The 113,657-nt window shown below is 67.1% G+C and carries 114 protein-coding genes and 1 pseudogene; 89 read left to right on the top strand and 26 right to left on the bottom strand.

Annotated features, from left to right (window positions below; genetic code table 11):
* The first annotated feature begins 64 nt into the window (after nt 1–64).
* From rfbC to rfbA, 4 genes are read left to right on the top strand one after another with little or no spacing between them, the layout of a single operon-like run.
* The gene (rfbC, locus tag BKY59_RS14055; RefSeq protein ID WP_076072691.1) at nt 65–628 is read left to right on the top strand and encodes a dTDP-4-dehydrorhamnose 3,5-epimerase; all 564 of its coding nucleotides are present in this window, start codon (nt 65–67) and stop codon (nt 626–628) included.
* A gap of 4 nt (nt 629–632) precedes the next feature.
* Nucleotides 633–1,694 (top strand): dTDP-glucose 4,6-dehydratase, encoded by a 1,062-nt coding sequence (rfbB, locus tag BKY59_RS14050; protein WP_076072689.1) that lies wholly within the window; start codon nt 633–635, stop codon nt 1,692–1,694.
* Nucleotides 1,691–2,617, top strand: coding sequence for a dTDP-4-dehydrorhamnose reductase (rfbD, locus tag BKY59_RS14045; protein ID WP_076072688.1), 927 nt, complete (start codon nt 1,691–1,693; stop codon nt 2,615–2,617). The genes rfbB and rfbD overlap by 4 nt, the downstream gene beginning before the upstream one ends.
* Nucleotides 2,618–2,622: 5 nt before the next feature.
* The gene (gene rfbA, locus BKY59_RS14040; RefSeq protein WP_076072686.1) at nt 2,623–3,492 is read left to right on the top strand and encodes a glucose-1-phosphate thymidylyltransferase RfbA; all 870 of its coding nucleotides are present in this window, start codon (nt 2,623–2,625) and stop codon (nt 3,490–3,492) included.
* A gap of 133 nt (nt 3,493–3,625) precedes the next feature.
* Here rfbA and BKY59_RS14035 read toward each other — a convergent pair whose 3' ends face one another.
* The 4 genes from BKY59_RS14035 to BKY59_RS14020 form a co-directional block, all read right to left on the bottom strand.
* Entirely contained in the window at nt 3,626–4,840 is a 1,215-nt protein-coding gene (locus BKY59_RS14035; RefSeq protein ID WP_076072685.1) for a glycosyltransferase family 4 protein, read from the bottom strand.
* Between the two features lie 22 nt (nt 4,841–4,862).
* On the bottom strand, nt 4,863–6,107 hold the full coding sequence (locus BKY59_RS14030; protein ID WP_240500137.1) for a capsule biosynthesis protein: 1,245 nt from the start codon (nt 6,105–6,107) through the stop codon (nt 4,863–4,865).
* A gap of 5 nt (nt 6,108–6,112) precedes the next feature.
* A complete protein-coding gene (locus BKY59_RS14025; RefSeq protein ID WP_240500116.1) occupies nt 6,113–7,300 on the bottom strand; it encodes a capsular polysaccharide export protein, LipB/KpsS family in 1,188 nt (395 codons plus the stop codon).
* A 679-nt stretch (nt 7,301–7,979) separates the two neighbouring features.
* Nucleotides 7,980–9,005 carry a phytanoyl-CoA dioxygenase family protein gene (locus tag BKY59_RS14020; protein ID WP_076072679.1) on the bottom strand — a complete coding sequence of 342 codons (1,026 nt, stop codon included), beginning with the start codon at nt 9,003–9,005 and terminating at the stop codon, nt 7,980–7,982.
* Between the two features lie 102 nt (nt 9,006–9,107).
* On the opposite strand from BKY59_RS14020, the gene lpdA reads away from it, so the two are divergent.
* The 3 genes from lpdA to BKY59_RS14005 all read left to right on the top strand — a co-directional run bounded on the left by lpdA (nt 9,108) and on the right by BKY59_RS14005 (nt 11,654).
* On the top strand, nt 9,108–10,505 hold the full coding sequence (gene lpdA, locus BKY59_RS14015; RefSeq protein ID WP_076072971.1) for a dihydrolipoyl dehydrogenase: 1,398 nt from the start codon (nt 9,108–9,110) through the stop codon (nt 10,503–10,505).
* A 158-nt stretch (nt 10,506–10,663) separates the two neighbouring features.
* Nucleotides 10,664–11,302: a phosphatase PAP2 family protein gene (locus BKY59_RS14010; protein ID WP_165374862.1), complete on the top strand. Its 639-nt coding sequence runs from the start codon at nt 10,664–10,666 to the stop codon at nt 11,300–11,302.
* Nucleotides 11,303–11,312: 10 nt separating this feature from the next.
* Nucleotides 11,313–11,654, top strand: coding sequence for a DUF3140 domain-containing protein (locus BKY59_RS14005; protein ID WP_076072678.1), 342 nt, complete (start codon nt 11,313–11,315; stop codon nt 11,652–11,654).
* A gap of 14 nt (nt 11,655–11,668) precedes the next feature.
* On the opposite strand, the gene BKY59_RS14000 is transcribed toward BKY59_RS14005, so the two are convergent.
* Entirely contained in the window at nt 11,669–12,511 is an 843-nt protein-coding gene (locus tag BKY59_RS14000; protein ID WP_076072969.1) for an alpha/beta hydrolase, read from the bottom strand.
* A gap of 103 nt (nt 12,512–12,614) precedes the next feature.
* Between BKY59_RS14000 and BKY59_RS13995 the strand changes: the two genes are divergently transcribed.
* From BKY59_RS13995 to BKY59_RS13855, 29 genes are all read left to right on the top strand, one after another.
* Nucleotides 12,615–13,535: a cation diffusion facilitator family transporter gene (locus BKY59_RS13995; protein WP_076072676.1), complete on the top strand. Its 921-nt coding sequence runs from the start codon at nt 12,615–12,617 to the stop codon at nt 13,533–13,535.
* Nucleotides 13,536–13,770: 235 nt separating this feature from the next.
* Nucleotides 13,771–14,142 (top strand): 30S ribosomal protein S12, encoded by a 372-nt coding sequence (rpsL, locus tag BKY59_RS13990; protein ID WP_076072968.1) that lies wholly within the window; start codon nt 13,771–13,773, stop codon nt 14,140–14,142.
* Between the two features lie 78 nt (nt 14,143–14,220).
* The gene (gene rpsG, locus BKY59_RS13985; RefSeq protein WP_076072675.1) at nt 14,221–14,691 is read left to right on the top strand and encodes a 30S ribosomal protein S7; all 471 of its coding nucleotides are present in this window, start codon (nt 14,221–14,223) and stop codon (nt 14,689–14,691) included.
* Nucleotides 14,692–14,856: 165 nt separating this feature from the next.
* Complete coding sequence (gene fusA / locus BKY59_RS13980) at nt 14,857–16,932, top strand: elongation factor G (protein ID WP_076072673.1); 2,076 nt, start codon at nt 14,857–14,859, stop codon at nt 16,930–16,932.
* A 101-nt stretch (nt 16,933–17,033) separates the two neighbouring features.
* A complete protein-coding gene (tuf, locus tag BKY59_RS13975) occupies nt 17,034–18,224 on the top strand; it encodes an elongation factor Tu (RefSeq protein WP_076072672.1) in 1,191 nt (396 codons plus the stop codon).
* A gap of 129 nt (nt 18,225–18,353) precedes the next feature.
* On the top strand, nt 18,354–18,662 hold the full coding sequence (rpsJ, locus tag BKY59_RS13970; RefSeq protein ID WP_076072670.1) for a 30S ribosomal protein S10: 309 nt from the start codon (nt 18,354–18,356) through the stop codon (nt 18,660–18,662).
* 266 nt (nt 18,663–18,928) lie between these two features.
* Complete coding sequence (gene rplC / locus BKY59_RS13965) at nt 18,929–19,681, top strand: 50S ribosomal protein L3 (protein ID WP_076072668.1); 753 nt, start codon at nt 18,929–18,931, stop codon at nt 19,679–19,681.
* A gap of 2 nt (nt 19,682–19,683) precedes the next feature.
* Entirely contained in the window at nt 19,684–20,307 is a 624-nt protein-coding gene (rplD, locus tag BKY59_RS13960) for a 50S ribosomal protein L4 (protein WP_076072667.1), read from the top strand.
* On the top strand, nt 20,300–20,614 hold the full coding sequence (locus BKY59_RS13955) for a 50S ribosomal protein L23 (RefSeq protein WP_076072665.1): 315 nt from the start codon (nt 20,300–20,302) through the stop codon (nt 20,612–20,614). The genes rplD and BKY59_RS13955 overlap by 8 nt, the downstream gene beginning before the upstream one ends.
* A gap of 7 nt (nt 20,615–20,621) precedes the next feature.
* Nucleotides 20,622–21,458 carry a 50S ribosomal protein L2 gene (gene rplB / locus BKY59_RS13950; RefSeq protein WP_076072664.1) on the top strand — a complete coding sequence of 279 codons (837 nt, stop codon included), beginning with the start codon at nt 20,622–20,624 and terminating at the stop codon, nt 21,456–21,458.
* Between the two features lie 2 nt (nt 21,459–21,460).
* Nucleotides 21,461–21,736 (top strand): 30S ribosomal protein S19, encoded by a 276-nt coding sequence (gene rpsS / locus BKY59_RS13945; RefSeq protein WP_076072662.1) that lies wholly within the window; start codon nt 21,461–21,463, stop codon nt 21,734–21,736.
* On the top strand, nt 21,736–22,113 hold the full coding sequence (gene rplV, locus BKY59_RS13940; protein ID WP_076072661.1) for a 50S ribosomal protein L22: 378 nt from the start codon (nt 21,736–21,738) through the stop codon (nt 22,111–22,113). Before rpsS ends, rplV begins: the two co-directional genes overlap by 1 nt.
* Entirely contained in the window at nt 22,113–22,808 is a 696-nt protein-coding gene (gene rpsC / locus BKY59_RS13935; RefSeq protein ID WP_076072659.1) for a 30S ribosomal protein S3, read from the top strand. The genes rplV and rpsC overlap by 1 nt, the downstream gene beginning before the upstream one ends.
* A gap of 102 nt (nt 22,809–22,910) precedes the next feature.
* Nucleotides 22,911–23,342 carry a 50S ribosomal protein L16 gene (gene rplP, locus BKY59_RS13930; protein WP_076072657.1) on the top strand — a complete coding sequence of 144 codons (432 nt, stop codon included), beginning with the start codon at nt 22,911–22,913 and terminating at the stop codon, nt 23,340–23,342.
* 1 nt (nt 23,343) lies between these two features.
* On the top strand, nt 23,344–23,547 hold the full coding sequence (gene rpmC, locus BKY59_RS13925) for a 50S ribosomal protein L29 (protein ID WP_076072656.1): 204 nt from the start codon (nt 23,344–23,346) through the stop codon (nt 23,545–23,547).
* Between the two features lie 12 nt (nt 23,548–23,559).
* The gene (gene rpsQ / locus BKY59_RS13920) at nt 23,560–23,823 is read left to right on the top strand and encodes a 30S ribosomal protein S17 (protein ID WP_076072654.1); all 264 of its coding nucleotides are present in this window, start codon (nt 23,560–23,562) and stop codon (nt 23,821–23,823) included.
* A gap of 14 nt (nt 23,824–23,837) precedes the next feature.
* On the top strand, nt 23,838–24,206 hold the full coding sequence (gene rplN, locus BKY59_RS13915) for a 50S ribosomal protein L14 (RefSeq protein ID WP_076072653.1): 369 nt from the start codon (nt 23,838–23,840) through the stop codon (nt 24,204–24,206).
* Entirely contained in the window at nt 24,206–24,526 is a 321-nt protein-coding gene (rplX, locus tag BKY59_RS13910; protein WP_076072652.1) for a 50S ribosomal protein L24, read from the top strand. Before rplN ends, rplX begins: the two co-directional genes overlap by 1 nt.
* Nucleotides 24,519–25,118 carry a 50S ribosomal protein L5 gene (rplE, locus tag BKY59_RS13905; RefSeq protein WP_076072651.1) on the top strand — a complete coding sequence of 200 codons (600 nt, stop codon included), beginning with the start codon at nt 24,519–24,521 and terminating at the stop codon, nt 25,116–25,118. Before rplX ends, rplE begins: the two co-directional genes overlap by 8 nt.
* Before the next feature lie 35 nt (nt 25,119–25,153).
* Complete coding sequence (gene rpsN / locus BKY59_RS13900) at nt 25,154–25,459, top strand: 30S ribosomal protein S14 (RefSeq protein ID WP_076072650.1); 306 nt, start codon at nt 25,154–25,156, stop codon at nt 25,457–25,459.
* A gap of 9 nt (nt 25,460–25,468) precedes the next feature.
* Nucleotides 25,469–25,864, top strand: a complete 396-nt coding sequence (rpsH, locus tag BKY59_RS13895) for a 30S ribosomal protein S8 (RefSeq protein WP_076072649.1) — start codon at nt 25,469–25,471, stop codon at nt 25,862–25,864.
* Nucleotides 25,864–26,397 carry a 50S ribosomal protein L6 gene (gene rplF, locus BKY59_RS13890; RefSeq protein WP_076072648.1) on the top strand — a complete coding sequence of 178 codons (534 nt, stop codon included), beginning with the start codon at nt 25,864–25,866 and terminating at the stop codon, nt 26,395–26,397. Before rpsH ends, rplF begins: the two co-directional genes overlap by 1 nt.
* Nucleotides 26,397–26,750 (top strand): 50S ribosomal protein L18, encoded by a 354-nt coding sequence (gene rplR / locus BKY59_RS13885; RefSeq protein ID WP_076072647.1) that lies wholly within the window; start codon nt 26,397–26,399, stop codon nt 26,748–26,750. The genes rplF and rplR overlap by 1 nt, the downstream gene beginning before the upstream one ends.
* Nucleotides 26,751–27,536, top strand: a complete 786-nt coding sequence (gene rpsE, locus BKY59_RS13880) for a 30S ribosomal protein S5 (RefSeq protein WP_076072646.1) — start codon at nt 26,751–26,753, stop codon at nt 27,534–27,536.
* Nucleotides 27,537–27,541: 5 nt separating this feature from the next.
* Nucleotides 27,542–27,718: a 50S ribosomal protein L30 gene (rpmD, locus tag BKY59_RS13875; RefSeq protein WP_076072645.1), complete on the top strand. Its 177-nt coding sequence runs from the start codon at nt 27,542–27,544 to the stop codon at nt 27,716–27,718.
* Between the two features lie 546 nt (nt 27,719–28,264).
* Entirely contained in the window at nt 28,265–29,305 is a 1,041-nt protein-coding gene (locus tag BKY59_RS13870; protein WP_083672156.1) for a Na/Pi cotransporter family protein, read from the top strand.
* A 111-nt stretch (nt 29,306–29,416) separates the two neighbouring features.
* Nucleotides 29,417–29,971 carry a 50S ribosomal protein L15 gene (gene rplO / locus BKY59_RS13865; RefSeq protein ID WP_076072642.1) on the top strand — a complete coding sequence of 185 codons (555 nt, stop codon included), beginning with the start codon at nt 29,417–29,419 and terminating at the stop codon, nt 29,969–29,971.
* A gap of 117 nt (nt 29,972–30,088) precedes the next feature.
* On the top strand, nt 30,089–31,456 hold the full coding sequence (gene secY, locus BKY59_RS13860; protein ID WP_076072641.1) for a preprotein translocase subunit SecY: 1,368 nt from the start codon (nt 30,089–30,091) through the stop codon (nt 31,454–31,456).
* A gap of 40 nt (nt 31,457–31,496) precedes the next feature.
* Nucleotides 31,497–32,144, top strand: coding sequence for an adenylate kinase (locus BKY59_RS13855; RefSeq protein ID WP_076072639.1), 648 nt, complete (start codon nt 31,497–31,499; stop codon nt 32,142–32,144).
* A 253-nt stretch (nt 32,145–32,397) separates the two neighbouring features.
* On the opposite strand, the gene BKY59_RS13850 is transcribed toward BKY59_RS13855, so the two are convergent.
* The gene (locus BKY59_RS13850; RefSeq protein ID WP_076072638.1) at nt 32,398–33,492 is read right to left on the bottom strand and encodes a catalase family protein; all 1,095 of its coding nucleotides are present in this window, start codon (nt 33,490–33,492) and stop codon (nt 32,398–32,400) included.
* Between the two features lie 106 nt (nt 33,493–33,598).
* On the opposite strand from BKY59_RS13850, the gene BKY59_RS13845 reads away from it, so the two are divergent.
* The 4 genes from BKY59_RS13845 to BKY59_RS13830 all read left to right on the top strand — a co-directional run bounded on the left by BKY59_RS13845 (nt 33,599) and on the right by BKY59_RS13830 (nt 38,276).
* Nucleotides 33,599–35,917 carry an FdhF/YdeP family oxidoreductase gene (locus BKY59_RS13845; protein ID WP_240500115.1) on the top strand — a complete coding sequence of 773 codons (2,319 nt, stop codon included), beginning with the start codon at nt 33,599–33,601 and terminating at the stop codon, nt 35,915–35,917.
* 350 nt (nt 35,918–36,267) lie between these two features.
* Nucleotides 36,268–36,636, top strand: coding sequence for a 30S ribosomal protein S13 (rpsM, locus tag BKY59_RS13840; RefSeq protein ID WP_076072636.1), 369 nt, complete (start codon nt 36,268–36,270; stop codon nt 36,634–36,636).
* 100 nt (nt 36,637–36,736) lie between these two features.
* Nucleotides 36,737–37,126, top strand: coding sequence for a 30S ribosomal protein S11 (gene rpsK / locus BKY59_RS13835; protein WP_076072635.1), 390 nt, complete (start codon nt 36,737–36,739; stop codon nt 37,124–37,126).
* 85 nt (nt 37,127–37,211) lie between these two features.
* The gene (locus BKY59_RS13830) at nt 37,212–38,276 is read left to right on the top strand and encodes a DNA-directed RNA polymerase subunit alpha (protein ID WP_076072633.1); all 1,065 of its coding nucleotides are present in this window, start codon (nt 37,212–37,214) and stop codon (nt 38,274–38,276) included.
* Between the two features lie 25 nt (nt 38,277–38,301).
* Here BKY59_RS13830 and BKY59_RS17810 read toward each other — a convergent pair whose 3' ends face one another.
* Entirely contained in the window at nt 38,302–38,481 is a 180-nt protein-coding gene (locus BKY59_RS17810; protein ID WP_165374860.1) for a hypothetical protein, read from the bottom strand.
* On the opposite strand from BKY59_RS17810, the gene rplQ reads away from it, so the two are divergent.
* The gene (rplQ, locus tag BKY59_RS13825) at nt 38,434–38,856 is read left to right on the top strand and encodes a 50S ribosomal protein L17 (RefSeq protein WP_076072632.1); all 423 of its coding nucleotides are present in this window, start codon (nt 38,434–38,436) and stop codon (nt 38,854–38,856) included. The genes BKY59_RS17810 and rplQ overlap by 48 nt on opposite strands.
* A 125-nt stretch (nt 38,857–38,981) precedes the next feature.
* Nucleotides 38,982–41,081 (top strand): prolyl oligopeptidase family serine peptidase, encoded by a 2,100-nt coding sequence (locus BKY59_RS13820; protein ID WP_240500114.1) that lies wholly within the window; start codon nt 38,982–38,984, stop codon nt 41,079–41,081.
* A 10-nt stretch (nt 41,082–41,091) separates the two neighbouring features.
* Here the strand turns inward: BKY59_RS13820 and BKY59_RS13815 are convergent, their stop codons facing one another.
* Nucleotides 41,092–41,841: a cache domain-containing protein gene (locus BKY59_RS13815; RefSeq protein WP_420822101.1), complete on the bottom strand. Its 750-nt coding sequence runs from the start codon at nt 41,839–41,841 to the stop codon at nt 41,092–41,094.
* Nucleotides 41,842–41,880: 39 nt separating this feature from the next.
* Nucleotides 41,881–42,057 (bottom strand): annotated as a pseudogene (locus tag BKY59_RS18375) (methyl-accepting chemotaxis protein); the annotation flags it as partial.
* Nucleotides 42,058–42,261: 204 nt separating this feature from the next.
* On the opposite strand from BKY59_RS18375, the gene guaA reads away from it, so the two are divergent.
* The 10 genes from guaA (at nt 42,262) to BKY59_RS13765 (ending at nt 51,888) form a co-directional block, all read left to right on the top strand.
* On the top strand, nt 42,262–43,845 hold the full coding sequence (gene guaA, locus BKY59_RS13810; protein WP_076072627.1) for a glutamine-hydrolyzing GMP synthase: 1,584 nt from the start codon (nt 42,262–42,264) through the stop codon (nt 43,843–43,845).
* 7 nt (nt 43,846–43,852) lie between these two features.
* The gene (locus BKY59_RS13805; RefSeq protein ID WP_076072626.1) at nt 43,853–44,731 is read left to right on the top strand and encodes a TraB/GumN family protein; all 879 of its coding nucleotides are present in this window, start codon (nt 43,853–43,855) and stop codon (nt 44,729–44,731) included.
* Between the two features lie 142 nt (nt 44,732–44,873).
* The gene (locus BKY59_RS13800) at nt 44,874–45,170 is read left to right on the top strand and encodes a hypothetical protein (RefSeq protein WP_240500113.1); all 297 of its coding nucleotides are present in this window, start codon (nt 44,874–44,876) and stop codon (nt 45,168–45,170) included.
* The gene (locus BKY59_RS13795; RefSeq protein ID WP_076072624.1) at nt 45,167–46,762 is read left to right on the top strand and encodes a methyl-accepting chemotaxis protein; all 1,596 of its coding nucleotides are present in this window, start codon (nt 45,167–45,169) and stop codon (nt 46,760–46,762) included. The genes BKY59_RS13800 and BKY59_RS13795 overlap by 4 nt, the downstream gene beginning before the upstream one ends.
* Before the next feature lie 55 nt (nt 46,763–46,817).
* Entirely contained in the window at nt 46,818–47,660 is an 843-nt protein-coding gene (panB, locus tag BKY59_RS13790) for a 3-methyl-2-oxobutanoate hydroxymethyltransferase (RefSeq protein WP_076072623.1), read from the top strand.
* A 65-nt stretch (nt 47,661–47,725) separates the two neighbouring features.
* A complete protein-coding gene (locus BKY59_RS13785; RefSeq protein WP_076072621.1) occupies nt 47,726–48,424 on the top strand; it encodes a tetratricopeptide repeat protein in 699 nt (232 codons plus the stop codon).
* Nucleotides 48,421–49,740, top strand: a complete 1,320-nt coding sequence (locus tag BKY59_RS13780) for a PQQ-like beta-propeller repeat protein (protein ID WP_076072619.1) — start codon at nt 48,421–48,423, stop codon at nt 49,738–49,740. Before BKY59_RS13785 ends, BKY59_RS13780 begins: the two co-directional genes overlap by 4 nt.
* 62 nt (nt 49,741–49,802) lie before the next feature.
* Nucleotides 49,803–51,173: a ribosome biogenesis GTPase Der gene (gene der, locus BKY59_RS13775; protein WP_076072617.1), complete on the top strand. Its 1,371-nt coding sequence runs from the start codon at nt 49,803–49,805 to the stop codon at nt 51,171–51,173.
* Nucleotides 51,170–51,388 (top strand): sulfurtransferase TusA family protein, encoded by a 219-nt coding sequence (locus BKY59_RS13770; RefSeq protein WP_240500112.1) that lies wholly within the window; start codon nt 51,170–51,172, stop codon nt 51,386–51,388. Before der ends, BKY59_RS13770 begins: the two co-directional genes overlap by 4 nt.
* A 77-nt stretch (nt 51,389–51,465) precedes the next feature.
* A complete protein-coding gene (locus BKY59_RS13765; RefSeq protein ID WP_076072616.1) occupies nt 51,466–51,888 on the top strand; it encodes an Hpt domain-containing protein in 423 nt (140 codons plus the stop codon).
* A 40-nt stretch (nt 51,889–51,928) separates the two neighbouring features.
* Here the strand turns inward: BKY59_RS13765 and BKY59_RS13760 are convergent, their stop codons facing one another.
* From BKY59_RS13760 to BKY59_RS13750, 3 genes are all read right to left on the bottom strand, one after another.
* Entirely contained in the window at nt 51,929–53,137 is a 1,209-nt protein-coding gene (locus tag BKY59_RS13760; protein WP_076072614.1) for a DUF418 domain-containing protein, read from the bottom strand.
* Nucleotides 53,138–53,161: 24 nt separating this feature from the next.
* Nucleotides 53,162–55,363 (bottom strand): phosphoribosylformylglycinamidine synthase subunit PurL, encoded by a 2,202-nt coding sequence (gene purL / locus BKY59_RS13755; protein ID WP_076072612.1) that lies wholly within the window; start codon nt 55,361–55,363, stop codon nt 53,162–53,164.
* Between the two features lie 111 nt (nt 55,364–55,474).
* Nucleotides 55,475–55,855, bottom strand: a complete 381-nt coding sequence (locus BKY59_RS13750; protein ID WP_076072609.1) for a hypothetical protein — start codon at nt 55,853–55,855, stop codon at nt 55,475–55,477.
* A gap of 175 nt (nt 55,856–56,030) precedes the next feature.
* On the opposite strand from BKY59_RS13750, the gene BKY59_RS13745 reads away from it, so the two are divergent.
* The 24 genes from BKY59_RS13745 (at nt 56,031) to BKY59_RS17805 (ending at nt 84,237) form a co-directional block, all read left to right on the top strand.
* Nucleotides 56,031–57,017 carry a cysteine synthase A gene (locus BKY59_RS13745; protein WP_076072607.1) on the top strand — a complete coding sequence of 329 codons (987 nt, stop codon included), beginning with the start codon at nt 56,031–56,033 and terminating at the stop codon, nt 57,015–57,017.
* 118 nt (nt 57,018–57,135) lie between these two features.
* Nucleotides 57,136–57,450, top strand: a complete 315-nt coding sequence (locus BKY59_RS13740; protein ID WP_076072604.1) for a hypothetical protein — start codon at nt 57,136–57,138, stop codon at nt 57,448–57,450.
* A 32-nt stretch (nt 57,451–57,482) separates the two neighbouring features.
* Complete coding sequence (locus BKY59_RS13735; RefSeq protein WP_076072601.1) at nt 57,483–58,673, top strand: hypothetical protein; 1,191 nt, start codon at nt 57,483–57,485, stop codon at nt 58,671–58,673.
* Nucleotides 58,674–58,928: 255 nt separating this feature from the next.
* Nucleotides 58,929–59,441: a division/cell wall cluster transcriptional repressor MraZ gene (locus BKY59_RS13730; RefSeq protein ID WP_076072599.1), complete on the top strand. Its 513-nt coding sequence runs from the start codon at nt 58,929–58,931 to the stop codon at nt 59,439–59,441.
* Nucleotides 59,438–60,400, top strand: coding sequence for a 16S rRNA (cytosine(1402)-N(4))-methyltransferase RsmH (gene rsmH, locus BKY59_RS13725; protein WP_076072596.1), 963 nt, complete (start codon nt 59,438–59,440; stop codon nt 60,398–60,400). The genes BKY59_RS13730 and rsmH overlap by 4 nt, the downstream gene beginning before the upstream one ends.
* A complete protein-coding gene (locus BKY59_RS13720) occupies nt 60,397–60,933 on the top strand; it encodes a hypothetical protein (protein ID WP_076072594.1) in 537 nt (178 codons plus the stop codon). Before rsmH ends, BKY59_RS13720 begins: the two co-directional genes overlap by 4 nt.
* Nucleotides 60,930–62,642, top strand: coding sequence for a peptidoglycan D,D-transpeptidase FtsI family protein (locus BKY59_RS13715; protein WP_076072591.1), 1,713 nt, complete (start codon nt 60,930–60,932; stop codon nt 62,640–62,642). The genes BKY59_RS13720 and BKY59_RS13715 overlap by 4 nt, the downstream gene beginning before the upstream one ends.
* Entirely contained in the window at nt 62,629–64,065 is a 1,437-nt protein-coding gene (locus BKY59_RS13710; RefSeq protein WP_076072589.1) for a UDP-N-acetylmuramoyl-L-alanyl-D-glutamate--2,6-diaminopimelate ligase, read from the top strand. The genes BKY59_RS13715 and BKY59_RS13710 overlap by 14 nt, the downstream gene beginning before the upstream one ends.
* A gap of 52 nt (nt 64,066–64,117) precedes the next feature.
* Complete coding sequence (locus BKY59_RS13705) at nt 64,118–65,491, top strand: UDP-N-acetylmuramoyl-tripeptide--D-alanyl-D-alanine ligase (protein ID WP_076072586.1); 1,374 nt, start codon at nt 64,118–64,120, stop codon at nt 65,489–65,491.
* Nucleotides 65,491–66,561 carry a phospho-N-acetylmuramoyl-pentapeptide-transferase gene (gene mraY, locus BKY59_RS13700; protein ID WP_076072584.1) on the top strand — a complete coding sequence of 357 codons (1,071 nt, stop codon included), beginning with the start codon at nt 65,491–65,493 and terminating at the stop codon, nt 66,559–66,561. The genes BKY59_RS13705 and mraY overlap by 1 nt, the downstream gene beginning before the upstream one ends.
* Nucleotides 66,558–67,973, top strand: coding sequence for a UDP-N-acetylmuramoyl-L-alanine--D-glutamate ligase (gene murD, locus BKY59_RS13695; protein WP_076072581.1), 1,416 nt, complete (start codon nt 66,558–66,560; stop codon nt 67,971–67,973). Before mraY ends, murD begins: the two co-directional genes overlap by 4 nt.
* The gene (locus BKY59_RS13690) at nt 67,970–69,181 is read left to right on the top strand and encodes a peptidoglycan glycosyltransferase FtsW (protein ID WP_076072578.1); all 1,212 of its coding nucleotides are present in this window, start codon (nt 67,970–67,972) and stop codon (nt 69,179–69,181) included. The genes murD and BKY59_RS13690 overlap by 4 nt, the downstream gene beginning before the upstream one ends.
* Nucleotides 69,182–69,191: 10 nt before the next feature.
* Nucleotides 69,192–70,349 (top strand): undecaprenyldiphospho-muramoylpentapeptide beta-N-acetylglucosaminyltransferase, encoded by a 1,158-nt coding sequence (gene murG / locus BKY59_RS13685; protein WP_076072574.1) that lies wholly within the window; start codon nt 69,192–69,194, stop codon nt 70,347–70,349.
* Nucleotides 70,346–71,770 (top strand): UDP-N-acetylmuramate--L-alanine ligase, encoded by a 1,425-nt coding sequence (gene murC, locus BKY59_RS13680; protein ID WP_076072571.1) that lies wholly within the window; start codon nt 70,346–70,348, stop codon nt 71,768–71,770. Before murG ends, murC begins: the two co-directional genes overlap by 4 nt.
* Nucleotides 71,771–71,784: 14 nt before the next feature.
* Nucleotides 71,785–71,967 (top strand): hypothetical protein, encoded by a 183-nt coding sequence (locus tag BKY59_RS13675; protein ID WP_129586403.1) that lies wholly within the window; start codon nt 71,785–71,787, stop codon nt 71,965–71,967.
* Complete coding sequence (gene murB, locus BKY59_RS13670; protein ID WP_420822099.1) at nt 71,949–72,917, top strand: UDP-N-acetylmuramate dehydrogenase; 969 nt, start codon at nt 71,949–71,951, stop codon at nt 72,915–72,917. Before BKY59_RS13675 ends, murB begins: the two co-directional genes overlap by 19 nt.
* A gap of 91 nt (nt 72,918–73,008) precedes the next feature.
* Nucleotides 73,009–73,992 carry a D-alanine--D-alanine ligase gene (locus BKY59_RS13665; RefSeq protein ID WP_420822098.1) on the top strand — a complete coding sequence of 328 codons (984 nt, stop codon included), beginning with the start codon at nt 73,009–73,011 and terminating at the stop codon, nt 73,990–73,992.
* The gene (locus BKY59_RS13660) at nt 73,989–74,915 is read left to right on the top strand and encodes a cell division protein FtsQ/DivIB (protein ID WP_076072564.1); all 927 of its coding nucleotides are present in this window, start codon (nt 73,989–73,991) and stop codon (nt 74,913–74,915) included. Before BKY59_RS13665 ends, BKY59_RS13660 begins: the two co-directional genes overlap by 4 nt.
* A gap of 113 nt (nt 74,916–75,028) precedes the next feature.
* Complete coding sequence (gene ftsA / locus BKY59_RS13655; protein WP_076072562.1) at nt 75,029–76,291, top strand: cell division protein FtsA; 1,263 nt, start codon at nt 75,029–75,031, stop codon at nt 76,289–76,291.
* Between the two features lie 99 nt (nt 76,292–76,390).
* A complete protein-coding gene (gene ftsZ, locus BKY59_RS13650) occupies nt 76,391–77,890 on the top strand; it encodes a cell division protein FtsZ (RefSeq protein ID WP_076072559.1) in 1,500 nt (499 codons plus the stop codon).
* A gap of 698 nt (nt 77,891–78,588) precedes the next feature.
* Nucleotides 78,589–81,597, top strand: a complete 3,009-nt coding sequence (locus BKY59_RS13645; protein WP_129586402.1) for a tetratricopeptide repeat protein — start codon at nt 78,589–78,591, stop codon at nt 81,595–81,597.
* A gap of 66 nt (nt 81,598–81,663) precedes the next feature.
* Nucleotides 81,664–82,827, top strand: a complete 1,164-nt coding sequence (locus tag BKY59_RS13640) for a deoxyguanosinetriphosphate triphosphohydrolase (RefSeq protein WP_076072554.1) — start codon at nt 81,664–81,666, stop codon at nt 82,825–82,827.
* Nucleotides 82,828–83,200: 373 nt separating this feature from the next.
* A complete protein-coding gene (aqpZ, locus tag BKY59_RS13635; protein ID WP_420822097.1) occupies nt 83,201–84,067 on the top strand; it encodes an aquaporin Z in 867 nt (288 codons plus the stop codon).
* Nucleotides 84,064–84,237, top strand: coding sequence for a hypothetical protein (locus tag BKY59_RS17805; protein ID WP_165374861.1), 174 nt, complete (start codon nt 84,064–84,066; stop codon nt 84,235–84,237). The genes aqpZ and BKY59_RS17805 overlap by 4 nt, the downstream gene beginning before the upstream one ends.
* Nucleotides 84,238–84,261: 24 nt before the next feature.
* On the opposite strand, the gene BKY59_RS13630 is transcribed toward BKY59_RS17805, so the two are convergent.
* Nucleotides 84,262–84,858: a peptidylprolyl isomerase gene (locus BKY59_RS13630; protein ID WP_076072551.1), complete on the bottom strand. Its 597-nt coding sequence runs from the start codon at nt 84,856–84,858 to the stop codon at nt 84,262–84,264.
* Nucleotides 84,855–85,274: a reverse transcriptase-like protein gene (locus tag BKY59_RS13625; RefSeq protein WP_076072548.1), complete on the bottom strand. Its 420-nt coding sequence runs from the start codon at nt 85,272–85,274 to the stop codon at nt 84,855–84,857. Before BKY59_RS13625 ends, BKY59_RS13630 begins: the two co-directional genes overlap by 4 nt.
* 137 nt (nt 85,275–85,411) lie before the next feature.
* Between BKY59_RS13625 and BKY59_RS13620 the strand changes: the two genes are divergently transcribed.
* The 10 genes from BKY59_RS13620 to BKY59_RS13575 are packed head-to-tail and all read left to right on the top strand — an operon-like array spanning nt 85,412 to nt 97,925.
* Entirely contained in the window at nt 85,412–86,557 is a 1,146-nt protein-coding gene (locus tag BKY59_RS13620; RefSeq protein ID WP_240500111.1) for a spore photoproduct lyase family protein, read from the top strand.
* Nucleotides 86,558–86,584: 27 nt separating this feature from the next.
* Nucleotides 86,585–87,067, top strand: a complete 483-nt coding sequence (locus BKY59_RS13615; RefSeq protein ID WP_076072544.1) for a chemotaxis protein CheW — start codon at nt 86,585–86,587, stop codon at nt 87,065–87,067.
* Nucleotides 87,064–88,437: a CheR family methyltransferase gene (locus BKY59_RS13610; protein WP_206362077.1), complete on the top strand. Its 1,374-nt coding sequence runs from the start codon at nt 87,064–87,066 to the stop codon at nt 88,435–88,437. Before BKY59_RS13615 ends, BKY59_RS13610 begins: the two co-directional genes overlap by 4 nt.
* Entirely contained in the window at nt 88,434–88,976 is a 543-nt protein-coding gene (locus tag BKY59_RS13605) for a chemotaxis protein CheW (protein ID WP_076072541.1), read from the top strand. The genes BKY59_RS13610 and BKY59_RS13605 overlap by 4 nt, the downstream gene beginning before the upstream one ends.
* Before the next feature lie 5 nt (nt 88,977–88,981).
* Nucleotides 88,982–90,637, top strand: coding sequence for a methyl-accepting chemotaxis protein (locus BKY59_RS13600; RefSeq protein WP_206362076.1), 1,656 nt, complete (start codon nt 88,982–88,984; stop codon nt 90,635–90,637).
* Nucleotides 90,638–90,643: 6 nt separating this feature from the next.
* Complete coding sequence (locus BKY59_RS13595; protein ID WP_076072538.1) at nt 90,644–92,698, top strand: hybrid sensor histidine kinase/response regulator; 2,055 nt, start codon at nt 90,644–90,646, stop codon at nt 92,696–92,698.
* A 7-nt stretch (nt 92,699–92,705) separates the two neighbouring features.
* A complete protein-coding gene (locus tag BKY59_RS13590; RefSeq protein WP_076072536.1) occupies nt 92,706–93,758 on the top strand; it encodes a chemotaxis protein CheB in 1,053 nt (350 codons plus the stop codon).
* Entirely contained in the window at nt 93,755–95,413 is a 1,659-nt protein-coding gene (locus BKY59_RS13585; RefSeq protein ID WP_076072534.1) for a response regulator, read from the top strand. Before BKY59_RS13590 ends, BKY59_RS13585 begins: the two co-directional genes overlap by 4 nt.
* Nucleotides 95,410–97,254, top strand: coding sequence for a response regulator (locus BKY59_RS13580; protein WP_076072533.1), 1,845 nt, complete (start codon nt 95,410–95,412; stop codon nt 97,252–97,254). The genes BKY59_RS13585 and BKY59_RS13580 overlap by 4 nt, the downstream gene beginning before the upstream one ends.
* Nucleotides 97,251–97,925: an HAD family hydrolase gene (locus tag BKY59_RS13575; protein WP_076072531.1), complete on the top strand. Its 675-nt coding sequence runs from the start codon at nt 97,251–97,253 to the stop codon at nt 97,923–97,925. Before BKY59_RS13580 ends, BKY59_RS13575 begins: the two co-directional genes overlap by 4 nt.
* Nucleotides 97,926–98,027: 102 nt before the next feature.
* Here the strand turns inward: BKY59_RS13575 and queG are convergent, their stop codons facing one another.
* Nucleotides 98,028–99,221, bottom strand: a complete 1,194-nt coding sequence (gene queG / locus BKY59_RS13570; RefSeq protein ID WP_420822100.1) for a tRNA epoxyqueuosine(34) reductase QueG — start codon at nt 99,219–99,221, stop codon at nt 98,028–98,030.
* 218 nt (nt 99,222–99,439) lie between these two features.
* On the opposite strand from queG, the gene BKY59_RS13565 reads away from it, so the two are divergent.
* Genes BKY59_RS13565 through msrB form a run of 3 tightly spaced genes read left to right on the top strand, consistent with a single transcriptional unit; the run spans nt 99,440 to nt 102,132 of the window.
* Nucleotides 99,440–100,369, top strand: coding sequence for an ABC transporter ATP-binding protein (locus tag BKY59_RS13565; protein ID WP_076072529.1), 930 nt, complete (start codon nt 99,440–99,442; stop codon nt 100,367–100,369).
* Nucleotides 100,366–101,592 carry an ABC transporter permease gene (locus tag BKY59_RS13560; protein ID WP_076072527.1) on the top strand — a complete coding sequence of 409 codons (1,227 nt, stop codon included), beginning with the start codon at nt 100,366–100,368 and terminating at the stop codon, nt 101,590–101,592. The genes BKY59_RS13565 and BKY59_RS13560 overlap by 4 nt, the downstream gene beginning before the upstream one ends.
* Nucleotides 101,593–101,631: 39 nt before the next feature.
* A complete protein-coding gene (gene msrB, locus BKY59_RS13555) occupies nt 101,632–102,132 on the top strand; it encodes a peptide-methionine (R)-S-oxide reductase MsrB (protein WP_076072961.1) in 501 nt (166 codons plus the stop codon).
* Nucleotides 102,133–102,318: 186 nt separating this feature from the next.
* Here the strand turns inward: msrB and BKY59_RS13550 are convergent, their stop codons facing one another.
* The 11 genes from BKY59_RS13550 to BKY59_RS13500 form a co-directional block, all read right to left on the bottom strand.
* Entirely contained in the window at nt 102,319–103,125 is an 807-nt protein-coding gene (locus BKY59_RS13550; RefSeq protein ID WP_076072524.1) for a LytR/AlgR family response regulator transcription factor, read from the bottom strand.
* Nucleotides 103,122–104,216 (bottom strand): sensor histidine kinase, encoded by a 1,095-nt coding sequence (locus BKY59_RS13545; RefSeq protein ID WP_076072521.1) that lies wholly within the window; start codon nt 104,214–104,216, stop codon nt 103,122–103,124. Before BKY59_RS13545 ends, BKY59_RS13550 begins: the two co-directional genes overlap by 4 nt.
* 273 nt (nt 104,217–104,489) lie before the next feature.
* Complete coding sequence (locus tag BKY59_RS13540) at nt 104,490–105,230, bottom strand: LytR/AlgR family response regulator transcription factor (RefSeq protein ID WP_076072519.1); 741 nt, start codon at nt 105,228–105,230, stop codon at nt 104,490–104,492.
* A 269-nt stretch (nt 105,231–105,499) separates the two neighbouring features.
* Entirely contained in the window at nt 105,500–106,183 is a 684-nt protein-coding gene (locus tag BKY59_RS13535; protein ID WP_076072960.1) for a Fe2+-dependent dioxygenase, read from the bottom strand.
* Nucleotides 106,180–106,920: a tetratricopeptide repeat protein gene (locus BKY59_RS13530; protein ID WP_076072516.1), complete on the bottom strand. Its 741-nt coding sequence runs from the start codon at nt 106,918–106,920 to the stop codon at nt 106,180–106,182. The genes BKY59_RS13535 and BKY59_RS13530 overlap by 4 nt, the downstream gene beginning before the upstream one ends.
* Before the next feature lie 8 nt (nt 106,921–106,928).
* A complete protein-coding gene (locus tag BKY59_RS13525) occupies nt 106,929–109,400 on the bottom strand; it encodes a TonB-dependent receptor (protein ID WP_076072513.1) in 2,472 nt (823 codons plus the stop codon).
* A gap of 111 nt (nt 109,401–109,511) precedes the next feature.
* Complete coding sequence (locus BKY59_RS13520; protein WP_076072510.1) at nt 109,512–109,901, bottom strand: hypothetical protein; 390 nt, start codon at nt 109,899–109,901, stop codon at nt 109,512–109,514.
* Between the two features lie 66 nt (nt 109,902–109,967).
* Nucleotides 109,968–110,459 carry a demethoxyubiquinone hydroxylase family protein gene (locus tag BKY59_RS13515; RefSeq protein ID WP_240500132.1) on the bottom strand — a complete coding sequence of 164 codons (492 nt, stop codon included), beginning with the start codon at nt 110,457–110,459 and terminating at the stop codon, nt 109,968–109,970.
* 50 nt (nt 110,460–110,509) lie between these two features.
* Entirely contained in the window at nt 110,510–110,986 is a 477-nt protein-coding gene (locus BKY59_RS13510) for a disulfide bond formation protein B (protein ID WP_076072958.1), read from the bottom strand.
* 205 nt (nt 110,987–111,191) lie between these two features.
* Nucleotides 111,192–112,535: a S41 family peptidase gene (locus tag BKY59_RS13505; protein ID WP_076072507.1), complete on the bottom strand. Its 1,344-nt coding sequence runs from the start codon at nt 112,533–112,535 to the stop codon at nt 111,192–111,194.
* Nucleotides 112,536–112,648: 113 nt separating this feature from the next.
* On the bottom strand, nt 112,649–113,657 hold a 1,009-nt coding region (locus BKY59_RS13500), incomplete at its 5' end, for a murein hydrolase activator EnvC family protein (protein ID WP_076072504.1).

Below are 113,657 nucleotides of genomic sequence, written 5' to 3'. Positions count from 1 at the left end.
GGGTGACCCAAGTGGCACAGGCCCACGGCAGGGCGGTCGCTTGCCTTATTTTGAGAGTGAGAACATGGACATAGTCACCTTTGACATTGCGGGCGTGACGGTGTTGATTCCGCGCCATATCGGCGACGAGCGGGGCTATTTTGCGGAAACGTTCCGAGCGGACGTCTTTGCGGCGCACTGCGGACATCATGTCTTCGTTCAGGACAATGAGTCGCTGAGCGCAAAGGTGGGCACAGTCCGCGGCTTGCATTTTCAGGCGGAGCCGCATGCGCAGGGCAAGCTGGTACGATGTACCGCAGGTGCCGTCTTCGATGTAGCCGTAGACATTCGTCAGAGTTCTCCGACCTACGGGGACTGGATCGGAGAAACGCTTACGCCGGGAAACGGTCGGCAGTTGTGGGTCCCGCCAGGCTTCGCCCATGGCTTCTGCGCCACCGAGGCGAACACCGTGATCTGCTACAAGGTCACCGACTATTATGATGCCGGGAGCGATAAGGGTCTCGCATGGAACGATCCGTCCATCGGCATAGCATGGCCCGGCATAGCGGATCCGGAAACCCTTTCCGCCAAGGATCGCGGGCAGCCTATGCTGGCTGATCTGCCGACCTATTTCAGCTGGAGTGAGTAAGTCTATGCGCGTGATCGTAACGGGTGGAGCGGGCTTTATCGGCTCCGCGCTGGTGCGCCATCTGGTGCTGAACAAGGGCTACGAGGTTCTTACCATCGATGCTCTGACCTATGCCGGATGTGAGGCGTCGCTGCGCGCAGTGGAGGGAAACGCGAACCACCGGTTCCTGCGCGCCAACATCTGCGACCGTGCTGCGATGGACAATGCCATAGACAGTTTCCGGCCGGATCGGATCATGCACTTGGCCGCAGAAAGTCATGTCGATCGCTCGATCACCGGAGCGGCCGATTTCGTCCAGACCAATGTAGTGGGCACCTTCACCCTGCTGGAGGCGACACGTCGATACTGGAGCGCCCTCGGTGACGATGCGAAAGCGGCGTTTCGTTTCCTTCATGTCTCGACGGACGAAGTCTATGGCTCGCTCGGGCCGGCCGGCCTGTTCGAGGAAACCACGCCCTATGACCCAAGTTCGCCTTACTCAGCAACCAAGGCGGCTTCCGACCATTTGGCCAAAGCGTGGGAGCGAACCTACGGCCTCCCCGTGGTCGTTTCGAATTGCTCGAACAACTATGGCCCCTATCATTTTCCCGAAAAGCTGATTCCGCTCACCATCCTTAACGCGCTCTCCGGACGCCCCCTTCCGATCTACGGCGCAGGCGACAATGTTCGCGACTGGCTTTTCGTGGACGACCATGCCCGAGCGCTCGATATCATCGCGGAACATGGGCGCGTGGGTGAGACGTACAATGTCGGCGGTCGCAACGAGCGCCGCAATATCGATGTCGTGCGTCGTATCTGCACGGTTCTGGATGACCTCGTCCCAGGTGAGGCCCCACGCGAGACTCTGATCGAGTTTGTGGTCGATCGCCCGGGTCATGATGCGCGCTACGCCATCGACGCGACGAAGCTGGAAACCGAACTCGGCTGGCGGGCGCAGGAAACCTTCGAAACCGGCATAGAAAAGACCGTGAGCTGGTATTTGGCGAACGAGTGGTGGTGGCGTCCCCTGCGAGACAAGTATGATGGAGAGCGGCTTGGCCTTTCCACGTCGAAGGCGCCCGTATGAGAATTGTCGTGACCGGCAAGGTCGGGCAGGTGGTGACCGCCTTGATCGAGCGGGGAACGGCCGCCGGCCACGAAATGGTCGCGCTCGGCAGGCCTGAACTCGATCTTGCCGACCCGGCTTCTGTCGCTGCGGCGTTGGGGACGAGCGCGGCGGACGCAGTGGTATCTGCCGCCGGGTACACAGCGGTCGACAAGGCCGAGTCCGAACCGGATCTGGCCCATGCGATAAACGGCGCCGGCGCCGGCGCGGTGGCCGCGGCAGCCAAAATGCTGGGTGTGCCGCTTGTTCATATTTCGACAGATTATGTGTTCGATGGCCTGCTCGACCGGCCGTATGTCGAAGGCGATCCGGTCGGGCCGACTGGGGTATATGGAGCTTCAAAGCTCGCCGGTGAAGCCGCGGTTTTGGAAATGTTCGGTGCAAACAGCATCATCCTGCGCGTCGCTTGGGTCTACAGTCCGTTTGGTGCCAACTTCGTCAAGACGATGTTGCGTCTCGCCGCGGACCGGGACGAAATCGGCGTCGTCGCCGACCAGGTCGGTAATCCGACCAGCGCGCTCGACATTGCGGACGCGGTCCTGACGATTGTCTCCAACCTCACCACGAATCCGGATCCGGCCTTGCGCGGGGTGTTCCACATGACCGCGCGTGGCGAGGCCAGCTGGGCCGAATTCGCAGAGCATGTCTTCGACGTATCGGCACGCCGCGGGGGCGCATCTGCTCGAGTACGACACATCGGCACGACGGACTATCCTACTCCGGCAACCCGCCCGCCGAACTCCCGGCTCGATTGCGGCAAAATCGCGCGGGTTCACGATATCGTCCTGCCTCACTGGCACGACGCGCTTGCCACCGTGATCGCGCGGCTTGTGCCATCCGTGTCGGCCGGGACAGACTCCCCAGTTTTCCAAAAAAGGAAATAGAACACGTGAAGGGCATCATTCTCGCAGGCGGTAGCGGCACTCGGCTTTACCCGATGACATTGGCGACATCCAAGCAGCTTATGTCTGTCTATGACAAGCCAATGATCTACTATCCTCTCAGTACGTTGATGCTGGCGGGTATTCGTGAAGTACTGATAATTTCGACGCCGCGAGACATTCCCGCGTTTCAGGCATTGCTGGGCGATGGATCGCAGTGGGGCATGTCCTTTGAATATGCCGTCCAGCCGAGCCCCGACGGATTGGCTCAGGCGTATATCATCGGCGCCGACTTCGTCGCATCCCAGAAATCCGCGCTTATTCTGGGTGACAATATCTATTACGGCCATGGCCTGCCGGAACTGCTGGCAAGTGCCAGTTCGCGTACGGACGGCGCCAGCGTTTTTGCATATCATGTCACCGATCCGGAGCGATATGGCGTAGTTGCTTTTGACGAAAGCATGAAAGCGGTATCGATCGAAGAGAAACCCGAGAAGCCACAATCCAACTGGGCGGTCACGGGACTGTATTTCTATGACGAGCGCGTGGTCGATATCGCGGCTAATCTCAAGCCTTCTCCGCGCGGAGAACTAGAAATAACAGACGTGAATTGCGTGTATCTCGAGCGTGGCGAGCTCTCCGTTGAAATTATGGGTCGTGGTTACGCATGGCTTGACACCGGCACGCCTGACAGCTTGCTCGACGCAGCGGAATATGTTCGCATATTGGAGAAGCGCCAAGGGTTCAAGATCGCTAGCCCCGAAGAAATCGCCTTCCGGCAGGGGTTTATTGACGCATCGCAAATGGAGCGCGCGATAGCCAGGCTCGGCAAGGCGGATTACGGGCGCTATCTGCGCGGCATTCTTGCGGAATATTAATCAATAATTGCGCCCTTGCGAAGAGGGCACTCCGCTGCCCTGGATTTGGGATGGTCTTCGAAGATCTGGTTCGGTCGGACTTCGGAGGCTGTCGCGTTCAGGTCGTGCCGGCCGACATTGTCGCGAGCGCCCGTTAGTCGCGTGTCGCGACTTGGTCGATCAGGTTCGTGACCTTGCGGATATGGTCCGACCAGTGCGGTCGTTCCCAGCTACCGATGTTCTGGTCATGGCGGACGCGAAGCGTACTATCCGGTGCGGCGAGATCGATGATAGCCCGGGCCCACGCCGGACCGTCGAGCGGATCAATGAAATAGGGCACATCACCGCCCGCTTCCCGAAGGGCGCTCAGATCGCTGCACAGGACCGGAACGTTCAGGTCCAACGCTTCCGTAACCGGCATTCCATAGCCTTCCGCAAAAGAAGGCATGAGCAGGGCCCGCGCACCGGCAAGGATCTGGCGGGTTTCCGCATCCGACAGCCCGGCACGCTCATCCACACATCCTCGCAACGACGGACATCTTTCAAGCATGTCCACGACCTGCTCATTTTCCCACCCCCGCCGACCGATCAGTACGAGTTTCGGAACTGCATTCGAACCGTGCAGATTCGATAGTCTGCGCCAAATATTGAGCAGCAAAAGATGATTTTTGCGTGGTTCGATCGTGCCGATCGACACGAAATACGGGCGGTCCGAAGACGGGACCGCCGTCGAACACGCGGATGCCGCATCATGCGTACCAAGATGGGCGACCGAGACGAGTGGTGTGCGACCCGAGGCCGTTATCCAGGGCTGCAGCGAAGCCAGAGTCGCGTGCGAGTTGGCGATGATACCCGCTGCATGACGAATTATAGTCTCGATCCTGACGCGGTGAAGCCCGGCACCGTCCGAACGGGCATATTCCGGAAACTCCAATGGAATAAGATCGTGAACGAGGCAGATAAAGCGCGCATTCTCGCGCTTCAGGATCCGGCCCACGAAATCGGGCCGCGTCAGGTGATGCGGCGAGGACTGGACATAAATCCGCCGTTCGCCCGTATCAGCCGGCGGGCGTTCGAACGCATGCAGCGCAGCCATCGCACGGAACGCGAATTGCCGCGACGACCGCATGAACCTGATACCGTGATTTTCCCAGCGATCCTCCGTCTGGTCGAGAAAGCGCAGCACCGCGGACGCATTCAGGCGGCCGTAATGTCCGGCCGGGTGAACCGCCGCAAAGCGCAGACGCTCTCCCAATGCAGCGTGAAGACCCCTGGCATAGGCCATTTCCACGCGGTCGACCCCGGTCGGTGTCGGGTGAAGCACGCGGGATATGAGCCGGGAGATATCGAGAATGACAGGCGGTTGCATGAGTTTGGGAGATACCAGCCGTTCAGCGCGCCAGCGTGGCCGGTTCGACCGTCACGGCATTCGCCATCGTCCGCCGGGTCAGGCGTTTGACCGATCCGTCGATCAGAAGACTCAATCCCTCTTCACTGAGAAAACCGCCGCGCACGAGGCAACGATCGAGCAGGACCCGGCAGAAGGCGTCCCATATGACCGGGGACGGCGGGCAAGGCGCCTGCCAAAAGCCGTCGAGTGGGCCTTGATGCGTGATACCGGGAACGCTGTACACGGCGTGTCCGAGAACGATTGTCGGAATACCAACGCCAAGCGACAAGGTGCCGGTCGTACTGTTGATTGTCACGACACCCTGCGCGCGATCGACGATCTTCGCGATGTCGCCGTCTTCAAGGAACAGTAGCCGGTCACCGAGACCTAACCGGCGCGCGCTGGCCGTCGCCTGTTTCCGCCAGTTGATAAGACCATTGTCGAGTGGGTGCTGCTTTATAACCAGCACGCTGTCCGCGGGCGCGGCGCGCGCGAAACTTTCGATCACATAATCCATCGCCACGCCCATGTTACCGAACGGAGAATGGATCCGGATCTGATGATCCGAATTCAACTGGAGCGGGAAAACGAAATAGGGTCTTTCGCCGATGCTGGCCAGGATACGTGCGGCACGTTCACGTGCCTTCGCGTTGCCACTCAATCGCCGGAGCCAACCGAGTCCCTCGACAATGACGCTACCTTCGCGGTGCGACCGGTAGTGTGGAAACCGCCAGGTCTGCAGCACCCCCTGTGTATAGTAGGATACCGCTTCGCCGGCGCGACGCCGGAAACTGGAGGCGACGCCGGGGTAGGTCGGCAGCGGCGGCAATGTGCGGGCCGCTTCCAGATACCACTCGGGATCCTTCGAAAGTGTCGAATTGCCGTTCACGCCGTCCAGTTCGAGGGTGACCCAATCCGGCCGGATATAGCCTTCCTCAAACACATGGATACGCAGGTGGTTCAGCTTTGCGATGCCGTGCGCAGCGCTATGGAGCGGACGGCAGTCGCCGAACAACACAAGGTCGGTTACGTCGTTCGCCTGAACGAAATCCTCGAAAAAGCGCGGCCAGCGGTCCAGCGAGCCGCGATAATCGGTCGCTCCGTTCGGCCAGGACCGGCGATCGCCACCGTTGAAGTTGATGCGATGCACGCCGTATCCAGCGGCGGCGAGCGTCGTGCCGAGACGTTCGAAGAACGGGCCGGGCGGGCCCTGCAGAAAAAGAAAGACTCGCGGGCGGGGCGCCATATGTTTCAAGCCTTTACCCCTTTTCGCGTCATGCGCCGCATCCATCCCTGAATACCGCGCAACCGTGTTAACACAGACTGACTCCCGGCGTCCAAGTGAGCAAGACGTTCGGTCATCCATTCGGGCCGGCACGGCAATCCGCTGGTCGGATCCAAATACCGCGGATAGAGGATAAGGACCCCGGCTGCCAGTTCCGTAACGGTCAGTCGTCGTCCGCGGCGCACGACTGGTGGCGCAAGATCGTGCGTCAAACCCCAACCGGCGTAAAATGGTTGGCCGTGAACGACGACCGGCAGTCCGCGCAGCAGCGCTTCGAACCCGGCCAGCGAGGTCAGGACGTGCACGGAGTCGACCTGGTCGAACAGCGTGGCCATGGTGCCGCCCCGGACAACGCGGTCGGCGTAACCCCGCGCCACGTCGTCGACGATCGCGCCGCGGCGCAAGCCTGCATCGACGTCAGGATGGGGCCGATACCAGATCTCCGCGTCGCCTGCGTAAGCACGGACGGCGGCGAGCAGCGCCAGGTTCGATGCTACGCCCGCCCCGCCGAGCTGGACCGAAAGATCATCTTCGACCTGGCCGGTCACCAATATGCGGCGGCGATCGTCGGGTCGCGGTTCGGTTTCGAGTTCATCACGACCGGCCCCGTATTTGCCGATCCCGTTATCGACGATCGTCCGGATCAGCCGGTCTGCCCGGGCGCATAACACTCCGTCAAAGACCGTGTTTGCCAACAGATGTTCGAGGTCGCTCGGCCGAGAGGGATCATAATGGATGCCGCGCGAGTCGACGGCGATCGAGAGGGGGGGCACACAAGCGGCGCCAAGCCCGACGGAACGGATGAAACCGTCCTCCACCAACCTGACCGGTACGCCCGCCGCATCGGCGGCCTCGATCAGCCCGGGGGGACTTCGCGATGGCCAGGTGGCGATGGCACCACCGCCGCGACGCGCCTCGCGCACCGCCGTCCGCGCGGAGCCGACGAAGCGCAGCGGCCGATCGCGTCCGACCCATAGGAAACGTTCGATCTCCCGTCGTTTCCAGACGGCCATGCCGGTCGCGACCGCAATGCCGCGATTGGCGTCGAGCAGCCGGCGCCAGTCCGACAGCAGGGCCACGGTCTCGGACACGCCGGCCGGTTCACCGGTGATCGGATTCCGATATACGGTCGCAGCGACCAGTTCGGCGAACACGCGGTCGATGACCGTCGGTGCACGACGCGGCGACGGCGGTGCGAACCGGCCCGGCGACCGGACGGTAACACGCACCCCCGCAATCTGCGCTAGTAGTACGCGTTCGTCATCGCCGTGCGCCATCATCAGCGTGTCGGCTTGCAACACGGGCCACGGATCTACATCGCCGATCGTTGCGGACATTCCCCGGTCGCGCAACGACCGTCGGACACGCCGGGCCCACGCCGCGTCCGGCAGCAGCGCCAGTATAGATCCGGCGGCCCCATCGCGTACTGCGTCGTCGACCATGACCCAGGTGTCGGCTGCGGACTGCGGGCAAAGGACGATCATCGGACCCGAAAGCACTGGCGGCGCGGGTGCCCAGAATGTGCCGCCGACACGTGCTGTGCGGATTGCCGCGATCAGCGTATCGGTATCGTCCCGCGCCTCCGTGATAACGCCCGGGCTTCGATCGCGGCGCTGTATGCTGACCGTCGCGACGCGCGGCTTAATGCCCGGAAAGGGAGGGGCGCGCAGCACGGGCAACGGCGGGAACATACGAACAGGCTTTCTCGGGACCTCGGCTGTCATCAGCCGTTGCTGCGCAGTGCGTTAGCCGCGGTACGCTTTCAAGTCACGTCGCTCTCACGCTGGGTTGGTCCGCCGAAGCCGCAACGCACCGTCAGGCCGCGTGCCCGCCTCACCTTGCCGGATCCCCCGCCCGCTTTCGCCCGACGTCGCGCCAGGGCTGGCCGATGAGGCGGCGCAGGCGGTCGCGCGCGGCCCACATCAGGGGGACGCGGCGTTCGGCCACGCCGGCCACGCCGAGCAGATCGAGGCCGGTCCAGGGCAAATACGGGTTGCGGCGGCCATAGGCCCAGATCTCGACGCGGATCGCGGGGCGGATCGACGGGCCGCGGGCGTGGAAGCCGTGCGTGTCGGCCACGACGAGCGTGTTGGCGGGCACGCCGAACAGCCGGACCGGCGGCAGGCCGAGTGCCGGCAGCTCGTCGGCGCGGATCCGGAACGAGCCGCGCGACGAGAGACGGTCGGGGCCGGACGTGACGCCGAGGCTCATCGCCTGTTCCCACGCCAGCCGTTCGGGTGTGTCGCGGTGGGAGCCGGGGACATAGGCGAACGGCCCTTCATCCTCCGCCACGTCGGTCAGGAACAGCCAGGCCTTCACCGTGGCGTGGAAGGTATCGGCGTGCAGGTTGGTCTGCGGATCGGGTTCGGCGTCGTTCACCTGGCTCAGGATCGTCTGGATGTAGGTGACCGGTTCGGCGTCCGTGCTGCCGACATAGCGCAGCAGCCCGCGCCAGGCCGGGTCCGCCAACAGCGTGCGCGCCGCCGGGATCGCGCCCAGCGCCTCCGGATCGAGCGCGATCCGGCGGGTGATAGTATCGCCCTGCACCATTTCGCGCGCGGGGCCGGCGAAGGCCAGCGCCTGGTCGCGCAACTGGGCGAACAGCGCCGGCGGCAGGAAATCGCGTTTCAGGACATAGCCGTCGCGGTCGAACGCGGCGCGGTCTTCCGCCGACAAGAGGTGCGCAAGCCTGCGCCGCCGCCGTGCCGCCATTGCGGCGGCCGCGCGGACGCGCAGAACATGCAGGCCGCGCGCGTTCAGCGCCTGCGATCCGATCAGCGGATTGTCGCCGAACGACTTCGCGCCGGTGAACAGCTGGACCACCCACCAGGGGGCGAGCAGATAACGGGCCGCTTTCATGCGATCTGCGCTATCCCCGTGCGCCGCCCGGCGCAACCTTCCAAAGCGGGACAAGCGGCGCTAGATGGAATGCAGACGACGACGTTTCTTCAGGAGCAGCATGTGGCCGACCAATATGACCTTATCGTGCTGGGTTCCGGCCCCGGTGGCTATGTCGCCGCGATCCGGGCCGCGCAGCTCGGGCTGAAGGTCGCGATCGTCGAACGCGAGCGGCTGGGCGGTATCTGCCTGAACTGGGGCTGCATCCCGACCAAGGCGCTGCTCCGCACGTCGGAAATCTACCATTATATGCAGAATGCCGGGTCCTACGGCCTGTCGGCGGACAATGTCGCATTCGACCTGGCCAAGGTGGTCGATCGCAGCCGCAGGGTGGCGGGGCAGCTGAACGCAGGCGTCAAGGGCTTGATGAAGAAGAACAAGATCACGGTCGTCGAAGGCGTCGGCACGATCACCGCCCCCGGCAAGCTGTGCGTCGATCGCCGCGACGAGACGGTCGAGCTGGTGGCCAAGGACATCATCATCGCCACCGGTGCGCGCGCCCGCGACCTGCCGTTCGCCAAGGCGGACGGGGAACGGATCTGGACGTACCGCCACGCCATGACGCCGACCGTGATGCCGACCAAGCTGCTGGTCATCGGGTCGGGCGCGATCGGGATCGAGTTCGCCAGCTTCTACAGCGACATGGGCGTCGACGTGACGATCGTGGAGATGCTCGACCGGATCCTGCCGGTCGAGGATGCCGACGTGTCCGACTTCATGCTGAAGGCGTTGACCAAGCAGAAGATGACGATCCTCACGAACTCGGGCGTGTCGAAGATCGAGACGTCGGCCGACGGCGTGAAGGCGACCGTCAAGGTGAACGGCACGGACGAGGTGCGTGACTACAGCCATGTCATCGTCGCCATCGGCATCGTCCCGAACACGGAGAATATCGGGCTGGAGGCGTTGGGCGTCACCACAGCGAAGGGCGGCAACATCGAAACCGATCCGTATGGTCGCACCAATGTCGAGGGCATTTGGGCGATCGGCGACGTGACCGGCGCGCCGTGGCTGGCGCACAAGGCGAGCCACGAGGGCGTGATCGCCGCCGAGAAGATGGCGGGCTATGCCGGCGTCCATCCGATGGACAAGGCGAACATCCCGGGCTGCACCTACAGCCGGCCGCAGGTCGCGTCGGTGGGCTTTACCGAGGCGAAGGCGAAGGAGCTGGGCCATGAGGTGCGGGTCGGCAAATTCCCGTTCATCGGCAACGGCAAGGCGATCGCCCTGGGCGAGGCCGAGGGGTTCGTGAAGACAGTGTTCGACGCGAAGACCGGCGAGCTGCTCGGCGCGCACATGATCGGCGCGGAAGTGACCGAGCTGATCCAGGGTTATGTGGTGGCGCGCCAGCTCGAGACGACCGAGACGGAACTGATGCAGACCGTGTTCGCGCATCCGACGCTGAGCGAGATGATGCACGAGAGCGTGCTGGGCGCGTACGGCCGGGCGATCCATTTCTAGGATTTGGTCACAGCTCCGCCCGTCGTCATCCTGACGGACGTCAGGATCCATTCTCACTCCGTCAGCAGACAGCCTCGACCGTAGTGATAATGGATCCTAGCGTCCGCTGGGATGACGGCGTTGAAGTCAGCGACAGGTCCGTGCTGCGAGGGCGCTTGATGAATCGTGGATACCGTCCTCTGATTTTCGCGCTGGCCTTGTGGGTCAGCGCCGCAGCGATCGGTTTTGCGGTGGAGGCGGGCGCGCTGCGCGGGTTCGACGTCGCGGTTCTGCTGGGGCTGGCGGTGCCGGCGCGGGCGGCGGGGTGGCCGGTGCCGGTGCTGTTGCTGGCGACGGTGCTGGGATCCGCAGCGGTGCGCCTGCCGGTCGCGGCGGCGGTGACGGCGGCGCTGGCGTGGCGGCGCGACGGGCGGGGCGCCGCCATGCTGGCCGTGACGACGATCGGCATCCTGTTCGGCAATGCCGGGTTGAAGCTGATCGTCGGACGCGCGCGGCCCGACATGCTGAACCATCTGGCGGTCGAGACGTCGCTCAGCTTTCCGAGCGGGCATTCCTCGAATGCGGCGGCGGTGTTCCTGGCGCTTGGCTGGGTGCTGGTGCGGCAGGGTGGGCGGCCCGGCGTCGTCTGGCCGATGGTGATCGCACTGGTACTGGCGGTCGGCGTGTCGCGGGTCGTGCTGGGCGTGCACTGGCCCAGCGACGTGATCGCCGGCTGGTGCGTGGGGGCGGGCTGGATGCTCGTCTGCACGGTCCTGTTCGCGGATCGCGCCCCGGCCCCGCGCGTTCGCGTCCTGTAGGAGAGCGACGATGCAGGACGACCAGGACGAGATCTACCGCGATTTCAACGCCGCGGTGAACATGCCGCCCGCCGAGATCGAGAAGTTCCTCGAAACCGACGACAGCAAGCGCGTCGGATGGAAGGGCGAAGACGGCGACGGGAAAGGTGAATCGGTCGGCCACGCCGCCGGCCGGCGGATCGTGGCGATCAAGCGGACGAAGAAGGCCGAACTGAGCGACGCCGACTACGCCCATATGAAGAAGGTCGTCGGCTACGTCGCGCGGCACGCTGCGCAGAAGCCGAAGGACGATGTGGAACATAGCGACTGGCGCTATTCGCTGATGAACTGGGGCCACGACCCGCTGAAATGATCGGGTTCGCGCCGTCAGGGGAGGGCGCGCGCGATCGTCCATCCGGCCGGTGCGGTCTGCGGCCACCCGGCGAAGGCACCCGAACCCATTGCGGCGATCCCTTCCGTGATGAAAGGGCCGAGTTCGTGCATCTGCGGCTTGTGCGCGCGGTCCGCCATGGTGACGAGGACCGTGGGGCCGGCAGCAGCATCGAGCAGCGTGCGCGATTGTTCGGGCGGGACAATCCGGTCATCGAGCCCGTGAATCAGCAATAGCGGGATCCGCGATCGGCGGACGGTGGCGAGATTATCCCACGGATCGACCACGAACGCGCGGGTCGCCCAGGGGGCCGCCGCCGACAGCCGGGTGAAGGGCGAGATCGCGACAATGCCCGCCGCATGCTCCGACCCGGCCGCCTCGATCGCCACCGCCGCGCCCAGCGAGTGCCCCACCATCCACAGGCGGGCATCCGGTCCCTTCAGCCGGCGCGCCTCCACCGCGAAGGCATGGGCGGCGGCAAGCATCGATGCCTCGCTCGGCCGGCCCGGGTTTCCGGCGAAGCCGGGGTAGGAGGCGACCAGAACCGAGTCGCCTTTGCCCGCGAAATATTCGGCATATTTCGCCCCGACGCCCTGGCTGGCGCGCCGGCCGTGAAAGAACAGGATGATATCGCGATCGGTCCGCTCGCCCGGCCAGTAGAAGCCCTGCAACGCGCCGGTGCCGGGCAGTGCGACGCGCAGTTCCTGCGGCGCGGACCTTGTGAAGTTGCCGATGGTTACGGGGGTATCGGGGGCGAGATAGATCTTGTCGCGGACCAGATCGGAACAGCCGCCGAGGCACGCCGATCCGATGAGCAGGGTGAGGAGAGCGGCTCGCATGCCATCCCAGATAGGGTGGCACATGCGTACGTCCACCGCGCTGGCGCGTTCGCGGTCCGACCGCGCCGGGTGAACATGCGACCATGGAAGGACGATCGACGGAATGAGCGCAGCGCAGGACCGGAAGGGCGGCGGCACGCTGGTGCTGTACGCGGCACTTGCGGCGAACATGGGCATCGCGGTCGCCAAGTTCGTGGCGGCAGGGATCACCGGATCGTCGGCGATGCTGACCGAAGGGTTCCATTCGGTCGTGGATTCGGCGAACCAGCTGCTCCTGCTCCACGGCCGGAAGCGGTCCGAACGGCCGGCGGACGACCTGCATCCGCTGGGCTATGGGCGCGAACTGTATTTCTGGTCGTTCGTGGTCGCGATCCTGATCTTCGCGGTGGGCGCGGGGTTCTCGGTCTACGAAGGCGTGGCGCATCTGTCCGAACCGGAGGCGATGAACGACCCGACGATCAACTATGTCGTGCTGGCCGTGTCGCTCGCGCTGGAGGGAAGCAGCTGGTTCGTGGCGCGGCGCGAGTTCGCGGCGGCGCAGGGCGATCTGAGCTGGTGGCAGGCGGTCCGGCGATCGAAGGACCCCACGACCTTCATCGTGCTGTTCGAGGACAGCGCGGCGATCCTCGGCCTACTGCTCGCGGGGCTGGGCGTCGCGATCAGCCATGCGACCGGCGACGCGCGGTGGGACGGCGTCGCATCGATCCTGATCGGTGTCGTGCTGGGCGTGGTCGCGGTGGTGCTGGCGCGCGAATCGAAGGACCTGCTGATCGGCGAGCGGGCCGACCCCGCGCTGGTTGCCGCCGTGCGCGCGTCGGTGGACGGTCGTTCCGAAGTCGTGCGCGTGGTGAAGGTGACGACGGTGCATCTGGCACCGGAGATCGTGTTCCTCGGGATGGACGTCGATTTCGTCGACACGGTGCCGGTCGGACGGGTCGAGGCGCTGATCGCGGAGGCGGAGACGGACCTGCGCCGCGACTGGCCGGTGCTGGCCGCGATCTATATCAAGCCGGTCTCGTCCTGACCGGGGAAAGCGCGGAGCCGAAAGGTTCCCGGCCGTTGACCCTTCCGGCCTCCCGCGGTATAGCGCCCGGCGATCCGAACCGGGTCGAGCGCTTACCCGCGTTCGGTTTCATCAGATCAGCTTGAACATTGCCGATGTGTGTAGGGCTTCGGAACGGTCGTTATGACCGCCGGGGCCTTCGTGCATTCCCGCACGAACAGGCACGGTAAAGTAACTTTAAAAGGTGAAGGGCTTCATGCCAACGATCAACCAGCTAGTGCGCCACGGACGCGTTCTCCAGAAGGAGAAGTCGAAGGTCCCGGCGATGGAAAAGAACCCGCAGAAGCGCGGCGTCTGCACGCGCGTCTACACGACGACGCCGAAGAAGCCGAACTCGGCACTGCGCAAGGTCGCCAAGGTTCGCCTGACGAACAGCCGCGAAGTCATCAGCTACATCCCGGGCGAAGGCCACAACCTGCAGGAGCACAGCGTCGTGCTGATCCGCGGCGGGCGTGTGCGCGATCTTCCCGGCGTGCGCTACCATGTGCTGCGCGGCGTGCTCGACACACAGGGTGTGAAGAACCGCAAGCAGTCCCGTTCCAAGTACGGCGCCAAGCGTCCGAAGTAAGCCGATCGCCTTACGCCCCGGCGCACATCGTCGGGGCGCATGTTCGATCTCCCAGGCTGAAGTTAAAAGGAAAAATTGATGGCACGTCGTCGTCGTCCAGAGAAGCGCATCATCCTCCCCGATCCCAAGTTCGGTGACGTGATCCTTTCCAAATTCATGAATTCCGTCATGTATGACGGCAAGAAGTCCACTGCCGAAGGCATCGTCTATTCGGCACTCGAAACGGTCGAGACCCGCGCCAAGCGCGAGCCGCTGGCCGTGTTCCACGACGCGCTGGTCAACATCGCGCCGGGCATCGAAGTCCGCTCGCGCCGCGTCGGTGGTGCCACCTATCAGGTGCCCGTCGAAGTGCCGCCGGCCCGTTCGCAGGCGCTGGCCATCCGCTGGCTCATCACTGCCGCCCGCGCGCGCAGCGAGAACACCATGTCGGGTCGCCTGTCCGGCGAACTGATGGATGCCGCCAACAACCGCGGCAACGCGGTGAAGAAGCGCGAAGACACGCACCGCATGGCGGAAGCGAACCGCGCCTTCTCGCACTACCGCTGGTAACGGCGACGGGGCAGGGGGCGCGGCCGTTCGCGGCGATGCTGCCCTGATCCACGATGTCCGGTCCGCCGTCCGCGGCGGGCCGGGACTCGAAAGCGTCACGGTTCCTACTTATATCGTCTGTGCGCGGGGCCTCGGGCTCCGAACCCCGACATCGGAGATACCATCATGGCCCGCAGCCATCCGCTCGACAAGTATCGTAACATCGGCATCATGGCCCACATCGATGCCGGCAAGACGACGACGACCGAGCGCATTCTTTATTACACCGGCAAGTCCTACAAGATCGGCGAAGTGCACGAAGGCACCGCGACGATGGATTGGATGGAACAGGAGCAGGAGCGCGGGATCACGATCACGTCTGCTGCCACGACCTGTTTCTGGAACGACCACCGCATCAACATCATCGATACCCCCGGGCACGTCGACTTCACGATCGAAGTCGAGCGTTCGCTTCGCGTGCTCGATGGCGCGGTCGCCTGCTTCGACGGCGTCGCCGGTGTGGAGCCGCAGTCCGAGACCGTCTGGCGCCAGGCCGAGAAGTACAAGGTCCCGCGCATGTGCTTCATCAACAAGCTGGACCGCACCGGCGCCAGTTTCGAGCGCTGCGTCGACATGATCAAGGACCGCCTCGGCGCGCGTCCGGCCGTCCTGTACTTGCCGATCGGCATTGAGGGCGGCTTCAAGGGGCTCGTCGATCTGGTCGAAAACCGTGCGATCATCTGGCTCGAGGAATCGCTGGGCGCGAAGTTCGAATATCAGGACATCCCGGCCGATCTGGCCGATGCCGCCGCGACCGCCCGGTCCGAACTGATCGAGATGGCCGTCGAGCAGGACGACGACCTGATGGAAGCGTATCTGGAAGGCACCGAGCCGACCACCGCGCAGCTGAAGGCGCTGATCCGCAAGGGCACACTGAACTTCTCGTTCGTGCCGGTCCTGTGCGGCTCCGCGTTCAAGAACAAGGGCGTGCAGCCCCTGCTCGATGGTGTCGTGGACTATCTGCCGAGCCCGCTCGACATTCCTCCGGTCGAAGGTCTCAAGCTTGACGGCGTCACGGTCGAGACGCGTCCGCCGGCCGACGACGCACCGTTCGCGGCATTGGCCTTCAAGATCATGAACGATCCGTTCGTGGGTACGCTGACTTTCGCCCGCATCTATTCGGGCAAGTTGGACACCGCGACCGTCGTCATGAACTCGGTCAAGGACAAGAAGGAAAAGGTCGGTCGCATGCTGCTGATGCATGCCAACGACCGCGAGGACATCCAGGTGGCCTATGCCGGCGACATCGTCGCACTGGCGGGTCTCAAGGATACCACGACGGGCGAGACGCTGTGTTCGATGAACGCGCCGATCATCCTGGAACGGATGGAATTCCCCGAGCCCGTGATCGAGCTGTCGGTGGAGCCGAAGACCAAGGCCGACCAGGAGAAGATGGGCGTCGCGCTCAATCGCCTGGCGCGCGAGGATCCGTCGTTCCGCGTGTCTTCGGACAACGAGAGTGGCCAGACCATCATCAAGGGGATGGGCGAGCTCCATCTCGAGATTCTGGTCGATCGCATGAAGCGCGAGTTCAAGGTCGAGGCGAACATCGGTGCGCCGCAGGTGGCGTATCGCGAGTCGCTCGCGAAGAAGGTCGACGTCGACTACACCCACAAGAAGCAGTCGGGCGGCTCCGGCCAGTTCGGCCGCATCAAGTTCACGGTGGAGCCGGGCGAGCGCGGCCAGGGTGTGATCTTCAAGGACGAAGTGAAGGGCGGCAACGTCCCGAAGGAATATATCCCTTCGGTCGAGAAGGGTATCCGCGAGATCGCGGCAACCGGATCGCTGATCGGCTTCCCGATCATCGATTTCACCGCGACGCTGTATGACGGTGCCTACCATGACGTCGACTCCAGCGCGCTGGCGTTCGAAATCACGGGCCGGGCCGGCATGCGCGAAGCGGCGCAGAAGGCGGGGATCAAGCTGCTCGAGCCGATCATGAAGGTCGAGGTGGTCAGCCCGGAGGATTATCTGGGCGACGTCATCGGCGATCTGAACAGCCGTCGCGGGCAGATCCAGGGCACCGACAGCCGGGGCAATGCCCAGGTGGTCGAGGCGATGGTGCCGCTCGCCAACATGTTCGGCTATGTGAACCAGCTTCGTTCGTTCACGCAGGGCCGGGCACAGTACAGCATGCAGTTCTCGCATTATGACGAGGTTCCGTCGAACGTCGCCGAAGAGCTGAAGGCGAAGCTGGCCTAAGCCGGAAAACATCGCTAAGGGCGCGTCCACGGCGGGTGGGCGCGCCCCGGAAATGAGCCAAGGGCAAGCGCCCGACATCAAACGTAAGAAGGTAGGACATCATGGCGAAAGCTAAGTTCGAGCGGACCAAGCCGCACTGCAACATCGGCACCATCGGTCACGTCGACCACGGTAAGACCTCGCTGACCGCAGCGATCACCAAGGTTCTGGCCGAAACCGGCGGCGCCACCTTCACCAGCTACGACAACATCGACAAGGCGCCGGAAGAGCGCGAGCGCGGCATCACCATCTCGACTGCCCACGTCGAGTATGAGACGCAGGCGCGTCACTACGCGCACGTCGATTGCCCGGGCCACGCCGATTATGTGAAGAACATGATCACCGGCGCGGCGCAGATGGACGGCGGCATTCTCGTCGTGTCCGCAACCGACGGCCCGATGCCGCAGACCCGCGAGCACATCCTGCTCGCACGCCAGGTCGGCGTGCCGCAGCTCGTTGTGTTCATGAACAAGGTCGACCTCGTCGATGACGCCGAGATCCTCGAGCTGGTCGAGCTGGAAATCCGCGAGCTGCTGTCGTCCTACGACTTCGACGGCGACAACATTCCGGTCATTCCGGGTTCGGCCGTCTGCGCGCTGAACGGCACCAACGAAGAGATCGGCCGCTCGGCCGTCCTCAAGCTGATGGAAGCTGTCGACACGTTCATTCCGCAGCCGGAGCGTCCGCTGGACCGTCCGTTCCTGATGCCGATCGAGGACGTTTTCTCGATCTCGGGTCGCGGCACGGTCGTCACCGGCCGCGTCGAGACCGGCATCGTCAAGGTCGGCGAGGAAGTCGAGATCGTCGGCATCAAGGACACCCGCAAGACCACGGTCACGGGCGTCGAGATGTTCCGCAAGCTGCTCGACTCCGGTCAGGCCGGCGACAACATCGGCGCGCTGGTTCGCGGCGTGGGTCGTGAAGAGGTCGAGCGCGGCCAGGTGCTCTGCAAGCCCGGTTCGATCAAGCCGCACACCGAGTTCACGTCGGAAGTCTATGTGCTGTCGAAGGAAGAGGGTGGCCGTCACACGCCGTTCTTCGCCAACTACCGCCCGCAGTTCTACTTCCGCACCACGGACGTCACCGGTGAAGTCGTGCTCCCCGAGGGCACCGAAATGGTGATGCCGGGCGACAACGTGCAGCTCAGCGTCAAGCTGATCGCACCGATCGCCATGGAAGAGGGCCTGCGCTTCTCGATCCGCGAAGGCGGCCGCACTGTCGGTGCAGGGGTTGTCGCTTCGATCACGAAGTAATATAGACTGCCTCAACGAGCCGGCCGGCTCCCCCGCATAGGGGAGTCGGCCGGTTCGCGTTTAATGGAAGCCCCGTCCGTTCCGGCAGGAACGTGGCACGTGGGCAGGCTCTTTCGCATCGGTAGGGACATGGACACCAATATCCGCATTCGCCTCAAGGCGTTCGATCACCGCGTGCTCGATCAGGCGACCGGCGAAATCGCCGACACCGCCCGTCGCACCGGCGCACTCATCCGGGGTCCGATCCCGCTTCCGACGCACATCGACAAGTTCACGGTCAACCGTGGCCCGCACGTCGACAAGAAGTCGCGCGAGCAGTTCGAGGTCCGCACCTACAAGCGCCTGCTCGACATCGTGCAGCCGACGCCGCAGACCGTCGACGCACTTATGAAGCTCGACCTTGCCGCAGGTGTTGATGTCGAGATCAAACTCGCCTAAGGCATGCGCATCGCAGCGGGGTGATTCACCCCGCTGTCGCTTTTTCATGATCGATTCGTCGATCGTGTTGGAAGAGCAGGGATACCGACCGGCTTGCCGGTGACCGAGTCCCCGTCTTCTGTGATACCGGTTCGCCGGCGGAGCAGACAGCAGCCCGGACGGGGGCATAATCGGTACGACCAGGGTGGGCTCCGTGCATCAGCGCGGGGCTTTTTTCGTAATCACGCTCCTCCGAACGGGGAGCCTCTGAAGGGAAGGACAAGATCATGCGCAGTGGCGTGATCGCGAAGAAGATGGGCATGACCCGCCTGTTCCAGGACGACGGCCGGCATGTGCCCGTGACCGTGCTAAGCCTGGAAGGCGCGCAGGTCATCTCGCACCGCGAAGCCGACCGCGACGGCTACACCGCAGTCCAGATGGGCGCGGGCACCGCGAAGGCGAAGAATGTGGCGAAGCCGCAGCGTGGCCATTACGGCAAGGCTGAAGTCGAACCCAAGGCGTATGTCGCGGAATTCCGCGTCGACGCGGACAGCCTCCTGGACGTGGGCGCGGAGATCTCCGCCGACCATTTCGCAGTAGGCCAGCTGGTCGACATTGCCGGCCGTACGCAGGGCAAGGGTTTTGCCGGCGGTATGAAGCGCTGGAACTTCGGTGGTCTGCGCGCGACGCACGGCGTGTCCGTCTCCCACCGCTCGCTCGGTTCGACCGGTCAGCGCCAGGATCCGGGCAAGGTCTTCAAGAACAAGAAGATGGCTGGTCACATGGGCGACAAGCGTCGGACCCAGCAGAATCTCGAGGTCGTCCAGACCGACGTCGAGCGTGGTCTCATCTTTGTGAAGGGCTCCGTGCCCGGCTCGAAGGGCGGCTGGCTCCTCATCAAGGACGCCGTCAAGGTCGCAGCCCATGCCGCCACGCCCTTGCCAGGTTCGGTGAAGGCCAAGGCCGTGGCGACGAACATCCAGCAGACCGAGGCTCCGGCCGAAGCGCCTGCGACCACCACCGACGGCCAGGAGGGCTGATCATGAAGGTTCAGATCTCATCGCTCGGCGGTAATGGCGGGGACATCGATCTCGCCGACGACGTCTTCGGGCTCGATCCGCGCGCCGACATCCTGCACCGCGTCGTGACGTGGCAGCTCGAGAAGCGCCGTGCCACCGCACGGGGCGCTCGCGAGCGGTCCGATGTCGCGCGGACCGGCAAGAAGTTCGGTCGCCAGAAGGGCGGCGGTACCGCCCGTCACGGTGATCGCCGCGCACCGATCTTCGTCGGTGGTGGTAAGGCGCATGGCCCGCGGGTCCGCGACTTCAACCCGTCGCTGAACAAGAAGGTTCGGGCGCTCGGCCTCCGCATGGCGCTTTCGTCGAAGGCGAAGGACGGCAAGCTGATCGTCATGGACACATTGTCGCTTGAGAACGCCAAGACCAAGACGCTGGCGGCATCGTTGTCGCAGCTCGGTTTCGGCCGGACGGCGCTCGTGATCGACGGGGACATGGTCGAGCAGAGCTTCGCTCTGGCGAGCGGCAACCTGCGGTCGATCAACGTGATGCCCGCCGTGGGCGCCAATGTTTACGACATTCTGAAGCACGACACGCTGGTCCTGACCCGCGCGGCCGTCGAAAAGCTGGAGGCGCGGTTCAATGGCTAAGCAAGCCGCCAAGACGGTCGAGAACCGTCATTATGACGTGGTGCTCGCGCCGCACATCACCGAGAAGACGACGCTGCTCTCCGAGCATAATGCGGTCGTGTTCAAGGTGGCGGCCGATGCCACCAAGCCCGAGATCAAGGCCGCGATCGAAGCGCTCTTCTCGGTGACGGTGACGGGCGTCAACACGATGGTCGTCAAGGGCAAGACCAAGAAGTGGAAGGGTAAGGACTATACCCGTTCCGACATGAAGAAGGCGATCGTGACGCTGGCCGCCGGCCAGACCATCGACGTCACCACCGGGATCTGAGGGCGGCATGGCACTCAAGCATTATAACCCGACGAGTCCGGCCCGCCGTGGCCTGATCCTCGTCGACAAATCATCGCTCTGGAAGGGAAAGCCCGTAAAGGCGCTGACCGAAGGCAAGAGCAAGTCGGGTGGGCGTAACAACCAGGGCCATGCGACGGCACGCGGTATCGCGGGCGGTCACAAGCAGTCCTATCGCCACATCGATTTCAAGCGGCGGAAGTGGGATCAGCCCGCGACTGTCGAGCGCCTGGAATATGATCCGAACCGTTCGGCGTTCATCGCCCTCGTCAACTACGAGGACGGCGAACAGTCCTATGTGATCGCGCCGCAGCGCCTGGCTCCGGGCGACGTCATCGTCGCCGCCAAGCGCACCGACGTGAAGCCGGGCAACGCCATGGAAATCGGCCAGGCTCCGGTCGGCACCATCGTCCACAATGTGGAGATGAAGCCCGGCAAGGGTGGCCAGATCGCCCGCGCCGCCGGCACCTATGTGCAGGTCGTCGGTCGTGACAAGGGCATGGTAATGGTTCGCCTGAATTCGGGCGAGCAGCGCTATATCCGGTCGGACTGCATGGCCACCGTCGGTGCCGTGTCCAACCCGGACAACGGCAACACTAACCTTGCAAAGGCCGGCCGTAACCGTTGGCTGGGCAAGCGTCCGCTGACCCGCGGCGTCGCCAAGAACCCGGTCGACCATCCGCATGGCGGTGGTGAAGGCCGGACCTCGGGCGGTCGTCATCCGGTCACCCCGTGGGGCAAGCCGACCAAGGGTGCACGCACCCGGTCGAACAAGTCCACGGACAAGATGATCATCCGTTCGCGTCACGCGAAGAAGAAGAGGTAATCATGGCCCGCTCCGTATGGAAAGGTCCGTTCGTCGATCTCCACCTTCTGCGGAAGGCCGAGGCGGCGTCAGACGGCGGCACCCGTGGTGCCATCAAGACGTGGTCGCGTCGGTCGACGATCCTGCCGCAGTTTGTGGGGCTGACCTTCAGCGTCTACAACGGCCGCAAGTTCGTGCCCGTCTCGGTGAACGAGGACATGGTCGGAATGAAGCTCGGTGAGTTCGCGCCCACGCGCTACTTCCCCGGCCATGCCGCGGACAAGAAGGGCAAGCGCTGATGTCGAAGTCCGTTAGCCCACGCCGCGTCGGCGAAAAGGAGGCCCTTGCGGTCGCCACGTCCGTCCGCGGTTCGCCGCAGAAGCTGAACCTGGTGGCTGCGCTCATCCGCAACCGCAAGGCCAGCGATGCGCTGAACATTCTTCAGTTCTCCACCAAGGCGATGGCCGTCGACGTACGCAAGTGCCTCGCCTCCGCGATCGCCAATGCGGAAAACAACCACAATCTCGACGTTGACGCTCTCGTCGTGAAGGAAGCATCGGTCGGCAAGGGTCTGGTCATGAAGCGGTTCGCCACGCGCGCCCGCGGTCGTTCGACCCAGATCATCAAGCCGTTCTCGCGCGTCCGGATCGTCGTCCGCGAGCAGGAGGCCGAATAATGGGTCAGAAATCCAATCCCATCGGGATGCGGTTGCAGATCAACCGCACCTGGGACAGCCGCTGGTACGCCGAAGGCGCCGACTATGGTCGTCTGCTGCTCGAGGATTTGAAGATTCGCAAGCACATCATGACCTCGCTGCCGCAGGCCGCGATCTCCAAGGTCGTGATCGAGCGTCCCGCGAAGCTCGCGCGCATCTCCATCTATGCTGCACGCCCCGGCGTAATCATCGGCAAGAAGGGCGCGGACATCGAAAAGCTGCGCCGGACGCTCGGCAAGATGACCACCAGCGACGTGTCGCTGAACATCGTCGAGATCCGCAAGCCCGAGATCGACTCGAAGCTTGTGGCGCAGGGCGTCGCCGATCAGCTCGAGCGGCGCATCGCGTTCCGTCGTGCCATGAAGCGTGCGGTGCAGTCCGCGCTGCGGCTTGGTGCCGAGGGTATCCGGATCACCTGCGCCGGCCGTCTGGGCGGCGCGGAAATCGCGCGGACCGAATGGTATCGCGAGGGCCGGGTGCCGCTGCACACGCTGCGCGCGAACGTCGATTATGCCGAGGCAGAAGCCCACACCGCCTATGGCGTGTGCGGTGTGAAGGTCTGGATCTTCAAGGGTGAAATCCTTGGTCATGATCCGCTCGCGCAGGATCGTCTCATGATGGAAGCACAGACGTCGGGGGTTCGTCCGGCACGCTGAACATGAGGGGGTGGCGCACCGCGCGATAATCGCGTAGGGCCGCGCCTCCCCTCATTCAGTTGGCCTGATCGACCGTCGTTACGGTGTCAGAAGGTACAAGACATGCTGCAACCAAAGCGCACGAAATTCCGCAAGGCCTTTAAGGGCCGCATCCATGGCGATGCCAAGGGCGGTACGTCGCTCAACTTCGGTGCCTTCGGTCTCAAGGCCATGGAGCCCGACCGGATCACCGCACGCCAGATCGAAGCGGCCCGCCGCGCGATCACGCGTCACATCAAGCGCCAGGGGCGTTTGTGGATCCGCATCTTCCCCGACGTGCCCGTTTCGTCGAAGCCGGCGGAAGTCCGCATGGGTTCCGGCAAGGGTTCGCCCGAATTCTGGGCCGCCCGCGTGAAGCCCGGCCGCATCCTGTTCGAACTGGACGGCGTGCCCGGCCCGATCGCCCGCGTCGCTTTCGAGCGCGCGATGGAGAAGCTGCCCATCAAGACCAAGGTCGTTGCCCGCCTGGGCGAGTCCGTCCACGAGGCCGAGTGATATGGCGAAGATCGAAGACATGAAGTCCGCAACCGACGACCAGCTTTCGAGCCAGCTGTCGGACCTGAAGCGGGAGCAGTTCAACCTGCGTTTCCAGGCCGCCACCAACCAGCTGGAAAAGCCCAGCCGGGTACGTGTGGTCCGCCGGACGATCGCGCAGATCAAGACCCTGCAGACCGAGCGTAACCGCTCGGCTGCCAAGTAAGGAGCGCCAGCCATGCCGAAGCGCGTGCTGACCGGAACGGTGGTCTCCGACAAGACCGACAAGACGATCGTGGTCAAGGTCGAGCGCAAGGTTAAGCACCCTGTGTACGGCAAGATCATGCGGCGTTCGAAGAAATATCATGCGCACGATGAGGCGAACACGTTCCGCGAAGGCGAGACGGTCCGGATCGAAGAGTGCGCGCCGATTTCCAAGCTCAAGTCGTGGAAGGTGCTCGACCGCGTCGATACCCACGCGACGCCCGTCGCAGCCGCCTGAAGGAGGACTGACACATGATCCAGATGCAGTCCAATCTCGATGTCGCGGATAATAGCGGCGCAAAGCGCGTCCAGTGCATCAAGGTGCTGGGTGGCTCGAAGCGTCGTTTCGCGACGGTCGGCGACATCATCGTCGTATCGATCAAGGAAGCCGCACCCCGCGGCAAGGTTAAGAAGGGCGACGTTCACCGTGCGGTGATCGTGCGGACTGCAAAGGACATTCATCGTCCCGACGGTTCCACAATCCGCTTCGACGGCAACGCCGCGGTCCTGGTCAACAAGAACGAGGAGCCGATCGGCACCCGTATCTTCGGCCCGGTGGTCCGCGAGTTGCGTGCGAAGAACCACATGAAGATCATCTCGCTCGCCCCCGAGGTGTTGTGATGAGCGGAATGAAGGTCAAGAAAGGCGACAAGGTCGTCATCCTGTCCGGCAAGGACAAGGGCAAGCATGGTGAGATCACCAAGGCGATGCCTAAGGATTCCAAGGTGATCGTCGCTGGCGTGAATATCGCTACGCGGCATCGGAAGCCGACGCAGGGGCAGCCCGAGGGCGGTCTCGATCGGTTCGAGGCACCGTTGCACGTGTCGAAGGTTGCGCTGGAGGATCCCAAGACGGGCAAGCCGACGCGCGTCCGGTTCGAGATGCACGACGGCAAGAAGGTCCGCGTGGCCGTGAAGTCCGGGGAGAAGATCGGTGGCTGAAGCCAATAGCGAGCGTTACACGCCGCGCCTCAAGGCGGACTACGAAGCCCGCATCGTCAAGGCGATGACCGAGAAGTTCGGTTATACCAACCCGATGCAGGTGCCCCGGCTGAGCAAGATCGTGCTCAACATGGGCGTCGGCGAAGCCACGCAGGACAAGAAGAAGGTCGAAAAGGCCGCGGTCGAAATGACCAAGATCGCCGGCCAGAAGGCTGTCGTGACCAAGGCCAAGAAGTCGATCGCCCAGTTCAAGCTGCGCGAGCACATGCCGATCGGTTGCAAGGTCACCCTGCGCCGTGAGCGGATGTACGAGTTCCTCGACCGGTTCGTCACGATCGCGCTCCCACGCGTCCGCGATTTCCGCGGGCTGTCCGACAAGTCGTTCGACGGCCGTGGCAACTATGCCACCGGCCTGAAGGAACAGCTGATCTTCCCGGAGATCAGCTACGACGAGGTCGACCAGGTCCGCGGCATGGACGTGATCATCGCGACCACCGCCAACACCGATGACGAAGCGCGCGAGCTGCTCCGCCTGTTCGGTTTCCCGTTCCCGCAGCCGGTAGCACCGGCCGAAGAGAAGAAGGCCGCTTGAAAAGCGTGCCGACCGTAGGAAAGAGAACTTAAGTCATGGCGAAACTGAGTTCGATCAACAAGAACGAGCGTCGCAAGAAGCTCGTGAAGCAGTATGCCGGCAAGTATGCCGCACTGAAGGCGATCGCAAACGACGAAGGCAATGATGAGTCCGAGCGGCTCATCGCACGGCTGCGGATGGCCGAAATCCCGCGCAACGCGAACCCTACCCGGGTACGCAATCGCTGCGAGATGACCGGCCGCCCGCGTGCTTATTATCGAAAGTTCCGTCTCTCTCGTATCACCCTGCGTGATCTTGCCAACAAGGGCATGATTCCGGGTGTCACGAAGTCGAGCTGGTAAGGACCCCTTATGTCTTTGACCGATCCCGTGGGCGACCTGCTCACCCGCATCCGCAACGGCCAGCGCGCGCGCAAAGATAGCGTGGTTTCCCCCGCATCCAAGCTGCGTGCCCGTGTGCTCGATGTCCTTCAGCGCGAAGGCTATATCCGCGGTTATTCCAGCGAACCGGTCGCCGGCCATGATGGTCTGCGTATCGAGTTGAAATATTTCGAGGGCCAGCCGGCGATCCAGCATGTCGCACGTGTCTCCAAGCCCGGCCGCCGCGTCTATTCGGGGAGCCAGGAGCTTCCCCGGATCCGCAACGGCCTGGGCATCACCATCGTTTCGACGCCCAAGGGTGTTCTGTCCGACGCGGAAGCGCGCGACCAGAATGTCGGCGGCGAAGTCCTCGCAGAGGTGTTCTGATGAGCCGCATCGGTAAGAAGCCGGTTCCGATGCCCGCGGGCGTCGAAGCCAAGATCGAAGGCAAGCTGCTGTCGGTGAAGGGGCCCAAGGGGACCCTCACGCTGCCGATGCAGGACGAGGTTACCTACTCGGTCGAGGACGGCGGCGTGCAGGTCATGCCGGCCAACGAGACCAAGCGGGCGCGGTCCTTCTGGGGCATGCAGCGCACGATGGTACAGAACCTGGTCACCGGCGTGACGGACGGCTTCACCAAGAAGCTGCTCATCACCGGCGTCGGTTACCGTGCCAACCTGCAGGGCAAGACGCTGAAGCTTCAGCTCGGCTACAGCCACGACGTGAACTACGAGATCCCCGAGGGGATTACGATCGCGACGCCTGACCAGACGACGATCAACATCACCGGCAACGACAAGCAGAAGGTCGGGCAGGTCGCGGCCGAGATTCGCCGCTGGCGCAAGCCGGAGCCCTACAAGGGCAAGGGCATCAAATATGCCGGCGAGTTCATCTTCCGCAAGGAAGGGAAGAAGAAGTAATGGCCAAGCTGTCTCTCTTTGCAAAGCGGCGCCAGCGCGTCCGCACGGCACTTCGTGCCAAGGGTGGGGCCCGTCCCCGGCTGTCGATCCATCGTTCGGGGCGTCACATCTACGCCCAGATCATTGACGATGCGCAGGGTCGGACCGTCGCGTCCGCGTCCTCGCTCGACAAGGACGTGCGCGGCACGACCGGCGCAACGGCGGAAGCCGCGGCGAATGTCGGCAAGCGCGTGGCCGAACGGGCTTCGGCGGCGGGCGTGACCCGCGTCGTGTTCGATCGCGGTGGCTTCCTGTTCCACGGGCGCGTCAAGGCGCTCGCCGATGCGGCCCGCGAAGGCGGATTGGAGTTCTAAATGGCTGACGAAATCCAGAACCAGGCGGCTCCCGAGAGCGCGCCGGCACCGACCGAGCAGCCTCGCGGCGACAATCGTGGTCCGGGCGGCCCCGGTCGTGGCGGTCCCGGTGGCGGTCGTGGCGGTCCCGGCGGTGGTGCCGGTCGCGGTGGCCCCGGCGGCAACCGTAGCGGCCCCGGTGGCCAGCGCGGTGGTCGTGACGGCAACCGTGGTCGGCGCGACGGCCAGCGTGGCGGCAGCGACGATGGTGGCGAAGAGCTGATCGAGAAGCTCGTCCACATCAACCGCGTGTCGAAGACGGTCAAGGGCGGCAAGCGCTTCGGCTTTGCGGCGCTGGTTGTCGTCGGTGACGGCAAGGGCCGGGTCGGGTTTGGCCACGGCAAGGCACGCGAAGTGCCGGAAGCCATCACCAAAGCGACGGCCGCTGCCAAGAAGGCGATGATCCGCGTTCCGCTACGCGAAGGTCGCACGCTTCACCATGATGGCCGCGGTCATTTCGGTGCGGGCATGGTTTATCTGCGTTCGGCACCGGCCGGTACGGGCATCATTGCGGGTGGCCCAATGCGCGCCATCTTCGAAAGCCTCGGCGTGGCCGACGTGGTGACCAAGTCGGTCGGCACGAACAACCCCTACAACATGATCCGCGCGACGTTCGAAGCGTTGACGGAACAGACCAGTCCGAAGTCGGTGGCACAGCGCCGCGGCAAGAAGATCGCCGACCTGCTGGGTCGTGGTGGTGCTTCCGCCGAGGTTGCCGAAGCCGACGCGGCTGCGATCGCGGAGTAATCGACATGGCAACCATCAAGGTCACCCAGACCGGATCCCCGATCCGCCGCGAACCCAGCCAGCGTGCCACGCTGGTGGGTCTGGGGCTCAACAAGATGCACAAGACCAGCGAACTGGAGGACACTCCTTCGGTCCGCGGCATGATCCGCAAGGTCGCGCACATGGTGAAGATCGAAGGCTGAGGCTTTCGGCTTTTATCGGTCCGTAAAAGCCGTCTCACCCGCAAGGGTGGGGCGGCTTTTTTTTGTTGTCTCGTCGGCACTGCGGAGCGTGAGAAGCGAAGTCGGTAAGGGTGCGTCTCGGCTGCGATATTGTTGGCGAAGCGACAGCACTCTCCGCATCTTGTTATGCGCGCAGATCACGGCGGAGCGGCCTTGGCGGGTTGAATTGCTTCTTTCGGACGGAAGATGCCGATATCCAGTTTCGGTTCTCCACAAGCTTGAACCAAACGGGCGGCGGGGTGGCGTTGCGGTCTCAGAGCCAAACGGACTGGTCCGCCTTCGGCGCATCATGTCCGCAGCGGTATTTCCGACGCCGATCCCGGCAGTCGCCGGTTCGGCGAGGGCATTGCGCCGGTCGGTCGCATCTCTGTCGGAATATGGCGTCATTCTATTAGTGGACGCGGTGCCGGTTGCGTCTGGCGCCATCGCTAATCTGTCACGAGCCGCTGTCAGCCTTGCATCTCGTCGGCGGGGGTAGCGGGTGTGGCATGGATCGGTAGGAGTGCGGTGATTGCGATATTCGCGGCGGCGTGGGGCACGAGCGTGGCCGGCGCTGCACCGGCGACCGCCACGCCCCCGATCGACTGGCTGACGCTCGCCATGGGGGCGTTGGGCGGGCTGGCGCTCTTTCTGTACGGTGTGGACATCCTGGCGACCGCGCTCAAGGATATGGCCGGCGAAGGGGTGCGGTCCGCGCTCAAACGTTTCGCGGCGAACCGGTTCGCGGCGCTGGGGTTCGGGACGGTCGCCACCGTCGCGCTCGACTCGTCGTCGGTCGTCATCATCCTCCTCATCACGATGGTCGACGCGGGGATGATGACGTTCGGCATGGTCCTGCCGATGATCCTCGGCAGCAATATCGGCACGACCTTTTCCAGCCAGCTCTTCGCATGGGACGTCGACAAGTTCGCCCCGGTCCTGATCGCGGCGGCCATGTCGTGGAAGATGGTCGGCAAGGGTGAGAGTGCGGCCCGGTATAGTCGGGTCCTGCTCGGGCTCGGGCTTGTCCTGTTCGGGCTCAACATCATCGGCACGGCGGCCGATCCGTTGCGCGACAGTCCGCTGATCCTCGCTACGCTGAAACAGTTCGAGAACCCCTGGCTCGGCGTCCTGGCCGGCGCGCTGGCGACATTGGCGATCCAGTCCTCGTCCGCGATGATGGGCATCGTCATCACGCTGGCGGGTGGGGGGCTCATCACCCTGCCGGCCGGGATCGCGATCATGCTGGGGGCGGAGATCGGCACCTGCGCCGATACGTTGCTCGCCACGATCGGCCGGTCGCGCGCGGCGGTGAAGGCGGGTGTGTTCCATCTGCTGTTCAACATCGTGTCGGTCCTGGCCGGCGTGCTGCTGATCGACGGGCTGACCCGGTTCGGGACATGGTCGGCCGGAGAGACGGGGCAGCGGATCGCGAACGCCCATGTGCTGTTCAACGTGGTCGGTGCGGTCATCGCGCTGCCGTTCGTGCGGACCGCCGCCGCCCTGCTCGACCGGATCGTCCCGGACCGGGGAGACGACGGGCATGCGGCGGCACAGCCTCAGGCGTGACGGCGGGACGATCCGCTCCGCATGCAACGCGGACGTGACAAGCCGGCGACTTGCCGCTATGCGCCACCGCTTCCCATCCCGCGCGAACATAGCGAAAGCGAGTGCTACCCCATGAAACTCAATGAAATCCGTGACAATGACGGCGCGCGCAAGAGCCGCGTCCGGGTCGGCCGTGGTATCGGTTCGGGCTTGGGCAAGACGGCCGGCCGCGGTCAGAAGGGCCAGAAGAGCCGTTCCGGTGTGTCCATCAAGGGCTTCGAAGGCGGCCAGATGGCGCTGCACATGCGGATCCCGAAGCGCGGCTTCAACAACATCTTCGCCAAGGATTATGCCGAGGTGAATCTCGGCCAGATCCAGAAGCTGGTCGAGGCCGGCGCGCTGGCGAGCGACGGCGTGATCGATCATGCCGCGCTGCAGGCCGTGGGCGTTGCCCGCGGCGGCAAGGACGGCGTGCGCATTCTGGGCAAGGGCGACTTCTCGATGAAGCTCAGCTTCAACGTTGCCGGCGTGTCCAAAGGCGCCAAGGAAGCGATCGAAGCGGCCGGCGGCACCGTCGACGTGATCTACGTGCAGCCTGCCGCCGAGAAGGCGAAGGCCAAGCATCGTACGGTCCAGACCGTGCGCGCGGCCGACAAGGCCGAGAAGAAGGCCGCGGCGAAGGCCTGAGCCGTCTGATCCCGCGTCGGGCTTATTAGACAAGCGGACGACACGGGCTATATGAGGCGGCGGAGGGCATGATCGCACTCCGCCGCCGCATTTGTTTTTACCGAGGTTTCATACTCCATGGCATCCGCAGCGGAACAGTTGGCAGCCAATGTCAGCCTGTCGCAATTCTCCAAGGCAACCGACCTCAAGAAGCGCCTGTGGTTCACGCTGGGCGCGCTGATCGTGTTCCGGCTGCTCAGCCATGTGCCGCTGCCGGGGATCGACCCGCGCGCGCTGGAGGTGCTGTTCTCGCAGACTCGCGGCGGGGTGCTCGACTTCTTCAACACCTTCTCGGGCGGCAGCCTGGAGCGGATGAGCCTCATCGCGCTGGGCGTCATGCCCTACATCACGGCGTCGATCGTGGTGCAGCTGGCGACCTCGCTCAGCCCGCAGCTTGCCGCGATCAAGAAGGAAGGCGAAAGCGGCCGCAAGAAGCTCAACCAGTATACCCGGTACGGGACGGTCGGGCTGACCGCGATCCAGGCCTATTTCATCGCGGTGGGGCTCGAAAGCTGGGGCAGCACGCAGGGCATCGCCGCGGTGGTGGTCGACCCGTATCTGTTCCGTTTCACGACGGTGCTGTCGCTGATCGGCGGCACGATGTTCCTGATGTGGCTGGGTGAGCAGATCACCAGCCGCGGCATCGGCAACGGCGTGTCGCTGATCATCATGGCGGGCATCGTTGCCGCCATCCCGACGACGATCGTCAACGTGCTGGAAGGCGGCCGCACCGGTTCGCTGTCGCCGATCCTCATCATCGGCGTGCTGGCGCTGGTGATCGGGCTGATCCTGTTCATCTGCTTTATGGAACGCGCGCAGCGCCGCGTGCTGATCCAGTATCCCAAGCGCCAGACCGCGCGCGGCATGATGCAGGCGGATAAGAGCCATCTTCCGCTGAAGATCAACACCGCCAACGTGATTCCGCCGATCTTCGCATCCTCATTGCTGCTGATGCCGCTGACCATCTCGCAGTTCGCGGGCAAGCGCGTCGAGGGCGACAGCGCGTGGGGCGACTTCCTGATCGGGCTGAACCAGTATCTGGCGCACGGCACGCCGCTCTACATGTCGCTCTATGCGGCCGGCATCATCTTCTTCTGCTTCTTCTACACCGCCGTGGTGTTCAACCCGGAGGAGACGGCCGACAATCTGAAGCGCTACGGCGGTTTCGTGCCGGGCATCCGGCCGGGCAAGTCGACTGCGGACTATCTCGATTATGTGCTGACCCGTATCACGGTGCTGGGCGCGGGATACCTGACCTTCATCTGTCTGGTGCCCGAATATATCGTCGCACGCGCCGGTATCCCCTTCTACCTGGGCGGGACGAGTCTGCTGATCGTCGTCAACGTCACGATCGACACGGTGACCCAGATCCAGAGCCATCTGCTCGCACATCAATATGGCGACCTGATCAAGAAATCGAAGCTGAAGGGTGGCGTGCGTCGCTGATCCGATCAGCGGCGACCCACGCGAGGGGAGACGCGTTTCAATGAATATCATTCTGCTCGGGCCGCCGGGGGCCGGCAAGGGCACCCAAGCCAGCCGTCTGGAACGCGACCGCGGCATGGTGCAGGTTTCGACCGGCGACATGCTGCGCGCCGCGGTCGCGTCCGGCAGCGAGATCGGCCAGCTGGCCGACGGCATCATGAAGTCGGGGAAATTCTTTCCGGACGACCTCATGAGCCAGGTGCTGGGCGAGCGGCTGGATCAGCCCGATACCGCGCGCGGCGTGATCTTCGACGGTTATCCGCGGACGCAGGCGCAGGCAGTATCGCTCGACACGCTGCTGTCCGATCGCGGACGGCGGCTGGATCATGTGATCGAACTGGTGGTGGACGAAGACGCGCTCGTGGCCCGGGTCGTCGGGCGCTACACCTGCGCCAAGTGCGGTGCGGGCTATCACGACAGTTTCCAGCAGCCCAAGGTTCCTGGGGTCTGCGACATCTGCGGATCGACCGCGTTCAAGCGCCGCCCGGACGACAATGCCGAAACCGTCCGTACGCGGATGGCCGAATATCGCGCCAAGACTGCACCGATCCTGCCTTATTATGAAGCACGCGACCTGGTGCAGCGGGTCGATGGCATGGCCGACATTGCCGAAGTGACGGTTGCGATCGCTGCGATCCTCGACCGCTAGGGTATTGCGACTCCAGGTCGGTCCGCCTGTCGTCCGTCCAACCCAAGCCCTTTTTAAGTTCCGCAGCTAGGCAGCTAGGCAGCTAGGCACCCAGGGCAGGCCGCGATGACGCAGTAGTTGATGTCCGGTTTCCGGAACGAACCTGCCGGTTGTTGACAGGCTTCACCAAAGGCCCCCCGATCGCGCTCCGGATCGGTCGTGGATGACAGGGCGGATCGGCGCCCCGTCATCGAATGTGGTCCGGCGATCGGTTTCAGTCGGGCAAGTTGACTGCGGCGTGTGGCTGGTGGATCGGGCAGCCGTTCAACTGGCCGCGCAGTTCGGCGGACTTCTCGTAGGGCAGCTTGCGGGCGCGCATGATGCCGCCGAGCGGCTGGTGGGCGGCAAGACCGTTCCAGGGTGCGAAGGACAACCGGTCGTCGCCGGTTTCCGCCCGCGGCTCGCTCCATGCCGTCTGCGGCGCGATCCGGATGCGCGCGACGGTCAGATAGGGATTGTCCTCCTCGGGCCAGACGACCGTCGCGTCCTCGACCGGATTGGTGGCCGGATCGCGCATCAGCTGGACCTTCATCTCCCAGACGCCGCCGGTCGCCGCCAGTACGCGGTTCATCTCCTCGCGGATCGCGTCGTCGCGTCCGCCGATCGTGATCTCCTTGCCCTCCAGCGCCGTAAAGCTCTGCGACGCCGGGAATACGCCGATCTTGGCGACATAATCGCCGAACCGCAGCGGGACCTGGCTGAAATAGCTTTCGCCCAGCGGATGACTGTTGGGATAGCCGCCCATCGTCTTCAGGAACGCGCTTTCCGTGCCCACCGCCTCCAGCGCACGTTCGGCGGTACGGAACACGGCGGAGATCGCTTTCTTGCCCCATTCGGCCTTGTCGGTGGTGGCGGCGAGCAGTTTCAGGTTCTTCAGGAACGCCTTGGCGTCCTTGGCCGCGAACGCCTTGCCGTTGGCCATCACGAAATCCTGGACGCTGTCGCCTTCTGAGCCGGGGAGGCGGGCGCCGTCGACGCCGATCACCTTGACCGCCATGCCGCGCGGCAACGAGATCGTATCGGGCAGCGGATCGCCGGCATTGGTCGAGATGCGGACGACGGCCGGATAGCTTTTCGCCGTGCCGAACAGTCCCTGCGCCAGTTCGGTCGGCAGGTTCTCGACCACCTCGAACGTCGCCTCCAGCAGCGCGTGGCTCTTGGCGTGGACGCTGCGATAGGCATGTCCGTGATCGTCGTTGACGGTATGGACGATGCCCATCAACGTCCTGGCAAGCTCGGCATGCGTCTCGGCCTCGTCCGGTGCGACCGTTTCGAGCGTGAAGTCGTAGGGGATCGGGGGCTTGGGCATCACGTCTCTCCGGTACTGTCGGTGTGCCTCAAGAAACCTCTGCCGCGACGGACCGGTTCCGGCCCCTGCGGCGTTGGTACGGTGACGAGCAGAACGGGTGTTCCAGATGAGCATGCACGACCACGACGACCACGGCCCGGATCAGGCGCAGATCACCGATTATGAAGGTGCCGCAGGTGGCTGGGGATCGATGAAGGGGATGGCCGCCATCCTGCCCAAGGAAAAACTCGACCCCATCGATTTCGCCACCCAACTAGGCCGGCAGAACAAGGCCGGCGGGTTCGCCTGCGTCAGTTGCGCCTGGCCGAAACCCGCGCATCCGCACCCGGCCGAATTCTGCGAAAACGGCGCGAAGGCGACCGCGTGGGAGGCGACCGGCCACCGCACGTCTCCCGAATGGCTGGAAACGCACAGCGTGACCGCGTTGCGCGACCTGTCCGATTACGAGCTGGAACAGCATGGCCGGCTGACCCATCCGGTGCGGTACGACCCGGTCAGCGACACGTACCGCACGACCAGCTGGGCGACGGCATTTGCCGAGATCGGCGCCGAACTGCGGCGGATTAAGGCCGTCGATCCGCGGCGTGCGGTGTTCTACTCGTCGGGTCGCGCATCGCTGGAAACCAGCTACATGTACCAGTTGATGGCGCGGATGTACGGTTGCAACAACCTGCCCGACAGTTCGAACATGTGCCACGAGACCACCGGCGTGGCATTGAAGAAGACGCTGGGCGAATCGGTGGGCACGACCCGTCTCGACGATTTCGAACATGCCGACGCGATCCTGTTCTTCGGCCAGAATGTCGGGTCGAACGCGCCGCGTATGCTGCATCCGCTGCGGGCGGCGGTGAAGCGCGGCTGCAAGATCGTGACGTTCAATCCGCTGAAGGAACGCGGGCTGGAACGCTTCACCGATCCGCAGAACCCGATCGAGATGGCGACCGGCGGATCGACGCCTATCAGCACGCAATATCATCAGGTGAAGACCGGCGGCGACATCGCGGTGCTGATGGGCATGTGCAAATGGCTGATCGAGGCGGACGACGCCGCCGGCGGACAGGCGGGGGGCAGCACGTTCATCGACCATGCGTTCCTGGCCGAACATACCGAAGGCTATGAGGCGCTGGCGGACCGTGCGCGGGCCACGACCTGGGACGCGATCGAGGTCGCATCCGGGCTGCCGCGCGTCGATATCATTGCGGCCGCGCGGGTCTATGCCGCGGCGGATGCGGTCATGGCTGTGTACGGCATGGGCCTGACCCAGCATGTCCACGGCACCGAGAATGTCGACATGCTCGTCAACCTGCTGCTGCTGCGCGGGAATTTCGGGAAGCCCGGGGCGGGCATCTGCCCGGTGCGCGGCCATAGCAATGTGCAGGGGCAGCGGACCGTCGGCATCGGGCACAAGCCGGAGCATGCGCCGCTCGACATACTCGCGGACCAATACGACTTTTCCCCGCCGCGTGAGGAAGGGCTGGACACCACGAAGGCGTGCGAGGCGATCATCGCGGGGGAGGTGGACGCGTTCATCCAGCTGGGGGGCAATTTCGTCCGTGCCATTCCCGATACTTATCGGATGGAGGCGGCGTGGCCGGCGCTGGCGCTGACCGTGCACGTCGCGACCAAGCTGAACCGCAGTCACCTGCTGCCGGGCAAGATCGGTTACGTCCTGCCCTGCATCGGGCGGACGGAACGCGACGACCAGGCGACGGGGCCGCAGACCGTGTCGATCGAGGACAGCATGAGCTGCATCCACGCGTCGATCGGAACGCGCAAGCCGCCGCAGGGCGACCTGATGTCCGAACCGGCGATCGTCGGCGCGCTGGCCAGGCAGATCCTCGATCCCAATCCCAAGGTCGATTGGGATGCGTGGGTGGGTGATTACGGCCTTGTCCGCGACGCGATCGAGGCGACATTCCCGGACAAGTTCCGTGACTATAACGCCCGGATGCATGTGCCGGGCGGGTTCGACAAGGGCAACGCGGTGCGGTCGCGCAAGTGGCTGACGACCAGCGGCAAGGCGCAGATCGCGTTGCCGACCGGGCTCGACGCGACCGGCTTCGCCGACACGCCGGAAACGCTGCGGCTGATGACGCTGCGGTCCAACGATCAGTTCAACACGACGGTCTACGGGTATGACGACCGGTTTCGCGGCATATCCGGGTCGCGGCTGGTGGTGCTTATGAACCCGGAGGATATCGAGCGGCTGGGGCTGGCGGCGGACCAGCTGGTCGGGCTGGAAACGGTGTATCACGACGGTCACGACCGTGCAGTCCGCGGCCTGCGGATCGTGCCTTACGAAGTGCCGATGGGCTGCATCGGGGCCTATTACCCAGAGTGCAATCCGCTGATCCCGCTGGCGCACCACGATATCGAGTCGCAGACGCTGGCAGCCAAGTCCGTGCCGGTGCGGGTGGTGGCGTAACCGGACCGCCGCAAATGCCTGCCCCGGATCTGCCCGGGGGCGGGCACGGCGTCGGCCTGGCCGGTCTCGGGATAGTTCCAGGTTCAGTGCGTCGCCTGGCGCGCCATGATCTGCACCCGTTGACCTGCGCGATCCCGATACGGTGGTCTGCCCGATTTGCAGGTCGGCTTGACAGCCGGGGGGCGGACGCCTAATCCCCGCGCATCCCAGAAGACCGGTCCCGGCGGCGTACCTATACGCGCGCCGGTTTTCCGACTTTAGGGTGGCCCGCCGCGAATGATTCGCGGGCGGGTCCACGCGTCGAGATGGGTCGGTCAGCCAGCCGCCCGTGGAGCAGGAGAAAGAATCAGATGGCACGTATCGCGGGTGTGAACATCCCGAGCAACAAGCGCGTCGAAATCGCGCTGACCTACATTCACGGCATCGGCCGGACCAAGGCCCTGCAGCTCACCGAGCAGCTGGGTATCGATCGCACGCGTCGCGTGCAGGACCTGACCGATCAGGAAGTCCTGCAGATCCGCGAAGCGATCGACGCCAGCCACACGGTCGAGGGCGATCTTCGTCGCCAAGTGGCGATGAACATCAAGCGCCTGATGGATCTGGCCTGCTATCGCGGCCTGCGTCACCGCAAGGGCCTGCCGGTCCGCGGCCAGCGCACGCATACCAATGCGCGCACCCGCAAGGGCAAGGCCAAGCCGATCGCCGGTAAGAAGAAGTAACGAGAGGCGCTCGCCATAGGCGAGCGACCCGCTACTTCTCCGCCACCGTGCGAAGGCACGGTGGCGTGGTGCAACAGATTAGGTCAGGAATCTCAACAACATGGCACGCGAACCACAGCGCATCAAGCGGCGCGAGCGTAAGAATATCACGTCGGGCGTCGCCCACGTCAACGCCAGCTTCAACAACACCATGATCACCATCACCGACGCGCAGGGCAATACCATAGCATGGTCGTCCGCCGGCATGATGGGTTTCAAGGGCAGCCGCAAGTCGACGCCTTACGCAGCGCAGGTCGCCGCGGAAGATGCCGGCAAGAAGGCGTCCGAGCACGGCGTCCGCACGATCGAGGTCGAGGTCAAGGGCCCCGGTTCGGGTCGTGAGTCCGCGCTTCGCGCCTTGCAGGCGGTCGGTTTCCACATCACGTCGATCCGCGATGTGACGCCGATCCCGCATAACGGCGTGCGCCCGTCCAAGCGCCGCCGCGTCTGATTACGGGGCGGGGCCGTTCGGACCCCGCCCGCGAACTTCCTGGCCGGGGCGGACGCGCCTCGTTGCCCAACGTCGAGGGACACTCATGGCTGTCAACGCCAAGAACTGGCAGGAAATGAAGAAGCCGCATGGCCTCGAAAAGAAGGCCGGCGGCGACGGGAAGCGGAAGGCGACCTTCATCGCCGAGCCGCTGGAGCGTGGTTTCGGCCTGACGCTCGGCAACGCGCTGCGCCGCGTGCTGCTGTCGTCGTTGCAGGGTGCGGCCGTCACCTCGATCAAGATCGAGAATGTGCTGCATGAATTCTCGTCGCTGGCCGGCGTGCGTGAGGATGTCACCGACATCGTCCTGAACGTGAAGCAGATCGCGCTGCGCATGCAGGGCGAGGGGCCGAAGCGCCTCCAGCTGTCGGTCACCGGTCCGGCCGAAGTCACCGCGGGCGACATCGCCACGTCGGGCGACATCGAGGTCATGAACCCGAAGCTCGTTCTGTGCCATCTCGACGAAGGCGCGGTCCTGAACATGGAACTGACCGCCGATATCGGGAAAGGCTATGTCCCGTCCGCGAACAACCGGCCGGCCGATGCGCCAATCGGCCTGATCCCGGTCGATGCGCTGTATTCGCCCGTCCGCCAGGTGGCGTACAAGGTCGAGAACACCCGCGTCGGGCAGGAGCTGGACTATGACAAGCTCACGCTGAACATCGAGACCGACGGCACCGTGACCCCCGAGGACGCCGTGGCCTATGCCGCGCGCATCCTGCAGGACCAGTTGCAGCTGTTCGTCCACTTCGACGATTCGATGGTGTCGACCTCGGCGCCGATTGGCATCGCGGTGCCGCCGTCCTCGGGTGGCGTCGATCCGGAAGGCGACAGCAACCAGCTCAACCGCTACCTTCTCAAGAAGGTGGACGAACTGGAACTGTCGGTACGTTCGGCCAACTGCCTCAAGAACGACAACATCATCTATATCGGCGATCTGGTCGGCAAGACCGAAGCCGAGATGCTTCGCACCCCGAATTTCGGTCGCAAGTCGCTGAACGAGATCAAGGAAGTGCTGGCGTCGATGGGGTTGCGGCTGGGGATGGAGATTCCGGGTTGGCCGCCCGAGAATATCGAGGAAATGGCCAAAAAGCTCGAACAGGAGTTTTGAGGTCGGTCGGAGTTGCGGACCCATTTTACACCGCAACTTCGACAACTTCGAAGGATTTGGCCGGCGCGATCGCGTCGGCGGGAATGGGTTTGGCGGTGCCCTTCACCGCCTGGTCCGGGGTACCTGACACGGCCCCTGAACGAACGGAGTGTGGATTATGCGCCATCGTGTAGGCGGACGGAAACTTCAGCGGACGGGCAGCCATCGTACGGCCATGTTCCGCAACATGTCGGCGGCGCTCGTCAAGCATGAGCAGATCACGACGACCCTCGCCAAGGCGAAGGAACTGCGGCCCTACGTCGAAAAGCTGGTGACGCTGGCGAAGAAGGGTGGCCTGGCCAACCGTCGTCTGGCGCATGCCCGCATGCTCGACGATACGCAGCTGGTGAAGCTGTTCGACGTGATCGCCGATCGCTACGCCACGCGCGCCGGTGGTTATACCCGCGTGATCAAGGCAGGCATCCGTGCATCGGATGCGGCACCGATGGCGATCATCGAATTCGTCGATCGCGACACGTCTGCCAAGGGCCAGGACTCCGGTCCGGTCCAGACGCAGGAAGAGTATGACGACGAAGCCTGAAGCCTGCCTTCAGCTTTGTACTTGCGGGCGGGGCCGGGGACGATAGTCTCCGGCCCTTCTCGTTTGTCCGGAGTGCGCCCCCCATGTTGCGTCCTGTTCTCGCCCTCCTGCTATCGGTGTCCGCCATGCCGCTTTCCGCCCAGTCCCTGACCTACCCCAAGGCCGAACGCGGCACTGTCGCCGACGTGCAGTTCGGCGAGGCGGTGGCGGATCCCTATCGCTGGCTGGAAAACGACGTGCGGCAGGACCCCAAGGTCCGCGAATGGGTGACGGCCGAAAACGCGGTGACGGACGGCTACCTCAAGACCCTGCCCGGGCGCACCGCGATCGCACAGCGGTTGAAGGCGCTGTGGAATTACGAACGGTTCGGCCTGCCGCGCAAGTCGGGTGGCCGTTACTTCTACACCCGGAACACCGGGTTGCAGAACCAGGCCGTGCTGTACGTCCGTGACACGCTGGACGGCACGCCGCGGCTGCTGATCGATCCGAACCTGTGGGCCAAGGACGGGGCGACCGCGCTGTCGGACTGGAACCCATCCGAGGACGGCAGGCGGATCGTCTATTCGATCCAGGACGGCGGCACCGACTGGCGGACGCTGAAGGTGCTGGACGTCGACACCGGCAAGGTGATGACAGACGAGATCAAGTTCGTGAAGAACAGCAACGGCAGCTGGGCGAAGGGCGGTTCGGGTTTCTATTACTCGCGCTTCCCGGAACCCGCGGCGGGGGACACGTTCCAGGCGGTCAACCTGAACAGCAAGTTGTATTTCCACCGGATCGGCACGCCGCAGTCGGCGGATCGGCTGGTGTACGAGACACCGGCGCAGCCGAAATGGGGCCATTATGGCGCGGTGACGGATGATGGCCGCTGGCTGGTGATCTACACGTCGGAAGGGACCGACCCGCGCAACGATGTGAGCGTCGTCGACCTGAGCAAGCCTGGTGCCGCCCCGCGCGCGCTGTTCACCGGCATGAAGAACAACTGGTCGGTGGCGGGCAACGAAGGCGCGGATTTCTGGTTCGTGACCGATCTGGACGCACCGCGGCTGCGGGTCGTGAAGGTGGACATTGCCAGAGCGGTACCCGTCGTGACGCCGGTGATCGCGGAGGACAAGGCCACGTTGCAGGGTGCCGGCATCGTCGGCGGGCGGCTGGTCGCGGAATATCTGGTCGATGCCAAGAGCGAGATTCGGATCCACGCGCTGGACGGCAAGCCGGTCCGCACCGTCGCGTTGCCGGGGATCGGCAGCGTCGGCGGGTTCGGCGGCAAGCAGGACGATAGCGAGACGTTCTTCGCCTTCACCAGCTTCAACACGCCGGGCGCGGTCTATCGCTACGATATCGCCAGCGGCAAGACGACGCCGTGGGCGATGCCGAAGGTGGCGTTCGATCCCGCCGACTATGTGGTCGAGCAGCGCTTCTACCCGTCGAAGGACGGTACGCGCGTTCCGTTGTTCGTCGTCCACAAGAAAGGGCTGAAGCTGGACGGCGGCGCGCCGACGATGCTGTACGCCTATGGCGGGTTCAACGTGTCGATGACGCCGTCTTTTTCGCCGGCCAATCTGGCGTGGATGGACATGGGCGGGGTCTATGCGCAGGCGTCGCTCCGCGGCGGCGGGGAATATGGCAATGCGTGGCATGACGGCGGGCGGCTGGCGAACAAGCAGAATGTGTTCGACGATTTCATTGCGGCGGGCGAATATCTGATCGCTCAAGGGATCACGACAAAGGACAAGCTGGCGATCCGCGGCGGGTCTAACGGCGGGTTGCTGGTGGGCGCGGTCGTGAACCAGCGGCCGGACCTGTTCGCCGCCGCACTGCCTGCGGTCGGGGTGATGGACATGCTGCGGTTCGACCGGTTCACCGCCGGCCGTTACTGGACCGACGATTATGGTTACCCGGCCAAGGAGGCGGATTTCCGCGTGCTGCGTGCCTATTCGCCCTATCACAACATTGCGGAGAACAAGCGCTATCCGGCCGTGCTGGTCACCACCGCCGATACGGACGACCGCGTGGTGCCGGGCCACAGCTTCAAATATACCGCCGCATTGCAGGCGGCGGATGTCGGCGACCGGCCGCATCTGATCCGGATCGAGACGCGCGCGGGCCACGGTTCGGGGAAGCCGACCGACAAGATCATCGAGGAATATACCGACCTGTGGGCGTTCGCCGGGAAATGGACCGGACTGACGACGGCAGCGGAGGGCGCGATCGCGGCCCGGTAAGCGTGACGGGTCAGGCGGCGCTTCCGATCGCGCCGCCTTCCGGATCTTCCGATACCTGGCGTTCGATGACGCAGCGCAGTTTCAGCCCATCGAACCCGTGGAAATCGACGGCCGAGGCGAAGGCGACCACCGAGTCGCCCTGGCTCACCGATCCGCGCGTGCCGGTCAGATCGTGCGGCAGCGCCTGACCGAACGTATAACCGCCGGAGGTCGCGACGACGCGGCCGTCGTCATCGACGACGCTGACCACGGTGCGGTCGCGTTCCACCGCGCGGAACAGGTGGCGATCGGACACGATGGCGCCGATCTGTCCTTCCCAGTCGAATTCCAGGTAGAGGACGCCGAGCGGTGTGCCCTCGCTGGCGGCGGGACGGATGCCGGCGACATAGACGAGCACGGCGTGGTTGTCGGACCATGGATTGCGCCACACCTCGTCCGTGTACCACTGGTCCGCCGTCGTCGATCGCATCGCCTTGCCATATTGCGCAGCGTCCGAGACATTATGCGTCTGGACCGCAGCGTTGCGATCCACCGATATGACGATATCGCCGTGCGCATCGGCGACGAAGGCGTTGCGATAATAGCCGGACTGTCGAACGAGTTGCGCCAGCCGGGCCTGCGCCGTGATGCGCGCCGCCGGCGTCGGAACCGCCAGCGCCGCAACCACGGCGGCATCGTTTGCGAGCAAGCGCAGGAACAGGCTCTGGTCGAACAGGATGCGGGTCATGTTCGAGATCATCGACTGGGCGACTTCGACCAGCTGGACACCTTCGATCTCGCTGACCAGTTCGTCGGCGATGCACGCGCCACGGGCGAGCCGGTCGAGCACGCCGGCGCGGAACTTGGTCGCTGATCCGCGCGCCTGGGTCGCCAGCGTCTTCACCTCCTGCGCCACGACGGAGAAGCCACGGCCGGCCTCGCCCGATCGCGCGGCTTCGATCGTCGCGTTGAGCGCGAGCAGGTTCGTCCGGCCGGCAAGCCGTTCGTTCTCGCTGGCATATTGCTGGACCTCGTCGCGCAGGGCGGACAGCAGGGAACGGATGCGACGCGGCATTGCGGAGTTTGCTCCAATCGCAGGAGCCTCGGCGTTAACGTGCAAAGGTTAACGGAGTGTCGGGAGTCCAGCGTGCTACCAAGCGTCGCTGGACAGGGCGGGGACCGGACCGTATCGCGTGGGCGCATGATAGACGGTGCCCCGCCCCCCCCGACCGCCCACCCCACCGATTGCATCCTGATCGTCGATTTCGGCAGCCAGGTGACGCAGCTGATCGCGCGCCGCGTGCGCGAAGCCGGCGTCTATTCCGAAGTCGCCCCCTACAACCGTGCGGCCGAAGCGTATGCGCGGTTGCAGCCGAAGGGCATTATCCTGTCCGGCGGGCCTGATTCAGTCGCCCGGCTGGATAGTCCGCGCGTACCACAGGCGTTTTTCGAGGCGGGTCTGCCGATTCTGGGCATCTGTTACGGACAGCAGCTGATGTGCCAGCAGCTGGGCGGATCGGTGACGCCGCACGAGAGCGGCGAATTCGGGCGGTCCTTCATCGAGGTCACGCGCCGGTCCGCGCTGTTCGACGGTATGTGGGCAGAGGGCGACCGCCATCAGGTGTGGATGAGCCATGGCGACCGGGTCGACGCGCTGCCGCCGGGCTTCCATCCGGTGGCCGCGTCGGAAGGCGCGCCCTTTGCGGTCACGGCGGACGAGGACCGGCGCTTCTATGGTGTGCAGTTCCACCCGGAGGTCGTCCATACGCCGGACGGCGCCAAGCTGATCGCGAATTTCGCGCGGCACGTGTGCGGGTTGTCGGGCGACTGGACGATGGCCGAGTTTCGGCAGGCCAAGATCGCGGAGATCCGTGCGCAGGTGGGTGACGGGCGCGTCATCTGCGGGCTGTCCGGCGGTGTCGATTCGGCGGTGGCGGCGGTGCTGATCCACGAGGCGATCGGCGACCAGCTGACCTGCGTCTTCGTGGATCACGGGCTGCTTCGGTCGGGCGAGGCGGATCAGGTCGTCGGCCTGTTCCGGGAACATTATGGCATCCCGCTGATCCATGTGAATGTCGAAACGTTGTTCCTTAACGGGCTGGCGGGGCTGACCGATCCGGAAGCGAAGCGGAAGTTCATCGGCAAGACGTTCATCGACGTGTTCGAGGACCAGGCCAAAAAGATTGGCGGTGCGAAGTTCCTGGCGCAGGGCACGCTGTATCCCGACGTGATCGAAAGCGTGAGTTTCACCGGCGGGCCGTCGGTGACGATCAAGAGCCACCATAATGTCGGCGGCCTGCCCGAGCGGATGGACATGGCGCTGGTCGAGCCGTTGCGCGAATTGTTCAAGGACGAGGTGCGCGCGCTGGGCCGGGAGCTTGGGCTGCCCGAACTGTTCGTCGGGCGGCACCCGTTTCCGGGGCCGGGCCTGGCGATCCGCATCCCGGGCGAGGTCACGAAGGCGCGATGCGACATCCTGCGCAAGGCGGACGCGGTGTACCTGGCCGAGATCCGCGCGGCGGGGCTGTACGACGCGATCTGGCAGGCGTTTGCGGTGCTTCTGCCCGTCCGGACAGTCGGGGTAATGGGCGACAGCCGGACCTATGACTATGTCTGTGCACTGCGCGCGGTGACGTCGACTGACGGCATGACGGCGGACGTCTATCCGTTCGATGCGGCATTTCTGTCCCGCGTGGCGACGCGGATCGTGAACGAGGTGCAGGGCATCAATCGGGTGACGTACGATTATACGTCGAAGCCGCCCGGCACGATCGAGTGGGAATGACGCGGCGATGACGACGCGGCTGCGCTGGATCGGTGGCGTGGCGGCCGCCATACTTGGCCTGGTGGCCGTCCCTGCGTCGGCGGAGCCAGCGTTATGGGCGGTGCGCGACTCCGATTCGACGATTTACCTGTTCGGAACGGCGCATGCCGTGCGGAAGGATGCCGGATGGAAGACGCCGAAGATCGATGCCGCGATGCGGGCATCCAGTGCGCTGTGGCTGGAGATCGATGACGACCTGAACGCGTCGCAGGCGGCAATGGCGGCGATCGTCCAGCACTATGGGTTCGATCCGGCGCGACCCCTTTCGCAAAAGCTGACGCCGGCGCAGCGTGCGCGGTTGGCCGCGGTGCTGGCGCCTTATGGCATGACGCCCGCGAAGTTCGAACCGATGCGGCCGTGGCTGGTGGCGGTCACGCTCGGCACGTTGCCGTTCGTGAAGGCGGGGCTGGACCCGGCGGCGGGTGCGGACCGGACGTTGCGATCGGTCGGCGTCGCGGAGAAGGACGAAATTCACGGCTTCGAGACCGCCGAGCAGCAGATCCGGTTCCTGGCCGACTTTTCGGAGGCCGAGCAGATCGCATTCCTCGACAGCGCGATGCAGGATGTGGCGGAGGGACCGGCCGAACTGGCGGCGCTGTCCGGCGCATGGGAGAAGGGCGACGTCCGCACGCTGGCGAAGATGGTCATTACGGATATGAAGCGCGAGGCGCCTAAGCTGTACGACAAGCTGATCGTCACGCGGAACGTGGCATGGGCGGGCCGTATCCGCACGATGCTGGCGGGCAAGGGCACGGCGTTCGTGGCGGTGGGCGTGGCCCATCTGGTGGGGCCGGACAGCGTGCAGGCGCAGCTGGCGAAGAGCGGTATCAGGTCCGTTCGGCGCTAGCGACAGTCGCGAGCGGCGTCGACACCCGCCGGTCTTGCTACGAAAGGCCAGTGTGGCCCCGGTAATGTCGGCTGGTGCGGATACCCGGCGTTAACCAGGCCCGGTTTACGTCCCGGTCATGCGACGCGAGCGGACCAGACTGTTGATCCCGATCCAGGGCGCGATCGCGGTCATCGCCGTCCTTGGATTGACGATGTGGCCGCCCGCGGCCGGCGCGATGCTGCTCGTCCCACTGGGGACCGGCGATGCGAACATGGCGGCCAAGATGGCGCTGGCCGGCAAGGCGGTGCTGATCGGCATGGGGCCGTTTCCGGGGTCTCTGGTCGTCAGTGGGGACCGGTCGCGAATCGCGGATCAGGTGCCTTACTGGAAGGTGCTGATTCTGGCCGCCCCGCCGGCGGCGTGCGGATCGGCCGTCGGCGCAGCGGGGGACGCATGAACCGATTGTCCGGGTATGTACGCGGCGTGGACCGCGACGACGCCTCGTCTGCGCTCGACCCGCTGGACCGGCTGCGTTGCCGGGCCGTACAGGCGTGGGCGGCGATCGGCTGGATTTCGCTGGTCGGCCTGCTGATCGGCAATGCGATGCTGGGCGCGGGCGTCGGCCTGCCGTTGCTGGTCGCCGGGTCCCTGCTGAATGCAGGGCCGACGGCGATGGCGGTGCTGGGCCGGTACGATGCGGAGGCGCGAACGATGATGGGGTCGCTCGCCGCGATCATTCCGGCGATGCTGGTCTTTCTGCTGAAGGGGCATGCCTGGCAGATGGACGCCCACATGTATTTCTTCGTCGGCATGGCGGCGCTCGTCATGCTGGCGGACTGGCGCCCGATCGCGCTGGCGACGGTTCTGACCGCGGTTCATCATCTGGCGCTGGAATGGCTGGCGCCGGAATGGGTGTTCAGCGGGACGGGCAATATCGGGCGTGTCCTGTTCCATGTGGTAGCGGTGGCGCTGCAATGTGGAGCGCTGACGATCCTGACGATCCAGCTGGAGGCGCTGTTCCGGGCACAGGGTGATGCCCTGCACCTGTCGCGCGCGCTGACGCGAGCGGCGGAAGATGGCCGGCGGCGGACCAACGAGGCCGTGGAGCAGGCGGATGCGGCGCGCGCCATCGCGACAGGCGAACGCCAGCAGCGCGAGGCGCAGGCCGCGCGGGTGGCGGTTGAACGACGCGGAGAGCTGGTGACGCTGGCCAACGAATTCGAACGGTCCGTGACATCTGTGGTCAAAAGCATCGGGCAGGCGACGGCGCGTCTGGAACATGCCGCGATCCAGCTGGAGGAAGTGACCGGCGAGGCCACGGACGAGGCGGTCGAGGTCGCGTCCAGCGCCAGCAAGGCGGCGTCCGACATCACCCATGTCGCATCGTCGATCCGGGACCTGTCGCAGTCGATCCGGACGATAGCGGGGGCGGCCGACCGCCAGTCGGACCTGACCGAGACCGCCAGCCTGGAGGCGCGGCGCAGCGTGCAGACAGTCGCCACGCTGGAAGAACAGGCAGCCCAGATCGAGGGGTTCCTGAACGATATCCGCAAGATCGCATCCAAGACGAACATGCTTGCGCTGAACGCAACGATCGAAGCGGCGCGCGCCGGGGAGGCGGGGCGGTGTTTTGCGGTCGTGGCTGGCGAAGTGAAGGGATTGTCGGCCGATACGCGGCGCGCCAGCGACCGGATCAGCGGACTGATCGCCGGTATCCGCGAAGGGGTGGTCGACACGGGGGACAAGCTGCGCAGCGTCAACGACGCGATCGGGCAGGTCGCGGCGGCCGCGACGGGCATCGCGGCCGCCGTTGACGATCAGCGCGTCACTTCCCGCACGGTCGATATCGGGGCCGACCGCGCGGTGGCCAATGCGGACGATATCGAATGCCGCATCAAGGGCGTTGCGGCGGCGGCGGGTGCCGCATCGGCGCTGTCTGCCGCGGTGCGTAACAGCACCAGCGATCTGGCGGTCAGCGCGCGGGACCTGATGTCGTCGACCGACCTGTTCGTTTCGTTCCTGCAGGCTGAGGAAGTGCTGGCGGCCTAACCGGCCGGGCAATGCCCCGATTTGCACCGCCGTGCCGGCATCGGTAGACGGGCGCATGTCGACTTTCCAACCCGAAGCCGTACCGGCCACAACCCCCGTCCGCCGCATCACCGTACCCGCGATCCGCGCCGCTAAGGGGGGCACGCCGCTCGTCATGCTGACCGCCTATACCGCGCGGACGGCGACGCTGCTGGACCCGCATTGCGACATGCTGCTGGTCGGCGACAGTCTGGCGCAGGTCATTTACGGCCTGCCATCGACGGTGCCGGTGACCATGGAGATGATGTGCGCGCATGGGGCGGCCGTGGTGCGCGGCGCGGCCCATGCGCTGGTGGTCATCGACATGCCGTTCGGCAGTTACGAATCATCGAAGGAAGCCGCGTTCGCCAGCGCGGCGCGCATCCTGAAGGAGAGCGGCGCGTCGGCCGTGAAGCTGGAAGGCGGGGTGGCGATGGCGGAAACGATCGCGTTCCTGTCCGCCCGCGGCATACCGGTGATGGCGCATGTCGGATTGACGCCGCAGGCCGTGAACGCGCTGGGCGGATATGGCGCGCGCGGGCGGAGCGATGCGGAAGCGGCCAAGATCGTGGGCGATGCGCAGGCGGTGGCGGATGCGGGGGCGTTCGCGATCGTGATCGAGGGCGTTGTCGAACCGATCGCGGTCGCCATCACACAGGCCGTGACATGCCCGACGATCGGTATCGGCGCGTCGGCGCTGTGCGACGGGCAGGTGCTGGTGAGCGAGGACATGCTGGGCCTGTTCGACCGGACGCCGCGGTTCGTGAAGGCGTATGGCACGATGGCGGGGGGTATCACCGACGCGGCGATGCGCTTTGCCGCCGACGTGCGGAGCCGCGCGTTTCCGACGGCGGCCGAGACGTATCAGCCCAGATCCTGACTCAGCTTCCGTTCAGGCGCTTGCGTCGCTAAGGCTACCGCCTGTTCTTTGTCCGGAGACCCCGATTGGCGCTCGCACCCCAGAATGAAGAGACCTTCTTTCGCGAAGTCGATGAGGATCTGCGCCGGGATCGGATGGAGACGTTCGTTTCGCGCAACGGCAAGTGGATATTGCTGGCCGTCGTCGCGCTGCTCGCGGCGGTCGGTGGCTGGATCTACTGGCAGCACCGCCAGACGCTGGCCGCGGAGGCGCATAGCGAAACGCTGTCGCAGGCGCTGGCCGACCTGAGCGAGGGCAAGGAGGCCGGCGTCAAGGCGCGGCTTGACGGCCTGGCGGCGGCGAGCAACGACGGGTATCGCGGTGCGGCCTTGTTGACCGAAGCGTCGGCGGCGCTGGTGCGCAACGACCGGGCGGCAGCGCTGGCGGGGTTCGCTAAGGTGGCCGGCGACAGTGCGGTGCCGCAGGTGATGCGCGATGCCGCACTCGTCCGTCAGACCGCGATCGAATATGATACATTGCCGCCGGCGACGGTGATCGCGCGGCTGAAGACGCTGGCGATCGCGGGCAACCCGTGGTTCGGCAGTGCCGGCGAGATGGTCGCGATCGCGTATCTGCGGACGAACCGGCCGCAGGATGCCGGGCGGATCTTCGCCGCGATCGCCAAGGACGAAACGATGCCGGACAGCCTGCGCGGACGCGCGGTGCGGGTCGCAGGTGCGCTGGGCTTCGATGTGCCGCAGCGGGTTGGGGATGACGCACGATGACGATGGGCAGGTTCGCGGCGATGCTGCTGATGGCGACGGCGTTGTCCGGATGCGGCGTGTTCAAGGGCGGAAAGCCGAAGACGACGCTGCTGGGTGATCGCATCGCGGTCCTGACATCCGAGAACAGCGCGGAACTGGACACGTCGATCGCGGCCTTGCCGGTGACCGTTCCGGCGGCCGAAGTGAACGACAGCTGGGCGCAGTCCGGCGGGAATGCGCAGAAATCGATGGGCAACGTCGCGTTGAAGGCAACGCTGGCGCGGGCCTGGACGGTATCGATCGCTGGTAGCAGCAAGCAGGTCCGGCTGGCCGCCGCCCCGGTGGTCCAGGGTGCGCGCGTCTATGTGATGGATACCGAGGCGGTGGTGCGGGCGATCGACGCGGCGACGGGTGCCGTCGTCTGGTCGACCCGGCTGACCGATCCGGCCGGCAACGAAGGGTCGCTGTTCGGCGGCGGGGTGAGCGCCGAGGGCGACCGCGTCTATGCCACCAATGGCGTGGGCGACGCGGCCGCGCTGGAAGCCGCGACCGGCAAGGTCGTGTGGAAGAAGCGACCCGGCGGCCCGTTGCGCGGGGCGCCGACGATTTCCAACGGGAATGTCTATGTCGTCAGCCAGGACAACCAGCTGTTCGCGCTGAACGGGACGACCGGCGACACGATCTGGAACGAATCCGGGACGCTGGAGGCGGCCGGCGTGTTTGGCGTGGCCGCACCAGCGGCGGCGCAGGGTACGGTGGTGGCCGGTTTCTCGTCGGGCGAACTGACCGCCTATCGATACGAGAATGGCCGCGCGGTGTGGCAGGATGCGTTGGCCCGGACGAGCATTTCGACCGCGGTGTCGACGCTGAGCGATATCGACGCCGATCCTGTGATCGATGGTGGTCGGGTCTATGCCGTGGGGCAGGGCGGACGCATGGTCGCGCTGGAACTCACCACCGGGCAGCGCCTGTGGGAACTGAACGTTGCAGGCATCTCGACGCCCTGGGTCGCCGGCGACTGGATCTTCATCGTGACGGACGATGCGCGCATGCTGTGCATCCAGCGCGCGACCGGGCGGATCCGCTGGGTCAGCCAGCTGCCGCGCTGGAAGAACGAGAAGAGCAAGAAGGGGCTGATCGGCTGGACGGGGCCGATATTGGCCGGCGACCGGTTGCTGGTCGTAAATACCGAGGGCGAGATGATGTCCGTGACACCGGCGGACGGGACGATGGCGGCCCCGATCCGCGCGGGCAAATCCTTCTATCTGTCCCCGGTGGTCGCCAACAATATGCTGTTCCTGCTCGATAACGACGGCAAATTGAGCGCCTGGCGGTAGGCGCGGGCGGGTTGCGCGTAAGTTTGCCGTGACCTGCCGCCATATTCCGCTACATCGCGGCGATGGCTAAACTTCCCATCGTCGCGATCGTCGGCCGACCGAACGTCGGCAAATCCACGCTCTTCAACCGTCTGGTCGGCAAGCGGGTGGCGCTGGTGGACGATCGCCCCGGCGTGACGCGCGACCGCCGCGAGGGCGATGCCGTCCTACTGGGGCTGGAATTCAAGATCATCGATACGGCGGGCGTCGAAGACGAGGACCCCGACACGTTGCCCGGTCGTATGCGGATGCAGACGCAGAATGCGGTGCGCGACGCGGACGTCGCGCTGTTCCTCATCGATGCGCGCGCCGGCATCGTGCCGCAGGACGAGGAGATCGCCCGATGGCTGCGATCCGAGGATACGCCCGTGATCCTGATGGCGAACAAGGCGGAAGGCAAGGCCGCCGAAAGCGGGGTGCTGGAAGCCTATTCGCTGGGGTTCGATACGCCAATGCCGTTTTCGGCCGAGCATGGCGATGGGCTGGTCGACCTGTTCGAGGCATTGCGGCCGCATATCGAGTTCGAAGGGTATGACGACGTCGTCGACGAGCCGGAAGAGGACGAGGAGAACGGCCCGCTGAAGCTTGCGATCGTCGGGCGGCCCAATGCGGGCAAGTCGACGCTGGTGAACCGCATCCTGGGCGAGGAGCGGATGATTACCGGGCCGGAGGCCGGCATCACCCGTGATTCGATCGCGATCGACTGGGAATGGACCGCGCCCGACGGTCAGGTCCGCCCGGTGCGCCTGATCGACACCGCGGGCCTGCGAAAGAAGGCGAAGGTCCAGGACAAGCTGGAGAAGCTGTCCGCCGCCGATGCGATGCATGCAGTGGACTTCGCCGAGGTGGTCGTACTGCTGCTGGATGCGACACTGGGGCTGGAGGCGCAGGATCTGCGGATCGCGGACCAGGTGTTGCAGGAAGGGCGTGCGCTCATCATCGCGCTGAACAAGTGGGACGTGGCGGAGAACCCGCCGAGCCTGTTCCAGGGCGTGCGGTTCGCGCTGGAGGAAGGGCTGGCGCAGGTTCGCGGCGTGCCGTTGCTGACCATATCGGCGGAAACCGGGCGCGGTATGGACCAGCTGATCCAGGCCGCATTCGACGTACGCGAGGCCTGGTCGAAGCGCGTGTCGACCGGCGTGCTGAACCGCTGGTTCGAGAAAGCGGTCGAGATCAATCCGCCGCCGGCCCCGGGCGGACGGCGGATCAAGCTGCGTTACCTGACGCAGGCGAAGACCCGGCCGCCGGGGTTCATCCTGTTCGGGACGCGGGTCGACCAGCTGCCCGAAAGCTACAAACGGTATCTGATGAACGGGATCCGCAAGGATCTGGGGTTCGGGGCGGTGCCGATCCGGCTGACCGTGCGCGCGCCGCGTAACCCGTTCGACCGGTGAACGCCGACGTCGACGCGGTGCTGGTCGATACGCGCGGCATGCGGTGTCCGTGGCCCGCGCTGCGGCTCGCGCGGGCGGTGCGCGGGGGGGCGGTGTTAACGCATTATATCCTGCTGTCCGACGACCCCAATGCGGGCACGGAAATTGCGGCGCTTGCCGCGGCAAATGGCTGGCGGCTTGCGCGGGAAGCGGGACGCTACGACCTTTGGACTTGAGCGTGCAATCTCTTCTTAACCGGCCGCACGTTACCACGGACGATAGGACGACAGCTCGAGCGAAGAAGGCGGAAACCGTGGCCGAATCAGACGGCGCACTTGTTGACTGGACCGCATATCATCGCGCCCAGGCGGAGCTTGGCGGCGATTTCGTCCGGATCCTGGGCTATTTTCGCGAGGACGGCGTAAAGTCGGTCGGCGCGATCGAGGAGGCAATGCGCCATCGGTGTGCCGCGGCGCTGGTGCTGCCCGCGCATACGCTGAAAGGCGATTCGGTACAGTTGGGCGCGACCAGATTGTCCAGCCTCGCCGAAGTGGTGGAGATGACGGCGCGCCGCTGCGTGGAAAGGCACGAATCACCGGACGAATTGCTTGAAGAGGTGGTGCAGATGCGACCGCTGTTCCAGGCGACGATGACCCTGCTTAACCAAGCGGCCGGCCAGCCCCTAATACGCCGACCGCAGGGTTTCGGGCGCAAGGTGGTATTCGGACAGGTGTGAAAGCGATCGGTGTATCGTGCCGCGGCGGTGATCGATACCGCTACCGTTGCGATACCGGGCGGGGGCGGGCGATGCGCCGCCAGAGTGCTTCGAGCGGGCCATGGCGGTGGCGATCGAGCCAGGGTTTCGACCAGAGCAGCATGACGGCCCAGGCCGCGGCGACGATGGCGAGCAGGTGCAGGCGATCAAGCCGACCGAACAGGCCGAAACCATAGCCATAGAAGAGCGTGGTCATAACTAGGCTGGTGCCGAGATAGTTGGTGAAGGCGGCGCGCCCGACCGCGGCGATCCGGGTGCGGACCGATCCGTCAGCGGAACCAAGCCACAGGATCGCCAGCGCGACATGAGCGAGCGCAAGCACGGCGCGGAACGGCAGCGACCAGAGCGTGGTGACGCCCAGGCTGACAACGGGATCGAAGCCGGACCGTACGTCCCAGACCGCCAGCAGGACCATCGCCGGAATGCCTGCGCCATAGCCGAGCAACGCGATCCGGCGATACGTGCGACGCGGCCATGCGCCGGTAAGAAAGCCGGATCGCAGCCCGGCCATGCCGAGCAGCATCATGCCGAGCGTCTCCAGCCCGCTGCCGATCAGCATCGACACCGGCATGGTGAGATCCACGGTGAGCCGGTGCCGCAGGAGTGCGGCGTAGGAACCGTGCATGCGGACGATCTCGGCGGCAATGGCCGGACGATCGACCGCGCCGATCTGTGCAGCGAGCGCCCGCCAGTCTTGCGGGTCGGTCCGCAGTGCGGCGAGACCGGCGAGCGATGCGACGGCGATCAGCGCATGAAGCAGCAGGCAGAGCACGGCGAAGCGGACAAGTGCGGCGGGTCGCCGGTCCGCCAGGAACAGCGCCAGCGTGCCGATGACGGCATATTGGAACAGGATGTCGCCCCACCAGAGCAGATAGCTATGCGCCAGCCCGAACAGCGCCAGCACCGCCATCCGGCGCATGTGAACGGCCCCCTCGTCCTGCCCCGCCGCCACGGCGCGGTCGATGACCAGCACGATGCCCGCGCCAAACAGCATGGAGAAGATGTTGCGGAGCTTGCCGTCGACCAGCACGAATTCGGCCAGCCAGATCGCACGGTCGGCAGGTCCGCCGACCGCGACCGCGTGCGGATTGAAATAGGCCCCTTCCGGTAGCGCGAACCCGCCGATGTTCATGAGCAGGATGCCCATCACCGCCAGCCCGCGCAGGACGTCGAGCGTGGGAAGGCGGGGGCCGACCGCCGGGCCCGTCAAGCGCGCGGTTCCATCAGCATAGGATCAGGCCAGAACAGTCGCGCCCATGAGGTGCGGGAAGAATGCCTCGTGCGCGGTGCGGAGCGTGGCGACGGGGACCGCCATGCCCGGCAGGGCAATCGCGTCGCCACCGACCGTGCCGATCCGCGTTGCGGGAACGGACAGACCGGGCATGGTGCCGGGTGCGACGGTGACGAGATAGCGAGCCTGATCCTCCCCGAATGCGGCAGCCACTGTCGGTGCGTGGTCGAGGGCCGCGCCGATGCGGCCGGCGAGCGCCATTTCCGTGAGGGCCACGAGGAGGCCTCCGTCGGACAGGTCGTGGACCGCCGTGGCGACGCTGTCGAGAATCAACTGGCGGACCGCGTCGCCGTGCGTGCGCTCGGCGACCAAATCGACCGGGGGCGGCGGGCCGTCCTCGCGGCCGTGGATCTCGCGCAACCAGATCGACTGGCCGAGATGGCCGGACGCCGGGTCGGCGCGCTGGCCCACCAGCCAGAGTTCGTCGCCAGCCGACTTGAACGCGATGGTGGCGGATTTCGACCAGTCGGCGAGCAGGCCGATGCCGCCGATTGCGGGGGTCGGCAGGATCGCCGAACCGCTGCCGTCCTCGAGCTTGGTTTCGTTGTACAGCGACACATTGCCCGACACGATCGGGAAGTCGAGCGCGGTACAGGCGGCCGCCATCCCTTCGATACAGCCGACGAACTGGCCCATGATTTCCGGCCGCTGAGGGTTGCCGAAATTCATGCAGTCGGTCGTGGCGAGCGGGAGCGCGCCAACCGCGGTCAGGTTGCGCCAGCATTCGGCGATCGCCTGCTTCCCGCCCTCGACCGGATCGGCGAAGCAGTAGCGCGGCGTGCAGTCAGTGCTGATCGCCAGCCCCTTCTGCGTACCGTGGACGCGGACGACGGCGGCGTCGCCGCCCGGGCGCTGGACGGTGTCGGCGCCGACCATGTGGTCATATTGTTCCCAGATCCAGCGGCGGCTGGCGATGTCCGGCGCCCCCATGATGCGCAGCAGGTCGGCCGCAAGATCGGTCGTCTCCGGCATGTCGGTGAGCGGCGCGCGGGGAGGCGTGGGGACGTGCGGACGATCGTAGAGCGGCGCTTCGTCGGCCAGCGGACCGAGCGGGATGTCGCAGACGGTATCCCCGTTGTGGGTCAGGACCATGCGGCCGGTATCGGTAACGCGGCCGATGACCGCGAAATCGAGTTCCCACTTGGTGAAGATCGCTTCCGCCTCGGCCTCGCGCCCCGGCTTCAGCACCATGAGCATGCGTTCCTGCGATTCGGACAGCATCATCTCATAGGGGGTCATGCCGGTTTCGCGGCAGGGGACCATGTTCATGTCGAGTTCGATGCCGACGCCGCCCTTGGACGCCATTTCGACCGACGAGGAGGTGAGGCCGGCGGCCCCCATGTCCTGGATCGCGACGATCGCGTCCGACTCCATCAGTTCGAGGCAGGCCTCGATAAGCAGCTTCTCGGTGAACGGATCGCCGACCTGAACGGTAGGGCGTTTCTCCTCGGAATCCTCGGAGAAGTCGGCGGATGCCATGGTGGCGCCGTGGATGCCGTCGCGCCCGGTCTTCGACCCGACATAGACGATCGAATTGCCGAGCCCGGAGGCAGCCGAGTAGAAGATCTTGGCGGTTTCGGCGACACCGACGGTCATCGCGTTGACCAGGATGTTGCCGTCATAGGCGCGGTGGAAGTTCACCTCGCCGCCCACGGTCGGCACGCCGACGCAGTTGCCGTAGCCGCCGATGCCCGCGACGACGCCGGCGATCAGGTGACGCATCTTCGGATGATCGGGACGGCCGAACCGCAGCGCGTTGAGGTTGGCTACGGGGCGGGCACCCATGGTGAACACATCGCGCAGGATGCCGCCGACGCCGGTCGCCGCACCCTGATAGGGTTCGATGTAGCTGGGGTGATTGTGGCTTTCCATCTTGAAGATGGCGGCCTGTCCATCGCCGATATCGACCACACCGGCATTTTCACCGGGGCCGCAGATGACCTGCGGGCCGGTGGTCGGCAGCTTGCGCAGGTGGAGCCGGCTGGACTTGTAGCTGCAATGTTCGGACCACATGACCGAGAAAATGCCGAGTTCGGTCAGGTTCGGCTCACGCCCGAGCGCGTGCAGGACGCGGTCATATTCTTCGAGAGAGAAGCCGTGTTCGGCCACGGTTGCGGCGCTGATCTGGGGCGTGATCTGGGTCATGATCGCGCCGATAGCGGAGGCGGGGCGGAATGTCAGCCGTGGAAGTTGCGGCGCGCACGACGAAGCGGTGGTTGGATGCCCCCTCCCTGTCGTGGGAAGGGGGCGGGACGATCAGGCGTTGCAGGTCTGGGCCGGTGCCTTGGGCGTGGTGATCTTGACCGTGTCGCCGGTGCCGGCGACGGTATAGCCTTCGCCGGTGAACGGATCGCCGATCTTGGCCGCCGTCAGGCGGGTGTTGGTGCCGGCGCTTTCGGTGCGGATGTTCGCGCCCAGATCGTCGGAGAAGAAATCGACGTAGAGCAGGCTGCTGTCCGCACAGCGATAGACCTTGCTGGACTTGACCGACGGCGGCAGCGCCACCTTTGGCGCGGCGGCGATCTTCGCGGCGTCCGGATCGGCCGCCCCGGAGGTCACGGTTTCGGGCTGCGAGTTGCAGCCGACGAGAAGGGCGGATGCCAGAAGGGCGGCGAGGGGGAGGGCGCGGTTTACCATGGCCCAGGTCTTCGCGGTTGCGGCAGGACGCGTCAAGGCTCGTTCGTCAGCGCGTGGACAACAACCGGTCGCGATCGGACACCGAATTGCACGCACGTGCAGCACGGAGCGCGGCTATGGTCGGTGGAAGCCATGGTCGCTTGGCCAAGCCGGCAACACGGCTTATCTGATGCCCATGGCCATTCGACCCGACACACTTTCGCTTATCGGCAACACGCCGCTCGTCCGCCTGAACGGCCCCAGCGCAGCAACGGGCTGCGAGATATTGGGCAAGTGCGAATTCATGAACCCGGGCGGATCCGTGAAGGACCGAGCGGCCCGTGCGATCGTGGAGGATGCGGAGGCGGCGGGGACGTTGCGGCCCGGTGGGACGATCGTGGAGGGAACCGCCGGCAATACCGGGATCGGGCTGGCGCTAGTGGCGCAGGCCAAAGGGTATCGCACGATCATCGTGATGACCGAAACGCAGAGCCGCGAGAAGATGGACACGTTGCGCGCGCTGGGTGCCGAACTGGTCCTAGTCGCGCCGACGGCCTATTCGAACCCGGCGCATTATGTGCACACCAGCCGGCGGATCGCGGAGGAAACGCCCAACGCGCTGTGGGCGAACCAGTTCGACAATCTTGCCAATCGGATGGCGCACATTCGCGGCACCGCGCCCGAGATCTGGGACCAGACCGACGGGCGTATCGACGGCTTCACCTGCGCCGTGGGAACTGGCGGCACGCTGGCCGGCGTCGGGCTGGGGCTGAAGGAACGGTCGCAGGACGTGACGATCGCGCTGACCGATCCCTACGGCGCGTCGCTGTACGAATATTATGCGTGCGGGGAATTGCGCGCGGAGGGCAGTTCGGTCGCGGAGGGGATCGGCCAGAGCCGGATCACCGCCAATCTGGACGGCGCGCCGATCGACACACAGTTCCGCGTTTCGGACACTGAGGGGCTGGAACAGGTGTTCGGCCTGCTGCGCGAGGGGCTGTGCGTCGGCCTGTCTTCCGGCATCAACGTGGCCGGCGCGGTGCGGCTGGCGCGGCTGATGGGGCCGGGGCACCGGATCGTGACGATCCTGTGTGATTCGGGAATGCGGTATCTGAGCACGACGTACAATCCGGCCTGGCTGGCGGCCAAGGGACTGCCGGTGCCGGACTATATGATTCGCTAGGCGGTTCCGGCGCGGCCCGACGCCATAGGGCCGGACGGGTTAGACAAGCGACGAGGCGTGATTTAGATCAGTCCCGGCGAACGCCCGCATGATGCGGGCACAGGGAGTGCACGATCGGATGCAGAGAGTACGCATCGGATTGATGGGACTGGCGGTGGTGTTTCTGCTGGTGCTGCTGGCCGCGGCCTTTTTCGGAGTGGCAAGCGGCGGGGACGAAGTTACGCGACCCGGATCGGATGGCGCGCCGTCGGCCAATGCCGCCGCGGTGGTGGCGTCAGACGAACGGCCGCAGGAACCGCTGGCCGAACTGGGTGTCGCGCCCGGTGGCGCGACGGATGTCGGCAACATTGCCGCCCCGGTACAACGGCCGGTCATCATCGCGGCGCCGCCGGCCCCGGTGCTTGTGCCGCCGGCCGAACGACCAAGCCGCTGATCCGCATCCAGTTCGCCATCTTTGCGGGATGGGTGGCGGGGCTGATCGATATCGGCCTCGGCCTGCGCCGCTGGCAGGTGGCGGACCGGGCCGAGATGGGCCTGCTGCTGATATGGTGTCCGGCGATCCTGGCTGTTCTGGCGCTGGTTCTGGCGCGCGAAACGCGGATCAGGCGGGCGGCAGGTTATGCCGCGATGCTGGCGACCGCGGCCGTGGGCGAACTGGTGATGCTGAACGGCGCTGTGTTGCCGGTGCTGCGTGCGCTGACGGTGTGCGCGGGCGTCGCGCTGCTGATGGAACTGGTGGTGCGTGCCGGGATGGCGATCCACGGGCGGGGCGTGGCCATGGTCGGGCTGGCGATTCTACTGGCAATACCGGGCGGCGGTGGCTGGTATGCGCAGGCGGCGGCGGGGGACAGCGCGCAGGCGACCGGGCAACGGATCGCCCTGTTGTCCGGCGTGCCGCTGCGCTGGGCGGGGGGGGCGGACCTGCTGGCCGGCCCGGCCGACGCGTGGCGAATGCTGGCCGCTGCGTTCGTGATGGAACCGGCGGACGACCCGGCCGCGCTGGCGACGTCGCGCTGGCTGCTGGTGCAGCCCCGCCCGCCCGCCGCCGCGGCGCTGGTCGCGATCGATGCGCGTATCCGGGCGGGCGCGCGGGCGGTGATCCTGACCGATCCTGACCTGCGCTGGCGAAGTGCCTATCCACCCGGCGACGCCGCTGCGCCGCCGCGGTCGGGGACGCTGGCCCCGTTGCTGCTCCATTGGGGGCTGGTACTGGAACGCGGTGACGGCGGGACGGTCGCCCGCGACCTCATGCGGGACGGGCGGCGGTGGCGGCTGTGGCTGGCAGGGGCCGGCCGGTTCGTTCCGGCACGCGGCGAGCGACGCTACGACAGACGCGACAACCGGCGCGCCTGCCGGGTATCGGCCGAAGGGCTGATCGCGGATTGCCGGGTAGGACGCGGGCGCGCGGTGATGGTGGCGGACGCGGATTTGCTGGATCCGATGCTGTGGACCGATGGCGACGGCGGATGGCAGCCGGCGTGGCGGCGATCGGACAATGCCGCGTTCGTGGCGGCGCTGATCGCCGGGCTGGACGGACTGGCGCCACCCGCACGACCGGTGGCGTGGCGAAGCGGCGCGGCTGTCGGCGGCGCCCGACCGTCGATATCGGTCCGGCGGGACCTTACGGAAACCCTAGTTCAAAAGTTCGCAAAATAGTTGTGCCTGTAGTTATCCACAGACCTATGTATGGAACATAAATAGAACAGTGGCTGAATCCCTTGGTTTTCCCGACCTTGTGCACAGGGCTCAGGACGGAATAATCAACATCGCAAAACCATGAAGTGGTATTGAAACCCACGGTTGCCCCTGATACCCCCATCGGGTGTGAGGGACGGAAGCCTTCACGTGGCCGGGGCCCATACGATCCGTTCGGGATCGGCGGCACGGGGTGGCTTCCAACGGGGTCAGTGCGTGGAAATCATCGATTTCTTCCACGGCGGGATACTGAACGCGGTCGACGCGAAGGGGCGTGTGTCGCTGCCGTCCAGTTTCCGTGGGGTGATCGATCGCCGGGTACGGCGCGGGTCGACCGATGCCAGTTCCGACGACCGGCTGATCCTGCTGGGCGAGCATGCCAAGCTGCCGTGCCTGGAGGGGTTCGATCCGACCTATTCGCGGCAGTTGCACGAAAATATTCGGCGCAAGGTGGCGGCCATGGGGGATGTCGACGTGATGGAGGCCATGGACGACGAAATGGCCGAAGCGTTCGGATCCAAATCGCAGATCGCATATGATGGCGCGGGCCGCATGGTCCTGTCCGCCCCGATGCGGCGGGCGGCCGGCATCACCGATACCGCGCTGTTCGTGGGCGGCGGCGAGACGTTCCAAATATGGAACCCCGATACGTTCCGCACCGCGCGGGCGGACAAGCCGCGGCTGATCCGGATGCTCGATTCGCTGATTGCCGAACGGACGCAGAAATGAGCGGCAACGTGATCCCGCCCCATGTGCCCGTCCTGCTGGATGCGGTGATCGCGGGCCTGGCCCCGGTGGCGGGCGAGCGGCACGTCGACGGGACGTTCGGCGCGGGCGGCTATACCCGTGCGCTGCTGGCCGCAGGCGCTTCCGTGATCGCGTTCGACCGCGATCCCGATGCGATAGCGGAAGGTGCAGCCTTGCTGGCCGAGGCCGACGGACGACTGGTGCTGGTGCATGACCGGTTCGGTGCGATGACGGCTGCGCTGGCCGCGCGCGACGTGGACGACGTGGACGGCGTGACGTTCGATATCGGCGTTTCGTCGATGCAGATCGACCGGGCCGACCGCGGTTTCTCGTTCCAGGCCGACGGGCCGCTCGACATGCGGATGAGCCAGGAAGGGCAGACCGCCGCCGAGTTCCTGAACGACAGCGACGAGGCCGAGATCGCCGACGTGCTGTATCATTATGGCGACGAACCAAAGTCGCGGCGGGTAGCGCGCGCGATCGTGGCGGCGCGGCCGCTGACAACGACGGCGGAACTGGCGGCCGTGGTGCGGCGCGCTTTGGGGCATCGCCCGCACGAGAAGAAGGATCCGGCGACGCGGGCATTCCAGGCGATCCGCATCCACCTGAACCGTGAACTGGACGAGCTGCGCGACGGGCTGGTCGCGGCGGAACGGGCGCTTAAGCCGGGCGGGCGGCTGGCGGTGGTGTCGTTCCATTCGACCGAGGACCGCATCGTGAAACGGTTCCTGATCGAACGCAGCGGCGCCACGCCGGCCGGATCGCGGCACATGCCGCAGGCCGCCGCCGCGACGCCGCCGAGTTTCGACCGTGTCGCAAAGCCGGTGCGCGCCGACGAGTCCGAGGTCGCGCGCAATCCGCGATCCCGTTCAGCCACGCTTCGTGTCGCGCACCGTACCGCATCGCCACCCTGGTCCTCCGTCGAAGGTTATTCCGCATGAACGTGTTGCGTTTTCGATCGGTGGGCTGGGTGGCCGCGGTCGCGACGGCGGCGCTGGGGTGCTATCTGGTGACGCAGCGGGTGGCGGGCGAGCGCCATGCGCTGGCGAAGGTGGAACATCGCATCCTGCTGTCGCAGCGCGAGATACGCCGGCTGGGCACCGAGATCGAGACACGCGGCCGGTTGAGCCAGCTGGAACGGTGGAATACCGACGTGCTGGCGCTGTCCGCGCCGCGGTCCGGCCAGTATATCGATGGCGAGCTGCAGCTGGCGAGTTTCAACCACCCGGCGGTGCCGGCGATCGACTCCGCGCCGGGCGTGCAGGACGGTGCCACCCGTGAGGTCGCCTATCCGGCCGCCACGCCGGACGGGCCGGCGGCGGAGGGCGCGCCTGTGCTGCGTCACGCCAACTATGTCCGGCCGAAGGGTGGGATGACGGCCGTGCCGCAGAAGGTGGCGCTGAACAGCAGCGACTTCGCCGACGACCTGGCCGCGCTGGCGAAAAACGAAGCGACCGCGAAACGCACACGATGACCGCGTTGCTCGCCAGGACGGACCGCGTACGCGTCGCCGGGCAGCGGCAGCAGACGACCGCGACGGCGAATTTTCGCCTGATGGTGATGATGCTGCTGTTCATCTTCGTGACCGGTATCGTCGGCGCGCGGTTGCTATGGCTGGCGATCGCATCCGATGGCCCCCAGGCGCTGGCGACCCCGCGGGGGTTGGTGCCCGACCGCGGCGACATCGTCGACCGCAACGGAATGCCGCTGGCGACGACGATCGACGCCTGGTCGATCGCGGTGCATCCGAACAAGATCATCGGCGATCCGGCCTTGCTGGCGTACCGGCTGGCGGAGCTGATGCCGCAGAAGACCGAGGCGCAGTATCTCGCAATCCTGACGTCGCCCAAGAAGTTCGCCTATCTTTCGCGCCGCGCGGTACCCGAACTGGTGAAGGCGGTGAACGGGCTGGGCGAGCCGGCGATCGAGTTCCGGCGCGAGCCGGAGCGACTGTATCCGCAGGCGTCGCTGGCGGCCCATGTGCTCGGCTGGATCGACCAGAACGGCAATGCCGCATCGGGCATGGAAAAGGTGCTGGATGCGCGGTTGAGCGATCCTGCGCAGCGCGAGCGGCCGGTGGCTCTGTCGATCGACAGCCGGGTGCAGGCGGCGATGGAGACCGAACTGAGCGCGGCGATGACCAAGCACAGCGCGATCGGCGCGACCGGGCTGGTGCTGGACGTGGACACCGGCGAGATCGTCGCGATGTCGTCCTTGCCCAGTTTCAACCCGAACCGGACGGGCAACGTGCCGTACGAGCTGCTGCTCAACAAGGCGGTGTCGAACGTGTACGAGCTGGGCTCCACGTTCAAGATGCTGACGATGGCGAACGCGATCGAGAGCGGCGTGGTGACGTCCATGGGCAAGCGGTACGATGCGACCCATGCGCTGGCGGTCGGCGGGTTCCATATCCGTGACGATCATCCGCAGAATCGCTGGTTGAACGCGCCGGAATTGCTGGTCCATTCGTCCAACATCGCGACGGCGCGGATCGCGGACGAACTGGGGCCGCGGCGGACGCAGGCGTTCTTCCGCAAGGTGGGGTTCGGCGATCCGGTCGATATCGAGGTCGGCGGGCGCGCGCGGCCGTTGTGGCCGAAATACTGGGCGCGGACGACGACGATGACGGTGGCGTACGGCCATGGCATCGCGGTGACGCCGTTGCACCTGGCATCCGCCTATGCCGCATTGGTGAATGGCGGGGTGTGGCGGCCGGCGACGTTGCTGAAGCGCGAAGGTGCCGCGGTGCCGGCCGGTCGGCGGGTCATCAGCCCGGCGACGAGCGACCGGATGCGGCAGCTGATGCGGCTGGTGGTGATGAAGGGGACGGGGCGCAAGGCCGACGCGCCGGGCCTGCGTATCGGCGGGAAGACCGGCACGGCGGAGAAGCCCAATGCCGGCGGGTACGACCGCAACACCAACGTGTCGACATTCGCCGCCGTGTTCCCGATGGACAAGCCACGCTATGTGGTGATCGCGATGCTGGACAGTCCGAAGGGCACCGCCGATACGTTCGGCTTCACCACGGCGGCCTGGACCGCGGGGCCGGTGATCAGCCGGGTCGTCCAGCGGATCGGCCCGATGCTGGGCATCCGGCCCGACGACCGGGCCGACGTGGACGAAAGCGAACTGCTGCCGTTGCTGTGGGAACCGAAGGGCGCCAATCCGAATGCGGCTGAATGATCTGATCGAAGGGGCGGGAAACGCCGCCGACGTCGTGGTGACGGGGTTCGCGATCGACCACCGCAAGGTGGCGCCGGGGACGATCTTCGGCGCGTTCCGCGGGACGGCCGTCAATGGCGAGGCGTATATCGATGCTGCGGTCGCGGCCGGCGCGGTCGCGGTGGTGACGCGGCCGGAGGCGACCGTGACGGGGGCGGTGCATGTCGCGGACGGGGAGCCGCGACGCGCCTTCGCCCGGATCGCCGCACGGTTCTTCGCGCCGTTCCCGGCCGCGACGGTGGCGGTGACCGGCACGAACGGCAAGACATCGACCGTCGAACTGCTGCGGCAGTTGTGGAACATGGAAGGGTGCCATGCCGCGTCGATCGGGACGCTGGGCGTCACGACCGGGGACGAACGGGTCGTAACCGGCCTGACCACGCCGGACATCGTCACCTTTCTGTCGAACATGGCGGGACTGGCGCGCGAGGGCGTGACGCATGCCGCGTTCGAGGCATCGAGCCACGGGTTGGCTCAGTACCGGATCGAGGGGTTGCCGGTGCAGGCCGCCGCATTCACCAACTTGTCGCGCGATCATCTCGACTATCATGGGACGATGGAGGCCTATCTGGAGGCCAAGCTGCGCGTGTTCACCGAAGTGGTCGCGGCAGATGGCGCGGCGGTGGTGTGGGCGGACGATGCGGCATCGGCGCGGGTGGCGGAGATCGCGGTCGAGCGCGGCCTGCGGGTGCTGACCGTCGGGACGCAGGGCGAGACGCTGCGGCTGGTGTCGCGGCTACCGACGGCGCTGGGCCAGACGCTGACGATCGCGGCGGATGGTGCAGACCATGTCGTGAAGCTGCCGCTGATCGGTGCGTATCAGGCGGCGAACGCGCTTACGGCGGCGGGACTGGCGCTGGCGACCGGATCGGCGCTGCCGTCCGTGCTGGCGGGCCTGGCGCGGCTGGCACCGGTGCGGGGGCGGCTGGAACGTGCGGTCATCACCCGGACGGGTGCGCCGGTCTATGTCGATTATGCGCATACGCCCGACGGGCTGGATGCGGCGATCGCGGCCCTGCGGCCACATACCCGTGGGCGGTTGATCGTGCTGTTCGGCGCGGGCGGCGACCGTGATGCGGGCAAGCGGCCGGAGATGGGCCGGGTAGCGATGGCGGGCGGCGACCATGTGATCGTGACCGACGACAATCCGCGGTCCGAGGATCCGGCGGCGATCCGCGCGGATATCCTGGCGGGGGCACCGGGTGCGGTCGAGATCGGTGACCGGCGCGCGGCGATATTCGCGGCCATCGCGGCGGCAGGGGCGGACGATGTCGTGCTGCTGGCGGGCAAGGGGCATGAGCAGGGCCAGATCGTCGGCACGGGGGATACGGTGCGGGTGCTGCCGTTCGACGATGTGCAGGTCGCACGCGAGGCGGCGGCGTGAGGTTCAAGTTTCCTTCCAAAATCCCTCTTCTGAAGAAGAGGGGGCTCTGGTCGTGAATCCGCTCTGGACGTCCGATGAGATTGCCGCCGCGACCGGCGGCGTTGCGTCCGGCTCGTTCGACGTTTCGGGTGTGGCGTTCGATTCACGCGAGGTCGGGCCGGGGGACCTGTTCCTGGCGCTGAAGGGCGGGCAGGCGGACGGGCATCGGTTCGTGGCCCAGGCGTTCGCGCAGGGTGCCGCGGGGGCGGTGGTTTCCGAGTCGGTCGACGGGCCGCATGTGCTGGTGGCGGACACGACCGCGGCGCTGGATGCGCTGGGCGTGGCGGCGCGCGCGCGGACGGCGGCGCGGATCATCGGGGTGACCGGGTCCGCCGGCAAGACGGGGACGAAGGAAGCGCTGGCCGCGGCGCTGGAGCGCGCGGCCCCGGGGCGGGTCCACCGGTCGGTCAAATCGTACAATAATCACACCGGGGTCCCGCTGAGCCTGGCGCGGATGCCGGCCGACGCGCTGTACGGCGTATTCGAAATGGGGATGTCCGCGCCGGGCGAGCTGGACGTGCTGACCCGGATGGTGCGGCCGCACGTCGCGCTGGTGACGACGATCGCGCCGGCGCATGCCGAGTTTTTCCCTGACGAGGCGGCGATTGCCGACGCGAAGGGCGAGGTGTTCCGCGGGCTGGAGCCGGGTGGGGTGGGGATCGTGCCGCACGACAGTCCGCACCGCGAGCGGCTGTATGCGGCGTCGGCGGCGCATGCCGCGCGGACGGTGACGTTCGGGTTGGGCGCGGGCGCCGACGTGCGGGCGCGCGAGGCGATGGCCGGGCCGAAGGGGACGTTGCTGACCGTGACGTTGCCCGACGCGGAACTGACCTGCACGCTGGCCCCGCCGGGTGCGCACTGGGTGTCAAACGCGCTCGCGGTGCTGGCGGCCGTCCATGCAGTGGGCGGGGATCTTGCCGCGGCGGGGCTGGCGCTGGCGGAACTGGAAGGGTTGAAGGGACGCGGCGCGCGGACGCGGGCGGCGTGGGCCGGCGGCGACGTGCTGCTGATCGACGAAAGCTACAATGCGAACCCGGCATCGATGGCCGCGACGATCGCCCAGCTGGGCGAGGAAGCGGCGACGCGGCGGATCGTGGTGCTGGGCGCGATGCGCGAGCTGGGCGACGGATCGGACGACTATCATGCCGCGCTGGCCGCGCCGTTGATCGCAGCCGACGTGAAATTCGCGCTGTTGGTCGGTCCGGAAATGGCGAGCCTTGCGCGCGCGCTTGAGGGGCGGATCGATTTCGCGCATGTGGCCGATGCCGCGGCGGCGCGGGATGGCTTGCGCGACCGGATGGTCGCCGGCGATGCGGTGCTCGTCAAGGGATCCAACGCCATCGGGCTCGGGCGCATCGTCGATGCCGTCGCGAGCGGGAATCTGTAATGCTGTATCTGATCGCCGAGCATCTGGGGTTTCCCGGCATCCTTAACCTCATCCGCTATACCACGGTGCGGTCGGGCGGGGCGCTGGCGACCGCGTTGTTCATCGGGTTGCTGATCGGGCCGCGGTTCATCGGCTGGCTGCGCGTGCGGCAGGGCAAGGGCCAGCCGATCCGCGCGGACGGACCGCAGACGCATCTGGCAAAGGTGGGCACGCCGACGATGGGCGGGCTGATGATCCTGACCGCGGTCACGATCACGATGCTGCTGTGGATGGACCTGTCCAACCGTTATGTCTGGGCGTGCCTGATGGTGACGATCGGATTCGGGACGATCGGGTTCCTCGATGATTTCGACAAGGTGCGGAAGCGGAGCCATGCCGGCATTTCCGGGCGGACGCGGTTGCTGTTCGAATTCCTGATCGCAGGCCTTGCGGCGTATATCATCAACGATGGCAACGGGACGCTGCTGTACGTGCCGTTTTATAACGGCGCGGTGCTGGACCTCGGCTGGTTCTACATCGCGTTCGCGGCGTTCGTGATGGTGGCGTTCGGCAATGCTGTGAACCTGACCGACGGGCTGGACGGGCTGGCGACGATGCCGGTGGTGATCGCGTGCCTGGCGTTCTTCGCCATAAGCTATGTCGTCGGCAATGCGGTGTTTGCGGGGTATCTGGGCATCCCGCATGTGCTGGGGGCGGGGGACCTGACCATCCTGTGCGCGGCGATCATCGGCGGGGGGCTGGCGTTCCTGTGGTTCAATGCCCCGCCCGCCGCGGTGTTCATGGGCGACACCGGCAGTCTGGCGCTGGGCGGCGCGCTGGGTGCGATCGCCGTGTCGACGCATCACGAGATCGTGCTGGCGATCGTCGGCGGGTTGTTCGTGCTGGAGGCCGTATCGGTGGTGGTGCAGGTCTTCTTCTACAAGCGGACCGGGCGGCGGGTGTTCCGCATGGCGCCGATCCATCATCATTTCGAACAGCTCGGCTGGAGCGAGCCGACGGTGGTGATCCGGTTCTGGATCATCTCCTTCGTGCTGGCCCTGGCGGGTCTTGCGACGTTGAAGCTGCGGTGATCGTTTCGGACGTTTTTGCCGGCAGGCGGTATGCCGTGCTGGGGCTGGCGCGGTCGGGGATGGCGACTGTGGCGGCGCTGGTGGCAAGCGGCGCGGAAGTCGTGGCCTGGGATAGCGATCCTGAGCGGCGCGATGCGGTTCTCTTGCTCCCTCCCCCCACCGGGGGGAGGGCTGGAGAGGGGGGCTTGGCTGGGGGTGACGGTTTCACCAAGCCGCAGCCCCTCTCCCCAGCCCTCTCCCCGGTGAAGGGAGGGAGTTCGGTTTCGCTGGGGGATCCGTTAGTTGTCGACCTTGATGGGTTCGATGCGGTCGTCGTGTCGCCGGGGGTGCCGCTGAACCGTCATCCGATTGCTGGGCGGGCGGCGGCGGCAGGCGTGCCGGTGATCGGCGATATCGAGCTGTTCGCGCAGGCGCGGGCTTCTCTGCCGGCGCACCGGGTGGTGGGGATTACCGGGACCAACGGGAAATCGACTACGACCGCTTTGGTATTTCACCTGCTGGAGACGGCGGGGGTGCCGGCGTTGATGGGCGGGAATATCGGGTTGCCGATCCTCGGGCGCGATCCGTTGCCGGCGGGCGGGGTGTATGTGCTGGAACTGTCGAGTTACCAGATCGACCTTACGCGGACGCTGGATTGCGACGTTGCGGTGTTGCTGAACATCACGCCGGATCACCTCGACCGCTATGACGACTTCGCGGCCTATGCAGCGTCGAAGGCGCGGTTGTTCGCGATGTCGTCGGGCGTGGCGGTGATCGCGGTGGAGGATGACGAGACGCGCGCGGTTGCTGCCGCTCTGGCTCGGGGTGACGGTCATGCGAATGACGGTTCGGGTTTGATCGAGGTGCGCTCCTCCGACGTCGGGGACCAGTCGGCGTGGCCGGCGTTGCAGGGGCCGCATAACGCGCAGAATGTCGCGGTGGCGATCGCTGTCGCGCGCGCGTTGGGGGGCGGCGAGGATGCGATCGCGGAGGGGCTGACGAACTATCCCGGTCTGCCGCACCGGATGGAGCGCGTCGCGACCGTGGGCGGCGTGCTGTATGTGAACGACAGCAAGGCGACCAACCCGACATCGACCGCGCCGGCGCTGGCGGCCTATCCCAAGGTCCACTGGATCCTGGGCGGGCTGGCCAAGACGCGCGACCTGGATGCGGTGGCGGATCAACTGGGCCATGTCGTGGCGGGCTATGCGATAGGTGACAGTGCGGACCTGTATGCGCGGTTGCTGACCGAGCGCGGCATTCCGGTGGTGAATGCCGGCACGCTGGCGCACGCGGTGGGTGCTGCGCGCGAGGCGGCGCGGGCGGGCGAGGTCGTGCTGTTGTCGCCGGCCTGCGCGTCGTTCGACCAGTACAGGGATTATGAGGCGCGGGGCGACGCGTTCCGCGACCTGGTGGGGGCGATGCAGCCATGAACGTGTTCGCGGCAGAAGCGCAGAAGCGCAAGCGCATAACCAAGGTGCAGCGGTTCGGGCGCGGCGACCGCAGTCCGCTGGGCACCTGGTTCTGGGAGATCGACCGCGTCCTGCTGCTGCTGGTCGCGGTGCTGGTCGGCGTCGGGATCGTGGCGGTCGCGGCGGCGTCGCCCGCGGCGGCGGTACGCTATTCCGGCGGCACGACGACGTTTCCGCCGCTCTACTATCTCTATCGGCAGCTCGTCTGGCTGGCGCTGGGGCTGCCGGTGATGCTGATGGTGTCGATGCTGCCCAAGGAGGTCGCGCGGCGGCTGGCGATCGGCGGGGCGGCGTTCTTCTCGCTCCTGCTGGCGGCGGTGCCGCTGATCGGGATGGAGGTGAACGGCGCGTCGCGCTGGATCGGCGTCGGGTTCATGCAGTTCCAGCCGTCCGAATTCCTGAAGCCCCTCTATGTCGTGGCGCTGGCGTGGCTGTTGTCGTTGAAGGCGCAGGACCGGACGTTGCCGGTCGTGCCGCTGTCCGGGCTGCTGACCGGGGGGATCGCGCTGCTGCTGATGAAGCAGCCCGATTTCGGGCAGACGGTGATCTTCCTGTCGATCTGGGTCGCGTTGCTGATGCTGAGCGGGATCGCGATGCGGTATCTGTATGCGCTCGGTGCGCTGGGGCTGGGCGGGGTCGTGTCGGCGTATCTGTTCTATTCGGTGGCGCATGACCGCATCAACAAGTTCATCACCGGCGACGGCGACAATTACCAGACGGTCAGCGCGCACAACACGCTGGTGAACGGCGGGCTGATCGGCACCGGGCCGGGCGGCGGCACGATGAAGTTCCGGCTGCCCGAGCCGCATACCGACTATATCTTCTCCGTCATCGGCGAGGAATTCGGGCTGATCGCGTGTCTCGCGATCGCACTGGTGTATCTGACGATCGTGGTGCGGGTGTTCGTGAAGCTGCTGGACGAGGAGGACGAGTTCCTGCTGCTAGCGTCGGCGGGGCTGGCGGTGCAGTTCGGGATGCAGGCGCTGATCAACATGGCGGTCAACGTGCAGATCGTGCCGTCCAAGGGCATGACGCTGCCGTTCATCAGCTATGGCGGGTCGTCCATGGTGGCACTGTCGATCGGGTTCGGGCTGCTGCTGGCGTTCACCCGGCGGAACCCGTATCTGCACCGTTCGCCCTATGTGGTGAAATGGAGCGGCGGGCGATGAGGGACAGAGCGTGAGCATGAAACGGCATTATGTCTTGGCGGCGGGCGGGACCGGCGGCCACATGGTGCCGGCGCATGCGCTGGCGGCCGAACTGATCGCGCGCGGGCACAGCGTGGCACTGGTCACCGACGCGCGCGGCGCGCGGATACCAGGGCTGTTCCAGGGCGTGGAGACGCATCTGTTGCCTGCAGGGCGGCTGAGCGGCGGGCCAATCGGCTGGTTGAAGGCGTGGCGCGACATTCGCGCGGGCCGCGCGATGGCGCAGGCGATCTATGCCAAGGCGCGGCCGGACGCGGTGGTGGGGTTCGGCGGCTATCCCGCGCTCCCGGCTGTGCTGGCGGCGTTCAAGGCGCGCATTCCGGCGGCGGTGCATGAACAGAATGCCGTGCTGGGGCGCGTCAATCGGTTGCTGGCGCGCAAGGTAACGGCGATCGCGACAAGCTATCCCGATGTGCAGCGGTTGCAACCACGCTATGCCGACAAGGTGACGCTGGTCGGCAATCCGGTGCGGGCGGAGGTCGCGGCGTTGCGGCACGAACCGTTCCCGGTGCTGGATACGGACGGCGTGTTCCGCGTGCTGGTGACCGGCGGCAGCCAGGGTGCGAGCATCCTGAGCGAAGTGGTGCCGGACGGGCTGGGCCTGTTGCCGGTGGCGCTCCGGCGGCGGTTGCAGGTGACGCAGCAATGCCGACCCGAGGATATCGACGCGGTGCGCGCGAAATATGCCGAGCTTGGGATCCCCGCGGATCTGGCGACGTACCTGCCCGACCTGCCCGAGCGGCTGGCATGGTCGCATCTGGTGATCGCGCGGGCGGGCGCATCGACGATCGCGGAACTGACCGAGGCGGGGCGGCCGGCGATCCTGGTGCCGTTGCCGGGGGCGACCGACGACCATCAGAGCGTGAACGTCGGCGAGATGGTGGCGGCGGGTGCGGCGCGATCGATCCGCCAGACGCAGTTCACGCCGGTGGAGCTGGCCAAGCAGATGCAGAAGCTGGCGCTGGAACCCGGTGCGCTGGAGAATGCGGCCAAGCGGGCAAGGGGATGCGGGCGGCCCGATGCGGTCCGCGACCTGGCCGACCTGGTCGAACGACTGGGCGGCCGGGCGGCGACGCACCCGGGAAAAAACGAGACGACCATGACACAGACCGACGGAGCCTATGCATGAAGGGTGTCGCCACCGACATCGGCACGATCCATTTCATCGGGATCGGCGGAATCGGCATGTCCGGCATTGCCGAGGTGATGCACAATCTGGGGTACAAGGTGCAGGGGTCCGACGTGGCCGAAGGCTATGTCATCCAGGGGCTGCGTGATCGCGGCATCGTCGTGCATATCGGGCATCGTGCCGAAAATCTGGGCGACGCGGCGGTGGTGGTGACGTCGACCGCGATCAAGCGCGGGAATCCGGAGGTCGAGCTGGCCTATGAAACGCGCGTGCCGGTGGTGCGGCGCGCCGAGATGCTGGCGGAACTGATGCGGCTGAAGTCGACGGTCGCGGTGGCGGGTACGCACGGCAAGACCACGACGACGTCGATGGTGGCGGCGTTGCTGGATGCCGGCGGGGTGGACCCGACCGTCATCAATGGCGGGATCATCAACAGCTACGGTTCCAATGCCCGGCTGGGGGCGAGCGACTGGATGGTGGTGGAGGCCGACGAGAGCGACGGCAGCTTCCTGCGGCTCGACGGGACGATCGCGGTCGTGACCAACATCGATCCCGAACATCTGGACCATTATGGCGATTTCGATGCGGTGAAGCGCGCGTTCGTCGATTTCGTCGAGAATGTGCCGTTCTATGGCGCAGCGCTGATGTGCCTGGATCATCCGGAGGTGCAGGCGATCCTGCCGCGGATCCGCGACCGGCGGGTGGTGACCTATGGGTTCTCCGCTCAATCGGACGTGCGCGGCGTGAACGTGACGCCGATCCCCGGTGGCAACCGGTTCGAAGTGATCGTGCGGCATCGCGACGGTTCGAGCCGGTCGATCGAGGGGATCGAGCTGCCGATGCCGGGGCGGCACAATGTGCAGAACGCGCTGGCCGCGGTCGGTGTCGCGCTGGAACTGGGCGTGCCGGACGACGTGATCCAGACGGGCTTCTCGAAGTTCGGTGGCGTGAAGCGGCGTTTCACCAAGGTCGGCGAGGTGCCGGTCGAGGGCGGCAGCGTGACGATCATCGACGATTACGGGCATCACCCGGTCGAGATCCGCGCGGTGCTGGCCGCCGCGCGCGAGGGTGTGGAGGGGCGCGTGATCGCGGTGGTGCAGCCGCATCGTTATTCGCGGCTGGGCAATCTGATGGAGGATTTCCAGTCGGCATTCAACGATGCCGACATCGTCTATGCGACGCCGGTCTATGCCGCGGGCGAGGCGCCGGTCGAGGGTGTGGACAGTGCTGCGCTGGTCGCGGGGCTGAAGCTGCGCGGGCACCGGTCGGCGCAGGTCGTCGAGGATGCCGACGCGCTGGCGCGGGTGTTGGCCGAGACGGTGCAGGCGGGCGATATGGTCGTCTGCCTGGGTGCGGGCGACATCACGAAGTGGGCGGCCGGGCTGGCGGACGGCATCGTCGCCGCGCGCGTGCCGGCATGAGCCAGGACCCGTTCATGGCGTTCGTCGCGTTCCAGCAGGAGGTGCTGAGTTTCCAGCGCCGCAACCTGGACGTGGTCGCGCGGGCACTGGCGGCGGGGGAGGACATGGTCGCGTTCCAGGCGAAGGCGCACGAGGCCGGGATGGCGGGCGCGAAGGCGTGGACCGCGTGGATAGAAGCGTGGACGCCGAAGACGTGACGAGCGCGGCGGAGCGTGCGAACCCGATCGGGTTGCGCGGGCGGGCGGAAGCAGGCGCTTCGCTGGCGGATTTCATCTGGTTTCGGACCGGTGGGCCGGCGGAGCTGCTGGTGCGGCCGGCAGATGTCGGTGATCTGGCCGACTATCTGAAGGCGCTCGACCCGGCGGTTCCGGTGATGCCGATCGGGGTGGGATCGAACCTGATCGTGCGCGACGGCGGTGTGGCGGGCGTGGTGGTACGGTTGCCGAAGAGTTTCGGGAAGGTCGCGGTCGAGGACGGTCGGGTGCGCGCGGGCGGGGCGGCGATGGGGATCACCGTCGCGAGTGCCGCGCGCGATGCGGGCGTTGCGGGGCTGGAGTTCCTGCGCGGGATTCCCGGCACGGTGGGCGGGGCGGTGCGGATGAATGCGGGCGCTTATGGGCGCGATGCGAGCGATATTCTGGTGTCGGTGACGGTCGTGCTGCGCGACGGGCGCATCGAGACATGGGATGCGGCGCGGCTGGGCTATCGCTATCGCCATTCCGAACTGCCGGCCGGCGCGATCGTGGTGGAAGCGGTATTCGCGGGCACGCCGGGCGACCCGGCGGTGATCGGCGCGGAAATGGACCGGATCGCGGCGGAGCGCGAAGCGTCGCAGCCGCTGCGGTCGCGGACCGGTGGATCGACGTTCAAGAACCCGGAGGGGCACAAGGCCTGGGCTCTGGTCGATGCGGCGGGATGCCGGGGGCTTCGGCGTGGGGATGCGCAGGTTTCGGAGAAGCATTGTAATTTCCTGCTGAACCTTGGCGCGGCGTCTTCGGCGGATATCGAGGCGCTGGGCGAGGATGTTCGGGTACGGGTGCTGGCGCATTCGGGGGTGATGCTGGAGTGGGAGATCCAGCGGGTCGGGGTTGCTCTTGGTTCGCAGGGTGATCCGGACGTGGGTGATGGTCCGGCGGGTTCTTTATGATCGCGGTTTGCCCCAGCCGCTCCCCCTCTCCCAGCCCTCTCCCCGTTGGGGAGAGGGCTAAGACTTCTCGAAATATTGCTGGGGGTTTGTCGTGATCGAAGTTGCTGCCAGCCCTATTCCGCGCACGCTGCATGTCGCCGTGCTGATGGGTGGATGGTCTTCGGAGCGCGCGGTTTCGCTGAAGTCGGGAAACGGGGTCGCCGATGCGCTGGAGTCGCTGGGGCACCGCGTGACGCGGGTCGACATGACGGTGGAGCGGCGGACGGCGCTGGCGGCGGATCTGGCAGCGGCGGCACCGGATGTGGTGTTCAACGCGTTGCACGGCGTACCGGGCGAGGACGGGACGGTGCAGGGGATGCTCGACCTGATGGGGCTGCGCTATACGCATAGCGGGCTTGCCGCATCGGTGATCGCGATCGACAAGCAGCTGACCAAGAATGCGCTGGTGCCGCACGGCATCCGCATGCCGGGCGGCATGATGGTGGGGTCGGAGAGCCTGTATGCCGCCGACCCGATGCCACGGCCCTATGTCCTGAAGCCGGTGAACGAAGGGTCGTCGGTGGGCGTCGCGATCGTGACAGCGGAGGGCAATTACGGATCGCCGATCGGGCGCGACGTGGCGGGCCCCTGGCAGGAGTTCGCGACGCTGCTGGCCGAACCGTTCATCCGCGGGCGCGAGCTGACCGTGGCGGTGCTGGGTGACCGGGCGCTGGCGGTGACGGAACTGGTGCCGGCGTCCGGCTTCTACGATTACGACAGCAAATATACCGACGGGCTGACCGTTCATATCTGCCCTGCGCAGATCCCGGCGGAGATCGCCGAGAGTGCTATGGCGATGGCGCTGAAGGCGCATCACGTGCTGGGTTGCCGCGGCACGTCGCGGTCCGATTTCCGGTGGGACGACGAACAGGGCGAGGCGGGGCTGTTCCTGCTGGAGGTGAATACCCAGCCGGGCATGACGGCGCTGAGCCTGGTGCCGGAACAGGCGCGCCACATCGGGCTGAGCTATGCCCAACTGGTGCAGCGGATCGTGGACGAAGCGTATCCGGAAGCCAGTCCGGGCTTGGGCGGGTGACCGGCCCGGCCAAGATCAGGCGCGGCACATCGACCCAGCGCAAGCGGCCGACAGTGACGCGGTCGACCGGCCGGCGGGCGGTGGCCAAGCGCCCGTCGACCATCGCGCAGGCGATCGCGACGATTCCGCTGCCGGCGGCGCTGATCAAGCGGATCGGCAACTGGCTGATCGCGATCGTGCTGGCGGTGGGCGTGATCGCGGGCGTGCTGGCGATGCGGGTGCCGCAGATGGTGGGGATGCAGATCGGCGAGGCGGTGGGGGTCGCCGGGTTCCGGGTGCGCAACATCGAAATCGTCGGCATCGACCAGGCGGACCGGGCGGCGGTGTATGACGTGGCCGTCGATCAGACGTCGCGTGCAATGCCGCTGGTCGACCTGGAGGCGATCCGCGCGCGATTGATGCGGTTTGGATGGATCGCGGATGCGCGGGTTTCGCGCCGGCTGCCTGATACGCTGGTCATCGATATCGTGGAGCGGCGGGCGGCGGCGATCTGGCAGCATAAGCAGAAACTGGCGCTGATCGACCGGGCGGGCGTGGTGATCGCGCCGGTGGACCTGTCCGCGATGCCGGAAAACCTGCCGATCGTGATCGGGCCGGGGGCGAACCGCCAGGCGGCGAACCTGAACGTGCTGATGGAGACGGCGCCCGCGCTGAAGCCGATGCTGGCCGGCGCAAGCTGGATCGGCGACCGGCGCTGGGACCTGCGATTCCAGTCGGGCGAGACGCTGGCGTTGCCGGAAGGGCAGGCGGCATCCATGGCGGCGTTGCGCAAGTTCACGGCGATGGACGGGCGGGCGCGACTGCTGGGCCAGGGGTTCGTGCGGTTCGACATGCGGATGCCGGATCGGTTCGTGGTGCGCGTGAGCCGCGAACCCGGCCACAAGGTGACCGAGACGGCGCTGGTGGCCGACAAGAACATATGACCCGCATGCGCGACCCGGCTTTCGGAACCGCCGGACCGCGCGGAAACGGGCTGTTGCGCCGAGTCGGGGTTCGGGCGCATGATGCGTGGTCGGACGGGGGGCGGGGGTAGGCCATGGCACAATATCGCGGGGATCAATTGATCACGGCGCTGGATATCGGATCGTCGAAGGTCTGCGCGCTGATCGCGCAGGTGCGCGAGGATGGCGAGGTGCAGGTGCTGGGCACCGGACAGCGCGAAAGCCGCGGAGTCCGACGCGGGTATATCGCCGATGCGGAGCGGACCGAGGCGGCGATCCGCGAGGCGGTGGAGCAAGCCGAGCGGATCGCGGGGACCAACATCGACACGGTGTGGGTGAGTTTTTCGGCCGGTGGGCTGGTGAGCGATATCGCATCGGTCGAGGTGGACCTCGGCGGGCAGCGGATCGAGCAGAGCGACATCGACGACCTGCTGGCGGCGGGGCGCGGATCGATCGACCCGGACGGGCGCATGGTGCTGCATGCGCAGCCGACGCTTTATACGCTGGACGGGTTGCAGGGGGTGAAGACGCCGCTGGGGCTGCATGCCGACCGGCTGGGCGTCGACATCCATGTAGTGGCGGCGGAACCGTCGCCGGTGCGGAACCTGGACCTGTGCGTACGGTCGGCGCATCTGGCGGTGAAGTCGATCGTGGCGGCGCCGATCGCGACGGGCATGGCGTGCCTGTCGGAGGAGGAGCGCGAGCTGGGTGTGGCGCTGGTCGAGATGGGGGCGGGGGTGACCAACGTGTCGCTGTTCGCCGGCGGGCTGCTCGTCGGGCTGTCGTCGATCCCGATCGGGGCGGCGGATATCACCGACGATATCGCCAGCGCATTCGGCACGCGCCGGACGCAGGCGGAGCGGATGAAATGCTTCCACGGGTCGGCCACCACCAGCCCGCGCGACAATCACGAGATGATCGACGTCGCGCCGATGTCGGAGGAGGAGGGCGCGGGCGACGTGCAGCGGATCACGCGGGCGCAGCTCATCACCGTCATTCGCCAGCGGATGGAACATTGGATGGGCGCGATTGCCGGCGCGTTGAAGGAACTGGGTTTCCACGGACCGGTTGGACGTCAGGTGGTGCTGACCGGTGGGGGTGCGGAACTGAAGGGCATTGCCGACTATGCGCAGGGCGTGCTCGGCCGATCGGTGCGCGTGGGACGGCCGCGCGGTTTGGCGGGCTTGCCGGACGCGCATTCCGGGCCGGCGTTTGCCACGCTGGCCGGGCTGATCCAGTTCGCCGCGTCCGACCCGATCGACCTGCGGCAGGTAACCGGGGCGCACCAGATGGTCCACCGGACATCGCCCAACAACATGGTCCAACGGCTGATCGCGGCATTCCGTTCGGGTTACTGAAAATAGCTGTCGTTAATTTTGCGTGCTGCCCCTGAAATCGGTTAGGGCTCATGTCAGGTCAGGTACCCGCTGCGCGCGCGGGCAAAGGAGTCGAAGCGGATGACGATCGAATTCATGCGGCCCGAGGTCGACGAACTGAAGCCGCGGATCAGCGTGATCGGCGTGGGCGGGGCGGGCGGCAACGCGATCGCCAACATGATCCGTTCGGACGTGCAGGGCGTGGACTTCATCGTCGCCAACACCGACGCGCAGGCGCTGAACCATTCGACCGCGGAACGCCGCATCCAGCTGGGCCTGAAGATCACGCAGGGCCTGGGTGCCGGGTCGCGGCCGGAGATCGGCCGCGCGGCGGCCGAGGAAACGATCGAGCAGCTCGAGAAGAGCCTCGAGGGTGCGCACATGTGCTTCATCGCGGCTGGCATGGGCGGCGGTACGGGTACGGGTGCGGCACCGGTGATTGCCAAGGCGGCGCGCGACCGTGGCATCCTGACCGTCGGTGTCGTCACCAAGCCGTTCAGCTTCGAGGGCAATCGCCGGATGAAGGCGGCGGATGCCGGCATCGAGGAGCTGCAGAAGCATGTCGATACGCTGATCGTCATCCCGAACCAGAACCTGTTCCTGATCGCCAACCCGAACACGACGTTCAAGGAAGCGTTCCAGATGGCGGACGAGGTCCTCCAGCAGGGCGTGCGCGGCATCACCGACCTGATGGTGATGCCGGGCCTCATCAACCTCGATTTCGCCGACGTCCGCTCCGTCATGTCCGAAATGGGCAAGGCGATGATGGGCACCGGCGAGGCGAGCGGCGACAATCGCGCGATCGAAGCGGCGGAGAAGGCGATCGCCAACCCGCTGCTCGACGGGGTGAGCATGAAGGGCGCCAAGGGCGTCATCGTGTCGATCACCGGCGGCGAGGACATGCGCCTGATGGAGGTCGACGAGGCCGCGAACCATATCCGCGAGCTGGTCGACCCGGACGCGAACATCATCTGGGGGTCCGCGTTCAATAACGACCTGGAAGGCAAGATCCGCGTTTCGGTGGTGGCGACGGGCATCGAGGCGGAGCCGGCGACGATGGCGGAGCCGGCCAAGGCATTCTCGTTCAACACCGCGCGTGGCGCACCGGCGCGGAGCGAAGGCCAGACCCCCGCAGCGATGCCGGCCGCGACCCCTGCACCTGTCGTGTCGCAGGATGCAGCGACGGCGCAGTCCGATGGCGCCGCTGCGGGGCAGGGTGCGACGCCGCCGGTCGTATCCGGCGACACCGCCGCACAGGGCGCACCGAGCGACGAGGAACTGCTGCTGGGTAGCGAGACGATCCTGACGCCGCCGGTGTCGGGCAACCCCCTGCCGCCGGTGTCGGGCGAGCCGACCGATGCCGACATCGCCGCGAGCCGGCGCTGGTTGAACGAAGCCGGTCAGACCGCGCCGTCCACCCCCGCGCCGCGTGCCGGCCGCGACGGCGGGACGTTGTTCGAACGGATGTCCAACATCGCGCGCGGTGCCGCCAAGGCACCGGGCGATGACGAGCCCGATCCGGCCCGCGGGCGTGATCCACTCGATATTCCGCGGTTCCTGAACCGGCAGAACAACCAGTAACGGGAGAATCGGGATTCAGTCGCTTCGAGCGGCGGGTATTTCAGGTGCGACTGGATCCTGGGGCCACACTTGCCTGGTACGGTCTGGCTCGAACTTATCGCGAAACGCGAAAGTTGCTGGACAGGCGTGGACCGGGCAGGCGCAAGGTGGACCTGCTCAAGCGCTGCCGTAAATATGCGGGTGCATTTTGCACGGTCCGCCCTTTCCGAGCGCAGTCGGGGGGACCGTTTAGCGTAGCCGGAGCGTCTTCAACTCGCGGCTACGCTCGGCGACCCAGCATCGATTACGGTGCAGCCATAGCCGGTTCTGAGCGCCTGCGTGCAGGTTAAGGACAGATCTGAGAACCGTACTTCCGCTCGAGCCGGAGGCGTGCGCTCACAAATTGACTGTGATCGGGTCGGGGTAGGCAGCCGGGCGATTATTCGGCTTCGATCCACAATCGGGATGGCGATGGCGGTGCAAGGAGCGACCGTCATGCGCGCGGCAAGGATCGTCGCATTCCGCGCCATCGACAAGTGTCTCGCAGCGGTCGGTAGGTGGAACGCCGGCGGGACGACTGGCGGTGCAGCCAGGACCATGCCGATACCAGCATCGAGCATCGGCAGAGTTCGTCGGTCGTCCGCAACGATTGGTCGCGGGACGTGACGTCGTATCTGTCGCATTCAGGCGAATTGCGGCATTCGGGGCATATGAAACCGATGCCGACCATGACCGCACGCCGGTTCGCTTTGTCCCTTGCCCTGCTGGCGTCGACGCCGCTGGCCGCGCCCGCCCTCGCGCAGGACGGCACGTTTCCGCCGGGGACGTTGACGTTGCAACGCGATCCGAACGATCCGTCCACGCTGCTCAACCGGTTCCTGCGCATGCTGTCGACCAACCCGCGTGATCTGGTTGCGCTGATCGGGGCGGGGCGTGCCGCGTTGGCAATGGGCGACGCCAATGCGGCGATCGGGTTCTTCGGGCGGGCGGAAGCCGTCGCGCCGGCCGATGGCCGCGTAAAGGCGGGGTTGGGCGCGGCGGCGGTGCAGCGGGAAGAACCGCGCCAGGCGCTGCAGCTGTTCGACCAGGCTTTGTCGGCGGGCGTGCCGGTGGCGGAGATTGGCGGCGACCGCGGGCTTGCCTATGATCTGCGCGGGCAGAACCGACTGGCGCAGGCGGATTACCGGGCCGCGCTTGCGGTGCGGAAGGATGACGAGATCGTTCGACGGCTGGCGCTGTCCACCGCGATCGGCGGTGACCGGGCGGGCGCGATGCGGATACTGGACCCGTTGTTGCGTCGACAGGACAAGGCCGCGTGGCGCGCGGCGACGTTCGTGCTTGCAATGACGGGCGATGCGGCGGGTGCGGTGAAACGTGCCAACCAGTTGATGATCCCGACGCAGGCCGCGGCGATGACACCGTATCTGCAAAGGCTGGGCACGCTGGACGCCGGCGAGAAGGCGGCGGCGGTCCATTTCGGCCGGTTCCCGGCCGTAAGGCGGCCGGCTGGTAGCCAGGTCGCGATGGCGACGCAGGCCGCGCGGGGCGTGGGACGAACATTGACGCCGGCCGGTCCAGCGCTGGGGCAGAGCGCGACCGTTCCGCTGGCGGCGGCAGGGAGCGGCGCGACGAGCAGCGCGTCGCTCAATCGGGCGGCCGCCGCGAATCCGCCTGTCCGCGCCGCAGTGCCGGCCGATGCGCGTAATGCGGGCATGACCCTGTCGGCAGACAGCGCGACATCGAACCGCGCGGCCATCGCCGGCGGGGTTCCGGCCACCGGGATCGCACCGGTGGGCGCGACGGGAGCCGCGCCAGAATCGAGCCCGGTCGCGCGTGATGGGACAGCAAGGCTTGCAACGATATCGAGCGGTGTCGCCCAGGTGCCCGCACCCACGGCTGCGACGCGCCCGGGCATCGACGCAACGGCAACGCCGGGCCGGATGGTCAGTGCGGCACCGGCGTCCAGCCCGGTGGCGGGCGGGGTGGTGCGTGTACAGCCAGGCGGCGCGCGGCCGACCGATCGGGTCGCGCTTGCGCCAGTGTCGGGGCAACCGGCGCCTGGCGCCACGGGTGCGGCAACGGCGGGTGGATCGCCGGCCACCGGATCGGTGACGGTGCCCGCTGTGGCCGTGTCGGCCGTGCCAGCGGGGCCGACAAGTGCCGCATCGCTGAACCGCGCCGCGGCGGCAGCGACCGTGTCGACCACGCCGATTGCTACGGCCCGTTCGACGCCGGCCGAAACGGCGGCTTCGGTTTCCAGCGGCAGCGCCGCGACCATCGCTCCGTCGGCTGCGGGGCCAGCCGTGCCAGGGGGTGCGGCAGGCGCCGCGCCGGTCGGGTCCAGCGCGGTCACTGGTCCGTTGGCAGGCGGTCCGGCACCGGCCAGCGCCGTGCCGGCAGCGACCGCGCCTGCGGCGGACGTGGTGAGAATGGCGACCGCCGTTCGTCCGGTGCAGGGCGCCCGCGTTGCGCCGGTTCCGCGCCTGGTGACGCCGGCGGTGTCACCGTCGGTTTCCGCACCGGTCTCCGGAGCATCGCCACCGAGCGGGGCGGTTCTGACGGCCGCGGAAAAGGCGACCCTGGGGATACGGACGCGGGCTAATGTCACGGTCGCCAGCCTGACGCGGGTGCAGGCGGCGAAGCTGGCGGCGGGCGGGGGCGCCCCGGTCCTGACCGCAGCGGAGAAAGCGACGCTGGGGATCCGCACCAAGGGGCCGGTTGAAGTCGCGAGCCTGACGCGGGCGCAGGCGACGAAGCTGGCGACAGCCGGGGCGGGCGTGGGCAAGGTCACGGTGCTGACGGCCGCGGAGAAGGCCAGTCTGGGTATCCGCACGAAGGGGGACGTTGCAGTCGCGAGCCTGACGCGGGCACAGAAGACAAAGCTTGCGGCGCGCCCGGACGAAGCGGATGCGCCGGTGCTGACCGCAACGGAGAAGACGACGCTGGGAATCCGGACGAAGGGTACCGTCGCGCTTTCCAGCCTGACCCGAGCGCAGCGGACCAGATTGGCGGCGGCTGCAACGGCGGCGACCGACGCCCCTGTGCTGACCGCGGCCGAGAAGACGGCATTGGGGATCCGGACCAAGGGCGACGTCACGGTGGCGAGCCTGACGCGGGCGCAGCGGGCGCGGCTTGCGACGGCGACGACAACTGCGGCCGCGTCGGACGCCGTCGTGCTGACGGCGGCGGAGAAGGCGACGCTGGGGATCCGTACGAAGGGCGACGTGGCGGTGGCCAGCCTGACGCGGGCGCAGAAGGCCAAGCTGGCGGCGCGCCCGGCCGAGACGGATGCGCCGGTGCTGACGGCGGCGGAAAAGACGACGTTGGGGATCCGGACGAAGGGCAAGGTTGCGGTGGCGACGCTGACCCGAGCGCAGAAGGCGAAGCTGGCCGCTGCCGACAAGGGCGGGAGCGGTGGCGGCGCGACGGCATCGACCAAGGCCGCCAAAGGCACGCCCGAACGCTATTGGGTGCAGGTCGCCGGCGGCGCGAACAAGGCGACGTTGCCGAAAGCGTTTGCCGGGGTGAAGGCCAAATATGGTGCGCTGATGAGCGGCCGGAGCGCCTGGACGACGCCGCTACGCGCGACGAACCGCCTGCTGGTCGGGCCGTTCGGGTCGGATGCGGAGGCGCAGGCGTTCGTGAACAAGGCCGGCGGGGCGGGGCTGAACGCCTTTACCTATACCAGCCCGGCCGGGCAGGCGGTGGAGAAGCTGCCGGCCCGCTGACCGGCGGACCGACCCGCGGCGGCTTTTGGGGTCGACGCGCGGGGGTGGAGGCGTCAAAGCCGCGCGATGCCCAACGCCCGCTACGCCGCCGACCCGCACGCCAGCCGCGGGCGTGCCCATATCGAGGCGGAGCGCGGCACGCGGGGCGAGCGCGATCCGTTCCAGCGCGACCGTGACCGGATCGTCCATTCGATCGCGTTCCGCCGGCTGCGCCACAAGACGCAGGTGTTCGTGGCACCCGACGGCGACCATTTCCGCGTCCGCCTGACGCACAGTCTGGAAGTCGCGCAGATCGGCCGGACGATCGCGCGCGTGCTGGGGCTGAACGAGGACCTGACCGAGGCGCTGTGCCTGGCGCACGACATCGGCCATCCGCCGTTCGGCCATGCCGGCGAGGATGCGTTGAAGGCCGCGACGATGGACGTCGGCGGGTTCGACCACAACGCGCATACGCTGCGCATCCTGACCGCGATCGAAAGTCCCTATCCGCGCTGGACCGGGCTGAACCTGAGCTGGGAGACGCTGGAGGGGCTGGCCAAGCATAATGGCCCGGTGCGGCACCCGACCTGGGCACTGGCTGCGGCGGATGCGGAAATGCCGCTGGATCTGACGAGTTGGCCAAGCCTGGAGGCGCAGGTGGCGGCGATCGCCGACGACATCGCCTATGACAATCATGACCTGGACGACGGGTTGCGCGCGGGGCTGATCGACCTGGACGGGCTGGTCGCGCAGCCGCTGGTCATGCCCGGCTGGGCGGCGGTGAGCGCACGGCTGGCCGACCTGCCGCCGGAGCGCCGGGTGGCCGAACTGGTGCGCGAACAGATTGGCCGGATGGTGAACGACCTGATCGGGACGAGCCGCGCGCGCATCGCGGAGGCGGACCCGCGCGATGCCGATGCGGTCCGGCAGGCAGGGCGCGCGCTGATCGGATTTTCGGACGCGATGGCGGCGGAGGAGCGCGCGTTCAAACGTTATATGTACGCCAACCTCTATCATCACCCGCACCAGCTGGCGGTGGCGGAACAGGCGCGCGCGGTGGTGGCCGGACTGGCCGCGACGTACCGCGCGGACCCGGCGCTGCTGCCCGATGGCTGGCGCGAGCGGTTGCCCGCGGAAGAACCGGACCGGGGGCGGCACGTGGCGGACTTCATTGCCGGAATGACGGACCGTTATGCCATCGCACGCTATCGCGAGGTGGTGAGGCCGGTGGAGATGCCGGACGGGTTCTGACGAGTACGGGCGGTGTTCCACCTGAATGGACGGCCCGTCGTCGACCCTTGTCCAGTCACGCGATCTGGCAGCGTGCGCACGTCACTCTCCGGTGCGCAGACTATAGTCAAGACGCGGGTACTGGGTGATTCGTACCGGTAGAGGGTGCAACGATACTAGCACCCAATAAGTCGTCGGCGAGTTCTGCCTTGGATCGTCGAGCGTTGTGAAAACCGACCGATGACCATGCGAACAGGACTGGCGTTCGACTAACGTCGATCTTCCCGTCTGCGCGTCAAAATGGTCATTCCAGGGTATCGTGTTCGGTACGGGCCCATGCATTTGGGAACCGAGCCAGCGGCGTGTCGACCTGTTGTGCCCGAGGGACCATGATATGACCGAAATTCCGTCGATGTCCGCTTCCGACCGAACCCCGGCGGGTGTGTCCCTGCCGCGGCGGCCGCGCCCGATCGCAAAGGCGCGCCGGCTGGGCGCGGAGGTGATCGGGACGTTCTGGCTGGTGCTGGGCGGGTGCGGTGCGGCGGTGCTGGCGGCCGGGGCCGATGTGCCCGGTACGATCGGGATGGCCGGCGTCGCGCTGGCGTTCGGCCTGTCGGTGTTCACCATGGCGTTCGCGGTCGGCTTCATTTCCGGCGGGCATTTCAACCCGGCGGTCACGCTGGGCCTGACGATCGCCGGGCGGTTTCCGGCGCGCGACCTGCCCGGCTATGTGCTGGCGCAACTGGTGGGCGGCATATTGGGCAGTGCGGCGCTGGCGGCGCTGGCGTCGGGGGTCGCCGGATTCGATCTGGTCGGGAGCGGCTTTGCGGCGAACGGATATGGCGCACATTCGCCGGGCGGTTACAGCGCGGCGACCGCGTTCCTGGCCGAGGCGATCCTGACCGCGGGGTTCCTGACGGTCATTCTGGGTGCCACCGACGAGCGTTCGCCGGCGGCGTTCGCGCCGTTGTCGATCGGCCTCGCGCTGACGCTGATCCATCTGATCTCAATCCCGATCGACAACACGTCGGTCAACCCGGCGCGCAGCACCGGTCCGGCGCTGTTCGTCGGCGGCTGGGCGATGTCGCAGCTCTGGCTGTTCTGGCTGGCGCCACTGAGCGGTGCCGCGGTCGCAGGACTGCTCGGTCGCTGGCTGTTCGCCCATACCGATGAGGATCAGTCGCCGGGTCCGATCACCGATACGCCGGTCGAAATGATGATGGGCGAGGATCGTGCCGCGGCCGAAGGACGCCGCGCATGACGCAGGTCGGACAGGGGCAGACGGAGGGGGATGGTTTTGGCCTCCCCCTTCTGGTCGGCGTTGCGGCCGTTGTGGTGGTTGGACTCGAATGGCTGCGTCGGTCGCGGGCGGCGCGGGTGATCGTTCCGTCGGCGGCCGATATCCATGTGCCGGTGCCGCCGATGCGGTGAGCGGTGCTGGTCGATCCGCTTCGGTCAGGGGACCCGCGTGGTGCCGGTGATGATGATCGGCGCGGTGATCATCTGGTTGCGCATGCCTTCGTAGCCGCTGAACTTCGTGGTGGGGGCGTTCAGGATGCGGCGCACGGTGGTCATGCCGGCGACGACCTGGCCGAAGGCGGCGAAGCCGAGATTCTTCCCCTTGGCATCGTAGCCGGGCATCGCGCCGACGGTGATGAAGAAGTCACCGGTAGCGGAACCGGGTTTCTCGCGCGACATCGAGATGGTGCCGGTGACATGGCGCAGGCCGGTGCGGCTGGTCGGTTCGTGCGCGATCGGTGGCAGGGTGCGGTTGGCGGCGTTGCGCGTGCCGCCCTGGATCAGCCCGCGATCCTTGCCGGCGCGGCTGGCGCGGTAGAAGGCGGTGCCGATGAAGCGTTTCTCATCGACATATTTCAGGAAATTCCCGGTTGTGATCGGCGCGTGCGCGCGGTCGAGCGCGACGATCATCGAACCGACGGTGGTGTCGATCCGCACGCGGACCTTGGCCGGACCGGGGGGTGCCTTGGCCGGGGCGAGCGTGGCACCGAGCAGTGCCGCGACCCCGCCGGCGAGCAGCGTGCGGCGGATCATCCGGTGATCTCCGCCCGGTGGGCGAGGGCCGCCTCCGCATCGAGCGCGCGTTCCAGCGCTATGCCGGCCAGGTTGCTGGTCCGGCCGGTGTGGCGGATGCGCAGGCGGGTGAAGTGCGTTTTCAGTTCGTCGAAGCGCGCGCGGTGCGCGCGCAGTTCGGGGCTGCGGCACTTGGCCTTGCCGGTCGCCTGCGTCACGACGAGCATCGAATCGCCGAGCAGGACGAGGTCGGTCGCGCCGAGCGTGCGGGCAACCTCCATCGCGTGAATGAGGGCGAGCCATTCGGCGTCGCTGTTGTCGCCATGGCCCTTGTCCAAATCGACATAGGGAACGCCGCGCGCGAACACGGCGACGGACATGCGGCCGGGGTTGGGGCGGCAGCCGCCGTCGAAGAAAAGCTTGAGCGGTTCGGGCATGGTAAGCGGGGTCCGGTGCTGCGGCGGTCTGGGCCATCGGTAGCGAGATGGGCGCAGGATTGCCATCCCGCGGCGTGGTGATCGGGCATTGGCGGCGGCGTCGTGCAGGTGACCCTGGATTCCGGATTGAGTCCGGCATGACGGAGTGGCGCGGCACCGTTGCCGATGGCGGGCGTTCAGGGGGGATGGCGACGCGGATCGAGACGGGTGAGGCGGCGGACGGGCCGGGGCGGGTATGGCGACCGAAGCGCGTGCTGATCACGCGGAGCGCGCGCGAGCATGCGCATGGCCGCGCGATCGCCGCGCGGGCGCTGGCGTTGGGATCGGTGGTGGTGGAACTGCCGGGCGACCGGCTGGCGCTGGACCTGCCCGACGATCCGCGCCGTGCCTATGCGACGGCCAAGGCAACGCTGGCGGTGGTCGTAGCGCCGCCGTCCAAGCGCAAGTTGCAGCCCATCGCGCCCAGTGCGGACTGGCGCGTCGACCTGGCGGAGGGATGCCCGGCGCATTGCGGATATTGTTATCTGGCGGGATCGCTGAAGGGGCCACCGATCGTGCGCGCCTATGCCAATCTGGACGAGATCATGGGCGGGCTGCCCGACTATCTGGGGCGGGGGCAGGTGACGTCGCGGTCGGTGCGGCGGATGGACGAGGGGACGACGTTCGAGGCGTCCTGCTACACCGATCCGCTGGGGATCGAGCCGGCGACGGGATCGCTGTCCGCGCTCGTCTCGGCATTCGGCGCGTGGGAGGCGGACGCGCAGCTGCGGTTCACGACCAAATATGACGACGTCGGGCCGTTGCTGGATCTGGACCATCGCGGGCGGACGCGGATGCGGGCCTCGGTCAACCCGACGGGCTATGCGCGGTTCGAGGGCGGGACGAGCCCGGTCGCGGCGCGGTTGGTGGCGCTGCGGCGGATGGCGGAGGCGGGGTACAAGATCGGCCTGACGATCGCGCCGATCATCGCGGCGGACGGGTGGGAGCGGGCGTACGGACAGCTGATCGCGGACGTGGCCGATGCGCTGGCGGGTCTGCCGGGGGCGGATCTGACGGTCGAGTTGATCACGCACCGCTATACGCCAGGGTCGAAGGCGGTGTTGGAGAGCTGGTATCCGGGATCGGCGCTGGACATGGGTGCGGCGGGGCGGACCGAGAAGCGGACGAAGTTCGGGTCGCTGAAATATGTGTACGACGCCGATGTGATGCGGGCGCTGCGCGGGTTCTTCGAGGCCGAGATCGCGCGGATGCTGCCGGATGCGCGGATATTGTACTGGACTTGAGGCGGTGCGCTTCGATAGCCGGGGTGCATGGAGACGACCGGCCCGGCGATGCTGATCTGCGACGTAGGGCCGGTGCGGTTCGCGCTGGTGCTGAGCGATGTCGTCGAGATCCTGCCGATCGTGCCGCTGTGGCGGCCGCCGACGATGCCGCGGCCGCTGGTCGGGTTCGTGATGGTGCGGGGCGAAACGGTGGCGGTGCTGTCGCCCGCTTTGCTGTTCGACGGGGATGCGGCGATGCCGGACACGATCGACCTGTCGGCGCATCTGGTGCGGGTGCGCGGTGGCGCAGCGTTGCTGGTCGACCGGGCGGACGCGATCGTGACCGATCCGGTGGTGCGGGCGGTGACGCCCGACCTGTCCTATCGCGGGTGCGTGACCGGCATGGTGGATGCGGGCGGCGGTGACGCGCATGTCCTGTCGGTGCCGCAGTTGCTGGCGGACGGCGCGGCGGCGCGGATCGCGGCGTTGACCGCGGAAGCCGCGCGGCGTGGGCGGGAATGGGCGGCATGAGGTTGCCGCAGCCCGCCGACGCGCCGGATTTTGCGGCGTTGAAGGCGCGTGTGATCGCGCGGACAGGGCATCATTATTATGCCGACAAGGACGATCAGCTGTGGGAGCGGGTCGCGCAGCGCATGGCCGTGCTCGGGATCGCGACCGTGGCCGATTATGCGCGAAGACTGGACGACGCGGCGACCGGACCGGACGAATGGCAGCGGATCGAAAGCGCGGTCACGATCAACGAGACGTTCTTCTTCCGCTTTTCCGAACAGTTCGATGCGCTGCGCCGGACGATCCTGCCGCGGCTGATTGCGCAGCGCGGGGGCGACCGGCGGTTGCGGATCTGGTCGGTCGGTTGTTCGACGGGGGCGGAACCCTATTCGATCGCGATCCTGCTGCACCGGTTGCTGGGGCCGCGGCTGGCGGACTGGAAGATCAGCATCCTGGGCACCGATATCGACAGCGACGCGCTGGACGTCGCGCGGTCCGGCTTGTTCGGCAAATGGGCGTTGCGGACCACGGAGGAGACGGAGCGTGCCGCACTGTTCGTCGCGGAGGGCGATCGGTTCCGGCTGCGGCCCGAATATCGCGCGATGGTGCGGTTCGAACGGCACAACATGATGACGCTGGTCGAGGATGCACCGCCGATCGACCCGGACGGATACGACCTGATCCTGTGCCGCAACGTCCTGATCTATTTCCGCCAGGATGTTAGCGCGGAGATGGTGGGGGCGCTGGCCGGGCGGTTGCGGCCGGACGGATATCTGTTGCTGGGGCATGCGGAGCCGAACCCGGGGTTCGATGCGGTGGCGACGGCGGTCGATGCCGGGGGGGTGCTGGCCTATCGTCCGCCGGGCAGCGTCGAGGCGGTCGTGCCGGCGGCGGTGGCGTTGCCCGTGGTAGCGGTGGAGCGGCGTGTCGTGCAGCGGGCGAAGCGCGTGGCGAAGGCGCCGGTGGTCGCGGTGCCGACGCCTGTAGCGGTGAGCGGCGGGGATGCGCTGGTGACGGTGCGCGCGGCCTTGTCGACGGGCGACGGGGCGGCGGCACTGGTGCTGGCGGAGGCGGCGGCGCGGGCGACGCCGCGCGACCCGGTGGTGCATTATCTGGCGGGGCTGGCGGCCGGGGCGCTGGGGCAGGCGGCGGCGGCGGAACAGGCGTATCGCCGGGCACTGTACCTCGATGGCGGTTTTGCGATGGCGCATTATCTGCTCGGCCGGGAGCTGATTGCCCAGGGCAGGGTCGCGGACGGGCGGCGGTCGCTGGCCAATGCGGCGCGCGCGGCGGCAGCGTTGGCGGAGGGCGCGACGCTGACCGAGGGTGACGGCATGACGGCGGGCGACCTGATCGCCACGGTAGCGCACGCGTTGCGGGTCGCGGCATGACAGGCGACGTGCGGGTGACGGCGGCGGACCGATCGGACGATGCGATCGCGGGCGAGCTGGAACGGCGACGCCGGGCGGTGGCGCATGTCGCGGGCGCCGACGTGGCGACCGGCGCGATGCTGTGCTGGGTGCTGGGCGGCACGCGGTTCGCGGCGCCGCTGGCCGCTATCCGGCATGTTGCAGACGCGGTGGCGGCGACGCCGTTGCCCGGCGCGCCGGCCGCAGTGATCGGCGTGTTCGCCCGGCGCGGGGTGATCCACACGTTGTTCGATCCGGCCGCGGTGCTGGGCGTGGAGCGCGGCGGCGGGCCGGGCACGGTGCTGTTGTTGCAGCATGACCGGCCGTTCGTCGCGATCCGCGTCGATGCGGTGCAGGACGTCGTGCAACTGCCGACCGCAGAGATGGCGGCGGCGATGCGCGGCGGCGGTATCGCCCATATGATGGTCCAGGCGGACGACCTGCCGATCACGATCGTCGACATGGGCCGGCTGATCGGGCACCTGACCGGCCGGAACAGCCCCACGCGTGAAGAAGGATGACGCCCTTGTCCGTTTCCAACCGGATCATCTTCGGCTTTGCCGCGATCACGGCCTTGCTGATCGCGCTCGGCCTGTACGCGCTGGGGCAGGTGGCGGAGGTGCGCGCAACGGTCGACCGGATCGTGGAACGCGATCTGGTTGCGCTGACCCAGCTGGATGCGGTGAGTGCGGCGGAAGCGGCGACATCGGAACTGCGCAGCCAGGCCGTGTTGCAATTCGCGCTGGATGGCGGGGCGGATGCGGCCGGCGATGGCGGTATCGCGGGGCAGACGGCGGCGATGGACGCCGCGATCGGCCGGCTACGCGGACTGGTCGGCACGTACCAGACAACAGCGATCAGCACGGCGCGGCAGGCGCAGTGGGGGCAGCTGGCGCGGCTGGCGGACGAGACGCAGGCCCATTCGGTGCGGTTGCGCGACGCGGGTGACGCGCAACTGGCAGCGGTGCGGCGCGGGGACCGGGCAATGGTGCTGGCCCGCGAGACGGCGATCGCGCGCGAACAGCTGGCGATGACCCGGTCGCTGGCCGCGATGCGCGCCGTGCTGGCCGAGACGATCCTGGTGGGGCGCGGGGTGGCCAAGGACACCTACGACACCAGCCGGATGTCGATCATCGGCGGGTTGCTGGTCGCGATCCTGGCGAGCATCGCGATCGCGTGGGGCATCCGCCGTTCGATCGTGCAACCGCTGGACGAATTCATGGGGTTCGTCGCGCGGGTGGGCGAAGGCGACCTGTCCGGCCAGACCGCGGCGACCGGCCCGCACGAGTTCGGCCGGTTGGGCCGGACGCTGAACGCTATGGTCACGGGCCTGCAGGCGATCGCGCGGCAGAGCCGGGAGGCGACCGAGAACCTGAACGCGGCGGCGACCGAGATCCGCGCGTCGACGCAGCAGCAGGCGGCATCGGTGGAGGAACAGCTGGCCGCGGTGCAGGAGACGGCGGCGACGGTGGACGAGATCGTCCATAGCGGCACGCAGATCAGCCGCCGCGCGCAGGAAGTGATCGCGGCGGCGCAGGCGACCGTGCAGACCAGCGATACGGGCACCGCGGCGGTTGAGGATACCGTCCGGGCGATGGACGAGATTCGCGAGCAGGCCGAGGCGGTGGCGAGCAACATCGTGCTGCTATCCGAAAAGACGCAGGCGATCGGCGATATCATCGTCACCGTGAACGACGTGTCGGAACGGTCGCACCTGCTGGCGCTGAATGCGTCGATCGAGGCGGCGGCCGCGGGCGAAAGCGGGCGCAGCTTCGCGGTGGTGGCGTCCGAGATGAAGACGCTGGCCGATCAGGCGAAGGACGCCACGCGCAACGTACGGACCATATTGGGCGAGATCCAGCGCGGCATCAATGCATCGGTCATGCTGACTGAGGAGGCGGTGAAGCGGGCTGCATCGGGCAAGGCGCGGACCGACGCGGGGCAGGCGGCGATCGAGGAGCTGGGCGCGCGTATCCAGGACAGCGTGCAGACGTTCCAGCAGATCGTGGCGAGCACCAACCAGCAGCAGATCGGCATGGAACAGGTGACGATCGCGCTGCAGAATATCCGCCAGGCCAGCCAGCAGACGGCATCGAGCACGCGCCAGCTCGACCAGGCGGCGGGCGACCTGACGACGTTGTCGCGCACGTTGCTGGGGCTGACCGAACGCTATCGGCTGTAGCCGGCAGTGGAGGACATCCAGGCCCTGTTGCAGGCGGCGTTCGCGGGCGAACTGGCCGAACATCTGGCGGGGATGCGCGCGGCGCTGACGGCGCAGGAGGCGGGCACCCCCGTCGACCTGCGCGAATTCTTTCGCCGGGCACACAGCCTGAAGGGTGCCGCGCGCGCGGTGGAGCAGCCGGAGACGGAGCGGCTGGCGCATGTGCTGGAAACCCTGCTGGAGGCGATCGTGCAGGGCACGCGCACGCTGGACGGCGACACGGTGCCGCTGCTGCGCGCGCAGATCGATGCGATCGAGGATGCGGCGGCCGGTGGTGGTGCGGGGCCGGGCGAAAGCGCGGGCGCGGACACGCCGCCGGACACGGCGCCGCGCGACCATGGCGGGGACGAGATGCTGCGCGTGTCGGCACGCGCGGTAGAGGCGCTGACCCGGTCGTTGCACGGTGTATCGGCGGAGGTGCAGGGTCGGGTGGCGATGGCCGACGGGCTGGCGGGCGTTGCGGCGGACCTCGCAACGGCCGCCGCGCTGCTGGACCGCGGCGATGCGGCCGGGGCGGGGCGGCAGGTGGCGCGTGCGATGGCGGCGACCGGGCGGTTGCAGCGCGCGCAGGGCCGGTCCGAATGGGGGCTGGACCGCGCGGTCGCCGCGCTGGAGGCGGATGCCGAACGCGTGCTGATGGTGCCGACGCAGATGCTGTTCGACGGATATGACCGGATGGTGCGCGAACTGGCGCAGGCGCAGGGCAAGGCCGCATCGCTGCACATCGAGGGCGGCGAGACGGTGGCCGACCGCCGCGTGTTGCAGGCGCTGCGCGACCCGGTGCTGCACATGCTGCGCAACGCGGTGGGGCATGGGATCGAGCCGGTGGCGGCACGGCGGGCGGCGGGGAAGCCCGACCAGGGGACGGTCGCCGTGGTGGCGCGGGCAGCGCGCGGACAGTTCGTGCTGACGGTGACGGACGACGGCAGGGGGCTGGACGATACGGCGATCGAGGCGCGTGCGCGGGCATCCGGGCTGATCGCGGCGGGTGGCGCGACGCCGCCGGCAGAGGTGCTGCGTGCGCTGGTGTTCGAGCAGGGGATATCGACGGCGACGACGGTGGACGAGGTGTCCGGCCGCGGCGTCGGCCTGTCGGTGGTCGCCGATGCGGTGCGGCGGTTGCAGGGTTCCATGACGATCGCCCCGGCGGGTGGGGAGGTTGCCCGAGGCGGGACGGTGGTGACGCTGACCGTGCCACTGTCGCTGTCGCGCCAGACGATGCTTTTGGTGGACTGCGCGGGTGCGACCTATGCGGTGCCGGTGGCCGCGGTGCAGCGCGTGCTGCAGCTGGATCCGGCAGCGGTAATGCGCGACGGCGACGGGCAGGTCGCCGTGCTGGATGGCACGGCGGTGCCGGTGGTCGCGCTGTCCGCCGTGCTGGGCGTCGCGCTGGCGGAGGACGCCGGGGGCATGCTGTCCATGCTGTGGCTGCGCAGCGGGATCGCGCTGGTGGTCGATGCGCTGCTGGCCGTCCGGTCGCTGGTGGTGGGCGATCCGGGTACGATCGCGGTGGACGTGCCGTGGGTGGCGGGCACCGTGTTGCTGGACGACGGCGCGGTGGCGCTGGTGCTGGGCGCGGACGTGGTGGCGATGCGCGCGCGGGGGCAGGCACGCGGGCAGGCGGTGGTGCCGGCGACGCGGGTGGCGGCGCGGCAACGCACCATCCTGGTGGTGGACGATTCGATCACCACGCGCACGCTGGAGCGCGGCATTCTGGAGGCGGCGGGCTATGCCGTGCGGCTGGCGGTGGACGGGCTGGCCGGGCTGGAGCGGTTGCGGGCGGAGGCGGACGAGATCGACCTGGTGGTCGCCGATGTCGAGATGCCGCGGATGGACGGTTTCGGACTTCTGGCCGCGGTGCGGAACGATCCGGCCCTGAAGCGCATTCCGGTGGTGATGATGACATCGCGCAACAGCCCCGACGACATCGAACGCGGTCTGGACCTAGGCGCGAACGCCTATGTCACCAAGCAGGAGTTCGAACAGGGCACGCTGCTGTCGATCATCGGCCAGCTGATCTGACCGTGCAATGACGGTTGCATCGCCCCGGCGGGTGATGATCGTCGAGGATTCGACGGTCGTCCGCGCATTGCTGACCCATATCGTCACGGCCGACCCGCGGCTGACCGTGGTGGCCGCGGTGGCAAGCGCGGAGGAGGCGATCGCCGCGTTGCCGCACGTCCGGCCCGACGTGATTTCAATGGATATCCAGCTGCCCGGGATGGACGGGCTGGAGGCGACGCGCCGGATCATGGCGGACCGGCCGACGCCGATCGTGGTAATCTCCGCGAGCATCGAGGCGGCGTCGCTGGCCAGTTCGATGGATGCGTTGCGGGCGGGCGCGTTGTCGGTGGTGGAAAAGCCGGTCGGGTTCGGGCACGGCGCGTTCGACGCCGTTTCACGCGAGATTTGCACGCAACTGGCCATCATGAGTGACGTCGCGGTCGTACGGCGGCGGATCCGTGCGCGTGATCCGGACGCGCCGGGCGTGCGTGTGCCGGTCGCGCCGCGCATGTTGCTGGTTGCGGCGTCGACGGGCGGGCCGCAGGCGGTGGCGCGGCTGTTCGGCGCGTTGCCGGCCGTACTGCCGGTGCCCGTCATGCTGGTGCAGCACATGGGGGAGGCGTTCATGGAAGGCTATGCCACCTGGTTGCAGAGCGTGGTGCCGCAGCGCGTGGTGATCGCGCAGGATGGCGGCATGCCGGTGGCCGGGACGATCCATGTCGCGCCGGGCGGCCGGCACTTGCGGATCGGGCGGGACGGGCGGATGCGGATCGGCGGGGACGCAGCCGTCGGTGGGCAGCGGCCGGCCGCGACCGCACTGATCCAGTCGGCGGGGGAAGCCTTGTCGGGCGCGGCGATCGCCGTCGTGCTGACCGGCATGGGCGAGGACGGGGCCGAGGGCGTGCGCGCGCTGATCGCCGCAGGGGGTGCCGCGATCGCCGAGCATGAAAGCAGTGCGGTGGTGTATGGCATGCCGGCCGCCGCGGTGCGGATGGGCGCGCTGGCGTTGCCGATCGACATGATCGCGCCACATCTGGAACGCACCATGGCACGAACGGGGATTGGGACGACATCATGATGGACGGTGATCTGCCGCGCCTGTTGCTGGTCGAGGATTCGGAGACGCAGGCGCTGCAGTTCCGGCTGCTGCTGGAAAGCGTGGGATTCGTGGTGGACCGGACGCGAACCGCCGAGGAGGCGCTGGACCGGCTGAACGGCGAACTGCCCGACCTGGTGGTGGTCGATTTCAACCTGCCGGGCATGAACGGCGACGAACTGGTGCGGCGGATGCGGCATGCGTCGCGGACCCGGACGTTGCCCGTCCTGATGCTGACCGACGCGGCGGCACATGATGTGGAACGGCAGGGGCTGGACAGCGGGGCCAACGCATATCTGCCCAAGTCGAGCGAGACGGCGCTGCTGGTGTCGCGGATGCGCGCGCTGGTGCGGCAGCGGCGCGCGACCGGCACCGCGGCGCCGATCGACAGCGGATTCCGCCAGGCGCGGCTGGTGCTGATCGACGACAGTGCGACGTACCGGTTGCTGCTGCGGACAGTGCTGACCGCGGACGGGCATGTGGTGGTGGAGGCGGGGGACGGGGCGGACGTGATCGCCACGCTGGCGGGCGAACCGGTCGATTGCGTGCTGATCGGTCTGGACAGCCTGCGCTACGACGCCACGGAGCTGTGCCGCCGGCTGGATGCGCGGCGGCGGCGGACCGGCGACGCGTATGAAATCGTCGGGCTGGGCGGGATGCAGGACGGGCCGGCGGTGCTGGCGGCGCTGAACGCCGGGGCGGACGACGTCGTGCCGCGCACGCAGGATCGCGACATGCTGCTGGTCCGAATCCGCGCGACGTTGCGCCGCAAGCTGGCCCGCGACGAGGAGATGCGGGCGGCGGCTCGCGCGCTGGAACAGGAACGCACGCTGGAACGCGCGCGGGCCGAGGCCGAGTCGGCCGACGCGCTGGCCATCGCCAACCGCGGGCTGGAGGAGGCCAACGCCCGGTTGCGCGAAACGCAGGGGCAGCTGGTACAATCCGCCAAGATGGCGTCGCTGGGCGAGCTGGTGGCAGGCATCGCGCATGAGATCAACAATCCGTTGGCGTTCATCCTGGCCCATCAGGCGACGGTGGAGCGGCTGGTGCGCGAGGCGGAGACCGGGGGCGAGACGGCCAAGCTGGTCAAGGCCACGGCGCGATTGGGATCGATGCGGACCGGGCTGGTGCGGATCCAGGATCTGGTCGTGAAGCTGCGCCGGTTTTCGCGGCTGGACGACGGCGGCCCGGTGCAGACCGACATTCCGGAGGCGATCGATGCGGTGCTGACGTTGCTGGGGCCGAAGCTGGGCGACGGCGTTACGGTGACGCGCGATTATGCCGCACCCGCCACGCTGGTCTGCACGCCCGCGCTGGTGAACCAGGTGGTGATGAACATCGTCGCCAATGCCGCGGACGCGGTGCCGGCGGCGGGCGGGCGGATCGCGATCGGCACCGCGCAACGTGGCGGCGACTATGTCATCACGATCGCGGACAACGGTCCCGGCGTGCCGGAGGCGCTGCGGACGCGGTTGTTCGAGCCGTTCTATACGACCAAGGATGTGGGGGCGGGGACGGGGCTGGGCCTGGCGATCGCGTACGGGATCGTGAAGGCGCATGGCGGGACGATCGCGGTCGATGACGGACCGGAGGGTGGCGCGTGCTTCACCCTTGCGATACCGGTGGCGGCATCATGATCGATCCCGAACTTCAAGGCCCGGCGGCGGATAGGCGCCCGCTGCTGTTGATCGTCGACGACGAGGCGGAGATCCTCGTCGCGCTGGAGGATCTGTTCGAGGACGAATACCGCGTGCTGAGCGCATCGTCGGGTGCGACGGGACTGGCGCTGATCGCGGAAGGGCATGATTTCGCGGTCGTCCTGTCGGACCAGCGGATGCCGGAGATGCCGGGCAACATGTTCCTGGCGCAGGCGCGGGCGGCGAGCCGGGCGGAGACGATGCTGCTGACCGGCTATGCCGACCTGTCGGCGGTGATATCGGCGGTGAACGACGGCGCGATCGGCGGCTATGTCCACAAGCCGTGGGAGCCGGAAGCGTTGCGCGCGATGGTGGGGGCGGCCGCCGACCGGTTCCGGCTGCGCACCGAACTGGCGTTCGAACAGGCGGTGTTCGCCGGACTGTCGGAGCGCAGCGCGGATGCGATATCGGTGGTGGATGCGACCGGGCAGGTCGTGCGGTCGAACAGGCGGGTGTTCGAGAGCGCGGTGGCGGCCGACGACGGCGCGTTGCTGGCACAGGGCGACTATGCCGAGAGCGAAGTCCGGCGTGCGGCTCCGGACGGGACGGAGCGCTGGATCCGGACACGGCGGATCCCGTTCGTGGCAGCCGGATCGGGCGCGCACCTGTTGCGGATCGAGAGCGACGAGACGGAGCGGCGGCAGACCGAACAGGCGCTGCACCAGTCTGAAAAGCTCCGTGCGCTGGGTACGCTGGCCGGCGGGATTGCGCATGATTTCAACAATCTGCTGGCTGCGGTGCTGGGCAATCTGGAACTTGCGACGCGGGCTGGCCTGGGCGGGGCGGCGGACCCGGAACGGTTGTCGCGGTTCCTGAACAATGCGACCGAAGCGGCACGGCGCGGCACGGCGCTGACCCAGCGGCTGTTGAGTTTCAGCCGGCAGCGCGATCTGGCGGCGGAGACGTTCGCGCCGGCCGCCGCACTCCGCGCGATCGAGGACCTGGTGGTGCGATCGATGGCGGGGCAGGTGGCGGTACGCTACGACATCGCGGACGACGCCTGGCAGGTGCATGCCGATCGCGGGCAGTTCGAGCTGGCGATGGTCAACCTGTGCATCAACGCGCGCGACGCGAGCCCGGGCGGCGGGGAAATCCTGCTGTCCGCCGCCAATGCCGAGGCGGGGCAGGTGCCGGCGGGGCTGGCGGCCGGCGACTATGTCCGGATCGCGGTGATCGATCATGGCACCGGCATGTCGGAGGCGGTGCGGATGCGGGTGTACGAACCGTTCTTCACGACCAAGGGACCGGGCGAGGGCACGGGGCTGGGCCTGCCGATGGTGCACGCGATGGCGGAGGCGGCGGGCGGCACGACGACGATCGACAGCGTGCTGGGCGAAGGCACGACCGTGGCGCTGTGGCTGCCGCGCGTGGTGGCGGGCGTGTCGCCGGCGGTGGTGCCGGACGCGGCGGCGGTGCCGGATGGCCGGTTGCGCGTGCTGTTGTCCGAGGACGATGCCGAGGTGCGGTCGGTGGTGGCGGCGTATCTCGCCGACCTGGGCCATGCGGTGGTATCGGTGGAAAGCGGTGCGCGGGCGCTGGCGGTGCTGGCCGAGGATGCGGGGTTCGACGTGCTGGTGACGGATTATGCGATGCCGGGCATGTCGGGGCTGGCGCTGACGCGTCGGGTGCGGACGGAATGGCCGGGGATCGCGGTGCTGCTGGTGACCGGTTTTGCTGAAGTCGGGCCGGAGGCGGCGGACGTGACCGTCATCACCAAGCCGTTTTCGTGCGAGGACCTGCAACGCCGGCTGGTCGATGCGATGGCGGGGGCCGCGGCATGACCCCCTCATTCCTGCCCGAACCGCTGGACGCGGTGATCTTCGACATGGACGGGACGCTGCTCGATACCGAGCGGCTGCATCACAGCGCGATGGCGGCGGCGGCGCGCGGGCTGGGTGCGGAAATCGACGCGACGCTGTTCGCGCGGCTGGTGGGCGTTCACCGCGACGTCAACCGGGTGACGCTGGCCGCGCATATGGGCGATGCGTTTCCGATCGACCGTTTCTATGCCGAAGCGGACGCCGGTTTCGACGTGCTGGCGGCGGACGGCGTACCGTTGCGGCCGGGGGTGGTGGTGTTGCTCGATCATCTGCGCGATCGGGGCGTGCCGATCGCCATCGCGACATCGACCGCCAGCCCGCATGCGGAGGCGGCGTTGTTGCGCGCCGGGCTGGCCGGGCACTTCGACGTGGTGGTGACGCGCAGCGACGTCGCGAACCCGAAGCCGGCGCCCGATCCCTACCTGTTGGCCGCCGCGCGGCTGGGGGTGCGGCCGGCGCATTGCCTGGCGGTGGAGGATTCACCAAACGGTATCCGCGCGGCGGCAGCGGCGGGGATGGCGACCGTGATGGTGCCCGACCTGCTGCCCGCGACCGCGGAGACGCGCGCGCTCACGGTAGCGACGCTGGAGAGCCTGACCGAGATACTGGATGCGCTGATAGCGCGGGGGTGAGGGGTGGTTGGGGCTCGTTTTCGGCTACTCCCGTCCATCCCGAGCGCAGTCGAGGGACCGACCGAGCGGAGCCGAGGTCTCTCCTGTCTCCACGCTTCTCGGCTACGCTCGAAGGGGTCCCTCGACTGCGCTCGGGATGGGCGGGGTTTGGGGGTAAGTTAGCGTCCACTCCGAACGGACCGTTTCGTTTGGCTCGGCTATGAGACGAACAGTGCGCTCTTCGGCGAAGCGGGCCGGGTCCAGCCTGCCCAGCGCCCATGCTGCCGCACCGCGGACGACCGGGTCGGGGTCGTCGAGCAGCGCCAGAACCTGCGGCAGCGCGCTGCCGTTGCCGTTGCCGGCGACGATGAGCGCGTTGCGGACCATGCGGTTGCGGCCGATGCGCTTGATGGGCGAGCCGGAGAAGACTTCGCGGAAGGCGGCGTCGTCCAACTGCAGGATGTCGGCGACGTCGGGTGCGGCGAGTTCGGCGCGGGCGTGGAAGGCGCGGTTGGCGGCGGCGGTGGCGGCGAACTTGTTCCAGGGGCAGACCGCGAGGCAGTCGTCGCAGCCGTAGAGCCGGTTGCCGATCGCGGCGCGAAACTCGTGCGGGATCGGGCCTTTGTGCTCGATCGTGAGATAGGAGATGCAGCGCCGCGCATCGAGCCGGTAGGGGGCGGGAAAGGCGTCGGTCGGGCAGGCGCGCTGGCAGGCGTCGCAGCGGCCGCAGCGGTCGACCGCGGGCGGATCGGGCACAAGATCGAGCGTGGTCATGATCGCGCCGAGCAGCAGCCAGCTGCCGTCCGTGCGGCTGACGACGTTGGTATGCTTGCCCTGCCAGCCGAGGCCCGCAGCCTGCGCCATCGGTTTTTCCATGACGGGGGCGGTATCGACGAAGACTTTCAGGTCGCCGCCGCCGGCCGCGACGAGCCAGCGGGCGAGCGCCTTCAGCGCCTTCTTGACGATGTCGTGATAGTCCTGACCGCGGGCATAGGCGCTGATCCGGCCGACCTGCGGTTCGTTTTCCAGCGCCAGCGGATCGCCGGGGGGGGCATAGCTCATGCCGAGCATGACGACGGTGCGGACCTGCGGCCAGAGTGCGGACGGGCTGCCGCGCTGTTCGGCGCGGTCGGCCATCCAGAGCATGTCGCCGTGCGCGCCGTCGGCCAGCCAGGCGGCTAGGCGGGCGGCGGTCTGCGGTGCGGCGTCGGCGCGCGCGATGCCGCAGGTGACGAAGCCGAGCGCGCGTGCTTCCTGTTTCAGGCGGGTTTCCAGGGTGGTTGGCACGAGGGAGGTGTGGCGTGGGTCGTCGGGCAGGGCAAGCTGGTTGGCTGCCTGTCGATCTAATGCAACGTCATCCCGGAACTGATCCGGGATCAAGAGCCACATGCGCTGCGCCTTGGTATCCCTGGATCCCGGATCAAGTCCGGGATGGCGGTGGTTCGGGTAGGTGCCTTCTTAACGTTAGATCGCTGTAGGGAAGTACGGGGCTTCGCGGTATTGGACCGGCGACGGGACACGGCGGGGGGGACGGCATGGACGCGATCGTGGCCGAGGGGCTGGTCAAGAGTTTCGACGGCAAGCGGGCGGTGGACGGGATATCGCTCAGCGTGCCGGAGGGGGCGATCTTCGGCGTGCTGGGGCCGAACGGGGCGGGCAAGACAACCACGTTGCGCATGCTGCTGGGAATCATCGATCCGGATGCGGGGCACCGCACGCTGCTGGGGGAGGCGCGGCCGATCCGCGCGGCGCATCATGTCGGGTATCTGCCGGAGGAGCGCGGACTGTATCCGGCGATGACGGCGCGGGAGGCGGTGGCGTTCATGGGAGCGCTGCGCGGGTTGCCGCTCAGCGAGGGGCGGGTGCGGGCCGACGCGTTGCTGGAGGAGGCGGGGCTTGGCGAGAGCGGGCGCAAGCCGATCCGGACATTGTCGAAGGGCATGGCGCAGACGGTGCAGCTGCTCGGCACGATCGTGCACCGGCCGCGGCTGATTGTGCTGGACGAGCCGTTTTCCGGGTTGGATGCGCTGAACCAGGGCCGGCTGGAGGGGCTGATCCGGGGGCAGGCGAAGGACGGGGTGACCGTGCTGTTTTCGACGCATGTCATCGCGCATGCAGAGCGGCTGTGCGAGCGGATTGCGATCATCGCGGGCGGGCGGGTGCGGTTCGACGGCAGCGTGGCGGAGGCGCGCGGACGGTTGCGGCCGCAGGTGCGGGTGCGGACGCGGGTGGCGGACGGGCCGTGGCGTGCAGCGTTGCCGGCGGATGCGGTCACCGACGGGACCGAATTCAGCTTCGCGTTGCCGGAAAGCGGGGTCGAGCCGCTGTTGAAGGCGCTGATCGACGGCGGGGCGGGGATCGAGACGCTGTCGATCGAGCGGCCGGGGCTGCACGATGCGTTCGTGGCGATCGCGGGCGCGGCGGTGGCGGCCGAACTGGATGCGCAGAAGGAACCGGTGGCATGAGGGAGATCATCCGGGCCGCGCTGGTGATCGCACGGCGCGATTATGCCGCGACGGTGTTTTCCAAGACGTTCGTCATGTTCCTGCTGTTCCCGCTGCTGCCCGTCATTGCCGGCGTCGGGTTCGGTGCGATGGGGGCGAGCCAGGACCGCGAGACGCTGCACCCGACGGTGGCGGTGATCGCGGCGCCCGAGACGGCAGCGGCGATCGGCCATGCCGGCGCACGGCTGGCAGCGCGGCTGGGGCCGCAGGCGCTGCCGCGGTTGCGGATAGTGATGCCGGACGGGCCGGAGCCGGTTCAGGTCAGGCGGTTGCTCGCCGATGGCGGCGGGCGGGGCGTCGTGGCGGTGCTGACCGGCGGGCTGGACCGGCCGATGCTGACCGGCAGCCGCGGTGGGATCGGATCGGTCGGCGGCGATATCGGGCTGGTGATCGATACGGCACGACAGTTGCGCGCGCTGGATGGGGCGATGCCGCCGCCGGTGACTGTGACGGAACGGCCGGTGGACCGGGCGGCGGGGTCAGACGCGGCGGCACGGACGCTGATCGCACGCGGTGGACAGTTCCTGCTGATGTTCCTGACGATGATCCTGGCGGGCATGCTGCTGTCCAACATGATCGAGGAGAAATCGAGCAAGGTGATCGAGGTGCTCGCCGCTGCGGTTCCGGTGGACGCGATCTTCCTGGGGAAGCTATTTGCGATGCTGGCAATGTCGTTCACCGGCATCGCGGTGTGGGGCGGGGCGGCATTGCTGGGACTTGTGCTGGCGGCCGGGCAAGTCCCCGCGTTGCCCGCGCCGGCGCTGGGATGGCCGGTGTTCCTGGCGCTGGGGCTGGCCTATTTCACGACGCTGTTCCTGCTGCTGGGCGCGCTGTTCATCGGGATCGGCGGGCAGGCGGCGTCGCCGCGCGAGGTGCAGATGATGTCCCTGCCGGTGACGATGGGGCAGATGGGGGTGCTGGCGTTCGCATCGTCGGCGCTGGGCGCGCCGCAATCGGCGATGGGGATCGGCGCCGCGCTGTTTCCATGGAGCAGCCCGTTCGCGATGCTGGCGCGTGCGGCGCAGGAGACCGCGCTGTGGCCGCACGCCCTGGCGATCGCGTGGCAGTTGCTGTGGGTCGCGGTGATCGTGCGGATCGCGGCGGGGCTGTTCCGGCGCAGCGTGCTGAAATCGGGCGGCGGATGGCGGCTGTTCCGGCGGCGGGGGGTGCAACCGGCGCCTTGACCCCTACGTAACATCCGACAGGTTTGCAGGATGATCGGCATGGACGGAACGCGGCGTGGATTTCTGGGTGCGGCGGCGCTGGGCATGGGCGGCGCGATCGGGCTGTTCGGATGGAACGGGTTCGGGTCCGCTGCGCCGAAGGGTAATTTCCCGTACAAGCTGAGCGATGCGCAGTGGCGGGCGAAGCTGAGCCCGGCCGCCTATCGCGTGTTGCGGCAGGAGGGGACCGAGGTGCCGTTCAGCAGCCCGCTGAACGACGAGCATCGGCGCGGGACGTTCGTGTGCGCTGGCTGTGCGTTGCCGCTGTTCGCGTCGGCGACGAAGTTCGACAGCGGGACGGGGTGGCCGAGCTTCTGGGCGCCGCTTAAGGGCGCGGTGGGGACGACGACCGACCGGACGCTGGGGATGAGCCGGACCGAGGTGCATTGCGCGCGGTGCGGCGGGCATCAGGGGCATGTGTTCGATGACGGGCCCAAGCCGACGGGGCTGCGCTATTGCATGAACGGGGTGGCGATGCGATTTTTGGGGGGGAAGGGGTGAGTTTCACGCGGATCCCCGGCGAAGGCCGGGGCTCAGGGGCGAGCGTTTCATCTAGGCCCCGGCCTTCGCTGGGGAGCAGCAACCGCTCCCCAAAGTATCCCCGCGGATGCGGGGATCTAGATTGGCGTCTTGGCGCAGCTTTTGGGACTTGGCTGGGCCCCCGCATCCGCGGGGAACAAGCTCGGTTTAGTGGACGAAGCGTGCCACGACGTCGCGGTAGCTGCGGCTGACCTTTACCTGTGCGCCGGAGCCGAGGACCAGGAAGCATTCGCCGTTGGTGTGGGGTTTGACCTCCTTCACCAGATCCAGGTTCACGATGGTGGAGCGGTGGACACGCTGGAAGCGGCGCGGGTCGAGCCGCTTTTCGAGGTCCTTCATCGTTTCGCGCAGAATGAGCGTGTTGTCGCCGGTGTAGATGCACATATAGTCGCCGGCGGCGTCGATCCGCTCGATCGTGTCGACGTCCACGCGAAAGATCTGGCCGCGGTCCTTGATGTTGATGAGCTTTTCGAAGCGGTTGGCGGCGGGCGCCTCGCTGCTGGCGCCACCGTCCATCGCGTCCATCGATTCCGGGGCAACCTCGGCTAGCACTTCCTTCAGGCGGCCGGCTTCCTCCTGCCCCCGGCGGGCGGCGAGACGCTGGCGGACGCGGTCGAGCGTGTCGGCGAGGCGATCGGTTTCGACGGGTTTCATGAGATAGTCGACGGCGTCCGCTTCGAACGCGCGCAGCGCATGGTCCATATAGGCGGTGACGAATACGAACAGCGGCGGTTCGACCTCCATCAGCCCCTGAATGACGGAAAAACCGTCGAAACCGGGCATCTGGATGTCGAGGAAGACGAGGTCGGGCTTGTGCGTCTTGATGGCGCGGATCGCCTCGCGACCGTTGCTGCACGTCTCGATGATCTCGACGTCCTCATGCGGTTCGAGCCGCAGTTGCAGCCCCTGGATCGCGAGGGATTCGTCGTCGACGAGGATGGTGCGGATCGTCATGCAGGTTCCTTGGATAACTCAGGCCGGAAGGGGATTTCGATCAGGACGGTGAACCCGCCTTCCGGATTCGTTTGAATATCGAAGCGCTGGTCCGCGCCATAGGCTTGCGCCAGCCGGTCGCGAATGTTCGCCAGACCGACGCCTGTCGACGAGGTGGTCCGCGGTACGCCCTCGTTCAACCCCGGGCCGGTATCGGACACGCGGATCTGGACCCGCCCGTTCGCCAGCCGCGCCTCGACCGAAATATCGGCACCCTCCTCCTTCGGCGTCACGGCATATTTGATCGCGTTCTCAACCAAAGGCTGGAGCAGGAGCGAGGGGAGGTAGGCGCGGTCGGCCGGCGGATCGACGCGGAAGCTGGTGCGCAGCCGTTCCTCGAACCGCATCTTCTCGATTTCGAGATACAGCTTCAGGGTCTCGATCTCCTGCGCCACGGTCACCTCGCCGGCGGGATCGTTGACGAGCGTGTAGCGCATGAAGGACGACAGCCGCGACAGCATCGCGTTGGCGCGGTCGGTCTGTTTCAGCAGCACGAGCGTGGAGATTGAGTTGAGCGTATTGAACAGGAAATGCGGATTGAGCTGATAGCGCAGCATGGCGAGTTGCGAGGTGGCAGCAAGGCTTTCCAGCTTGGCGGCGCGATCGAGCTGCTGTTCGAGCAGCAGGTAGAAGTTGATCCCGTAATAGAGCGCGGACCAGGCGACGAGCAGCGAGAAATCCAGAATGATCGCGCCGAAGAATTCCAGTCCCGCCGGCATCGCGCCGGGCCGGTAGAAGGTGGCGTGCGCCCAGACCTCGATCGTGGAAAAGGCCGCCGACGCGATCAGCAGGATCGGGATCGAGACGCCCCAGGTGACGATGGGTTTCATGGTGATGAGCCGGCGGAAGATCGCGGCCATCAGCAGGGTCAGCGAGAAACCGGATGCGGTGGCGAGCGCGGTCGGCACGATGAACAGCAGGCCCATCGCATTGGCAATGCCGTTCAGCGATCGCAGCAGGAAATAGCCGGTCCAGCCGGCCGATTGCAGGATCCAGAACGCGCGGTTCTTGTCGTCGAAGAAGGGGCGCGCGCCGGGACGGAAGGATGCCATGCGAGGGGTGATAGAGGAAAGGGGGGCGGGGGTGAAGCTTTGTGGGTTTGGGGGAGTGGGGGCTCGCTTCACCCATCTGGGGGAGGGTTGGGGTGGGGGGCTGTTCCAGGTGGTTCGTTGGTTGGCTTTCTTATCCCAAGCCACCGCCCCTCTCCCCCGCCCTCTCCCCGAAGGGGAGAGGGGGTTTGGGCTTGTTTTGGGTTCCTAGTCTTTTCTAGCTTACGCCCCCCGCCCAAACCCTCCCCCCGGTGGGGGGAGGGTTTTCAGGGTGCATCACCCCGCCAGGATCGCTTCCAGACGGTCGAGGTAGCTGGGGCCGACCTGGACCTGGGTGCCGTCGGTCAGGATGAGGATGGCGGTGCGGCCGGAACGGCCGATGCGGGCGACGCGGTCGGGCCGGACGAAGGCAGAACGGTGGACGCGGACGAGCGCGGAGCCGGCGAGGCGGCGTTCGAGATCGGTCATGGTGACGCGCAGCATGTGGCTGCGGTCCGCGGCGTGGAGCAGGACATAGTCGCGCGCCGCCTCGATCCAGTCGATATCGGCGACCGCCACACGGCGGAGGCCGGTGCGGTCCGGGACCCACAGGTCGTGGCCGGTCGGGGATGCGTCGACGCCGGTCGTGGTGCCGGGGCCGGGCGGCCGGCCGTGACGGCGCAGGCGGACGCGGGCGACGGCGCGGGCCAGCCGATCCGGATCGACCGGCTTGAGCAGATAGTCGACCGCGTCGACATCGAAGGCGGCCGGGGCATGATGATCGTGCGCGGTGACGAAGACCAGGTCCGGACGCTGGCCGCCGTCGAGCGCGGCCGCGACGCCGAGCCCGTCGAGCCCCGGCATCTGGATGTCGAGCAGCATGACGTCCGGGGTCAGCGCGGCGATCCGGTCCAGCGCGTCGATGCCGTCGGTGGCGCGACCGACGACCACGACATCCGCGATTCGGGCAAGCAACGTTTCGAGCCGATCGAGTGCCAGCGCCTCGTCATCGACGATCAGGATGCGGAGTGGAGCCATAGGGAAAGTCTAGGGCAAGGCGGCGGGGGCTGGAACCGGTTAGTCGCCAACCTTGGTCAGGGTGGCGATGCTCAGTTTTAAAATGTGTTTCGGTCGCCTTGGCGCGCGATGACTTCGGCCCATATCCATGCATAACCCGTCCATGCCGAGCGCAGTCGAGGCACCTTCCCCCCGAGCGCAGCCGAGGGACGCTGTCGACGTCTCGGCTGCGCTCGACCGGTCCCTCGACTTCGCTTGGGATGGGCGGATCAGGGTAAAGGCACCACGTCTTAGGCGTCCGCCCAGCGGCGGAGGAGATTGTGGTAGAGGCCCGTCAGGCGGATGATGTCTGCATGGCCGGGGGCGAGTGCCGCGCCGAGCGCCTGAATGCTGCGGTCGAGATCGAACAGCATGGTGCGGGCCGGGGTGTCGCGTACCATCGACTGGATCCAGAAGAAGGCGGCCAGGCGCGTGCCGCGGGTGACCGGTTCGACCCGGTGGAGCGTCGAGGCGGGGTAGAGCAGCAGGTGGCCGGCGGGCAGCTTGATGCGGTGGGGGACCAGACCGTCCTCGATCACCAGTTCGCCGCCGTCGTAGCTGTCCGAATCGGACAGGAAGAGCGTGGCGGACAGATCGGAGCGGATCCGGAAATCGGTGCCGCGGCGGATGCGGATCGCGCTGTCGACATGGGTGCCGAACGCCTCACCCCCGGCATAGGCGTTGAACAGCGGTGGATAGACCTTCAACGGCAGTGCGGCGGCGACGAAGGTCGGCGATCGGCCGAGCGCGTCGAGGATGCGGTTGCCGAGTTCTGCGGCGAGCGGCGCTTCCTCTGGCAGCTGGCGGTTGCGCTTGGCGAGCGCGGACTGCGTGCCGGAGGTGGCGTTGCCGTCGATCCAGTCGGCGGCGAGCAGCCGGGCACGGATGTCGGATATGTCCGGAGCGGACAGGATGTCGGGGATGGCGTGCATCAGGCGGCCAGATCGAACAGGCGGCCCCAGCCGGCGCAGGCGGGATCGCCGTGCGCGCGAAGCCAGGCGGCAGCCTGTGCGCGGAAGCGGGCGTTGCCGCCGGCGGCGCTGCGTTCCAGCCATGGGTAGGCCGCGTCAAGGTCACCCGCGGCGATCATCATGCGGGCATGGTTGAATGCGCCGCGGAAATCGCCGCCCTCCGCCGCGACGGCGTAGCAGCGCGCGGCCTCGGCAAGATCGACGGGCACGACCCAGCCGTCCTCGTGAAAGCTGCCGACAAAGTTCGCGGCCTTCGCATTGCCCATGTCGGCGGCGCGGCCGAACCAGGCGAGTCCTGCGGCGCGGTCCTGCGGCACGCCGTGGCCGAGAGCGAGCAGCGTGCCATAATTGTACATGCCCCAGTCCAGCCCGCGTTGGGCGGCGGTGCGATACCAGCGGGCCGCCATGCCCTTGTCCACCGCCACGCCCCAGCCAAGATCGTAGCAGCGACCGACCATGTTGACGGCCGGCAGATGGTCGGCGCGCGCGGCGACGGTGAACCAGCCGAACGCGGCGGCGGCATCGCGCGGCAGATCGCGCCCGTCGAGCAGCAGCTGGCCGAGCACCATCTGCGCCTCCGCCACGCCGGCCAGCGCCGCGCGGCGGACCAGCGCGACGCGCCGTTCGGGCGAACCGTACAGTTCGGCGGCAAGCGCATCCGGAGACAGCGTGTCGAGCGGGGCGACAGTAGTGGCGGTCATCGATCGCCTCAGTAGCGCAGGCTGAGCGTGGCGAAGGCGGAGCGGCCGGGCGCGATGCCGGCATAATGCGCGGTATAGACTTGATTAAAATAGGTCTTGTCGGTCAGGTTCTGGACGTTGACGGCCAGTTCGATCGCATCGCTGAACCGGTAGGCGGCGCGCGCATCGAACCGCCAGTAACCGGGAACGGAGCGAATGACGGTCCGCGTTGCGGGGACGACGGTGACGACGCCGGCCGCGCTCTGGACGGCGCTGCGGTTGTCGGAATAGCCGCCGATCACCCGGCTGGTATAGAAGCCCCCGCCGCCGATGCTGAACGCGGGTGTCGCCTGCCAGTTGGTCCAGAGCGTGGCGCTGTGCTTCGCGGTCTGCGGGAAGCGGCGGCCGGTGTTGATCGAGACGACGGAGATGGGCCGGGCGGGCTGAACCACGATACCACCCGCCGTAACGGCGGGTGCCGTCAGCGTGGAGAAGCCGCCATCGACGACCTGCGCATCGAGAAAGGTATAGCCACCGGTGACCGTCCAGCCGGGCAGGATGGTGCCGTTCGCCCCGAGTTCGATGCCCTCGATCCGTCGTTCGCCGATAAACGTGACGGTGCCGGCATCGCTGGTGGCGCGGGCATTCTGCGTTTCGGTACGGAACGCCGCGGCGGTCAGCGACAGGCGCTGGCCGAACAGGTCGACCTTTGCGCCCACTTCGTAGGACTTGGTTTTTTCGACCTGCAACGCGTCGAGCAGCACGCGGGCGGCGGCGAGCTGTTCCGCGCTGGTGCCGGCGGCGGCGGCGACGCCATTGCCTTCCTGCCCTTCGCCCAGCAGGCTGTTCGGCGGGGTCGCGGCGGTGGCGAACGATGCGTACAGGCTGCTGTTCGCGGTGGGTTTGAAGACGAGGCCGACCTGGCCGTTGATGAGGTCGTCCTGCCGCGTCAGGCCGTACCGGTCGGTCGTGGCGGCCGCGGCAAGGCCGGGTTGCACGGTGTTCCGGAAATTGTCGTAGCGCAGGCCGAGGTTGAGGATCAGCGCGTCGGTGAGCGTGATCGAGTCGAACCCGTAGACCGCCAGCGTGCGGGCATCATTCTGGGTCCGGGTGATCGGCGCCCCCCTGGTGATCGGAGCGGGGACGCCCGCTGCGGTATCGCTGCCGTAGTTCACGAACGGATCGTTCGGGTGCGGCGCGAAGGCGCTGGTGCAGGTGAAGCGCGCGATGGCCAGCGCGCTGCAGCGCGGGGCGGTGCGACCGTCGGACAGGACATAGGTGCCGCGAACGGCCTTTTCCCACGAAGCCTCCGCACCGACCGCAAAGCTGTGCTTGATCGAACCGGTCGATGCCGTGCCGTACAGGTCGGTCTGGTTGATGATCGAGTCCGTCGCGCCGAAGCGCGTGTTGGCGCGCCGCCAGACCTGGCCGGTGCCATAGACATTGCCCTGGCTGTCGTCGGGCATGGTGAAGATATAGCCCTGCGACGTGTGGCTGAACCGCGACGTGTTGCGCAGCGTGACGCCGCCAAAATCATGTTCGACGCGCAACGTGGCCTGGTCGGTCTTCGCATCGCGGAAGTCGCGCGCCTTCAGCCCGTAATAGGTGTCGCGGTCGACCGTGCCGGTGACGCCGTTCGCGGTGGTGAAGGTGCCGACCGCAGGTTCGGAATAGCTGGTGCCGAGGTTCGGCGAATTGCCGATCGTGTAGAGATAGGGAAGGCCGCTGTCGGGCAGTTCGTCGCTGTCCAGATGATAATAGCTGGCGGTCAGCCGCGTGGGGGTGCCAAGCCCGATCGTGATCGACGGGGCGATGCCCCAGCGCTTGGCCGTGATAGCGTCGCGGCCGGCGAAATCCTGGTCGTGCCACAGGCCGTTCAGGCGGATCGCCACGGTATCGGACAGCGCGTAGTTCAGGTCGGCGACGGTCCGCTTGTAGTCGGCGGTGCCGAAGCTGAGGTCGGCCGTGGCGAAGGTGCGCGGTTCGGGCAGTTTCGACACGATGTTGAGCGATCCGCCGGCCGATCCGCGCCCGCCGAGCGTGCTGTCCGACCCTCGGACAACCTGGAGCTGTTCGACCGCGAACACTTCGCGGCTCTGCGCGCCGATGTCGCGCACGCCGTCGAGGTAGGTAGAGCCCTGGCTGTCGAACCCGCGGATGAAGGGGCGGTCGCCGATCGGGTTGCCGCCCTCCGCCGCGCCGAAGGTGATGCCGGGGACGGTGCGAAGTGCCTCGACCAGCGTGGCCGATCCGGTCTGGCGGATGACCTCCTTGTCGATCACGACGACCGAGCGCGGCGTGTCGATGAGGTCGGCGACCGCTTTCGGTGAGATCAGGCGCGGCTTGTCGCGCACGCCGTTGACCAGGATATCGGGGGCGCCGTCACCACGGTTGACATCCGCCTCCGCCGCGACCGCCGGAGCGGAAGCGATGAAGCCGACGCAACCCAGCGCCAAGAACATCGGACCGGACCGGACGGGCGTGGTGGTGACGTCTGACATGCTAGCTTCCCCCTTCGCCGGCACAAGCCGGCTGTGGGGCAGCTATTGATAGTCAGTCGCAATCAAGTCAATCGCTATTGCGAATGAGAAGCGGTTAAGTCGCGCCTGGGATCATTTGATGACGGGGGCTGCGGCCTTGCGCGCCTTGTTCTCCGCCCGCGCTCTGGCGAAATCCTGACGGTGGCAGCCGATCATGCCGCCGGGGCCAGACGCCGAGCAGGTGCCGATCGTGCTGTTGTCGACCGCACGCGCCGCATCGACGCGGGCCTGCGCGGACGGGGCGACGTCGTTGGTGGCCCGCAGTGTTTCGGGAATACGGAAACGGTCGGACTCGGGTGCGCGGACGCAGATGTTGGTCTGTTCACCGTTGCTGACGGGGCATTTGTCGTTGCCGAAGATCGTGATGACGGTGCCGCGCGTCTGTGCCGATGCCGGGGCGGCTGTCCCCAGGCCGGTGACGGTCGCCAACAGGGCAGTGGCGAGGAGGAGAGGTGCGCGCATGTCGAAATCCCTGTGTTGTTCCGGTTCGAACGCGCGACCGCGCCCGAAGATGCCTTGCGGCAGTCGTCAGATGCGCTTGGACGCGGCGATAGCCACGCGGCAGCCGAACCGGATGACGGCGGACATGACCGGATAGCCGAACGCGCTTTCCGCACCTTCCGCCAGGGCGATCTCGCGATGTTCGACCTCCTCGGCCTGGAATTCCGCGACGATGGCCGCCAGCTCCGGGTCAGTATCGCCGATTGCCTGGACCTGATCCTCATAATGGATATCGATCTCGGTTTCGACGGCGGCGGTACAGGCCATTGCCGCCTTCGGCCCGATCAGCGCGGTCGCCGCACCCAGCGCGAAACCGGCGACGTTCCAGATCGGGTGAAGCAGCGTGGGGCGGACGCCGCGTTCGACGATCATACGGTCGAACAGCGCGCGATGCCGTTCCTCCTGCGCGGCCATCCGCGCGATCAGCCGTGCGGCCCGGCCACGATCACCCATCACCGCCAGTTGCCCGGCATAGATGCGGGTCGCGCCGAACTCGCCGGCCTGATCGACGCGGATCATCGAGTCGTGCGCGGCCGGGGGACGTGCAGTTACGGAGGATGGGGCGGGGCTCAGCGTGGCTTCAGGCATAGGACCCAGATGGCGATGGCGGCGGGTATGGAAAAGAGGGCATTGAACCCGGCGAGCGAAATTCCTGCCAGCGTCCATTGCGGCTGGTCGCAACGGACGATCGGCGCGGCCAGGATCTGTTTCATGATGTCGGCACTGGAACCGCCGGTCGCCAGGCCGGTGCAGGTCGTCAGCCCCTCCCACCAGCGATATTCGACGCCCGCATGGTAGACGCCGATCGCGCCGGAAACGAAGATGGCGAGGCTCGCGAGCAGGACGAGCGGGCGGACGGACCGGTCGCCGCGGACGGCGAAGGCGACCAGTGCGAGCGCCAACGCGGCATAATGCGGCCAGCGTTGCCAATGGCACATTTCGCACGGGTAGAGCCCACCAAGATATTGCGAACCCAGCGCGCCGCCGAGCGCGATGGCCGGGACGAGGAGAGCGAGGCGGCGGGCGTGGGTGAGGGGGGGAATCATATTGCCAGTGATCGCATCCACGCGGCGGGGGGGGTCTGGTTCGGCGTGAATCGACGTGTCGTCACCTGTGACCCGGCTGGATCCCGGCCTCCGCCGCGATACGCGGTGTGCCGGGACGAATGTCGTGTACCCCGGTGAAGACCAGGGCGGGCGTGGAACCGTTGCATCGAGGCCCCGGCCTGCGCCGAAGTACGGTTCTCGCTCGTCACTTGGATACGGTCTTGCCGCTGCCCGCCAGCGCGGCGGTGGCCGCCGGGGTGGCGAGGCGGGCGACGGTGCGGAGCGCGTAGGTCAGCTGGAAATCGGTGATCCCGGCCTTTTTCAACTGTTCTGGGGTCTGGGCGAAGCGCGGGTCGGTCTTGCCGTCGTCTTCCAGGATCTTGTCGTCGACCTTCACCTCGTTGATGAGATGGCGGCGCAGGTCGGCCTCGCGCAGGCGCGGGCGTTCCTTGAAATCAGCGTCGCTGATCTGCGGCACCAGGATGTCGGGTTCGATCCCGCCTTCCTGCACCGAACGGCCGGACGGCGTGAAGTAGCGCGCGGTGGTGAGGCGCAGCGCGGTATCCTCCGACAGCGGCAGCAGCGTCTGGACCGAACCCTTGCCGAAGCTGCGTTCGCCCATGATGAGCGCGCGATGCTGATCCTGCAGCGCGCCGGCGACGATCTCGGCGGCGGATGCGGACCCGCTGTCGACCAGCACGACGATCGGCAGGCCGTGCGCGAGATCACCGGGTTTCGCGTAATAGCGTTCGATGTCCGCCTTTTCGCGGCCGCGCTGCGACACGACCTCGCCGCGGTCGAGGAAGGCGTCGGCCACCTCGATCGACTGGTCGAGCAGCCCGCCGGGGTTGGAGCGCAGATCGATGACGTAGCCAAGCGGCCGCCCGCCGGATGCCTTGTCGATCGACACGAGTGCGGAGCGCACGCCGTCGCCGGTCAGCCGGCTGAACGCGTTGATGTTGATGATGCCGACACGGTCGCGGATTTCCCACTTCACCGGCTTCACGGTCACGATTTCGCGGACCAACGTCACGTCGAACGGCTTGTCGCGGCCGGGGCGGACGATGGTCAGGCGAACGCTGCTGCCGGGCTTGCCGCGCATCTTGTCGACCGCCTCGTCCAGCGTGCCGCCGTAGATCAGGTTGCCGTCGAGATGCGTGATATAGTCGCCGGACTTGAGGCCCGCGCGGAAGGCGGGCGAATCCTCGGTCGGCGACTGCACCTTGACTGCGCCATCCTCCATCCCGACCGTAAGGCCGAGGCCGCCATATTCGCCGTCGGTCTGCGTCTTCATGTTCTGGAAATCGCGCGCGTCGAGATAGGAGCTGTGCGGATCGAGGCTGGCGAGCATGCCGTCGATCGCGCCCTTGATGAGCGTCTTGTCATCGACCTTGTCGACATATTCGGCGCGCACCCGTTCGAACACGTTCATGAACTGGTCGAGTTCGCGGTAGGTCTGGACGTCGGTGGCGGCCATGGCCGTGGTGACCGCAGGCACCAGCGCCACGGCACCGACGAGGAGGAGAGGACGCAACAGGGCCTTGGTCATGGGGCGACGGGACTTTCGAACGAGCGTTGCCGGGCAGGATACATGGTTGCCGCTGGCCGCGATAGTCGGCGTTCGCGGCTGAACGGCAGCTTGCTGGAAACGCGGCCGGGGACCTATCCCGCCACCATCGGCGTGATGTCGACGGGGCGGCCATCGTGCCGCAGTTCGACCGTGATCGCGGGGCGGGCGGCGGTGGCAAGGCCAAGCGGACTGCCGGCATCGACGGCCTGGCCCGCCGCGACGCCGGTGCGCCCGAGGCCGGTCAGCAGTGTCGTCCAGCCGCCGCCATGATCGACGATCACGATGCGACCATAACCTCGGAACGGGCCGGCATAGGCGATGCGCCCGGCGGCCGGCGACACCACCTGCGCGGCGGCGGCGGTCGACAGCGTCAGCCCGCGGGCGCGGATACCGGCGTCCGACACCTCCCCGAGCCCGGTCAGTACGCGGCCGACGACGGGCAGGCGGTAGGGCGGCGCGGCGGTGGCGGCGGTCGCGACGGGGGCGGGGACGGCGGCGAGACCGGGTACGAGCGGGCGCAGGATCGGGCCGGGCAGCGACGCCAACCGTTCGCGACGCGCGGCGCGGACATCGATCTGGTCCATCAACGCGACGATATCGCGCGCCTGTTCGCCGAGGGCCAGCGCGCGATCCTGTTCCACCATGGCGGAATCGACGAAGCCGGCCGAGCGCGCGCGGTGCCCGGCCTCCATCCGCGCGAGTGCGATGCGTTCGCGTGCCAGCCGGTCCCGCCCCGCGACGAGTGCCGCGGCGGCGCGGTCGCCCTGCATCCGAAGCCGGTCAGCACGGGCCAGTTCGGTGCGGATGCCGGCGGCCCGCGTGCGGATGGCGGGGACGCCGGCGGCAAGCAGCGCGCGGACATGGACGACATCGTCGATCGAGCCGGGCTGGACCAGCGCGAGCGCGGCCGGACGGCGGGCAAGCGTCTGGAGCGCGGCGGCCATCCGCACGATCGGTGCCTGGACCGCGGCGAGCCGCGTGCGTTGCCGCACGCGCAACAGATCGATGAGGTGGAGGCGGGCGCGGGCGGCGGCGATGTCCGCCTCCGCAGACTGGACGCGCGCGGCCATGGCGGCGGCGGCACGGCGGGCGCGGCCGGCG

Source organism: Sphingomonas montana (genome assembly GCF_001956315.1).
GTDB lineage: Bacteria > Pseudomonadota > Alphaproteobacteria > Sphingomonadales > Sphingomonadaceae > Sphingomonas_R > Sphingomonas_R montana.
This window is presented reverse-complemented; position numbering and strand designations above follow the sequence as displayed.

Bases quoted from the DNA above. Each gene is read 5' to 3' on its own strand.
- rfbC (WP_076072691.1), top strand. From the start codon at position 65: ATGGACATAGTCACCTTTGACATTGCGGGCGTGACGGTGTTGATTCCG.
- rfbB (WP_076072689.1), top strand. From the start codon at position 633: ATGCGCGTGATCGTAACGGGTGGAGCGGGCTTTATCGGCTCCGCGCTG.
- rfbD (WP_076072688.1), top strand. From the start codon at position 1,691: ATGAGAATTGTCGTGACCGGCAAGGTCGGGCAGGTGGTGACCGCCTTG.
- BKY59_RS14035 (WP_076072685.1), bottom strand. From the start codon at position 4,840: ATGCAACCGCCTGTCATTCTCGATATCTCCCGGCTCATATCCCGCGTG.
- BKY59_RS14030 (WP_240500137.1), bottom strand. From the start codon at position 6,107: ATGGCGCCCCGCCCGCGAGTCTTTCTTTTTCTGCAGGGCCCGCCCGGC.
- BKY59_RS14020 (WP_076072679.1), bottom strand. From the start codon at position 9,005: ATGAAAGCGGCCCGTTATCTGCTCGCCCCCTGGTGGGTGGTCCAGCTG.
- BKY59_RS14010 (WP_165374862.1), top strand. From the start codon at position 10,664: ATGAATCGTGGATACCGTCCTCTGATTTTCGCGCTGGCCTTGTGGGTC.
- BKY59_RS14005 (WP_076072678.1), top strand. From the start codon at position 11,313: ATGCAGGACGACCAGGACGAGATCTACCGCGATTTCAACGCCGCGGTG.
- BKY59_RS14000 (WP_076072969.1), bottom strand. From the start codon at position 12,511: ATGCGAGCCGCTCTCCTCACCCTGCTCATCGGATCGGCGTGCCTCGGC.
- BKY59_RS13995 (WP_076072676.1), top strand. From the start codon at position 12,615: ATGAGCGCAGCGCAGGACCGGAAGGGCGGCGGCACGCTGGTGCTGTAC.
- rpsL (WP_076072968.1), top strand. From the start codon at position 13,771: ATGCCAACGATCAACCAGCTAGTGCGCCACGGACGCGTTCTCCAGAAG.
- rpsG (WP_076072675.1), top strand. From the start codon at position 14,221: ATGGCACGTCGTCGTCGTCCAGAGAAGCGCATCATCCTCCCCGATCCC.
- fusA (WP_076072673.1), top strand. From the start codon at position 14,857: ATGGCCCGCAGCCATCCGCTCGACAAGTATCGTAACATCGGCATCATG.
- tuf (WP_076072672.1), top strand. From the start codon at position 17,034: ATGGCGAAAGCTAAGTTCGAGCGGACCAAGCCGCACTGCAACATCGGC.
- rpsJ (WP_076072670.1), top strand. From the start codon at position 18,354: ATGGACACCAATATCCGCATTCGCCTCAAGGCGTTCGATCACCGCGTG.
- rplC (WP_076072668.1), top strand. From the start codon at position 18,929: ATGCGCAGTGGCGTGATCGCGAAGAAGATGGGCATGACCCGCCTGTTC.
- rplD (WP_076072667.1), top strand. From the start codon at position 19,684: ATGAAGGTTCAGATCTCATCGCTCGGCGGTAATGGCGGGGACATCGAT.
- BKY59_RS13955 (WP_076072665.1), top strand. From the start codon at position 20,300: ATGGCTAAGCAAGCCGCCAAGACGGTCGAGAACCGTCATTATGACGTG.
- rplB (WP_076072664.1), top strand. From the start codon at position 20,622: ATGGCACTCAAGCATTATAACCCGACGAGTCCGGCCCGCCGTGGCCTG.
- rpsS (WP_076072662.1), top strand. From the start codon at position 21,461: ATGGCCCGCTCCGTATGGAAAGGTCCGTTCGTCGATCTCCACCTTCTG.
- rplV (WP_076072661.1), top strand. From the start codon at position 21,736: ATGTCGAAGTCCGTTAGCCCACGCCGCGTCGGCGAAAAGGAGGCCCTT.
- rpsC (WP_076072659.1), top strand. From the start codon at position 22,113: ATGGGTCAGAAATCCAATCCCATCGGGATGCGGTTGCAGATCAACCGC.
- rplP (WP_076072657.1), top strand. From the start codon at position 22,911: ATGCTGCAACCAAAGCGCACGAAATTCCGCAAGGCCTTTAAGGGCCGC.
- rpmC (WP_076072656.1), top strand. From the start codon at position 23,344: ATGGCGAAGATCGAAGACATGAAGTCCGCAACCGACGACCAGCTTTCG.
- rpsQ (WP_076072654.1), top strand. From the start codon at position 23,560: ATGCCGAAGCGCGTGCTGACCGGAACGGTGGTCTCCGACAAGACCGAC.
- rplN (WP_076072653.1), top strand. From the start codon at position 23,838: ATGATCCAGATGCAGTCCAATCTCGATGTCGCGGATAATAGCGGCGCA.
- rplX (WP_076072652.1), top strand. From the start codon at position 24,206: ATGAGCGGAATGAAGGTCAAGAAAGGCGACAAGGTCGTCATCCTGTCC.
- rpsN (WP_076072650.1), top strand. From the start codon at position 25,154: ATGGCGAAACTGAGTTCGATCAACAAGAACGAGCGTCGCAAGAAGCTC.
- rpsH (WP_076072649.1), top strand. From the start codon at position 25,469: ATGTCTTTGACCGATCCCGTGGGCGACCTGCTCACCCGCATCCGCAAC.
- rplF (WP_076072648.1), top strand. From the start codon at position 25,864: ATGAGCCGCATCGGTAAGAAGCCGGTTCCGATGCCCGCGGGCGTCGAA.
- rplR (WP_076072647.1), top strand. From the start codon at position 26,397: ATGGCCAAGCTGTCTCTCTTTGCAAAGCGGCGCCAGCGCGTCCGCACG.
- rpsE (WP_076072646.1), top strand. From the start codon at position 26,751: ATGGCTGACGAAATCCAGAACCAGGCGGCTCCCGAGAGCGCGCCGGCA.
- rpmD (WP_076072645.1), top strand. From the start codon at position 27,542: ATGGCAACCATCAAGGTCACCCAGACCGGATCCCCGATCCGCCGCGAA.
- rplO (WP_076072642.1), top strand. From the start codon at position 29,417: ATGAAACTCAATGAAATCCGTGACAATGACGGCGCGCGCAAGAGCCGC.
- secY (WP_076072641.1), top strand. From the start codon at position 30,089: ATGGCATCCGCAGCGGAACAGTTGGCAGCCAATGTCAGCCTGTCGCAA.
- BKY59_RS13855 (WP_076072639.1), top strand. From the start codon at position 31,497: ATGAATATCATTCTGCTCGGGCCGCCGGGGGCCGGCAAGGGCACCCAA.
- BKY59_RS13850 (WP_076072638.1), bottom strand. From the start codon at position 33,492: ATGCCCAAGCCCCCGATCCCCTACGACTTCACGCTCGAAACGGTCGCA.
- BKY59_RS13845 (WP_240500115.1), top strand. From the start codon at position 33,599: ATGAGCATGCACGACCACGACGACCACGGCCCGGATCAGGCGCAGATC.
- rpsM (WP_076072636.1), top strand. From the start codon at position 36,268: ATGGCACGTATCGCGGGTGTGAACATCCCGAGCAACAAGCGCGTCGAA.
- rpsK (WP_076072635.1), top strand. From the start codon at position 36,737: ATGGCACGCGAACCACAGCGCATCAAGCGGCGCGAGCGTAAGAATATC.
- BKY59_RS13830 (WP_076072633.1), top strand. From the start codon at position 37,212: ATGGCTGTCAACGCCAAGAACTGGCAGGAAATGAAGAAGCCGCATGGC.
- rplQ (WP_076072632.1), top strand. From the start codon at position 38,434: ATGCGCCATCGTGTAGGCGGACGGAAACTTCAGCGGACGGGCAGCCAT.
- BKY59_RS17810 (WP_165374860.1), bottom strand. From the start codon at position 38,481: ATGGCTGCCCGTCCGCTGAAGTTTCCGTCCGCCTACACGATGGCGCAT.
- BKY59_RS13820 (WP_240500114.1), top strand. From the start codon at position 38,982: ATGCCGCTTTCCGCCCAGTCCCTGACCTACCCCAAGGCCGAACGCGGC.
- guaA (WP_076072627.1), top strand. From the start codon at position 42,262: ATGATAGACGGTGCCCCGCCCCCCCCGACCGCCCACCCCACCGATTGC.
- BKY59_RS13805 (WP_076072626.1), top strand. From the start codon at position 43,853: ATGACGACGCGGCTGCGCTGGATCGGTGGCGTGGCGGCCGCCATACTT.
- BKY59_RS13795 (WP_076072624.1), top strand. From the start codon at position 45,167: ATGAACCGATTGTCCGGGTATGTACGCGGCGTGGACCGCGACGACGCC.
- panB (WP_076072623.1), top strand. From the start codon at position 46,818: ATGTCGACTTTCCAACCCGAAGCCGTACCGGCCACAACCCCCGTCCGC.
- BKY59_RS13780 (WP_076072619.1), top strand. From the start codon at position 48,421: ATGACGATGGGCAGGTTCGCGGCGATGCTGCTGATGGCGACGGCGTTG.
- der (WP_076072617.1), top strand. From the start codon at position 49,803: ATGGCTAAACTTCCCATCGTCGCGATCGTCGGCCGACCGAACGTCGGC.
- purL (WP_076072612.1), bottom strand. From the start codon at position 55,363: ATGACCCAGATCACGCCCCAGATCAGCGCCGCAACCGTGGCCGAACAC.
- BKY59_RS13750 (WP_076072609.1), bottom strand. From the start codon at position 55,855: ATGGTAAACCGCGCCCTCCCCCTCGCCGCCCTTCTGGCATCCGCCCTT.
- BKY59_RS13745 (WP_076072607.1), top strand. From the start codon at position 56,031: ATGGCCATTCGACCCGACACACTTTCGCTTATCGGCAACACGCCGCTC.
- BKY59_RS13740 (WP_076072604.1), top strand. From the start codon at position 57,136: ATGCAGAGAGTACGCATCGGATTGATGGGACTGGCGGTGGTGTTTCTG.
- rsmH (WP_076072596.1), top strand. From the start codon at position 59,438: ATGAGCGGCAACGTGATCCCGCCCCATGTGCCCGTCCTGCTGGATGCG.
- BKY59_RS13720 (WP_076072594.1), top strand. From the start codon at position 60,397: ATGAACGTGTTGCGTTTTCGATCGGTGGGCTGGGTGGCCGCGGTCGCG.
- BKY59_RS13715 (WP_076072591.1), top strand. From the start codon at position 60,930: ATGACCGCGTTGCTCGCCAGGACGGACCGCGTACGCGTCGCCGGGCAG.
- BKY59_RS13710 (WP_076072589.1), top strand. From the start codon at position 62,629: ATGCGGCTGAATGATCTGATCGAAGGGGCGGGAAACGCCGCCGACGTC.
- mraY (WP_076072584.1), top strand. From the start codon at position 65,491: ATGCTGTATCTGATCGCCGAGCATCTGGGGTTTCCCGGCATCCTTAAC.
- BKY59_RS13690 (WP_076072578.1), top strand. From the start codon at position 67,970: ATGAACGTGTTCGCGGCAGAAGCGCAGAAGCGCAAGCGCATAACCAAG.
- murC (WP_076072571.1), top strand. From the start codon at position 70,346: ATGAAGGGTGTCGCCACCGACATCGGCACGATCCATTTCATCGGGATC.
- BKY59_RS13675 (WP_129586403.1), top strand. From the start codon at position 71,785: ATGGCGTTCGTCGCGTTCCAGCAGGAGGTGCTGAGTTTCCAGCGCCGC.
- ftsA (WP_076072562.1), top strand. From the start codon at position 75,029: ATGGCACAATATCGCGGGGATCAATTGATCACGGCGCTGGATATCGGA.
- ftsZ (WP_076072559.1), top strand. From the start codon at position 76,391: ATGACGATCGAATTCATGCGGCCCGAGGTCGACGAACTGAAGCCGCGG.
- BKY59_RS13645 (WP_129586402.1), top strand. From the start codon at position 78,589: ATGCCGACCATGACCGCACGCCGGTTCGCTTTGTCCCTTGCCCTGCTG.
- BKY59_RS13640 (WP_076072554.1), top strand. From the start codon at position 81,664: ATGCCCAACGCCCGCTACGCCGCCGACCCGCACGCCAGCCGCGGGCGT.
- aqpZ (WP_420822097.1), top strand. From the start codon at position 83,201: ATGACCGAAATTCCGTCGATGTCCGCTTCCGACCGAACCCCGGCGGGT.
- BKY59_RS17805 (WP_165374861.1), top strand. From the start codon at position 84,064: ATGACGCAGGTCGGACAGGGGCAGACGGAGGGGGATGGTTTTGGCCTC.
- BKY59_RS13630 (WP_076072551.1), bottom strand. From the start codon at position 84,858: ATGATCCGCCGCACGCTGCTCGCCGGCGGGGTCGCGGCACTGCTCGGT.
- BKY59_RS13625 (WP_076072548.1), bottom strand. From the start codon at position 85,274: ATGCCCGAACCGCTCAAGCTTTTCTTCGACGGCGGCTGCCGCCCCAAC.
- BKY59_RS13620 (WP_240500111.1), top strand. From the start codon at position 85,412: ATGACGGAGTGGCGCGGCACCGTTGCCGATGGCGGGCGTTCAGGGGGG.
- BKY59_RS13615 (WP_076072544.1), top strand. From the start codon at position 86,585: ATGGAGACGACCGGCCCGGCGATGCTGATCTGCGACGTAGGGCCGGTG.
- BKY59_RS13610 (WP_206362077.1), top strand. From the start codon at position 87,064: ATGAGGTTGCCGCAGCCCGCCGACGCGCCGGATTTTGCGGCGTTGAAG.
- BKY59_RS13605 (WP_076072541.1), top strand. From the start codon at position 88,434: ATGACAGGCGACGTGCGGGTGACGGCGGCGGACCGATCGGACGATGCG.
- BKY59_RS13590 (WP_076072536.1), top strand. From the start codon at position 92,706: ATGACGGTTGCATCGCCCCGGCGGGTGATGATCGTCGAGGATTCGACG.
- BKY59_RS13585 (WP_076072534.1), top strand. From the start codon at position 93,755: ATGATGGACGGTGATCTGCCGCGCCTGTTGCTGGTCGAGGATTCGGAG.
- BKY59_RS13580 (WP_076072533.1), top strand. From the start codon at position 95,410: ATGATCGATCCCGAACTTCAAGGCCCGGCGGCGGATAGGCGCCCGCTG.
- BKY59_RS13575 (WP_076072531.1), top strand. From the start codon at position 97,251: ATGACCCCCTCATTCCTGCCCGAACCGCTGGACGCGGTGATCTTCGAC.
- BKY59_RS13565 (WP_076072529.1), top strand. From the start codon at position 99,440: ATGGACGCGATCGTGGCCGAGGGGCTGGTCAAGAGTTTCGACGGCAAG.
- BKY59_RS13560 (WP_076072527.1), top strand. From the start codon at position 100,366: ATGAGGGAGATCATCCGGGCCGCGCTGGTGATCGCACGGCGCGATTAT.
- msrB (WP_076072961.1), top strand. From the start codon at position 101,632: ATGGACGGAACGCGGCGTGGATTTCTGGGTGCGGCGGCGCTGGGCATG.
- BKY59_RS13550 (WP_076072524.1), bottom strand. From the start codon at position 103,125: ATGACGATCCGCACCATCCTCGTCGACGACGAATCCCTCGCGATCCAG.
- BKY59_RS13545 (WP_076072521.1), bottom strand. From the start codon at position 104,216: ATGGCATCCTTCCGTCCCGGCGCGCGCCCCTTCTTCGACGACAAGAAC.
- BKY59_RS13540 (WP_076072519.1), bottom strand. From the start codon at position 105,230: ATGGCTCCACTCCGCATCCTGATCGTCGATGACGAGGCGCTGGCACTC.
- BKY59_RS13530 (WP_076072516.1), bottom strand. From the start codon at position 106,920: ATGACCGCCACTACTGTCGCCCCGCTCGACACGCTGTCTCCGGATGCG.
- BKY59_RS13525 (WP_076072513.1), bottom strand. From the start codon at position 109,400: ATGTCAGACGTCACCACCACGCCCGTCCGGTCCGGTCCGATGTTCTTG.
- BKY59_RS13520 (WP_076072510.1), bottom strand. From the start codon at position 109,901: ATGCGCGCACCTCTCCTCCTCGCCACTGCCCTGTTGGCGACCGTCACC.
- BKY59_RS13515 (WP_240500132.1), bottom strand. From the start codon at position 110,459: ATGATCCGCGTCGATCAGGCCGGCGAGTTCGGCGCGACCCGCATCTAT.
- BKY59_RS13510 (WP_076072958.1), bottom strand. From the start codon at position 110,986: ATGATTCCCCCCCTCACCCACGCCCGCCGCCTCGCTCTCCTCGTCCCG.
- BKY59_RS13505 (WP_076072507.1), bottom strand. From the start codon at position 112,535: ATGACCAAGGCCCTGTTGCGTCCTCTCCTCCTCGTCGGTGCCGTGGCG.